This window comes from Sphingomonas flavalba (assembly GCF_004796535.1).
GTDB lineage: Bacteria > Pseudomonadota > Alphaproteobacteria > Sphingomonadales > Sphingomonadaceae > Sphingomonas_L > Sphingomonas_L flavalba.
The window spans coordinates 169,571-278,828 of record NZ_SPHY01000003.1 but is presented as its reverse complement, the minus strand read 5'-3'; the positions used below and the strand labels follow the sequence as shown (position 1 = coordinate 278,828).

Annotated in this window: 119 protein-coding genes and 1 pseudogene (1 of these 120 only partly in view); 71 read left to right on the top strand and 49 right to left on the bottom strand. The window is 68.0% G+C overall.

The annotated features are described in order from the left end of the window. From E4A53_RS05105 to miaA, 6 genes are all read right to left on the bottom strand, one after another. Positions 1–583: the 5' portion of a YceI family protein gene (locus tag E4A53_RS05105; RefSeq protein ID WP_136162003.1), read on the bottom strand. The gene continues 29 nt to the left of window position 1, outside the view; only the first 583 of its 612 coding nucleotides appear in the window; the start codon lies at positions 581–583; its stop codon lies beyond the left edge, outside the window. Positions 584–705: 122 nt separating this feature from the next. Continuing rightward, on the bottom strand, positions 706–1,725 hold the full coding sequence (gene ilvC, locus E4A53_RS05100; RefSeq protein WP_136162002.1) for a ketol-acid reductoisomerase: 1,020 nt from the start codon (positions 1,723–1,725) through the stop codon (positions 706–708). Between the two features lie 59 nt (positions 1,726–1,784). Beyond that, on the bottom strand, positions 1,785–2,300 hold the full coding sequence (ilvN, locus tag E4A53_RS05095; RefSeq protein ID WP_136162080.1) for an acetolactate synthase small subunit: 516 nt from the start codon (positions 2,298–2,300) through the stop codon (positions 1,785–1,787). Further along, positions 2,300–2,614 (bottom strand): hypothetical protein, encoded by a 315-nt coding sequence (locus E4A53_RS05090; RefSeq protein WP_136162001.1) that lies wholly within the window; start codon positions 2,612–2,614, stop codon positions 2,300–2,302. Before E4A53_RS05090 ends, ilvN begins: the two co-directional genes overlap by 1 nt. Then, the gene (locus tag E4A53_RS05085) at positions 2,614–4,362 is read right to left on the bottom strand and encodes an acetolactate synthase 3 large subunit (RefSeq protein WP_136162000.1); all 1,749 of its coding nucleotides are present in this window, start codon (positions 4,360–4,362) and stop codon (positions 2,614–2,616) included. Before E4A53_RS05085 ends, E4A53_RS05090 begins: the two co-directional genes overlap by 1 nt. A gap of 96 nt (positions 4,363–4,458) precedes the next feature. After that, positions 4,459–5,391: a tRNA (adenosine(37)-N6)-dimethylallyltransferase MiaA gene (gene miaA, locus E4A53_RS05080; RefSeq protein WP_136161999.1), complete on the bottom strand. Its 933-nt coding sequence runs from the start codon at positions 5,389–5,391 to the stop codon at positions 4,459–4,461. Here miaA and serB point away from each other — a divergent pair. Beyond that, the gene (gene serB, locus E4A53_RS05075) at positions 5,384–6,271 is read left to right on the top strand and encodes a phosphoserine phosphatase SerB (RefSeq protein WP_136161998.1); all 888 of its coding nucleotides are present in this window, start codon (positions 5,384–5,386) and stop codon (positions 6,269–6,271) included. The genes miaA and serB overlap by 8 nt on opposite strands. On the opposite strand, the gene E4A53_RS05070 is transcribed toward serB, so the two are convergent. Next, positions 6,268–6,681, bottom strand: coding sequence for a MerR family transcriptional regulator (locus tag E4A53_RS05070; RefSeq protein WP_136161997.1), 414 nt, complete (start codon positions 6,679–6,681; stop codon positions 6,268–6,270). The genes serB and E4A53_RS05070 overlap by 4 nt on opposite strands. Positions 6,682–6,751: 70 nt before the next feature. Here E4A53_RS05070 and E4A53_RS05065 point away from each other — a divergent pair, with 70 nt between their 5' ends. After that, positions 6,752–7,417 carry a cation efflux transmembrane domain-containing protein gene (locus E4A53_RS05065; protein WP_136161996.1) on the top strand — a complete coding sequence of 222 codons (666 nt, stop codon included), beginning with the start codon at positions 6,752–6,754 and terminating at the stop codon, positions 7,415–7,417. Here E4A53_RS05065 and aqpZ read toward each other — a convergent pair. Continuing rightward, positions 7,378–8,088: an aquaporin Z gene (gene aqpZ / locus E4A53_RS05060; protein WP_136161995.1), complete on the bottom strand. Its 711-nt coding sequence runs from the start codon at positions 8,086–8,088 to the stop codon at positions 7,378–7,380. The two genes, E4A53_RS05065 and aqpZ, sit on opposite strands and share 40 nt — an antisense overlap. 58 nt (positions 8,089–8,146) lie before the next feature. Further along, a complete protein-coding gene (locus E4A53_RS05055; RefSeq protein ID WP_136161994.1) occupies positions 8,147–9,538 on the bottom strand; it encodes a helix-turn-helix domain-containing protein in 1,392 nt (463 codons plus the stop codon). A gap of 165 nt (positions 9,539–9,703) precedes the next feature. Between E4A53_RS05055 and aceA the strand changes: the two genes are divergently transcribed. Beyond that, complete coding sequence (aceA, locus tag E4A53_RS05050; protein WP_136161993.1) at positions 9,704–10,984, top strand: isocitrate lyase; 1,281 nt, start codon at positions 9,704–9,706, stop codon at positions 10,982–10,984. A 45-nt stretch (positions 10,985–11,029) separates the two neighbouring features. Here the strand turns inward: aceA and E4A53_RS05045 are convergent, their stop codons facing one another. Beyond that, positions 11,030–11,476 carry a cupin domain-containing protein gene (locus E4A53_RS05045; protein ID WP_136161992.1) on the bottom strand — a complete coding sequence of 149 codons (447 nt, stop codon included), beginning with the start codon at positions 11,474–11,476 and terminating at the stop codon, positions 11,030–11,032. Positions 11,477–11,573: 97 nt separating this feature from the next. On the opposite strand from E4A53_RS05045, the gene dapE reads away from it, so the two are divergent. After that, the gene (gene dapE, locus E4A53_RS05040; protein ID WP_136161991.1) at positions 11,574–12,698 is read left to right on the top strand and encodes a succinyl-diaminopimelate desuccinylase; all 1,125 of its coding nucleotides are present in this window, start codon (positions 11,574–11,576) and stop codon (positions 12,696–12,698) included. A 99-nt stretch (positions 12,699–12,797) separates the two neighbouring features. On the opposite strand, the gene E4A53_RS05035 is transcribed toward dapE, so the two are convergent. Both E4A53_RS05035 and E4A53_RS05030 read right to left on the bottom strand, forming a co-directional pair. Beyond that, positions 12,798–13,892 (bottom strand): NAD(P)/FAD-dependent oxidoreductase, encoded by a 1,095-nt coding sequence (locus E4A53_RS05035; RefSeq protein WP_136161990.1) that lies wholly within the window; start codon positions 13,890–13,892, stop codon positions 12,798–12,800. Continuing rightward, complete coding sequence (locus E4A53_RS05030) at positions 13,889–14,848, bottom strand: alpha/beta fold hydrolase (protein WP_136162079.1); 960 nt, start codon at positions 14,846–14,848, stop codon at positions 13,889–13,891. The genes E4A53_RS05035 and E4A53_RS05030 overlap by 4 nt, the downstream gene beginning before the upstream one ends. A gap of 50 nt (positions 14,849–14,898) precedes the next feature. On the opposite strand from E4A53_RS05030, the gene E4A53_RS05025 reads away from it, so the two are divergent. Genes E4A53_RS05025 through E4A53_RS04995 form a run of 7 tightly spaced genes read left to right on the top strand, consistent with a single transcriptional unit; the run spans position 14,899 to position 22,048 of the window. After that, positions 14,899–15,372, top strand: coding sequence for an A24 family peptidase (locus E4A53_RS05025; RefSeq protein ID WP_136161989.1), 474 nt, complete (start codon positions 14,899–14,901; stop codon positions 15,370–15,372). 49 nt (positions 15,373–15,421) lie between these two features. Beyond that, positions 15,422–16,432 carry a Flp pilus assembly protein CpaB gene (gene cpaB, locus E4A53_RS05020; RefSeq protein WP_136161988.1) on the top strand — a complete coding sequence of 337 codons (1,011 nt, stop codon included), beginning with the start codon at positions 15,422–15,424 and terminating at the stop codon, positions 16,430–16,432. A gap of 1 nt (position 16,433) precedes the next feature. Further along, positions 16,434–18,050, top strand: coding sequence for a type II and III secretion system protein family protein (locus tag E4A53_RS05015; RefSeq protein WP_239018139.1), 1,617 nt, complete (start codon positions 16,434–16,436; stop codon positions 18,048–18,050). A gap of 20 nt (positions 18,051–18,070) precedes the next feature. Then, on the top strand, positions 18,071–18,715 hold the full coding sequence (locus E4A53_RS05010) for a CpaD family pilus assembly protein (RefSeq protein ID WP_136161987.1): 645 nt from the start codon (positions 18,071–18,073) through the stop codon (positions 18,713–18,715). Continuing rightward, complete coding sequence (locus E4A53_RS05005) at positions 18,715–19,998, top strand: CpaE/TadZ family protein (RefSeq protein WP_136161986.1); 1,284 nt, start codon at positions 18,715–18,717, stop codon at positions 19,996–19,998. The genes E4A53_RS05010 and E4A53_RS05005 overlap by 1 nt, the downstream gene beginning before the upstream one ends. A 52-nt stretch (positions 19,999–20,050) precedes the next feature. After that, the gene (locus tag E4A53_RS05000; RefSeq protein ID WP_136161985.1) at positions 20,051–21,025 is read left to right on the top strand and encodes a type II secretion system F family protein; all 975 of its coding nucleotides are present in this window, start codon (positions 20,051–20,053) and stop codon (positions 21,023–21,025) included. A gap of 18 nt (positions 21,026–21,043) precedes the next feature. Then, positions 21,044–22,048 carry a type II secretion system F family protein gene (locus tag E4A53_RS04995; protein WP_168694310.1) on the top strand — a complete coding sequence of 335 codons (1,005 nt, stop codon included), beginning with the start codon at positions 21,044–21,046 and terminating at the stop codon, positions 22,046–22,048. A gap of 60 nt (positions 22,049–22,108) precedes the next feature. Here E4A53_RS04995 and E4A53_RS04990 read toward each other — a convergent pair whose 3' ends face one another. Next, on the bottom strand, positions 22,109–22,348 hold the full coding sequence (locus E4A53_RS04990) for a DUF2312 domain-containing protein (protein WP_136161984.1): 240 nt from the start codon (positions 22,346–22,348) through the stop codon (positions 22,109–22,111). 274 nt (positions 22,349–22,622) lie between these two features. Continuing rightward, positions 22,623–23,786: a right-handed parallel beta-helix repeat-containing protein gene (locus E4A53_RS04985; RefSeq protein ID WP_136161983.1), complete on the bottom strand. Its 1,164-nt coding sequence runs from the start codon at positions 23,784–23,786 to the stop codon at positions 22,623–22,625. 195 nt (positions 23,787–23,981) lie between these two features. On the opposite strand from E4A53_RS04985, the gene E4A53_RS04980 reads away from it, so the two are divergent. Continuing rightward, positions 23,982–25,616 (top strand): M28 family metallopeptidase, encoded by a 1,635-nt coding sequence (locus E4A53_RS04980; protein ID WP_136161982.1) that lies wholly within the window; start codon positions 23,982–23,984, stop codon positions 25,614–25,616. Between the two features lie 6 nt (positions 25,617–25,622). Here the strand turns inward: E4A53_RS04980 and recF are convergent, their stop codons facing one another. Continuing rightward, entirely contained in the window at positions 25,623–26,693 is a 1,071-nt protein-coding gene (gene recF / locus E4A53_RS04975; protein WP_136161981.1) for a DNA replication/repair protein RecF, read from the bottom strand. 106 nt (positions 26,694–26,799) lie between these two features. Between recF and E4A53_RS04970 the strand changes: the two genes are divergently transcribed. Beyond that, positions 26,800–27,324, top strand: a complete 525-nt coding sequence (locus E4A53_RS04970; protein WP_206366240.1) for a hypothetical protein — start codon at positions 26,800–26,802, stop codon at positions 27,322–27,324. Between the two features lie 6 nt (positions 27,325–27,330). Here the strand turns inward: E4A53_RS04970 and dnaN are convergent, their stop codons facing one another. Both dnaN and E4A53_RS04960 read right to left on the bottom strand, forming a co-directional pair. Beyond that, entirely contained in the window at positions 27,331–28,443 is a 1,113-nt protein-coding gene (gene dnaN, locus E4A53_RS04965) for a DNA polymerase III subunit beta (RefSeq protein ID WP_136162075.1), read from the bottom strand. A gap of 148 nt (positions 28,444–28,591) precedes the next feature. Continuing rightward, a complete protein-coding gene (locus E4A53_RS04960) occupies positions 28,592–29,176 on the bottom strand; it encodes an outer membrane protein (protein WP_136161980.1) in 585 nt (194 codons plus the stop codon). On the opposite strand from E4A53_RS04960, the gene E4A53_RS04955 reads away from it, so the two are divergent. From E4A53_RS04955 to E4A53_RS04920, 8 genes are all read left to right on the top strand, one after another. Continuing rightward, entirely contained in the window at positions 29,163–29,387 is a 225-nt protein-coding gene (locus tag E4A53_RS04955) for a hypothetical protein (protein WP_136161979.1), read from the top strand. The genes E4A53_RS04960 and E4A53_RS04955 overlap by 14 nt on opposite strands. Continuing rightward, complete coding sequence (locus E4A53_RS04950; protein ID WP_136161978.1) at positions 29,375–29,869, top strand: hypothetical protein; 495 nt, start codon at positions 29,375–29,377, stop codon at positions 29,867–29,869. The genes E4A53_RS04955 and E4A53_RS04950 overlap by 13 nt, the downstream gene beginning before the upstream one ends. Before the next feature lie 47 nt (positions 29,870–29,916). Continuing rightward, on the top strand, positions 29,917–31,098 hold the full coding sequence (rlmN, locus tag E4A53_RS04945; protein ID WP_136162074.1) for a dual-specificity RNA methyltransferase RlmN: 1,182 nt from the start codon (positions 29,917–29,919) through the stop codon (positions 31,096–31,098). Further along, on the top strand, positions 31,095–31,853 hold the full coding sequence (locus E4A53_RS04940) for a sulfite exporter TauE/SafE family protein (RefSeq protein ID WP_136161977.1): 759 nt from the start codon (positions 31,095–31,097) through the stop codon (positions 31,851–31,853). Before rlmN ends, E4A53_RS04940 begins: the two co-directional genes overlap by 4 nt. Before the next feature lie 91 nt (positions 31,854–31,944). Beyond that, positions 31,945–33,180, top strand: coding sequence for an SAM-dependent methyltransferase (locus tag E4A53_RS04935; RefSeq protein WP_136161976.1), 1,236 nt, complete (start codon positions 31,945–31,947; stop codon positions 33,178–33,180). Between the two features lie 99 nt (positions 33,181–33,279). After that, positions 33,280–34,497, top strand: coding sequence for an argininosuccinate synthase (locus E4A53_RS04930; RefSeq protein ID WP_136161975.1), 1,218 nt, complete (start codon positions 33,280–33,282; stop codon positions 34,495–34,497). A gap of 174 nt (positions 34,498–34,671) precedes the next feature. Next, entirely contained in the window at positions 34,672–36,243 is a 1,572-nt protein-coding gene (locus E4A53_RS04925; protein WP_136161974.1) for a hypothetical protein, read from the top strand. Next, on the top strand, positions 36,240–37,271 hold the full coding sequence (locus tag E4A53_RS04920; protein ID WP_136161973.1) for a glycosyltransferase family 2 protein: 1,032 nt from the start codon (positions 36,240–36,242) through the stop codon (positions 37,269–37,271). Before E4A53_RS04925 ends, E4A53_RS04920 begins: the two co-directional genes overlap by 4 nt. Here E4A53_RS04920 and E4A53_RS04915 read toward each other — a convergent pair. Together E4A53_RS04915 and E4A53_RS04910 are read right to left on the bottom strand one after the other, a co-directional pair. Beyond that, the gene (locus E4A53_RS04915; protein ID WP_136161972.1) at positions 37,202–37,930 is read right to left on the bottom strand and encodes a class I SAM-dependent methyltransferase; all 729 of its coding nucleotides are present in this window, start codon (positions 37,928–37,930) and stop codon (positions 37,202–37,204) included. The two genes, E4A53_RS04920 and E4A53_RS04915, sit on opposite strands and share 70 nt — an antisense overlap. After that, a complete protein-coding gene (locus E4A53_RS04910) occupies positions 37,930–38,307 on the bottom strand; it encodes a GtrA family protein (RefSeq protein ID WP_239018137.1) in 378 nt (125 codons plus the stop codon). Before E4A53_RS04910 ends, E4A53_RS04915 begins: the two co-directional genes overlap by 1 nt. Positions 38,308–38,434: 127 nt before the next feature. Between E4A53_RS04910 and E4A53_RS04905 the strand changes: the two genes are divergently transcribed. Beyond that, positions 38,435–40,207 carry an AcrB/AcrD/AcrF family protein gene (locus tag E4A53_RS04905; RefSeq protein WP_136161970.1) on the top strand — a complete coding sequence of 591 codons (1,773 nt, stop codon included), beginning with the start codon at positions 38,435–38,437 and terminating at the stop codon, positions 40,205–40,207. A gap of 28 nt (positions 40,208–40,235) precedes the next feature. On the opposite strand, the gene E4A53_RS04900 is transcribed toward E4A53_RS04905, so the two are convergent. From E4A53_RS04900 to gluQRS, 11 genes are all read right to left on the bottom strand, one after another. Then, entirely contained in the window at positions 40,236–40,856 is a 621-nt protein-coding gene (locus E4A53_RS04900) for a MarC family protein (protein ID WP_136161969.1), read from the bottom strand. After that, positions 40,853–41,728, bottom strand: coding sequence for a bifunctional methylenetetrahydrofolate dehydrogenase/methenyltetrahydrofolate cyclohydrolase FolD (gene folD, locus E4A53_RS04895; RefSeq protein ID WP_136161968.1), 876 nt, complete (start codon positions 41,726–41,728; stop codon positions 40,853–40,855). Before folD ends, E4A53_RS04900 begins: the two co-directional genes overlap by 4 nt. Continuing rightward, positions 41,725–42,024, bottom strand: coding sequence for a YggT family protein (locus E4A53_RS04890; protein WP_136161967.1), 300 nt, complete (start codon positions 42,022–42,024; stop codon positions 41,725–41,727). The genes folD and E4A53_RS04890 overlap by 4 nt, the downstream gene beginning before the upstream one ends. 119 nt (positions 42,025–42,143) lie before the next feature. Beyond that, positions 42,144–43,043, bottom strand: coding sequence for an acetylglutamate kinase (gene argB / locus E4A53_RS04885; RefSeq protein ID WP_136161966.1), 900 nt, complete (start codon positions 43,041–43,043; stop codon positions 42,144–42,146). Positions 43,044–43,089: 46 nt separating this feature from the next. Beyond that, positions 43,090–43,734, bottom strand: coding sequence for a queuosine precursor transporter (locus tag E4A53_RS04880; protein ID WP_136162073.1), 645 nt, complete (start codon positions 43,732–43,734; stop codon positions 43,090–43,092). 58 nt (positions 43,735–43,792) lie between these two features. Then, positions 43,793–44,662, bottom strand: a complete 870-nt coding sequence (locus E4A53_RS04875; RefSeq protein WP_136161965.1) for a 3-hydroxyacyl-CoA dehydrogenase NAD-binding domain-containing protein — start codon at positions 44,660–44,662, stop codon at positions 43,793–43,795. Between the two features lie 83 nt (positions 44,663–44,745). Further along, entirely contained in the window at positions 44,746–45,711 is a 966-nt protein-coding gene (gene egtD, locus E4A53_RS04870) for an L-histidine N(alpha)-methyltransferase (protein ID WP_239018135.1), read from the bottom strand. Continuing rightward, a complete protein-coding gene (egtB, locus tag E4A53_RS04865) occupies positions 45,708–46,955 on the bottom strand; it encodes an ergothioneine biosynthesis protein EgtB (RefSeq protein ID WP_136162071.1) in 1,248 nt (415 codons plus the stop codon). Before egtB ends, egtD begins: the two co-directional genes overlap by 4 nt. Before the next feature lie 90 nt (positions 46,956–47,045). Beyond that, complete coding sequence (locus tag E4A53_RS04860) at positions 47,046–47,615, bottom strand: cob(I)yrinic acid a,c-diamide adenosyltransferase (RefSeq protein ID WP_136161964.1); 570 nt, start codon at positions 47,613–47,615, stop codon at positions 47,046–47,048. 9 nt (positions 47,616–47,624) lie between these two features. Next, positions 47,625–47,852, bottom strand: a complete 228-nt coding sequence (locus E4A53_RS04855; protein ID WP_136161963.1) for a twin transmembrane helix small protein — start codon at positions 47,850–47,852, stop codon at positions 47,625–47,627. A 9-nt stretch (positions 47,853–47,861) separates the two neighbouring features. Then, positions 47,862–48,764 carry a tRNA glutamyl-Q(34) synthetase GluQRS gene (gluQRS, locus tag E4A53_RS04850; RefSeq protein ID WP_136161962.1) on the bottom strand — a complete coding sequence of 301 codons (903 nt, stop codon included), beginning with the start codon at positions 48,762–48,764 and terminating at the stop codon, positions 47,862–47,864. A gap of 53 nt (positions 48,765–48,817) precedes the next feature. Between gluQRS and E4A53_RS04845 the strand changes: the two genes are divergently transcribed. The 3 genes from E4A53_RS04845 (at position 48,818) to E4A53_RS04835 (ending at position 52,718) form a co-directional block, all read left to right on the top strand. Continuing rightward, on the top strand, positions 48,818–49,384 hold the full coding sequence (locus tag E4A53_RS04845) for an HNH endonuclease (RefSeq protein WP_136161961.1): 567 nt from the start codon (positions 48,818–48,820) through the stop codon (positions 49,382–49,384). A 51-nt stretch (positions 49,385–49,435) separates the two neighbouring features. Further along, a complete protein-coding gene (gene ppc, locus E4A53_RS04840) occupies positions 49,436–52,099 on the top strand; it encodes a phosphoenolpyruvate carboxylase (RefSeq protein ID WP_136161960.1) in 2,664 nt (887 codons plus the stop codon). Between the two features lie 61 nt (positions 52,100–52,160). Beyond that, positions 52,161–52,718 (top strand): response regulator transcription factor, encoded by a 558-nt coding sequence (locus E4A53_RS04835; protein ID WP_136161959.1) that lies wholly within the window; start codon positions 52,161–52,163, stop codon positions 52,716–52,718. Between the two features lie 7 nt (positions 52,719–52,725). Here E4A53_RS04835 and E4A53_RS04830 read toward each other — a convergent pair whose 3' ends face one another. The 3 genes from E4A53_RS04830 to pheS are packed head-to-tail and all read right to left on the bottom strand — an operon-like array spanning position 52,726 to position 56,948. Beyond that, positions 52,726–53,484, bottom strand: a complete 759-nt coding sequence (locus tag E4A53_RS04830; RefSeq protein ID WP_136161958.1) for a precorrin-2 dehydrogenase/sirohydrochlorin ferrochelatase family protein — start codon at positions 53,482–53,484, stop codon at positions 52,726–52,728. A gap of 51 nt (positions 53,485–53,535) precedes the next feature. Beyond that, positions 53,536–55,908 carry a phenylalanine--tRNA ligase subunit beta gene (gene pheT / locus E4A53_RS04825; RefSeq protein ID WP_136161957.1) on the bottom strand — a complete coding sequence of 791 codons (2,373 nt, stop codon included), beginning with the start codon at positions 55,906–55,908 and terminating at the stop codon, positions 53,536–53,538. Further along, on the bottom strand, positions 55,905–56,948 hold the full coding sequence (pheS, locus tag E4A53_RS04820) for a phenylalanine--tRNA ligase subunit alpha (protein ID WP_420822603.1): 1,044 nt from the start codon (positions 56,946–56,948) through the stop codon (positions 55,905–55,907). The genes pheT and pheS overlap by 4 nt, the downstream gene beginning before the upstream one ends. Positions 56,949–57,153: 205 nt before the next feature. Between pheS and E4A53_RS04815 the strand changes: the two genes are divergently transcribed. Next, on the top strand, positions 57,154–57,339 hold the full coding sequence (locus tag E4A53_RS04815) for a hypothetical protein (protein ID WP_136161955.1): 186 nt from the start codon (positions 57,154–57,156) through the stop codon (positions 57,337–57,339). A gap of 79 nt (positions 57,340–57,418) precedes the next feature. On the opposite strand, the gene rplT is transcribed toward E4A53_RS04815, so the two are convergent. The 4 genes from rplT to hisN form a co-directional block, all read right to left on the bottom strand. Next, positions 57,419–57,796 (bottom strand): 50S ribosomal protein L20, encoded by a 378-nt coding sequence (gene rplT / locus E4A53_RS04810; protein ID WP_136161954.1) that lies wholly within the window; start codon positions 57,794–57,796, stop codon positions 57,419–57,421. A gap of 12 nt (positions 57,797–57,808) precedes the next feature. Then, positions 57,809–58,012: a 50S ribosomal protein L35 gene (rpmI, locus tag E4A53_RS04805; RefSeq protein WP_136161953.1), complete on the bottom strand. Its 204-nt coding sequence runs from the start codon at positions 58,010–58,012 to the stop codon at positions 57,809–57,811. 163 nt (positions 58,013–58,175) lie between these two features. Continuing rightward, on the bottom strand, positions 58,176–58,526 hold the full coding sequence (locus tag E4A53_RS04800; RefSeq protein ID WP_136161952.1) for a GFA family protein: 351 nt from the start codon (positions 58,524–58,526) through the stop codon (positions 58,176–58,178). A 21-nt stretch (positions 58,527–58,547) separates the two neighbouring features. Then, positions 58,548–59,330: a histidinol-phosphatase gene (hisN, locus tag E4A53_RS04795; RefSeq protein WP_136161951.1), complete on the bottom strand. Its 783-nt coding sequence runs from the start codon at positions 59,328–59,330 to the stop codon at positions 58,548–58,550. 136 nt (positions 59,331–59,466) lie between these two features. Between hisN and E4A53_RS04790 the strand changes: the two genes are divergently transcribed. Genes E4A53_RS04790 through fsa form a run of 3 tightly spaced genes read left to right on the top strand, consistent with a single transcriptional unit; the run spans position 59,467 to position 61,050 of the window. After that, positions 59,467–59,754 (top strand): hypothetical protein, encoded by a 288-nt coding sequence (locus tag E4A53_RS04790; RefSeq protein WP_136161950.1) that lies wholly within the window; start codon positions 59,467–59,469, stop codon positions 59,752–59,754. A gap of 39 nt (positions 59,755–59,793) precedes the next feature. Continuing rightward, positions 59,794–60,351, top strand: a complete 558-nt coding sequence (locus E4A53_RS04785) for a cytochrome b (protein WP_136161949.1) — start codon at positions 59,794–59,796, stop codon at positions 60,349–60,351. A gap of 45 nt (positions 60,352–60,396) precedes the next feature. Continuing rightward, positions 60,397–61,050, top strand: coding sequence for a fructose-6-phosphate aldolase (fsa, locus tag E4A53_RS04780; RefSeq protein ID WP_136161948.1), 654 nt, complete (start codon positions 60,397–60,399; stop codon positions 61,048–61,050). Between the two features lie 119 nt (positions 61,051–61,169). Here fsa and E4A53_RS04775 read toward each other — a convergent pair whose 3' ends face one another. Continuing rightward, complete coding sequence (locus tag E4A53_RS04775; RefSeq protein ID WP_136161947.1) at positions 61,170–62,054, bottom strand: TraB/GumN family protein; 885 nt, start codon at positions 62,052–62,054, stop codon at positions 61,170–61,172. 50 nt (positions 62,055–62,104) lie between these two features. Next, on the bottom strand, positions 62,105–62,965 hold the full coding sequence (locus tag E4A53_RS04770) for a TraB/GumN family protein (protein ID WP_136161946.1): 861 nt from the start codon (positions 62,963–62,965) through the stop codon (positions 62,105–62,107). 144 nt (positions 62,966–63,109) lie between these two features. Between E4A53_RS04770 and E4A53_RS04765 the strand changes: the two genes are divergently transcribed. The 3 genes from E4A53_RS04765 (at position 63,110) to ppdK (ending at position 69,062) form a co-directional block, all read left to right on the top strand. Beyond that, on the top strand, positions 63,110–63,949 hold the full coding sequence (locus E4A53_RS04765) for a glycine--tRNA ligase subunit alpha (RefSeq protein ID WP_136162070.1): 840 nt from the start codon (positions 63,110–63,112) through the stop codon (positions 63,947–63,949). 162 nt (positions 63,950–64,111) lie between these two features. After that, entirely contained in the window at positions 64,112–66,310 is a 2,199-nt protein-coding gene (glyS, locus tag E4A53_RS04760) for a glycine--tRNA ligase subunit beta (RefSeq protein ID WP_136161945.1), read from the top strand. Between the two features lie 85 nt (positions 66,311–66,395). After that, entirely contained in the window at positions 66,396–69,062 is a 2,667-nt protein-coding gene (gene ppdK / locus E4A53_RS04755) for a pyruvate, phosphate dikinase (protein WP_136161944.1), read from the top strand. Between the two features lie 38 nt (positions 69,063–69,100). Here ppdK and E4A53_RS04750 read toward each other — a convergent pair whose 3' ends face one another. From E4A53_RS04750 to glpX, 4 genes are all read right to left on the bottom strand, one after another. Beyond that, entirely contained in the window at positions 69,101–69,592 is a 492-nt protein-coding gene (locus E4A53_RS04750) for a hypothetical protein (protein WP_136161943.1), read from the bottom strand. A 123-nt stretch (positions 69,593–69,715) separates the two neighbouring features. Beyond that, a complete protein-coding gene (locus tag E4A53_RS04745) occupies positions 69,716–71,287 on the bottom strand; it encodes an amino acid permease (RefSeq protein ID WP_136161942.1) in 1,572 nt (523 codons plus the stop codon). Positions 71,288–71,404: 117 nt separating this feature from the next. Beyond that, on the bottom strand, positions 71,405–71,782 hold the full coding sequence (locus E4A53_RS04740) for a histidine triad nucleotide-binding protein (protein ID WP_136161941.1): 378 nt from the start codon (positions 71,780–71,782) through the stop codon (positions 71,405–71,407). 28 nt (positions 71,783–71,810) lie between these two features. Next, positions 71,811–72,800 (bottom strand): class II fructose-bisphosphatase, encoded by a 990-nt coding sequence (gene glpX, locus E4A53_RS04735; protein ID WP_136161940.1) that lies wholly within the window; start codon positions 72,798–72,800, stop codon positions 71,811–71,813. Positions 72,801–73,008: 208 nt separating this feature from the next. Here glpX and E4A53_RS04730 point away from each other — a divergent pair, with 208 nt between their 5' ends. Together E4A53_RS04730 and E4A53_RS04725 are read left to right on the top strand one after the other, a co-directional pair. Beyond that, complete coding sequence (locus tag E4A53_RS04730) at positions 73,009–74,229, top strand: multidrug effflux MFS transporter (protein ID WP_136161939.1); 1,221 nt, start codon at positions 73,009–73,011, stop codon at positions 74,227–74,229. A 66-nt stretch (positions 74,230–74,295) separates the two neighbouring features. Beyond that, entirely contained in the window at positions 74,296–74,703 is a 408-nt protein-coding gene (locus E4A53_RS04725) for a low affinity iron permease family protein (RefSeq protein WP_136161938.1), read from the top strand. 23 nt (positions 74,704–74,726) lie between these two features. Here E4A53_RS04725 and E4A53_RS04720 read toward each other — a convergent pair whose 3' ends face one another. Further along, positions 74,727–75,038, bottom strand: a complete 312-nt coding sequence (locus tag E4A53_RS04720; protein ID WP_136161937.1) for a PilZ domain-containing protein — start codon at positions 75,036–75,038, stop codon at positions 74,727–74,729. A 289-nt stretch (positions 75,039–75,327) separates the two neighbouring features. Between E4A53_RS04720 and E4A53_RS04715 the strand changes: the two genes are divergently transcribed. Next, positions 75,328–78,669: a trifunctional glycoside hydrolase family 18/polysaccharide deacetylase/glycosyltransferase family 2 protein gene (locus tag E4A53_RS04715; RefSeq protein WP_136161936.1), complete on the top strand. Its 3,342-nt coding sequence runs from the start codon at positions 75,328–75,330 to the stop codon at positions 78,667–78,669. A 58-nt stretch (positions 78,670–78,727) separates the two neighbouring features. On the opposite strand, the gene E4A53_RS04710 is transcribed toward E4A53_RS04715, so the two are convergent. From E4A53_RS04710 to E4A53_RS04690, 5 genes are all read right to left on the bottom strand, one after another. Then, positions 78,728–80,095: a HAMP domain-containing sensor histidine kinase gene (locus E4A53_RS04710; protein WP_239018134.1), complete on the bottom strand. Its 1,368-nt coding sequence runs from the start codon at positions 80,093–80,095 to the stop codon at positions 78,728–78,730. Beyond that, positions 80,092–80,778 carry a winged helix-turn-helix domain-containing protein gene (locus E4A53_RS04705; protein ID WP_136161935.1) on the bottom strand — a complete coding sequence of 229 codons (687 nt, stop codon included), beginning with the start codon at positions 80,776–80,778 and terminating at the stop codon, positions 80,092–80,094. The genes E4A53_RS04710 and E4A53_RS04705 overlap by 4 nt, the downstream gene beginning before the upstream one ends. Then, positions 80,768–81,136: a PDZ domain-containing protein gene (locus tag E4A53_RS04700; RefSeq protein WP_136161934.1), complete on the bottom strand. Its 369-nt coding sequence runs from the start codon at positions 81,134–81,136 to the stop codon at positions 80,768–80,770. Before E4A53_RS04700 ends, E4A53_RS04705 begins: the two co-directional genes overlap by 11 nt. 109 nt (positions 81,137–81,245) lie before the next feature. Further along, the gene (locus tag E4A53_RS04695; protein ID WP_136161933.1) at positions 81,246–82,088 is read right to left on the bottom strand and encodes a metal-dependent hydrolase; all 843 of its coding nucleotides are present in this window, start codon (positions 82,086–82,088) and stop codon (positions 81,246–81,248) included. Positions 82,089–82,216: 128 nt separating this feature from the next. Beyond that, the gene (locus tag E4A53_RS04690; RefSeq protein WP_168694309.1) at positions 82,217–83,056 is read right to left on the bottom strand and encodes a lectin-like domain-containing protein; all 840 of its coding nucleotides are present in this window, start codon (positions 83,054–83,056) and stop codon (positions 82,217–82,219) included. A 205-nt stretch (positions 83,057–83,261) separates the two neighbouring features. Here E4A53_RS04690 and E4A53_RS04685 point away from each other — a divergent pair, with 205 nt between their 5' ends. From E4A53_RS04685 to E4A53_RS04510, 36 genes and pseudogenes are all read left to right on the top strand, one after another. Next, complete coding sequence (locus E4A53_RS04685) at positions 83,262–84,524, top strand: Xaa-Pro dipeptidase (protein WP_275401795.1); 1,263 nt, start codon at positions 83,262–83,264, stop codon at positions 84,522–84,524. 42 nt (positions 84,525–84,566) lie between these two features. Further along, positions 84,567–84,899, top strand: coding sequence for a DUF3140 domain-containing protein (locus tag E4A53_RS04680; RefSeq protein ID WP_239018133.1), 333 nt, complete (start codon positions 84,567–84,569; stop codon positions 84,897–84,899). A 44-nt stretch (positions 84,900–84,943) separates the two neighbouring features. Beyond that, positions 84,944–85,543: a phosphatase PAP2 family protein gene (locus tag E4A53_RS04675; protein WP_239018132.1), complete on the top strand. Its 600-nt coding sequence runs from the start codon at positions 84,944–84,946 to the stop codon at positions 85,541–85,543. A 55-nt stretch (positions 85,544–85,598) separates the two neighbouring features. Then, the gene (locus tag E4A53_RS04670) at positions 85,599–86,921 is read left to right on the top strand and encodes a dicarboxylate/amino acid:cation symporter (RefSeq protein ID WP_136161928.1); all 1,323 of its coding nucleotides are present in this window, start codon (positions 85,599–85,601) and stop codon (positions 86,919–86,921) included. Between the two features lie 218 nt (positions 86,922–87,139). After that, the gene (rpsL, locus tag E4A53_RS04665) at positions 87,140–87,511 is read left to right on the top strand and encodes a 30S ribosomal protein S12 (RefSeq protein WP_136162068.1); all 372 of its coding nucleotides are present in this window, start codon (positions 87,140–87,142) and stop codon (positions 87,509–87,511) included. 30 nt (positions 87,512–87,541) lie between these two features. Beyond that, positions 87,542–88,012 carry a 30S ribosomal protein S7 gene (gene rpsG / locus E4A53_RS04660; RefSeq protein WP_136161927.1) on the top strand — a complete coding sequence of 157 codons (471 nt, stop codon included), beginning with the start codon at positions 87,542–87,544 and terminating at the stop codon, positions 88,010–88,012. A 59-nt stretch (positions 88,013–88,071) separates the two neighbouring features. Beyond that, positions 88,072–90,147 (top strand): elongation factor G, encoded by a 2,076-nt coding sequence (fusA, locus tag E4A53_RS04655; protein WP_136161926.1) that lies wholly within the window; start codon positions 88,072–88,074, stop codon positions 90,145–90,147. A gap of 76 nt (positions 90,148–90,223) precedes the next feature. Continuing rightward, the gene (tuf, locus tag E4A53_RS04650; protein WP_136161925.1) at positions 90,224–91,414 is read left to right on the top strand and encodes an elongation factor Tu; all 1,191 of its coding nucleotides are present in this window, start codon (positions 90,224–90,226) and stop codon (positions 91,412–91,414) included. Between the two features lie 102 nt (positions 91,415–91,516). Beyond that, a complete protein-coding gene (gene rpsJ / locus E4A53_RS04645; RefSeq protein ID WP_034161642.1) occupies positions 91,517–91,828 on the top strand; it encodes a 30S ribosomal protein S10 in 312 nt (103 codons plus the stop codon). 251 nt (positions 91,829–92,079) lie between these two features. Further along, positions 92,080–92,838: a 50S ribosomal protein L3 gene (gene rplC / locus E4A53_RS04640; RefSeq protein WP_136161924.1), complete on the top strand. Its 759-nt coding sequence runs from the start codon at positions 92,080–92,082 to the stop codon at positions 92,836–92,838. 3 nt (positions 92,839–92,841) lie between these two features. Then, on the top strand, positions 92,842–93,468 hold the full coding sequence (gene rplD / locus E4A53_RS04635) for a 50S ribosomal protein L4 (RefSeq protein WP_136161923.1): 627 nt from the start codon (positions 92,842–92,844) through the stop codon (positions 93,466–93,468). Next, complete coding sequence (locus tag E4A53_RS04630) at positions 93,461–93,778, top strand: 50S ribosomal protein L23 (RefSeq protein WP_136161922.1); 318 nt, start codon at positions 93,461–93,463, stop codon at positions 93,776–93,778. The genes rplD and E4A53_RS04630 overlap by 8 nt, the downstream gene beginning before the upstream one ends. A gap of 4 nt (positions 93,779–93,782) precedes the next feature. Next, positions 93,783–94,619: a 50S ribosomal protein L2 gene (rplB, locus tag E4A53_RS04625; RefSeq protein ID WP_136161921.1), complete on the top strand. Its 837-nt coding sequence runs from the start codon at positions 93,783–93,785 to the stop codon at positions 94,617–94,619. Between the two features lie 3 nt (positions 94,620–94,622). Beyond that, entirely contained in the window at positions 94,623–94,898 is a 276-nt protein-coding gene (gene rpsS, locus E4A53_RS04620; protein WP_136161920.1) for a 30S ribosomal protein S19, read from the top strand. Next, complete coding sequence (rplV, locus tag E4A53_RS04615) at positions 94,898–95,275, top strand: 50S ribosomal protein L22 (protein ID WP_136161919.1); 378 nt, start codon at positions 94,898–94,900, stop codon at positions 95,273–95,275. The genes rpsS and rplV overlap by 1 nt, the downstream gene beginning before the upstream one ends. A gap of 4 nt (positions 95,276–95,279) precedes the next feature. Then, positions 95,280–95,975, top strand: coding sequence for a 30S ribosomal protein S3 (gene rpsC, locus E4A53_RS04610; protein WP_136161918.1), 696 nt, complete (start codon positions 95,280–95,282; stop codon positions 95,973–95,975). A 12-nt stretch (positions 95,976–95,987) separates the two neighbouring features. Then, complete coding sequence (gene rplP, locus E4A53_RS04605) at positions 95,988–96,422, top strand: 50S ribosomal protein L16 (protein WP_136161917.1); 435 nt, start codon at positions 95,988–95,990, stop codon at positions 96,420–96,422. Beyond that, on the top strand, positions 96,422–96,628 hold the full coding sequence (gene rpmC, locus E4A53_RS04600; protein WP_136161916.1) for a 50S ribosomal protein L29: 207 nt from the start codon (positions 96,422–96,424) through the stop codon (positions 96,626–96,628). The genes rplP and rpmC overlap by 1 nt, the downstream gene beginning before the upstream one ends. Positions 96,629–96,640: 12 nt before the next feature. Continuing rightward, complete coding sequence (gene rpsQ / locus E4A53_RS04595) at positions 96,641–96,907, top strand: 30S ribosomal protein S17 (protein ID WP_136161915.1); 267 nt, start codon at positions 96,641–96,643, stop codon at positions 96,905–96,907. Between the two features lie 89 nt (positions 96,908–96,996). Then, positions 96,997–97,365 (top strand): 50S ribosomal protein L14, encoded by a 369-nt coding sequence (rplN, locus tag E4A53_RS04590; RefSeq protein ID WP_136161914.1) that lies wholly within the window; start codon positions 96,997–96,999, stop codon positions 97,363–97,365. Position 97,366: 1 nt separating this feature from the next. Further along, entirely contained in the window at positions 97,367–97,687 is a 321-nt protein-coding gene (gene rplX, locus E4A53_RS04585; protein ID WP_136161913.1) for a 50S ribosomal protein L24, read from the top strand. Beyond that, positions 97,680–98,258 carry a 50S ribosomal protein L5 gene (rplE, locus tag E4A53_RS04580; protein WP_136161912.1) on the top strand — a complete coding sequence of 193 codons (579 nt, stop codon included), beginning with the start codon at positions 97,680–97,682 and terminating at the stop codon, positions 98,256–98,258. Before rplX ends, rplE begins: the two co-directional genes overlap by 8 nt. A gap of 82 nt (positions 98,259–98,340) precedes the next feature. Continuing rightward, positions 98,341–98,646, top strand: a complete 306-nt coding sequence (gene rpsN, locus E4A53_RS04575; RefSeq protein ID WP_136161911.1) for a 30S ribosomal protein S14 — start codon at positions 98,341–98,343, stop codon at positions 98,644–98,646. A 12-nt stretch (positions 98,647–98,658) separates the two neighbouring features. Next, positions 98,659–99,054: a 30S ribosomal protein S8 gene (rpsH, locus tag E4A53_RS04570; protein ID WP_136161910.1), complete on the top strand. Its 396-nt coding sequence runs from the start codon at positions 98,659–98,661 to the stop codon at positions 99,052–99,054. Beyond that, positions 99,054–99,587 (top strand): 50S ribosomal protein L6, encoded by a 534-nt coding sequence (gene rplF, locus E4A53_RS04565; RefSeq protein ID WP_136161909.1) that lies wholly within the window; start codon positions 99,054–99,056, stop codon positions 99,585–99,587. Before rpsH ends, rplF begins: the two co-directional genes overlap by 1 nt. Before the next feature lies 1 nt (position 99,588). Then, the gene (rplR, locus tag E4A53_RS04560) at positions 99,589–99,942 is read left to right on the top strand and encodes a 50S ribosomal protein L18 (protein ID WP_136161908.1); all 354 of its coding nucleotides are present in this window, start codon (positions 99,589–99,591) and stop codon (positions 99,940–99,942) included. 2 nt (positions 99,943–99,944) lie between these two features. After that, the gene (rpsE, locus tag E4A53_RS04555; RefSeq protein WP_136161907.1) at positions 99,945–100,658 is read left to right on the top strand and encodes a 30S ribosomal protein S5; all 714 of its coding nucleotides are present in this window, start codon (positions 99,945–99,947) and stop codon (positions 100,656–100,658) included. A 5-nt stretch (positions 100,659–100,663) separates the two neighbouring features. Next, positions 100,664–100,840, top strand: a complete 177-nt coding sequence (gene rpmD, locus E4A53_RS04550) for a 50S ribosomal protein L30 (protein ID WP_136161906.1) — start codon at positions 100,664–100,666, stop codon at positions 100,838–100,840. A gap of 77 nt (positions 100,841–100,917) precedes the next feature. Then, positions 100,918–101,445, top strand: a complete 528-nt coding sequence (gene rplO, locus E4A53_RS04545; RefSeq protein WP_136161905.1) for a 50S ribosomal protein L15 — start codon at positions 100,918–100,920, stop codon at positions 101,443–101,445. 149 nt (positions 101,446–101,594) lie between these two features. Further along, entirely contained in the window at positions 101,595–102,962 is a 1,368-nt protein-coding gene (gene secY / locus E4A53_RS04540) for a preprotein translocase subunit SecY (RefSeq protein WP_136161904.1), read from the top strand. Between the two features lie 31 nt (positions 102,963–102,993). Continuing rightward, entirely contained in the window at positions 102,994–103,644 is a 651-nt protein-coding gene (locus tag E4A53_RS04535) for an adenylate kinase (protein ID WP_136161903.1), read from the top strand. Positions 103,645–104,092: 448 nt separating this feature from the next. Further along, complete coding sequence (gene rpsM / locus E4A53_RS04530) at positions 104,093–104,461, top strand: 30S ribosomal protein S13 (protein WP_136161902.1); 369 nt, start codon at positions 104,093–104,095, stop codon at positions 104,459–104,461. Between the two features lie 90 nt (positions 104,462–104,551). Next, the gene (gene rpsK, locus E4A53_RS04525) at positions 104,552–104,941 is read left to right on the top strand and encodes a 30S ribosomal protein S11 (RefSeq protein WP_136161901.1); all 390 of its coding nucleotides are present in this window, start codon (positions 104,552–104,554) and stop codon (positions 104,939–104,941) included. A gap of 90 nt (positions 104,942–105,031) precedes the next feature. Next, positions 105,032–106,093: a DNA-directed RNA polymerase subunit alpha gene (locus tag E4A53_RS04520; RefSeq protein ID WP_136161900.1), complete on the top strand. Its 1,062-nt coding sequence runs from the start codon at positions 105,032–105,034 to the stop codon at positions 106,091–106,093. A gap of 103 nt (positions 106,094–106,196) precedes the next feature. Then, the gene (rplQ, locus tag E4A53_RS04515) at positions 106,197–106,616 is read left to right on the top strand and encodes a 50S ribosomal protein L17 (protein WP_136161899.1); all 420 of its coding nucleotides are present in this window, start codon (positions 106,197–106,199) and stop codon (positions 106,614–106,616) included. A gap of 76 nt (positions 106,617–106,692) precedes the next feature. Beyond that, positions 106,693–108,825: pseudogene (locus E4A53_RS04510) on the top strand (prolyl oligopeptidase family serine peptidase); the annotation flags it as partial. Between the last annotated feature and the right edge of the window lie 433 nt (positions 108,826–109,258).

Sequence of the window (109,258 nt, the reverse complement as noted above, 5' to 3'; positions counted from 1 at the left end):
CCAGCGGCACGGCGTCGGACACCGCCGGCACACCGAAACTTATGCCGAAATCGCTGCGCCTGATCGTCGTCGTCGCCTCGAAGCCGACGGTCGCCGCCTTCGACATCGGGTTCGGCCCGGCGCCGACGAAGCGCGCGTCGAGCGTCACCGGGCGGGTCACCCCGCGCAGGGTCAGCGAGCCGGTGATCGTCGCGCGGGTGCCGTCCACCGCCACGCTCGTCGACTTGAATGTCGCGGTTGGGAAATTGGCGGCGTCGAAAAAATCCGGCGACAGCAGATGCTTGTCGAGCGCGGCGCTGGTCGTCACCACGCCGGCGATCGGAATGGTGATCGACACGGTGGCGTCGGCCAGTCGCGCCGGATCGATGGTCAGCGTGCCGGTCGCGCCGCCGATCAGGCCGTGAAAGGCGTTGAAGCCCAGATGGTTGACCGACCAGGCGATCTGGGTGTGGGCGCTGTCGGCCTGATAGGTGCCGGCGGCGACGCGGCTCGGGTCGGCGGTGCCGGAAACCGGCATCGGCGCCTGCGCGGTCGCGGTGACGGTGGCGAGCAGCAGCGGCAGGGCGAAGGGAACAAGGCGCATCGGGTGTCACTCCACGGCGGCAGGGCGGAATCGAAACGGGAACCGGCGCCGCCGGTTCCCGCATGGGCGCTGTAGCATTCGCCGGCCGCTCCGGGAACGGCCGGTGCATCGGCCCGTTCGCGTCAGTTGCGGCTCTTGTCGACCAGCTTGTTGGCCCCGATCCACGGCATCATCGCGCGCAGCTCGGCCCCCGTCTTTTCGATCGGATGGGCGGCGGCGGCCTTGCGCGCCGCCTTCAGTTCCGGCTGGCCGGCGCGGTTGTCGAGGACGAAATTCTTGACGAAGCGGCCGCCCTGGATGTCGGCCAGCACCCGCTTCATCTCCTTCTTGGTGTCCTCGGTGATGATCCGGGGGCCGGTGGTGATGTCGCCGTATTCGGCGGTGTTGCTGATCGAATAGCGCATGTTGGCGATGCCGCCCTCATACATCAGGTCGACGATCAGCTTCACTTCGTGCAGGCATTCGAAATAGGCCATTTCCGGTGCGTAGCCGGCCTCGGTCAGCGTTTCGAACCCGGCCTGGATCAGATGGGTCAGGCCGCCGCACAGCACCGCCTGCTCGCCGAACAGGTCGGTTTCGCATTCCTCGCGGAAATTGGTCTCGATGATGCCGGAACGGCCGCCGCCGATCGCGGAGGCGTAGGACAACGCCAGATCATGGGCGTTGCCGCTCGAATCCTGGGCCACCGCGATCAGGCAGGGCACGCCGCCGCCGCGCACATATTCGGAACGGACGGTGTGGCCCGGGCCCTTCGGCGCGATCATGATCACGTCGAGGTCGGCGCGCGGCTCGATCAGCGAGAAATGGACGTTCAGGCCGTGGGCGAAGGCCAGCACCGCGCCCTGCTTCAGGTTCGGCGCCAGGTCCTCGGCATAGATCGCCGCCTGATGCTCGTCGGGCGCCAGGATCATCACGATGTCGGCCCATTTCGCCGCCTCGGCGTTGGTCATCACCTTGAAGCCGGCGCCTTCCGCCTTCTTGGCGGTGGCGGAACCGGCGCGCAGCGCGATCGCCACTTCGGCAACGCCGGAATCGCGCAGGTTCTGCGCATGGGCATGGCCTTGGCTGCCATAGCCGAGGATGGCGATCTTCTTGCCCTTGACCAGGCCGAGATCGGCGTCGCGATCGTAATAGACACGCATGATGAAACCTCTTTTCGATGGAAAGTTGGACAGGTGACTGGCCCGGCAGGCGGGCGGGTTCAGGCCGGGTCGCGCCCCCGGGTGATGGCGACGATGCCGGTGCGGGCGACCTCGACCAGCCCGACCTCGCGCATCAGCCCGACGAAGGTGTCGATCTTGTCGCTGCCGCCGGTCACCTCGAACACGAAGCTGCCGGTCGTCGCGTCGACGACGCGGGCGCGGTAGACATCGGCCAGGCGCAGCGCCTCGATCCGGTGCTCGCCGGCGCCGGCGACCTTGACCAGCGCCAGCTCGCGCTCGACATGCGGGCCGTGGGCGGTCAGGTCCAGCACCTTGTGCACCGGCACCAGCCGGTCGAGCTGGGCGATGATCTGTTCCAGCACATGCGACGATCCGCTGGTGACGATGGTGATCCGGCTGACGCTTTCGTCCTCGGTCACGTCGGCGACGGTCAGGCTCTCGATGTTGTAGCCGCGCGCGGTGAACATGCCGGCGATCCGCGCCAGTATGCCCGCCTCGTTGTCGACGGTGACGGACAGGGTGTGGCGCTCGATCGCCTCGGTGCGGATGCGCATCATGCCTGCTCCCGCTGGGCGGCGAGGGTGCCGATCATGTCGAAATGCCATTCGCTTCCGCGCCAGCGGCGGATGTTGACGGCAAGGCCGAGGATCCGCTCCCCCACCCCCGCCAGTTGCTCGCCGACATAGCGCGGCGACACCAGCAGCCGGTCGAAACTCTCATCACCGATTGTCCAGCTTCGTTCGAAATTCACGATCCATTCGCCTTCGTCTTCCGGCGTCGTCGTCCAGCCGACCAGGTCGGCGGTGCCGTTCGCCGCTTCGAAATGCAGCGGCTCCGCGATGTGGATGCGCAGAGCCCGCCGCTGCATCACACCAGTGCTTTCGCCTCGTCGCCCATCTCGCCGGACACCTCCGCCTGGTCGAGGAGCATCTCGGTATGGGCCGCCCCCGACGGGATCATCGGGAAGCAGTTGGCCAGCTTGGCGACCCGGCAGTCGACCAGCACCGGCCCGTCGGTTTCCAGCATCCGGGCTATGCCGTCCTCCAGCTCCGCCGGCTTCTCGATGCGCAGCCCGGTCCAGCCATAGGCCTCGGCCAACTTGACGAAATCGGGCAGCGATTCGCTGTAGCTTTCCGAATAGCGGCCGCCATAGGTCAGGTCCTGCCACTGGCGGACCATGCCCATATATTCGTTGTTGAGGATGAACAGCTTGACCGGCAGCCGGTACTGCGTCGCGGTGCCCAGCTCCTGGATGTTCATCTGGATCGACGCCTCGCCGGCGATGTCGATGACCAGCGCGTTGGGGTTGCCGACCTGCGCGCCGATCGCGGCGGGCAGGCCGTAGCCCATCGTGCCGAGCCCGCCGGAGGTCAGCCATTTGTTCGGCGCCTCGAAGCCGAAATGCTGGGCCGCCCACATCTGGTGCTGGCCGACCTCGGTGGTGATGATCGGGTTCAGCGCGTGCGTCGCCCGCCACAGCGCGCGGATCGCCTGCTGCGGCATGATCTCCTGTTTCGACGCCGGGAAGGCCAGGCTCTTCTTCGCCCGCCAGCCTTCGATCCGCTTCCACCAGGCGGCCAGGTCCGGCTTCGGGTGCTGGCGCGCCTTCCAGACGCGGACCATGTCCTCCAGCACCAGCCCGACGTCGCCGACGACGGCCAGGTCGACGCGGACATTCTTGTTGATCGACGACCGGTCGATGTCGACGTGGATCTTGCGGCTGCCCGGGCTGAACGCGTCGAGCCGCCCGGTCACCCGGTCGTCGAAACGGGCGCCCAGGCACAGCATCAGGTCGCAGCCGTGCATCGCCATGTTGGCTTCGTAGGTGCCGTGCATGCCCAGCATGCCCAGCCACTGCGGCGACGATGCCGGCAACGCGCCCAGCCCCATCAGCGTGGAGGTGACCGGTGCGCCGCTGATCCGCGCCAGCTCGCGCAGTAACTGGCTGGCGCCCGGCCCGGCGTTGATGATGCCGCCGCCGGTGTAAAGGATCGGCCGCTCCGCCGCCGCCAGCATGTCGACGATCGCCTCGATCTCTGCCGCGTCGGCCTTCAGCCGGGGGCGGTAGGTCTTGTGCTCGATGACGCCGGGCTTGCGGTAGGGCGCGCTCGCCACCTGCACGTCCTTCGGGATGTCGACGACGACCGGGCCGGGCCGGCCGGCGGTGGCGATGTAGAACGCCTCGTGGATCACGTCGCCCAGCTTTGCGGGGTCGCGCACCAGGTAGTTGTGCTTGGTGACGTGCCGGGTGATGCCGATCGTGTCGGCCTCCTGGAACGCGTCGGTGCCGATCAGCGTCGTCGGCACCTGCCCGGTCAGCACGACGATCGGGATCGAATCCATCAGCGCGTCGGTGATGCCGGTGACGGCGTTGGTCGCACCGGGGCCGGAGGTGACGAGGACGACGCCGGGCTTGCCGGTCGCGCGGGCATAACCCTCGGCGGCATGGGCGGCGCCCTGCTCGTGGCGGACGAGGACGTGGCGGATCCGCTTCTGCTTGAACAGTGCGTCATAAATCGGAAGCACCGCGCCGCCCGGGTAGCCGAAGATCACTTCGACGCCCAGATCGGTCAGGGCTTCAACCAATATGTCCGCACCGCTGCGTTCGCGTGTCATCACCATTTCCCAAGAATCGCTGGGTTCAGCTTCTCGCGTCGCCGGCCGGCAAACGCAAGCGCGCGCCCTATTGGTAATAATATGGCATGTCAACCACTATGACAGCAACATTGTTTCAATTTTCCCAATAAGGGCGGAATCCGCTTGCGCCGTACGCGGCCATTCGGCCGGCGGCTGGTGGTTGAACCAGGTATATTGGCGCTTGGCATAGCGCCGGGTCGCCGCCTGGGCGGTGGCGATCGCGGCGGCGCGGTCGTGGGTTCCATCCAGCCAGCCGGCGATCTCGCGCACGCCGATCGCCCGCATCACCGGCAGCGCCGGGTCCAGCCGCCTGGCGCGCAGCCGCTCCACCTCCTCCACCGCGCCGCCCGCCATCATCGCCTCGAACCGCCGGTCGCAGCATTCGAACAACCAGTCGCGCGGCGGCAGCAGCAGCGTCGGCACCAGCCGGATCGCATCGCCGATGCCGCCGACCCGCTCGCTCTGCCAGTCGGCCAGCGTCCGCCCGGTCGATCGCACCACCTCCAGCGCGCGGGCGACGCGGCTGGTGTCGGCGGCGGCAAGCCGTGCAGCCGCCGCCGGGTCCTCGGCGGCCAGCGCGCGATGGGCCTCGGCAACCGGCAGCGCCCGCACCGCGCGGCGCACCGCCGGGTCGATCTCCGGCACCGGCGCGATGCCGTCGAGCAGGGTACGCAGGTACAGCCCGGTGCCGCCGACCAGGATCGGCACGCGCTCGTCACGCCATGCTTCGGCGATCGCCGCCCGCGCCTCCGCCGCCCAGCGCGCGGCCGAACAGGCCTCGGCCCCGTCGACATGGCCGAACAGCCGGTGCGGCGCCCGCGCGGTCTCGACGGCGTCGGGCCGCGCCGACAGCACCGCCAGGTCGGCGTAGACCTGCGCCGAATCGGCGTTGACGATCACCGACGGCAGCCGCTCGGCCAGCGCCAGCGCAAGTGCCGACTTGCCGCTGGCCGTCGGCCCCGCGATAAGCGCCACCGTTCGACGCTCTGGGGGAATGTCCGTGTTCATCGCCACGCTGATAGCATCGCAGTCCCTGGCGCGCGGCGATATTTCGGCTGCCGCCGATCGTCTCGCCGCCGCCGGCGCGGCACTGGCGGAGACGACGGAGACCGATCCGGGCGTCGCCGCCGACCTGCGCTTCGGCGGCGATCCGGTCGCGGCCCGCGCCGCGCTGGAAGGGGCGTTTCCCGGTGTCGACGTCGTCGTCCAGCCGGCGCAGGGGCGGGAGAAGCGGCTGCTGATCGCCGACATGGATTCGACGATGATCACCGTCGAGTGCATCGATGAGCTGGCCGACTATATGGGCCTGCGCGCGGAAATCTCCGCCGTCACCGAACGGGCGATGCGCGGAGAGCTGGATTTCGAATCGGCGCTCGACGCCCGCGTCGCGCTGCTCGCCGGGCTGGACGAAGACGTGCTCGCCCGCTGCCATGACGAACGCGTCCGCATCATGCCCGGTGCCCGCGCACTGGTCCGCACGATGCGGGCGCGGGGCGCCACCGCGCTGCTCGTCTCCGGCGGCTTCACCCACTTCGCCGACCGGGTGGCGGCGGCGATCGGCTTCGACCGCGCGCTGTCCAACCGGCTTGCGCTTGACGGCGGGGTGCTCGCCGGCACCGTCCATCGCCCGATCGTCGATGCGGAGGCCAAGCGGCGCACCCTGCTCGCCGCGCTCGCCGAGTCCGGGCTCGATCGTTCGGCCAGCCTCGCGGTCGGCGACGGCGCCAACGACATCCCGATGATCCGCGAAGCCGGCCTCGGCGTCGCCTACCACGCCAAGCCGGCGACCGCCGCCGCCGCCGCCGCGCGGATCGCCCATGGCGACCTGACCGTCCTGCTCCACGCCCAGGGCATCCGCCGTGCCGACTGGGAAGCCGACGCCGATTAATCCGGGCGGCGCGGCCCCGGCCCCAGCGCCTCGATGATCCCGCATTCGGCGATCGTGCCGGCGTGACACTGGGCGAGCAGCCCGCTCAGTTCGCGGCGCAGCGCCGTCAGGTCGGCGATCTTGTGGTCGACCATCGCCAGTTGCTCGCGCGTCATGTCGTCGACCTCGCCGCACGGCCGCGTCCGGTCGTCGGACAGCGCCAGCAGGGTGCGGACCTGATCGAGCGTGAAGCCCAGCGCGCGGGCGCGGCGGATGAAGCTCAGCCGCGCGACATGGCGCCCATCATAGGCGCGGTAATTGCCGGCGGTGCGCGGCGGCGCGGCGAGCAGGCCGATCGTCTCGTAATAGCGGATCGTCTCGTTGCTGGTGCCGGTCAACGCGGCGAGGCGGCCGATGGTCAGCGCGGACATGGGGCTTGACCCTGCAGTTGCTACAGGGTGCATATGGGGCGTTGCATCGAGTCTGTCGAGGTAACTGCCCATGTCCGCCCATTGCTGCTCCGGCACCCCCGATCCGTCGAACAGCCCGCGCTGGCGCCGGGCGCTGTGGATCGCGCTCGCCGTAAACGGTACGATGTTCGTCGCCGAAATGGCCGCCGGGCTTGCCGCCGGGTCGATGGCGCTGCGTGCCGACGCGCTCGATTTCCTGGGGGACAGCGCCAATTACGCGATCAGCCTGATGGTCGTCGGCATGGCGCTCGCCTGGCGCGCGCGCGCCGCGCTGCTGAAGGGCGCGACGCTGCTGCTGTTCGGCCTGTGGATCGTCGCCGGCACCGGCTGGGCGGCGCTCCACGGCTCGGCACCGGAACCGGCGGTGATGGGCACGTTCGGCGTCGTCGCGCTGGTCGCCAACGTCGCGGTCGCGGCGCTGCTCTACCGCTACCGCACCGGCGACGCGAACATGCGCTCGGTGTGGATCTGCTCGCGCAACGACGCGGTCGGCAACTGCGCGGTGATGCTCGCCGCGCTCGGCGTGTTCGGCACCGGTACTGCCTGGCCCGACCTGATCGTCGCGGCGCTGATGGCGGGGCTGGCGCTGTGGGGCGGCGCCCAGATCGTCGCCCAGGCGGCCGGGGAGCTGCGCGGCGGCGGCGCCCCGGCCCACGGTCATTCGGCGGTCGATCCGTCGCCGGCCAGCCAGCGATAGGCAAAGCCGCCGGCGACGCCGCCGACGATCGGCGCCAGCCAGAACAGCCAGAGCTGCTGTAAAGCCAGGCCGCCGACGAGCAGCGCCGGGCCGGTGCTGCGCGCCGGGTTGACCGACGTATTGGTCACCGGGATCGCGATCAGGTGGATAAGGGTCAGCACCAGGCCGATCGCGATCGGTGCGAAGCCGGCCGGCACCCGCCGGTCGGTCGCCCCGGCGATCACGAACAGGAAGCCGAAGGTCAGGGTGATCTCGATCAGCAGGCCGGACAGCAGCGTGTAGTGGCCGGGCGACTGCTCGCCATAGCCGTTGACCGCGAGGCCGGTGCTGGTCAGCACGAAATCCGGCGCGCCGCTGGCGATGAACAGCAGCAGCCAGGCGGCCAGGATCGCGCCCAGCACCTGGGCGATCACATAGGGGACGATCTCGCGCGCCGGGAAACGCCCGGCCGCCCACAGGCCGACGGTCACCGCCGGGTTGATGTGGCAGCCGGAAATATGGCCGATCGCATAGGCCATGGTCAGCAGCGTCAGGCCGAAGGCCAGCGCCACCCCGGCGAATCCGATGCCGAAACCGGGAAAGCCGGCGGCGAGCACGGCGGCGCCGCAGCCGCCGAACACCAGCCAGAACGTACCGAAAAGCTCTGCGAACAAACGATTGGGTGAAGGCATGACGTCACTCCCCTGTCGTGTATGGCGTGAGCGATACGAACCGGTTTCGCCGGTGCGGTCAATCCTCCGCGAAGACGAAGGCGGACAGGCCGCGCTCGCGCTCGTCGACGCTCAGCGCCCGGCCGGCCGGCGGGGCCGAACGCTGCGGGCAGCCGGCGCGGGCGCAATCGCGGCAGCCAAGGCCGACCGGCGTCGCCGCGCCCTGGCGCAGGTCGATGCCGCGGGCCAGCGCAAGCGGCGCCGCCAGCCCGGCCTCCAGCCCCAGCGCCACGGCGAACACCGCGTCGACCCCGCCGCTGCGCTGGCCCTGCGGGTGGACGGCGCGCGCCATGGTGAACCAGCGGCTGTCGTCCTCCAGCGCGACGAGCTGGGCGATCGTCTCGCCCGGCCGGGCGAAGGCGGCGTGGACCTGCCACAGTGGGCAGCGCCCCCCCGCCTCGACCAGCGCCGCGCCGGACGCGCCGGCATAGCGTTTCGACGCCTGGCCGGCGCGGTCGATGCGCAGCATGAAGAAGGGCAGGCCGCGCGCGCCGACGCGTTGCAGCGTCGTCAGCCGATGGGCGACCTGCTCGAACCCGGCGCCGAACCGGCGCTGGAGCAGCGCGATGTCGTAGCCGCTCGCCTCGCAGGCGCGCAGGAAGCGGGCATAGGGCATCATCACCGCCGCCGCGAAATAGCTGGTCAGGTGGCGGCGGTAGAGGCGTTCGGCGATGCGGTCGGCGAAGCCGGCGCCGCGCGCCAGCGCGTCGATCTCCGCCTTCGCCTCGATCTGGGCGAGCTGGCTGGCGGCGTGGAAGCTGCGCGACGCCGGGTCGAGCATTTCGGAAAGCTGCAGCTGGCGGGCGTGGAGGTCCAGCCGGCGCAGCCGGTCCGGCATCACCTCCACCGGCAGGATGCGGATGCCAAGCTGGTGGCGGACGCGCAGCCGCTCGGCGATCGCGCCGTACAGGTCGCCGGCGCCCATCCGCAGCTCGTCGGCCAGCCGCTCGGCGGCGGCGTCCAGGTCGGCGAAATGGTTGCGCCAGCGCTCGATCTCGCGCCGGACGGCGGCGATCGCATCGTCCTCGGCGGCTACGGGCGCGCCGCCCCCGGCGCGCAGCGCGTCGAACGCGCGGGCGAAGGCGGCCGCGCCACCCGGCGCCGCCGACAGCCAGTCCTCCACCTCCTGCCGGTCGACCGCGATGTCGGCGAACAGCGGGTCGGTCAGCCGGCGGCGGATCGCTTCGGCGCCGCCGCCCGGCGCGTCGGCGGACAGCGCCAGCGGGTCGAAGTCATAGGTCTCGGCCAGCCGCAGCAGCAGCGCCGCCGACAGCGGCCGCTGGTTGCGCTCGACCAGATTCAGGTAGCTCGGCGATATGCCGAGCGCCTCGGCCATCGCCGCCTGGGTCAGCCCGGCGCCGCGCCGCAGCCGCCGCACCGCATGGCCGCCGAAGATCTTGCGTTCCGCCATCCGCGCCTCCTGCAAGTGATGTAAATTAATTTACAAATCGACACAATGGTGCGCCGCAATAGCCACGCTATGACATCAATTTACAGCGTCGCCTGCTGGCGCATGGCCGAAAATCCGCGCATCTGCCGGGCAACCGCCCGGTGGGCTTGTAAAGGATATAGCGCGATGACCAGCTTCTCAGACCTGATAACCTCGCCGGAAGGCCGCTTCGACGGCATCCGCCGCACCTACACCCCGGCCGATGTCGAGAAGCTGCGCGGTTCCTTCCCGATCGAATACACCCTCGCCCGCCGCGGCGCGCTGAAGCTGTGGGAACTGCTGAAGTCGGAAGACTATATCAACGCGCTCGGCGCCCTCTCCGGCAACCAGGCGATGCAGATGGTCCGCGCCGGGCTGAAGGCGATCTACCTGTCCGGCTGGCAGGTCGCCGCCGACGCCAACACCGCCGGCGCGATGTACCCGGACCAGTCGCTCTACCCGGCCAATGCCGGGCCGGAACTGTGCCGCCGGATCAACCGCACCCTGCAACGCGCCGACCAGATCGAACATAGCGAGGGCGGGGCGGAGCGCGACTGGTTCGCGCCGATCGTCGCCGATGCGGAGGCCGGCTTCGGCGGGCCGCTCAACTGCTTCGAGATCATGAAGGCCTATATCGAGGCGGGCGCCGCCGGCGTCCATTTCGAGGACCAGTTGGCGTCGGAAAAGAAGTGCGGCCACCTCGGCGGCAAGGTGCTGATCCCGACCCAGGCGCATATCCGCAACCTGAACGCCGCGCGCCTTGCCGCCGACGTCTGCGGCGTGCCGACCGTGCTCGTCGCCCGCACCGACGCGGAGAGCGCGAAGCTGATCACCTCCGACGTCGACGAGCGCGATCATGAATGGCTGACCGGCGAGCGCACGCCGGAAGGCTTCTTCCGCCTGCGCGAAGGCACCGGCGTCGACCATTGCATCAAGCGCGGCATCGCCTTCGCCGAGCACGCCGATCTCTTGTGGTGGGAAACAAGCCATCCGAACCTTGAGGATGCCAAGCGGTTCGCCGAGGCGGTGCAGAAGGCGCACCCGGGCAAGATGATGGCGTACAACTGCTCGCCCAGCTTCAACTGGGAAGCGAAGCTGGACAAGGCGACGATCGCGAAGTTCCAGCGTGAGCTGGGGGCGATGGGCTACAAGTTCCAGTTCGTCACGCTGGCCGGCTTCCATCAGCTCAACCACGGCATGTTCGAGCTGGCGCGCGGTTACAAGGATCGGGGCATGGCCGCCTATTCGGAACTGCAGCAGGCGGAATTCGGCAGCGAGGCGGCCGGCTACACCGCCACCCGCCACCAGCGGGAAGTCGGCACCGGCTATTTCGATCTGGTCGCCACCGCTGTCTCCGGTGGCGAGGCGTCGACCACCGCCCTCGCCGAATCGACGGAAGCGGATCAGTTCAAGAAGAACGCCGCTTAGGCACAGACAACCGATGCAGCCCCGGTTCGGCCACCCGGGCCGGGGCTAGAATGCCGATCCGTCCTTATGGCGTTGCCCGACGCCGGCAACCAGATGCATGTCGATGTCGGGATAGTGGCAGTCGGTTGCTGAGGGGCGGCCGACTGCCACGAACACGCAATCCGCCCCGCTTTCGTTGATCAGGACATGGCCGTTGCCGTCGCCCTTGGGGAAGGCGGCGATGTCGCCGGCGCGCAGTGGCGTGCGGCCATGGTCGTCGACCAGCACCGCCTCGCCGGCCAGCATCACCACCATCTCGTCCTCGCCCTCGTGCCAGTGGCGCTGCGATGACCATGCCCCCGGCTTCAGCGTCACATGGCTGGCGCCGAAATCGCTCAGCCCGGCGGCGGGCGCCAGCCGGCGATACCAGCGCCCCTGCACCTTGTCGGCATAGTGCGGCGGATAGCCGGTGGCGTTGGTCTCGGGGATCGAATCGACGGCGATCTTCGGCATCGGCCGGTCCTTTGCGGGAATGACAAACGATCTTGCCTTGTCCCGGCGGAAGAATGAAGAGGGCGCCCGACCTCCGGCGGCATCAGGACGACGCAGCATGACCCTCGACCCGATTGCCCTCGCCAGCCGGTTGATCGCCTGCGACAGCATCACCCCGGCGCGCGGCGCGGTGTTCGACGCGCTGGAGGCGATGCTGACCCCGCTCGGCTTTTCGGTCGAACGCTTCGTCGTTGGCGAGGCGCCGGACGGCCCGGTCGAGAACCTGCTGGCGGTGCGCGGCACCGGCGGCCCGCATTTCGCCTTCGCCGGCCATCTCGACGTGGTGCCGCCGGGAGAGGGATGGGCCAGCGATCCGTTCGCGCCGACGCTGCGGGGCGGGCTGCTCCACGGGCGCGGCGCCGTCGACATGAAGGGCGCGATCGCCGCCTTCGTCGCCGCCCTCGCCGGGCTGGAGCAGGCGGACGGCACGATCAGCCTGATCATCACCGGCGACGAGGAAGGCCCTGCGATCCACGGCACCCGCGCCCTGATCGCGCGGATGGCGGAGCGCGGCCTGCGCCCCGACCTGTGCCTGATCGGCGAACCGACCTCGGTCGCCCGGCTGGGCGACATGGTCAAGATCGGCCGGCGCGGCTCGGTCAACATGTGGATCGCCGTGCCGGGCGTGCAGGGCCATGTCGCCTACCCGCACCTGGCCGACAACCCGATCCCGAAGCTGGTCCGCATCCTGGCGGCGATCGAGGCGATCCACCTCGACGACGGCACCGACTGGTTCCAGCCGTCGAACATCGAAATCACCGACCTGACCGTCGGCAACCCGGCGACCAACGTCATCCCCGCCGCTGCCCATGCCCGGCTCAGCATCCGTTTCAACGCGTTGCATCGGGGCGAGGCGCTGGTCGAGCGCATCCGCACCACCGTCGCCGCCGAAGCGCCGGACGCGACGCTGAAAGCGCAGATCTCTGGCGAGGCGTTTCTCAGCAAGCCGGGGCCGCTGTCCGATCTGGTGTCGGATGCGATCCATGCCCGGCTCGGCATCCGGCCGGAATTGTCGACCACCGGCGGCACCTCCGACGCGCGCTTTCTCTCCGCCCTCTGCCCGGTGATCGAATTCGGCCTGCCCAACGCGACGATGCACAAGCTGGACGAGGCCGCCGCCGTCGAAGACCTCCGAATGCTCACCCTGATCTATCGCGACATCGCGACGCGGGCGCTCGGCTAGAGTTTGGTCCCGCACCGACCCACTCCCCCACCCGGCCTCCCATTTCAGGATACTGTCGCTGGGAGGCCGGGTGGGGGAGTGGGCCGGTGCGGGACTAGATTACCTGAACCGCGTCGCCCGGTAGCGGCCCGGGTCGATCCCCGCGACCATCGGGTCCGGCGCCGCCCCCAGCAGCAGCGCCGCCGCAAGCTTCGCCCCGGCCGGCGCGGTCTGGATGCCGAAGCCGCCTTGCCCGGCGCACCAGAAGAAGCCGGGCACCGCCGGATCGAAGCCGTAGACCGGCAGCCGGTCCGGCGCGAAGCTGCGCAGCCCGGCCCATTTGCGCTCGACCCGCTCGACTTGCCAGGCGACGACCTGCTCGAGCCGGTCGATGGCGATCGCGACGTCGATCTCCTCCGGCGCCGCGTCGCACGGCGGCGACGGCGTCTCGTCGTGCGGGCTGAGCCAGATCCGCCCACCCGCCTCCGGCTTGAAATAGAATGTCTCGTCGACGCCGAGGATCAGCGGCATCGTTGCCGCCGCCGGTGGAGCGACGGCGAGCTGGACCATCGTGCGCCGCTTCGGCCCGATGCCGATCGGCCGGGCACCGGCCAGCGCGGCGACCGGATCGGCCCAGGCGCCGGCGGCGTCGACCAGTATCTCCGCCTCGTACCGCCGCTCGCCGGCGGTCAGGTGCCACACCCCGCCGCGCCGCTCGGTCGCGCGCAGCGGGCTGGCCAGCACCAGCTGCGCCCCGGCGGCGTGGGCGCGGGCCAGATACAACGCATGGAGCCCGGCGACGTCGATGTCGGTGCAACTCGGCCCGGACAGGGCGCCGATCCAGCCGGGGCGCAAGCTTGGCAGCGCCGCCGCCAGCGCGGCGCGGTCGAGCCGGTCGAGCCGCACGCCGGTGCCGGCGAACTCTGCTTCGAACCTGTCGAGCAGCGCCTCCTGCCCGGCGCGGGCGATGTGGAGCGAGCCGCGCGGCGCGAGTACGCCCTCCGCGCGCAGCCACGGGCCGGAGGCGGAGGTTAGCGGCTGGATGCCCGGCCCGCCGTAAGTCTCGTCCCAGAACGCCGCCGACCGGCCGGTGGCGTGGTAGCCGGGCCGGTCTTCCGCCTCGATCAGCAGCACCGGCGCGTGCGGCGCGATCTCGGCGGCGAGGCTGGCGCCGGCCATGCCCGCGCCGACGATGGCGACGGCATAGCGGCTCATCGCGCCGCGGCCGGCGCGCGCGCGGCAAGGAAGGCGTCGATGCGGCCCAGCGCATCGTCGCGCACCGCGTCGACCTCGCGCAGGATCTCGTGCGCCGATTCGGGGCCGTAGAGATGCAGGGCGGCATCGGGCAGGCGCCGGGCGGCGCGGAGGATCGCCGCCGGGTCGACCAGCCGGTCCTCGGCGGCGGCAAGGATCAGCAGCGGCGTCGCCACTGCCTCCAATACCCCCGGTCGCTCCAGCGCCAGCGTCGAATCATAGGCGCAGGCCAGCCAGCGCCAGCTCGGCGGGCCGAGCGCCAGTTCCGGCTTCCGCGTCTTCCACCACAGCTCGTCGGCATAACGGTCCCGGTCGTGGGTCAGGAACGCCTCGCGCGAAGCGTTGCGGCCGGCCGGCCGCTCGTTGACCTTCCACGCCAGCCGCGCTGGCGAGCCGATCCGGGTCATCCCATGCGCGACGATTCTGGCGATGCGGGCCGGCAGCGGGCCGCTTTGCAGGCCAAGCATCGGCGCGACCAGCACCGCCGCGTCCGGCGCGATCCGCCCCTCCGCCAGCGCGCGCAGCAGCAGGTGGCCGCCCATCGAATGGGCGATGACGCCATGCGGCGCCGGGGTGCGCGCCCGCCAGTCGGCGAAGAAGGCGGCAAGGTCGGCGACCCACGTCGCGAAGTCCTCGACATGGCCGACCATCGGGTCGGCGGACAGCCGGCCTGACCCCCCCTGGCCACGCCAATCGAACGATTCCACCCCCCAGCCGGCATCGTGCCAGTGCGCGAACGCCTCGAAATATTTCTCCGGAATGTCGCCGCGCCCGCCCTGGAACAGGATCGATCCGCGCGGTGGCACGGCGTTCGAATCCCAACGGAAATGGCGCAGCGCCCAGCCGTCCGCCGCGGCCCATTGGGCCAGCACCGCCCCTTTGGGAAGCTGGCGGCGGACTGAGTCGGACTGCGGAATCACGGGCGTTGGTTACGGTTTGGCAAGTCGTGGCGTCTAGAGCTTTAAGCATGTGGGGGGAATCACTGTCTCTGGCGCTTCCGGCCGTTCTGGCGCTGCTGCTGCTGTGCGCGGCGGCGAACGACCTGCATGACCGGACGATCGCCAACGGCCTGAACATCGCGATCGCATTGCTCGCGCCGGTCTACTGGTGGGCGTCCGGGCTGGCGCCCTGGCCGGACATGGCGATCCAGCTCGGGCTGGGCGTCGCGGTGTTCGCCGTCTTCGCCGGCGTCTTCATGCTTGGCGGCATGGGCGGCGGCGACGTCAAGCTGCTCGGCGCGCTGGCGCTGTGGCTGCCGTTGCTGGCGATCGTCCAGATGCTTCTTGTCATGTCGATCATCGGCGGCGTGCTCACTCTGGCGATGCTGGCGGCGCACAAATTGCGCCGCGCAAGTACCGAGCTTGAAATACCCTACGGCGTCGCGATCGCGGCCGCCGGGCTGTGGGTGATTACCGAACGATATTTTAACCAATTTACTTGATGAAACGTGCCGGGACCTTTGCGGTCCGCGCGGGAGGCGACTGAACGTCATGGATGGAAAGAAGATCGCTCTGCTGGTCGGTGCGCTTGTCATCGCGGTGATTACCGCGCTGATGGCACGCAGCCTGATGTCCGGCACCACGGCACCCACCGCCCAGGCGGCGGCGGTGCCCGATGATTCGCCGCAGGTTCTGGTGGCGACCAAGGCGCTGCCGATCGGCACGATCGTCGAGCAGGACGCGTTTCGCTATCAGCCTTGGCCGAAGGAGCTGATGCAGTCGGCTTACTTCGTGAAAGGCGGGGAAGGCAGCGATCCGCAGCAGCTCGTCGGCCGTGTCATCCGCTATGCGGTCACCGCCGGTCAGCCGCTGACCCAGGGCGCGCTGGTCAAGCCGGGCGATCGCGGCTTCCTTGCCGCGGCGCTTGGGCCGGGCATGCGCGCGGTGACGGTTTCGGTGTCCGCGTCCAGCGGCGTCGCCGGCTTCGTCTTCCCCGGCGACCGCATCGATCTGGTGCTGACCCAGGAAGTGCGCGGCGGTGGCGATGGCCCGCCGCTCAAGACCTCGGAGACGTTCGTGCGCAACCTGCGCGTGCTCGCCACCGATCAGCGCACCGACAGCACCGACGAGGACGGCAAGACCAAGGTGCTCGCTTTCTCGACGGTCACGCTGGAGGCGACGCCGCGCATCGCGGAGAAGATCGCCGTCGCGCAGACCGTGGGCCAGTTGTCGCTGTCGCTGCGCTCGATCGCCGACAATGCGGCGGAGCTTGAGCGGGCGATCGCCGCCGGCGAGGTGACGGTTCCGGCCGATGGCGACCCGAAGGCCGAAAAGCAGATGCTGCTGCGGATCGCGTCGCGGCCGATCGACAGCAATGACAGCTTCGTCACCGGCGCGGACGTGTCGCGGTTCCAGCGCCGCACCGTGCCGGCCAAGGAAAGCTCCGCCGGCAACGGCGCGGCGAACGGCGGCACCGGCATGATCGGTCCGCGCCCGGAAGGCCCGGTGGTCCGGGTGGCGCGCGGCAACACGATCACCGACGTCGCGGTGGGGGGTAAGTAAGATGCTCGATCTGAAGACGCAGATGCGCCGCACCGTCGGCCCGGCGATCGCCGCCGCGCTGGCCGCCGCGACGATCGCGGCGAGCGCGCCGCTGGTCGCCGCGCCGACCACGCAGGCGCCGACCACCACCATGGACCTGTCGAAGGGCCGGGGCCGGCTGGTCAACCTGTCGGCGCCGATGAGCGACCTGTTCGTCGCCAACGACAAGGTGGCCGACGTCCAGGTCCGCTCGCCGCGCCAGCTCTACATCTTCGGCAAGGATGCCGGCGAAACGACGATCTACGCGACGGCGAAGAACGGCGCGGTGGTCTTTTCGACCAACGTGCGCGTCGGCACCAATGTCGAGACGGTCGATCAGATGCTGGCGCTGGCGATGCCCGATGCGCGCATCGTCGTCACGCCGATGAACGGGCTGGTGCTGCTGACCGGCACCGTCGCCAACCCCGACGACGCGGCCGAGGCGGAACGCCTGGTCACCGCCTTCGTCGGCGAGGAGACGCAGGTGGTCAGCCGCCTGCGCAACGCGACGCCGCTGCAGGTCAACCTCCAGGTCCGCATCGCCGAGGTCAATCGCGATCTCGTCAAGGAAATCGGCGTCAACCTGCTCAGCCGCGACACCACCGGCGGCTTCCTGTTCGGTGTCGCACAGGGCCGCAGCTTCGGCTCGATCGGCAATACCGATCTGTCCGGCCTGCCGCAGCTCGATGCCTCGTCGATCTTCGGCCTGCCCAGCGGTTCGCTGAAGCTGCCGTTCGATCCGACGACCGGCCAGTTCATCACCAAGGCGGGCACCGCCTTCGATATGGCGAAGCTCGGCCTCGGCGCGGGCAAGACCAGTCTCGGCCTCGCCGGCCGGCTGTTCGGCCTCGACATCGCTTCGGCGCTCGACCTGGCCGAGACGGACGGGCTGGTGACGACGCTCGCCAACCCGAACCTGACCGCGCTGTCCGGCGAAACCGCCAGCTTCCTGGCCGGCGGCGAGATCCCGATCCCGATCAGCCAGGGCCTCAACCAGGTCACGATCGAATACAAGCAGTACGGCGTCAGCCTGGCGTTCACGCCGACGGTGCTTGCCGACGGCCGCATCTCGATGCGGGTCCGGCCGGAAGTGTCGCAGTTGACCAGCGCCGGCGCGGTCGTGCTGAACAATTTCAGCGTGCCCGCCCTGACCACCCGCCGCGCCGAGACGACGGTGGAGCTTGGCTCGGGTCAGAGCTTCATGATCGGCGGCCTGCTCAGCGCCACCCACAACAACAGTGTCGACAAGGCGCCCGGCCTCGGCAACCTGCCGATCCTCGGTGCGCTGTTCCGCTCCACCCGCTTCCGGCGGCAGGAGACGGAACTGATGATCATCGTCACGCCCTATCTGGTCCGGCCCGTCTCGGCCAACCAGCTGGCGCTGCCGACCGACGGCTACAAGGCGCCGACCGACTTCGAACGGGTGATCCTCGACAAGACGTTCGACGGCAAGACCGGCGAGAAGCGGCCATCGCCGACGATGGCGCCGCCGACCACCTCGACCACCGTGCCGCCGCCGGTGCCGGCGCCGCAGGCGTCGGCCGCCGGCAAGAACAAGCAGACCGGCCAGGCGGCGGCGCCCGGCTTCTCGTTCAAGTGATCCGCGGGGAGAACAGCATCATGCGCAGCCTTTCCACATCCACGCTGATCGTGCTCTCGCTGGGGCTCACCGCCTGCGGCACCGGCAGCACCGGCTTCAACCAGGGGTTGGAGACCGTTCACCAGCCGGTGGTCAGCCGCACCGATTACGTCATCGATCTCGCCAGTGGCGGCGCCGGCCTGGCGCCGGGCGAGCGCGAACGGCTGGCCGGCTGGTTCGCTTCGATGCGGATCGGCTACGGTGACCGCATCTCGGTCGACGACCAGGCCGCCTATGGCGGCGCCGGGGCGCGCGACGCGGTTGCCCAGCTTGCCGCCGAGCAGGGGCTGATGCTGGCCGACACCGCGCCGGTCACCGCCGGGGAGATCCCGCCGGGCGCCGTCCGCGTCGTCGTCAGCCGCACCCGTGCGGAAGTGCCGACCTGCCCGGACTGGGGCCGCGGCTCGACCGAAATGACCGGCTCGAACATGTCCAACTACGGCTGTTCGGTCAGCACCAACCTCGCTGCGATGGTCGCCAATCCGGAGGATCTGATCCACGGCCGCGATCCGGTCGGCGCCAACGACGCCACCACCTCGGGCCGCGCGATCAAGCAGTATCGCGAGCGCAAGCCGAGCGGCGACGGCGATCTGAAGTCCGAAACCACATCGAAAGGCAGCAACTGATGAACGCGCCCTGGAGTCCTTCGCGCGCGGGGAATTCGCGCGAACCGTTCATCGCCTTCGTCTGCGACGACGCCACCGCCGATCAGCTCCGGCCGATCGCGGTGGAGTTGGGCTGGTCGGCCGACAAGGTCAACAAGGGCGGGCTGCGCAACGCGGTGCAGACGCTGTCGGTGTCGGCCAGCCCCAGCGTGCTGTTCGTCGACCTGTCCGAATCGGGCGATCCGCTGAACGACATCAACGCCCTCGCCGAGGTGTGCGAGCCGGGCACGGTGGTGATCGCTGCCGGCCAGGTCAACGACGTGCGGCTGTACCGCGACCTCGTCGCCAGCGGCATCCAGGATTACCTGCTGAAACCGTTCAGCCCCGACCAGCTGCGCGACAGCTTCGCGCAGGCCCAGGCGGTGTTCAATGCGCCGCGCAACGCCGAACCGGCGGCGGCCGAGCGCCCGCACCTGATGGTGGCGGTGGTCGGCGCGCGCGGCGGCGTCGGCGCGTCGACGACGGCGACCTCGCTGGCCTGGCTGTTCGGCGAGAAGGGCGGGCGCTCGACCGCGCTGCTCGACCTCGACGTCCATTTCGGCACCGGCGCGCTGGCGCTCGACCTCGAGCCGGGCCGCGGCCTGACCGACGCGATCGAGAATCCGAGCCGCATCGACGGGCTGTTCATCGAACGCGCGATGGTCAAGTCGAACGAGAAGCTGGCGGTGCTGTCGGCCGAGGCGCCGATCCATCAGCCGATGGCGTCCGACGGGTCCGCGCTGTTCCAGTTGCAGGAAGAGATGAAGGCGGCGTTCGAATGCACCGTCGTCGATCTGCCGCGCCACATGCTGGTCCAGCACCCGCACCTCCTCAGCGACGTCAACAGCGTCGTCATCGTGACGGAACTGACGCTGGCGGCGGCGCGCGACGTTATCCGCCTGCTCGCCTGGCTGCGCGCCAACGCGCCGCAGGCGATGCCGTTCGTCGTCGCCAACCGGGTGGCGGCGGCCGGCGTCGGCGAACTGGCGCGCAAGGATTTCGAGACGTCGATCGAACGCAAGGTCGATTTCGTCGTCCCCGGCGACGCCAAGGTCGCGGCCCAGGCCGCCAAGCTTGGCAAGCCGCTCGCCGAGGCGGGCAAGAGCGCAAAGGTCGGCCAGGCGCTGCAGGCCCTCGCCGCCCGGCTCGTCGCCTCGTTCGAGGACGGCGAGGAAAGCGCGGCGCCGGAAGACGGCCGCAAGCCGAGCCTGCTCGGCAAGCTGGGCGGCCTGAAGGCGATGATGCCGAAGGCGAAGAAGAACTGAACCGCCGGGCGGCGCCGCCGTGCCGCCGGGCGATAGCTTGGATGAAATGCTGATGGCCCTGCTTCCGCTGCTCCTGGTCCTGTTCGGCATGCTGTGCGTCTGCGCGATGCTGTTCGTCGCCCTGGCCGGGCCGTCGCTCGACAAGGCCCAGCGGCGGCGGATCGGCATGATCCGCGAACGGCACACCGGCAACGCCGGCGGCGCGGTCGAGGCGCAGATGCGCCGCATCCTCGCCGCGCGCGAGACGCGGATGGACAGCGCGCTGGCCCGCTTCATTCCCAACCCGGAACTGCTGCGCAAGCGGCTGGCGATGACCGGCAAGGACTGGAGCGTCGGCAAATACGCCCTCACCTCGATTGGGCTGTTCGCGCTGGTCTTCCTGCTGCTTGAACTGCGCGGCGCGCCGCTGCTGCTGGCGGTCGGCGTTGCGCTGTTCGTCGGCCTTGGGGTGCCGCATTTTATCGTGGGAGTGCTGGTCAAGCGGCGGATCGCCAAGTTCACCGCTCGCTTTCCCGACGCGATCGAGCTGCTGGTGCGCGGCCTGCGCGCCGGCCTGCCGATCTCCGAAACGCTGACCGTGGTGTCGAGCGAGGTGCCCGGCCCGGTCGGCGACGAGTTCCGCAACGTCAGCGACAAGATCAAGATCGGCCGGACGATGGATGCCGCGTTGCAGGAATCGGCGGAACGTCTCGGCACGCCGGAATTCCAGTTCTTCGTCATCACTCTGGCTATCCAGCGAGAGACCGGCGGCAATCTGGCGGAAACCCTGTCCAACCTCGCCGACGTGCTGCGCAAGCGCGCGCAGATGAAGCTGAAGATCCGGGCGATGTCGTCGGAATCGAAGGCGTCGGCCTATATCGTCGGCGCGCTGCCGTTCATCGTCTTCACGCTCGTCTACATCATGAACCCCAAATATCTCGGGGGTTTCTTCACCGATGACAGGCTGATCATCGCCGGCCTGGGCGGGCTGGTGTGGATGTCGATCGGCGGCTTCATCATGGCCAAGATGGTCAATTTCGAGATCTGAGCGGAGAAGGCGTTCGTCATGGGTGAAATTCCTGCCGCTGGTCCGACGCTGCTGGGTGTCGACGTCCTCTGGGTCGCGACGCTGCTGTCGGCGGTCGCCACCTTCTTCGTGCTGGTCGCGCTCTATGCGGCGACGACGGTGCGCGATCCGATGGCCCGCCGGGTCAAGGCGCTGAACGACCGCCGCGAGCAGTTGAAGGCCGGCATCACCGCCCCGGCCTCGCGCCGCCGGGCGAAGCTCGGCGCCAAAAGCGCGACGACACAGCGGATGCGCTCGTTCCTGGGCAGCCTGAAGGTGCTGCAGGACGAACAGCTGAAGGCGGCGCAGAAAAAGCTGATGCAGGCCGGTATCCGCTCGAAGGACGCGGCGGTCGCCGTCATCTTCGGCCGGCTGGTCATCCCGCTGGTCGCGGGCGGCTTCATCCTGCTGCTCGTCTACGGCATCGACTATTTCCCGGCCTGGTCGCCGATGAAGAAATTCTTCCTCGTCGCCGGCGTGCTGATCGGCTCGTACAAGGCGCCCGACATCTGGCTGAAGAACCAGATCACCAAGCGCAGCACCGCGATTCGCAAGGGCCTGCCCGACGCGCTCGACCTGCTGGTCATCTGCGCCGAAGCCGGCCTGACCGTCGACGCCGCCTTCGGCCGGGTCGCGCGCGAACTGGGCCGCGGCTATCCCGAGCTTGGCGACGAGTTCATGCTGACCTCGATCGAGCTGGGCTTTCTCACCGAACGGCGTCAGGCGTTCGAGAATCTCGCCAACCGGGTTGATCTGGAAGCGGTGCGCGGCGTCGTCACGACAATGATCCAGACCGAGAAATACGGCACGCCGCTCGCCTCGGCGCTGCGCGTGCTATCGGCGGAATTCCGCAACGAGCGGATGATGCGGGCGGAGGAAAAGGCGGCGCGGCTGCCGGCGATCATGACCGTGCCGCTGATCTGCTTCATCCTGCCGGTGCTGTTCATCGTCATTCTCGGCCCGGCCGCCTGCTCGATCTCCGACTCGTTCCTGAACCAGCACTAGGGCGGCCGGCCGGGCGCGCCGGCTTCGCTTCGCAGCGGGCGCCTTCCCGGCCCGCCGCGCTCAGGCCAGGCCGAGCGCGGTGCGGTAGGTTTCGAGCAGCGCGTCGGCCTCCTCGCGGACGTGCTTCTCCATCCGGCGCAGGCGGACGATCTGGCGCATCGTCTTGCTGTCATAGCCTTGCGACTTCGCTTCGGAATAAACGTCGCGAATATCGTCGGCGATGCCCTTCTTCTCTTCCTCGAGCCGCTCGATGCGCTCGATGAACAGGCGAAGCTGGTCCGCCGCGATAATGTCGCTCATTGTTGTGCTCCTGTCTGGAATGAAGCGCCGGCTCTAGAGCATCGTGCCAAAAAGTGGGAACCGGTTTTTCGCGATCGACGATGCGATACCGAAGAATGAGAATAAGCAGCCTGTGCCGGGTTTAGAGTCTGTCCGCTTGAAGCGGAATCGGCTGGTGCCGCCTAAAGCGGACAGTAGCGCAGCTCGCTCCAGGGCAATTCGCCGTGAAGCGGAATCGCCCGAACGCCGGGAATCCGTGGATAATGCCAGAATCCGCCGTGGCGGGTGGCGGTGCTCAGTCGGCCCGTGCGCCGGTGCCGGCCCCGCACTGGTGCGGCGCTCCCTGATAGCCGCGCCCGCTGATCGTCAGCCCGGCGGCGCTGGCCGCCGCCCCGGCCCGCAGGTCTTTCAGCTTGCCGCGCGCGCCCGGCGATTCGTCCAGCACGGTGTTGTCGGCAAGGCGGATCGCGTTGCTTTCGCGGTTGAGGATGCGGTCGGTGATATTGCCGCGTATCTCGGCATTGCCGACCCGCAGCACCGATATCCATAGTGGCCGGTGGTCGGGAATCGACACCACCGTGTTATCGGCGATCAGGACGTCGTCGGCGTCGGCGACGGCGATGCCGTGATACTGGTCCTGCACATAGATCAGGTTGTTGACGATCTCGAACTTGCTGTGCCGCTTGCCCGGCTCGCCGCCGATGAAGATGCCCTGGAACCCCTCGCCGTCACCCTGGAACAGCTGGTTGTCGGCAATGCGGACCCGGCTCGACCCCCTGGTCTGTCCCTGCGTCCAGAACTGGATGGCATCGGGGTGGTCGCCGGGCTGCGGCGAGAAGCCGGTGAAGCAGTTGCCGACGATCTCGACATCGTCGACCGCGGCGAAATTGCTGCCGTCGCTGGCGATGGTGGTGAAGGAATTGCCTTCGAATTTCAGGCCGGTGATCCGCGACGACACCGCGCCGCGCGTCAATTCGCTGAATGCGGAGCGGCGCACCGTCACCTTGCTGCCGCCAAGGATGTACAGCCCCCAGCCGTCATTGGCCGGGTTGCCGTCCTTCGACCCGTGGAAATCGACATGGTCGAACAGGATGTTGCGGGATTCGATCAGGTCGGCCAGCCGGCTGTAGCCCGGCTCGCCGGCGTTCAGCGGCCGGCCGATCGCGACGCGCTCGAAGGTCAGGTTGCTGACGTTCTTGACCATGAAACGGCTGATCTGGGCGATGGCGTCGCGCGATTGCGAGGTGATCGTCACCGGCGCGGTGAACTGGCGGTTGGCGAGGCTGATGCCGTAATTGCCGGGGGCAAGGACAATGCGCTCGCCGCCCTTCGCCTGCTCCAGCGCCCGGTCCAGCTCGACGGTGTTGGTGATCACCCTCGGCAGCGGTGCCGCATCGGCACAGCCGCTGACGCCCAGGGTCAGCAGCAAAGCCGCGCCGATAAAGCCATGTCTGGTCATTCGTCCTCCGCCGTCCGTCCCCGGCGCCCGTCGCCGGCCGCGATCCTAACCGCCGATCGGCGGCGGGGAAAGCGATGTCGTTTGGCGCCTGCGCCCCGCTTTCCCATTTCGGGATGGCGCCGCGCGGCACCGACAAGCCTTTGATTCGGTGGCATCGCGCCTTAGGAAGACTGGCTGCTATCCGGGAGGTTCCGCATGAAAACCCTGTTGCTCGGCTGCGCCGCGGCGGCGCTGGTGCTGGCCGCGCCGGCCGCCGGGGCCGATCCGGCCCGCCTTGCCGATACCGTCCGGACGCTGACCGCCGATGCCTTTGGCGGGCGCGCACCGGGCACGCCGGGAGAAGACAAGACCGTCGCCTGGCTGATCGCGCAGTTGCAGGCGCTTGGCCTGGAACCGGGCGGGCGCGACGGCAGCTGGACGCAGGCGGTGCCGCTGGTCCGCACCCGCATTGGTGCCGGCGGCACGGTGACCGTCGCCGGGGCGGACGGCGCGGTGCCGCTGCTGCCCGGCCGCGACATCTACGTCACCACCGCGCGGCCGGTCGACCGCGTCGCCATCGCCGACGCGCCGCTGCTGTTCGTCGGCTATGGCGTCACCGCCCCCGAACAGGGGTGGGACGATTTCAAGGGGGCCGACCTGACCGGCAAGATCGCGGTCTTCCTGGTCAACGACCCGGATTTCGAGGCAGGCGCCGCCGATGCCGCCACCGGCAAGTTCGGCGGGCGGCGGATGACCTATTACGGCCGCTGGACCTACAAGTTCGAGGAAGCGGCGCGGCGCGGCGCGGTCGGCGCGCTGATCGTCCACGACACGCCCGGCGCCGGCTATGGCTGGGATACGGTGAAGGCGCCGGGCGGCGAGGTCTATGATCTCGTCCAGCGCGACCCGGCGGCGCGGGTGATGCTTCAGGGCTGGCTCGAAGGGGCGGCGGCGACCGCGCTGTTCCGCCGCGCCGGGCTTGATCTGGCGGCGCTGCGGGTGCGGGCGCGGCAGGCGGATTTCCGGCCGGTGCCGCTCGCCGGACTCGCCTTTTCCGCCGCGCTGCCGGTCAGCCATGCCACGGTGGCCAGCCGCAATGTCCTCGCCCGGCTGCCCGGCGCCGCCCGCCCGGACGAACTGGTGATGGTCGCCGCCCATTGGGACGCGTTCGGCATCGGCGCGCCCGACGCGCAGGGGCGGACGATCCGTGCCGGCGCCAATGACGATGCGCTCGGCGTCGCCGGCGTGCTGGAGGTCGCCCGCGCCGCCGTCGCCGCGCCGCGCCCGGCGCGCAGCCTGGTATTCGCGCTATGGACGGCGGAGGAAAACGGCCTGCTCGGCTCCCAGGCCTATGCGGCGGACCCGGTCTATCCGCTCGACCGCACGGTCGCCAACTTCACCCTCGACGTGTTCCAGACCGCCGGGCCGGCGCGCGATGTCATGCTGATCGGCAAGGGCCAGAACCAGCTGGAGGAGGACCTTGCCATCGCCGCCGCGGCCCAGGGCCGCACGGTCAGCGCGGAGGCGCTGCCGGAACGCGGGCTGTTCTACCGCGCCGATCACTTCCCGCTTGCCCGCAAGGGGGTTCCGACCTTGCTGATGATGGCGCTCGGCGGCCCGCCCGATCTGGTCGATGGCGGCCGCGCGGCGGGGGAGGCCTGGCTCAAATCCTACATGGCCTGCTACCACCAGACCTGCGACAGCCTCGACGCCAGTTGGAACTTGCGGGGTGCCGCCGATGACATTGCCCTGATAACCAAGCTGAGCACCGACCTCGCCAACTCCACCCGCTGGCCGCAATGGTACCCCGGTTCGGAATTCAAGGCCGCCGGCGACAGCCTCCGCCGCTGATCCGCCTCAGCGGCCGCTCACCCGGCCGTCGGCGACGCTCAACAGGGTGGCGGCGCCGATGCCGGCGAACAGCGATGCCTCCGTGCCGGTCATCCACACCTGGCCGCCGCCGTCGGCCAGCCGGGTGAACAGCGCCGCCCGCCGCGCCGGGTCGAGATGCGCCGCGACCTCGTCGAGCAGCAGCACCGGCCGCCGCCCGGCGCGTTCCGCCACCAGATCGGCATGGGCGAGGACGATGCCGAGTAGTAGCGCCTTCTGCTCGCCGGTCGAACAGCGTGCCGCCGGCTGCCCCTTGCCGAGATGGGTGACGATCAGGTCGGCGCGGTGTGGCCCGACCAGCGTCCGCCCGGCCGCGGCGTCCCGCCCGCGCCCGGCGGCGAGGGCGGCGGCGAACGCGCCGGGATCGGTATCGTCCCAGCCGGCGAGCGCCAGTCCGGCGCGGGCGAACGGCCCTTCCGGCGCCGCCGCCAGCCGCTCGCCGAGTGCCGCCGTTACCAGTGCACGCGCGGCGCCGAGCGCGGAGCCATGTTCAGCCATGCGTGCCTCCAGCGCGCTCAGCCAGGCGGCGTCCGGTGCAGCATCGGTGGCGAGCAGCTTGTTGCGCGCCCGCATCGCCGCGTCGTAGCGGGTGGCATGCCCGGCATGGTCCGGCACCAGCGCCAGCGCCAGCCGGTCGAGAAAGCGCCGGCGCCCGCCCGCCGCTTCGGAGAACAGCCGGTCCATCGCCGGGGTCAGCCACAGGATCGAGAGCCATTCGCCAAGCGCCGCCGCCGCCGCTGGAGCGCCGTTGATCCGCACCAGCCGGCGTTCCGGCTGGGCGGCGAGCGTGCCGGTGCCGATCTCCGTCCCGCTGACCCGCGCGGCGACCGCGAAGCCACCGGCGCCCTCGCTGTGCGCCATCTCACCAAGCGTTGCGCCACGCATCCCGCGCCCTGGGGCGAGCAGCGATACCGCCTCCAATATGTTGGTCTTGCCGGCACCATTCTCCCCGGTCAGCACGACCATGCCGGGGCCCGGCGCGATCAGCGCGTCGGCGTAGGAGCGGAAATCGGTGAGGGCGAGACGGTCGATCGGCACCGCCGCTTGGTAGGCGAAGCCGCGCCGCGGCTCAAATCGTCAATGCTTGCCAGCAGGGGCGACCCGGGACAAGCTGCCGGTTCGTTGCGCGTAAGGATATCCGCTGATGCCTCATCGATCGCTTGCTGCCGGGCTGACGCTGCTGGCCCTTGCCATGCCCGCCATGGCCCAGCCGCCGCAGAAGCCGAAGTCGTTCGACCGGCAGGCGGGCGAGATCGCCACCCAGCCGCTGTCCGACACCAATCTGAAGAAACGGGAGATCGCACCGGTGCTGGAGCAGGCGGTCATCGACCCCTATGCCGGCGACGACACCCGCAGCTGCAAGGCGCTGGTCGCCGCCATCGCCGAGCTGGATGCCGCGCTGGGCGAAGATTTCGACGCGCCGCCGCTGCCGCCCGCGACGCGCGACCAGAAGCGGGAAGAAGGTGCTGGCGCGGTCGGCAAGGCGGTGGTCAACGGCCTGATCCCGTTCCGGGGGCTGGTCCGTTATGTTTCCGGTGCCGAGAAGGCGGATCGCGCCTATAATCTGGCGGTCGACGCGGGGCTGACCCGGCGGGGATTCCTGAAAGGGATCGGCCGGCAGAAAGGGTGCAAACCGCCGGCCGCGCCGCAGCGCAAGCCGGCGGAATAGCGCCGGTCAGACCCGCATCGGCATCAGCACGTAAAGCGCCGGCGCCTTGTCGTTCTCGCGAATTAGCGTTGGCGCGGCGGCATCGGCCAGATGCACCTCGACCAGATCGCCCTCGACCTGGCCCAGAATGTCGAGCAGGTAGCGGGCGTTGAACCCGATCTCGAAGGTCTGGGCGCTGTAGTCGCCGGGGACTTCCTCCGATGCGGTGCCGTTTTCCGGCGAGGTCACCGACAGGGTGATCTTGTCGCGGTCGAGCGCCATCTTGACCGCGCGCGTCTTCTCGCTGGCGATGGTGGCGACGCGATCGACGCCCTCCATGAAGCTTTTGGGGTCGATCTTCAGGATCTTGTCGTTGCCGGTTGGGATCACCCGCGAATAATCGGGGAAGGTGCCGTCGATCAGCTTCGACGTCAGGATCGCGGCGCCGAGGCCGAAGCGGATCTTGGTCGGCGACAGCGACAGTTCGACGGAACCGTCGACTTCGTCGAGCAGCTTGCGCAACTCCGCGACGCATTTGCGCGGCACGATCACGTCCGGCATCCCTTCCGCGCCGTCGGGCCGGGGCACCGTTACCCGCGCCAGCCGGTGGCCGTCGGTCGCTGCCGCCTTCAATACCGGCTGCGCTTCGTCCGACACGTGCAGGAAGATACCGTTCAGATAGTAGCGCGTCTCCTCGGTCGAGATCGCGAAGCGGGTCTTGTCGATGATCTGGCGCAGCGTCGCCGCCGGCAGCTCGAACCGGGTCGGCAGTTCACCTTCCGCGATCACCGGGAAATCGTCGCGCGGCAGCGTCGCCAGGTTGAAGCGGGCGCGGCCGGCGTTGACCTGCATCTTGCCGTCGGCGGCGTGGAGGGCGACCTGGCTGCCTTCCGGCAGCTTGCGCACGATATCGAACAGGGTGTGGGCCGAAACCGTGGTCGCGCCCGGCTGGTCGACGGCGGCGGCGACGCTGTCGACGATCTGCAGGTCGAGGTCGGTCGCCATCAGGCGGATCGCGCCGTCCGCGGTCGCCTCGATCAGCACGTTGGACAGGATCGGAATGGTGTTACGCCGCTCGACCACGGACTGGACGTGGCCCAGGCTCTTGAGCAGCGTTGCGCGTTCGATCGTCGCCTTCATCTCTTCCCCCGGGGCGTCCGGCCCCATAGTCGATTGGCCGGACCGGGGCACGGCACGCCCCTTTCCGGGGCATCTTCATTAACGAGAAAAGGGGCCGGAGCAAGCGCCCCGACCCCTTCGACTGCGGTTTTTCGAGCCGCTGTCCCGTTTAGAAGCGGAAGCCGAAGCCGCCCAGCACCTGCTGGCGCGAAACGCCCTTCTCATAGTTGGAATAACGGTACTCGGCCTTGACGAAGCTGTTCGGGCTGAGCGCGTATTCCGCACCCGCGCCGACGCGCACGCCGTCCAGGTCCGTCTTGTCGCGGAAGCTGGCCGGACCGCCGGTCACGCCGTCGTAACGGGTGGCGACGCGAGCGTTGGTATAGCCGGCCTTGGCATAGAGCAGCATGCCCGGCGACACCTCCGCGCCGACACGGGCGCCGGCATACAGGTCGCGCCGCGCGCTGCCGCAGATCTTGTCGCCGGTCACAGCGAAGTCGGTCTCGCAGCCCTTGGCGCCCGAATCCATATATTCGACCTCACCGCCGACGACGGCGCGGCCCATCTGCATGTCGTAGCCGGCACCCAGGCCGTAAGCGACGTCGTTGTCGCCATAGCCGTGATTCTTGACGTGGTCATAACCGACCAGGCCCTCGATGCGCAGACCGGTGAACGGCGCATTGCCGGCCGGCTGGGCCAGAGCCGGGCTGGCGGCGGCGGTCGCGAACAGGGCGGCAAGAATGAGAGTACGCATTAAACAACTCCTTGGTGTTCGCCAGAACATCGGCGAGCCGCTCCAATCGCATGAAGCGGGCGGGCGTTGCATGAACCTCAGACAACAGCCCCGCCTGTTGCATCGGGGGCACATTCCGGAGATGAAACGGGCCATGCACGCGGCCAAAGCCAGCCTTTCTGAACGCCGGTTCATCGATGCGGCGGTATTGGGGCGGGCATGCCAGGCCTGAAGCCCTACGCCGCGCTGCTGTTGGCACTGGTTGCGACCGCGGCGTCGGCACGTGATTCGCTGGGCGTGTTCGAGGGGTGGGGCGCGTTCCGCGACGACCGGCCACCGCGCTGCTTCGCCATCGCCCAGCCGCTGCGCCGGTCGTCCGCCGCATGGAAGCCGTTCGCCAGCATCGCCTTTTGGCCGACTATCGGCGCGCGCAACCAACTCCACATCCGCCTCAGTCACGAACGGGGGCAGGATGCGCCGGTGGCGCTCAGCATCGGCGACCGCCGTTTCGCGCTGGTCGCGGGCCGGGTCGACGCCTGGGCGCCCGATGCGCGGACCGACGCGGCGATCGTCGCGGCAATGCGCAATGGCGGCACGCTGCGGGTGACGAGCCGGGGCAAGAACGGCGGCAGCTTTACCGACAGTTACCGCCTGCGCGGGGCCGCGACGGCGATCGATGCCGCCGCGCTCGGCTGCGGGCGGCGGCGACGGTAGAAAATGTCCGCCTTTTGGCCTAAGGGCCGCCGGTCATGAACGTGCCCATGTCCATTCCCGGCCTCGTCGACCCGGTCGTCGCTCCACGCGTTGCGACGCCGCGCGCCGACGGCCGCATCGATCTCGTCGGTCTGTCGAAGCTGCAGATCCGCGAGGCGCTGCTCGAATCGCAGATGGAGACGAAGCAAGCCAAACTCCGCGCCAAGCAGTTGTGGCACTGGATCTACAATCGCGGCGCCACCGATTTCGCGGTGATGACCGACATCGCCAAGGACATGCGCGGCTGGCTGGAGCAGCGCTTCGTCGTCGGCCGGCCGCAGGTGGTGGAGGCGCAGGTCTCGACCGACGGTACCCGCAAATGGCTGCTGCGTTCCGACGACGCGCAGGAATATGAAGCGGTGTTCATCCCCGACGCCGACCGCGGGACGCTCTGCGTTTCCAGCCAGGTCGGCTGCACCCTGAACTGTCGCTTCTGCCACACCGGCACGATGCGGCTGGTCCGCAACCTGACCCCCGGCGAGATCGTCGGGCAGGTGATGCTGGCCCGCGATTCGCTCGGCGAATGGCCGTCGTCGCCCGACGGGCGGATGCTGACCAACATCGTGATGATGGGAATGGGCGAGCCGCTCTATAATTTCGACAATGTCCGCGACGCGCTGAAGATCGTCATGGACGGCGACGGTCTGGCCCTGTCGCGCCGCCGGATTACGCTCAGCACGTCGGGCGTGGTGCCGATGATGGCGCGTGCCGGTGAGGAGATCGGCGTCAACCTGGCGGTATCGCTGCACGCGGTAACCAAGGACGTGCGTGACGAGATCGTGCCGATCAACCGCAAATACGGCATCGAGGAACTGCTTGCCGCCTGCGCCGCCTATCCCGGCGCCAACAACGCCCGACGCATCACCTTCGAATATGTGATGCTGAAGGACAAGAACGACAGCGACGCCGACGCGCGCGAACTGGTCCGGCTGATCCGCAAGTATCGGCTGCCGGCCAAGGTCAACCTGATCCCGTTCAACCCCTGGCCGGGCGCTCCCTACGAATGCTCCGATCCTGACCGGATCAGGCGTTTCTCCGATATCGTGTTCGAAGCGGGGATATCCGCGCCCGTCCGCACCCCGCGTGGGCGGGATATCATGGCCGCGTGCGGCCAGCTCAAGTCGTCGAGCGAAAAGCGCAGCCGTGCGGAGCTGGATCGGCTGGCGGAGGAAAAGCAGGCGGCGCTGTGACCGAACTGCTGCTGGTCGCGTGCGCCGGCGTGCTCGCCGGGGCGATGAACGCGATGGCCGGCGGCGGGTCCTTCGTTTCGTTGCCGGCGCTGATCGCCTTCGGCGTGCCGTCGACGATCGCCAACGCGTCGAGCACGGTGGCGCTGTTCCCCGGCGGTCTCGCCAGCGTCTGGGCCTATCGCAGGGGGTTGCGCCCGATCGCCAGCGTGCCGGTGCGGACGATGGCGGCGGTGACGGTGACCGGCGGCCTGATCGGCGGGTTGCTGCTGATCCTGACGCCGTCGCGGGCGTTCGACGTCATCCTGCCCTGGCTGCTGTTGACCGCGACGCTGGCCATCGTCTTCGCCAAACAGATCGGCGAAGCGTTGCGCCGCCGCTTCACGCTGGGCGCGCCGGTGGTGCTTGGCGTGCAATTCGTCCTTGGCCTGTATGGCGGCTATTTCGGCGGCGCGGTCGGGTTGATGATGCTTGCCGCCTGGGGGCTGCTCGACGGTGCCGACCCCAAGAGCCTGAATCCGCCCCGCACGCTGATGACCAGCGCCGCCAACAGCGCCGCGATCCTGCTGTTCATCGTCACCGGCATGGTTGCTTGGGCCCCGGCGCTGGCGTTGCTGCTCGGCGCGCTCGCCGGCGGCTATGGCGGCGCTCTGGTCGGCCAGCGATTGCCGGCCGCGGTGGTGCGCGGTTTCACCATCTTCATCACCGCGACGACGACGCTGGTCTTTTTCTTCCGCGCGTTCGCGCAAGGGATTTGAGAGGCGCGGAAGGAAGTTTGGCGTGGGCCGGTGCGGTCCCGCCGGAAAACGGGGCTAGGATTATCGCGCCGGAATTTGATACGGCTAGGCGATGTCGCTGCTTTCCCATTTTCTCCGCCGCCTTGTCCATCGGGGCGAACTGACGGTCACCAATGCCGACGGGTCGGTCGAACGCTTCGGCGCCCCGGAAGCCGGCTTCCCGACCGTCGCGATTCGTTTCACCGATCGAGGCGTCACCGGGGCGATCGCCCGCAACCCGCAACTTGCGGCCGGTGAAGCCTTCATGGACGGGCGGATGGTGCTGGAACAGGGCGACATCCTCGCGCTGCTCCGCCTGATTCTCCACAATGCGCCGTGGGAAGGCGGTGGCGCGGTCGAAGTCGACATCAGCAACCCGCTGCTGCGCCTGGTCGACCGCAGCCGGGCGGCGCTCGGCCGGATGAACTGGGAACGGCGCTCGAAGCAGAATGTTGCCCATCACTACGATCTGTCGGACGACCTCTACGCGTTGTTCCTCGACGCCGACCGGCAATATAGCTGTGCCTATTTCACCGACCCCGGCAACAGCCTGGAACAGGCGCAGGCCGACAAGAAAGCGCATATCGCCGCCAAGCTGAACCTAAAGCCGGGCAACCGCGTGCTCGACATCGGCTGCGGCTGGGGCGGGATGGCGCTCTATCTGGCGCGGGCGGTGGAGGGGGTCAGTGTGCTCGGCATCACCCTGTCGGAAGAGCAACTGAAGGTCGCTCGCCGGCGCGCCGAAGAAGCTGGACTGGCCGACCGCGTCCGTTTCGAGTTGCGCGATTATCGCCGGGTCGAGGAGCGGTTCGACCGCATTGTCTCGGTCGGCATGTTCGAGCATGTCGGGCCGCCGAATTACCTGACCTTCTTCCGCAAGTGCCGCGAGATCCTCGCCGACGACGGCGCGATGCTGCTCCACACGATCGGCCGGCTGGGCCTGCCGGGGCAGACCGACCCGTGGACGCGCAAATATATTTTTCCCGGCGGCTACTGCCCGTCGCTGAGCGAGATCGTCTCGGCCAGCGAGAAGGCGCATCTGATCGCTACCGATGTCGAGAATTTGCGGCTCCACTACGCCTACACGATCCAGCACTGGTACGACCGGGCGACCGCCAACCGCGCCGCGATTGTCGCGCTCTACGACGAGCGGTTCTTCCGCATGTGGCAGTTCTATCTTGCCGGATCGCTGGTCGCGTTCGAAGCGGCGGAGATGTGCAACTATCAGATCCAGTATGCCCGCCGCCGTACTGCCCTGCCGATCACCCGCGATTATATGGCACAGGCGGAAGCGCGCTTGCCGCGCTAGCGCGGCCGGGCCTGCCGAACAGTTCCGATGTTGTGACTTGTCCCGCCGCTGCCTAATAGGGCGGCGATTCCTTTCCTATCCGACAGGACCAAGCCGACAATGACCGACAAGATCGACCGGGTGGTGCTCGCCTTCTCCGGTGGCCTCGACACCAGCGTGATCCTGAAGTGGCTGCAGACCACCTATCGTTGCGAGGTCGTCACCTTCACCGCCGACCTTGGCCAGGGCGAGGAACTGGAGCCGGCACGGCGCAAGGCCGAGCTGATGGGGGTGAAGCAGGAGCATATCTTCATCGACGACCTGCGCGAGGAATTCGTGCGGGACTATGTCTACCCGATGATGCGGGCCAATGCGTTGTACGAAGGGCTGTATCTGCTCGGCACCTCGATCGCGCGGCCGCTGATCGCCAAGCGCCAGGTCGAGATCGCCCGTCAGGTCGGTGCCGACGCGGTCAGCCATGGCGCGACCGGCAAGGGTAACGATCAGGTCCGCTTCGAACTCGGCTATTACGCGCTTGCCCCCGACATCAAGGTGATCGCGCCGTGGCGGGAATGGGACCTGACCAGCCGCACCGCGCTGATCGGCTTTGCCGAGGCACACCAGATTCCGGTCCCGAAGGACAAGCGTGGCGAAAGTCCGTTTTCGACCGACGCCAATCTTCTCCACACCTCGTCGGAGGGCAAGGTGCTGGAAGACCCGTGGGAGGAGGTGCCGGATTATGTCTATTCGCGCACCGTCAACCCGGAAGATGCGCCGGACGCGCCGGAGATCATCACCGTCGATTTCGAGCGCGGCGATGCCGTCGCGATCAACGGCGAGGGGCTATCCCCGGCCAGCCTGCTGGCGAAGCTGAACGACCTGGGCCGGACCCACGGCATCGGTCGGCTCGACCTGGTCGAGAACCGCTTCGTCGGCATGAAGTCGCGCGGCATGTACGAGACGCCGGGCGGCACCATCCTCCACCTCGCCCATCGCGGGATCGAGCAGATCACGCTGGACCGCGGCGCCGCCCATCTGAAGGACGAACTGGCGCCGCGTTATGCCGAGCTGATCTACAACGGCCTGTGGTTCAGCCCGGAGCGCGAGATGCTGCAGGCGCTGGTCGACCACAGCCAGCAGAAGGTGACCGGCACCGTCCGGCTGAAGCTGTACAAGGGCGGCGTCCACGTCATTGGCCGCAAGTCGCCCTATTCGCTCTATTCGGAGAAGGTCGTCACCTTCGAGGACGACGCCGGCGCCTATGACCAGCGCGACGCCGAAGGCTTCATTAAGCTGAACGCGCTGCGCCTGCGCCTGCTCGGCCGCCGCGACCGCTAGGACGGATCGCCACGCTGTCGTCATGCCGGCGCAAGCCGGCATCTTCGGCCGCGAAGGGGCGGCTTGTTCGCTGCCCCCCGACCGAAGGTACCTGAGGGCAGGCGGGGCGGGCGCGCCGCACAATGGCTTGCGCGCCGGCTTGAAGCGGGGCGGCACAGGGAATAGGCGTTAAGCGTGAACCAGCGCGTGCCTCCGTCCGGACAGGAAGCCCCATGGTGGCAGGGCCGGGCGTTCCTGGCGCTGCTGGTGGGGCTGAGTATCGTCCCGCTGCTCTATCCGCCGATCCCGCCGCTGGTCGACTTGCCGGGCCATATGGGGCGCTACCAGGTACAATTGATGGGCGATGCATCGCCCAGCCTGTCGGCCTTCTACAGTTTCGACTGGCAGTTGATCGGCAATCTCGGCGTCGACCTGCTGGTCGAACTGATCGCCCCGGTCTTCGGGCTGGAGTTGGCGGTGAAGCTGATCGTCATCGTCATTCCGGCGCTGACCGTGCTCGGCATGATCTGGATCGCGCGCGAGGTCCATGGCCGGGTGCCGCCGACGGTGCTGTTCGCGCTGCCGCTGGCCTATGGTCATCCGTTCCATTTCGGCTTCGTCAATTTTGCGCTGTCGATGGCGCTGGCGCTGAATGCCTTCGCGCTTTGGCTGCGGCTGGCGCGGCTCGGCCGGTTCCGGCTGCGCGCGGTACTGTTCGTGCCGCTGTCGATGTTGCTGTGGGTTACCCATACCTATGGCTGGGGAACGTTGGGTGTCATGGCGTTTTCGGCCGAGGTGGTGCGCATTCACGACTCGGGGCGCGCCTGGCACCGGTCGCTGGTGCCGGCCGGCATCCAGTGCCTGCCGCTGGCGCCGCCGGTGCTGTTGATGGCGTTGTGGCGTGGCGGCCAGCATGTCGGCGGCCAGACCGGCGACTGGTTCAACTGGGATGCCAAGGCGCTGTGGATCGAGATGACGCTGCGTGACCGCTGGCGCTGGTTCGACATCGCGACGCTCGGCGTGATGCTGCTGGTCATCGCCGCCGCGCCGTTCAGCCGGCGGCTTGGCTTCTCGCGCAATCTGGCGGCGAGCGCGCTGGTCCTGCTCGCGGTGTTCCTGCTGCTGCCACGCGTGGTGTTCGGCAGCGCTTACGCCGATATGCGGCTGACCCCGTTCATGATCGCGGTCATGCTGGTCGCGATCCGGCCGGGTGATGCCGCCGGCCGTCGCTTCCTCGGCGGGCTGGCCGCCGCCGGGCTTGCTTTCTTCCTGGTCCGGACCGCCGCGACGACGACCAGCCTGGCGCTGGCCAGCGACCGTTACGATCGTGCCCTCGACGCGCTCGACCATGTGCCGCACGGTGCCCGGCTGGTGACTTTCGTCGGCCATGGTTGCGGCCTGCCGTGGTTCAGCCCCCGCACCGAGCATCTGGGCGCGATGGCGATCGTCCGGCGCGAGGCCTTTTCCAACGACCAGTGGGCGATGGCCGGTGCCCAATTGCTGGGCGTGCGCGATATCGGCGCGCCCGGGTTCGACCGTGACCCGTCCGAACTGGTCACCGCGCGGGATTGCCCGGGGGAAGAGTGGCACACGATCGACCATGCGCTGACCCGCTTTCCGCGCACAGCCTTCGACTATGTCTGGCTGATCGGCCCGCCGCATATCCGGCCCGAATGGGTGCGCGGACTGCTGCTGATCTGGACCAACGGACGCGATCGGCTCTATCGCGCGGCGCATAGCCTCCCCCTCCAGGACCAGCGTTCATGACCGCCCCGCGCCCAGCGCTTTCCATCGTCGTTCCCTGTTACAATGAGGCGCCCTGCCTGGCCGCGCTGCACCGCCGCCTGTCTGCCGCGGCGACCGCCGCCGTCGGGCCGTCGCACGAGATCGTGCTGATCAACGACGGATCGCGCGACGGTAGCTGGGCGGTGATGCAGCGGCTGTGCGCCGCCGACCCCCACCTTGCCGCGATCGACCTGTCGCGCAACCACGGCCACCAGTTGGCACTGACCGCCGGGCTGGACCTGTGTCGGGGCGAGCGCATCCTGATCATCGACGCCGACCTGCAGGACCCGCCCGAACTGCTGGGCGAGATGATGGCGGTGATGGACGGCGAGGCCGCCGACGTCGTCTATGCCGTGCGCCGCAAGCGTGCCGGCGAGACGCTGTTCAAGAAGGCGACGGCGGCGCTGTTCTATCGCGCGCTCAGCCGGCTGACCGACACCGACATACCGGTCGACACCGGCGATTTCCGGCTGATGAGCCGGCGGGCGCTCGACGCGTTGCTCAGCTTGCCGGAACAGGCGCGCTTCATTCGCGGCATGGTAGCCTGGATCGGCTTTCGTCAGGTGCCCTTTCCCTATGACCGGGCGGAGCGGCTCGCCGGCGAATCGCATTACCCGCTGTCGAAAATGATCCGCTTCGCCCTCGACGCGGTCACCGGCTTTTCAACCGCGCCGCTGCGGCTGGCGAGCCATGTCGCGCTATGGCTGCTCGCCGCGTCCTTCCTGCTGCTGATCTATATCGCCATCGGCTTCTTCAGCGGCAGCGCGGTGCAGGGCTGGACTTCGCTGATGCTGATCGTCGTCGTGCTCGGCGCGGTGCAGATGTTCGTGCTGGGCATGATCGGCGAATATCTCGGCCGTCTCTATATCGAGGCGAAGCGCCGGCCGCTCTATATCGTCTCCGACGTCGCCGGGCCGCTCGGCGGCCAGGCGCGGCTGGGTCACGTGCCGGCGGAGATGATCGCGGCGAGCGACACGCCCGGGGGCAGCGGGAAGCGCCCGATCGCGTAACGTTCCAGCGCGAAGACGCGCTCGAACAGGCGGTTGATCGGGGCCGGCGGCAGCGTGTCGTCGCTGTCCTGCTTGCCGCGCAGCCGCCCGGCGATCCGCGCGCCAGCCGCCAGCGGGAACAGCAGGCTGTTGAACCAGCCAAGCATGTCCAGTCGCAGGCCGGCGTCGGCGATCGCCCCGGTCAGTGTGGCGCGGGTGTAGCGGCGGTGATGATGGTTGACGACGTCGTGCGCGCTCCACATCCACGGGTGGGCGGGGACGGTGATCAGCATTCGCCCGCCCGGCGCCAGCCGGTCAGCCATCGCGCGGAGCGCGGCGCGGTCGTCGGCGACATGTTCGACGACATCGAGCGCTGCGATCAACGCATAGCCGCCGGGTACGCCGGCCAGATCGGGCAGTGGGCTGCTGCCGACCGGACGGCCGAGCCGTTCACTGGCGACGCCGCGCGCCACCGGGTCGATCTCGATCGCGTCGACCGCGCCGAAACGGCCGAGCATCGCCAGATTGTGGCCGGTGCCGCAGCCGATCTCCAGCACGCGCGCGTCGGCGGGGAGGACGATCTGCCGGGCGATCAGCGCCGCCAGCACCTCGCGGCGGGCGCGATACCACCAGTGGCGCGTGTCGAGCGCTGCCATCCGATCGTAGACGATGCGTTCCATCAGTTGAAAACCCAGCGGCGGTTGAGCGCGAAGGTGGCGAGCGGGGTCACGAACAGCATCGGGATCACCGGCCACCAGTCCGGCCCGCCCAGCCCCTTTGTCAGCACCCAGGTGAACGCGCTGTTGAGCAGATAGCTGACCAGCGATACCGCGAAGAAGCGGCCGGTCGTCCGCGCCGGGTTGTCGCGCCGGCCGTGGCCGCGAAAGCTCCATCGGCTGTGCACGACATAGCCGACCGCGACGCAGAGGACATAGGCGAGGAACACCGCCAGCATCGGGTCCATCACGGTGAAGGCGACAAAGGCGCCATAGGCGGCGGTGCCGAGCGCGGTGACCGCGCCGCCGGTGATGGCGTAGCGGACGAGTTGGCCGAGCATCGCCTGTCGTTCGGCTGCCGCCGGGGACGGAGTATGGATCGTTTCGCGCTTCATTGCCGGCGCGCGATGCTCTAGTGCGCGGCCAAACACAAGGAAACAGGCATTGGCCGGCGTCGATCGGGCACGCATGACGATTTGGGGTGAGCGGCTGACCCGCGACTGGCTGCGGGTAGTCGTGGCGCTGTGGCTGGCGGCTTGCGTCTGGTTCCTGTGGCAGCGCTGGGGCGTGATCCACTGGTTCGCGCTGCCCGACACCGACGACAATATCCGCATGACCCAAGTGCGCGACTGGTTGCATGGCCAGGGCTGGTACGACCTGCGCCAGTACCGGCTGGACCCGCCGCGCGGGTTCGACATCCACTGGTCGCGGCTGGTCGACCTGCCGATCGCCGGAATCGTCTTGCTGGTCCGCCCGGTCTTCGGCGGAATTGTCGCGGAAAAGACGGCGGCGGCACTGGCGCCGATGCTGCCGATGCTGGTCGCGATGGTCGCGATGGCGCTGACGGCGCGGCGGCTGGTCGCGCCGGGCGCCTATGCGCTGGGCGCGGCGCTGGTGCTGGGCTGCGTCAACGTCGTCGCGATGTTCATGCCGTTGCGCATCGACCATCACGGCTGGCAACTGGCGATGCTGGCGGTCGGCATCGCCGGGCTGGCCGACGAGCGGGGCGCACGCGGCGGCATCACCGTCGCGCTGGCGACGGTGCTGTCGCTGGTCATCGGGCTGGAGCTGATGCCGTTCCTGGCGCTGCTCGGCGGCGCGATCGTCCTGCGCTGGGTATGGGACGAGGCGGAGGCGCCGCGCCTCAGCGCCTATGCGCTGGCGCTGACCGGGGCGACCGCGATCGGCTACGTCTTGTTCACGTCGGAAGCGAACCGTGCGCCACGCTGCGATGCGCTGACGCCGGTGTGGCTATCAGCGATCCTGGTCGCCGGCGCGCTGCTGTTCGCGCTCAGCCATCTGCGCGGCGCCGGGCGCGGCGGGCGGTTGGCCGCCGCTGTTGGCGCCGGGGGGCTGCTGGCGGCGGCATTTGCGCTGGTCTGGCCGGATTGTCTCGGCCGGCCCGAGCATGTCTCGCCCGAGCTCGACCGGTTATGGCTGTCCAACGTCAAGGAAGCGCGGCCGATCACGATGCAGAAGCCGGGTGTCATCCTGCAGATGGCGTTCATGCCGACGATCGGCCTGGTCGGCACGCTGTTAGCATTGTGGCGTGCTCGCCGCGATCCGCAGCGCCTGCCTGGCTGGCTGGCGGTGTTCGCGCTCGCCGCCCTGTCCTGCGCGATGCTGTTCTGGCAGACGCGGATCGCCACCGCCGCGCAGTTGATCGGCACGGTCGGCGTCACCGCCCTCGGCTGGGGCCTGCTGCGCTGGATCGCGGCGCTCGGTGCACCGGTCGCGGCACGGGTGGCGGGCGGCGCGGCGGCGCTTGGCCTGCTGTCCGGCCTCGGCGCCTATTATGCGGCGAAGCTGATCCCCGCGGACCCGCCCACCGCGCGCAGCAAGGCCATCACCCAGGCGACCCGCCGTTGCCCGACCCTGCCGGCGCTGGCGCCGATCGCGCGGCTGCCGGCGACGACGGTCATGACCTTCGTCGACCTCGGACCACGGCTGATCGCGGTTACCCACCACAGCGCGATCGCTGGCCCCTACCACCGTAACGGCGCCGCCATCCTCGACATCCACCATGCCTTTGACGGCCCGCCGGAGCAGGCGCGGGCGATAGCGCGTCGCCACGGCGCGACGTTGTTGCTCACCTGCCCCAACATGGCGGAATCGACGATCTACCGCGCGCGCAGCCCGCACGGCTTCTACGCCCAACTCGCCAGCGGCAAGCGCTTCCCCTGGCTGGAGCCTGTGCCACTGCCGGGGCACTCCCCCTATCGGCTGTGGCGCATTCGCTAAGGGTGCGCGCCGATGCCGCGCCTGCGCTTCAGGCGAAGCTTCCGGTCAGGCCGTCGATCACGAATTGCGCCGCCAGCGCAGCCAGCAGTACGCCGAGCAGACGGGTGATGACCGCCTCTATCCGCGCGCCCAGCAGGCGCATCAGCGGCCCGGCGGCAAGCAGCGCCGCCAGCGTCAGCGCCAGGATCACTGCCAGCGCGGCGAGAATGACCAGGGTGCGCTCTATCCCGTGCCCCTTCGACATTAGCAGCATGACGCTGGCGATCGAGCCGGGGCCGGCGATCATCGGCATCGCCATCGGGAAGATCGAGACGTCCTCCACCTCCGGCGTATCGATGATCTTCTGGGCGCGGTCCTCGCGGCGCTGGGTGCGTTTTTCGAACACCATCTCCAGTGCGATCAGGAACAGCATGATGCCGCCGGCGATGCGGAAGCTGTCGAGGCTGATGCCGAGCGCGCGGAGGATGTCCTGACCGAACAGCGCGAACACCAACAGAATCGCGGCAGCGACGGCGACGGCGCGGATCGCCATGGCGCGGGCATGGGTACGCGGCGCATCGGCGGTCAGCCCGGCATAGATCGGTGCGCAGCCCGGCGGATCGATCACCACAAAAAAAGTGACCAGCGCCGAGACGAACAGTTCGATCACCAGAGCCGGTCCGGGCACGGAATGCCGGCGCGGCGGTGTGCGGCGAGCAGGGTGTTGCGCAGCAGCACCGCGATCGTCATCGGCCCGACACCGCCCGGCACCGGTGTGATCGCGCCGGCGACCGGCAAGGTGGATTCGAAGGCGACGTCGCCGACCAGCTTGCCGTCGACCCGGTTGATGCCAACGTCGATGACCGTCGCGCCCGGCTTCAGCCAGTCGCCCTTGACCATTTCGGGCCGGCCGACCGCGGCAACGACGATATCGGCGCGGTGCACGACGGCGGGCAGGTCGCGGGTGCGGCTGTGTGCTATAGTGACGGTGCAGCTTTCGCGCAGCAGCAGTTGGGCCATCGGCTTGCCGACGATATTCGACCGGCCGATCACCACCGCGTCCAGTCCGGACAGGCTGCCAATCCGGTCCTTCAGCAGCATCAGGCAGCCGAGCGGGGTGCACGGCACGAAACCGTCCAGCCCGCTGGCCAGCCGCCCGGCATTGACCGGGTGGAAGCCGTCGACATCTTTGTCCGGGTCGATCGCGGCGATCACCGCGTCGGCGTCGATCTGGGCGGGGAGCGGCAGTTGGACGAGGATGCCGTCGACCGCCGGATCGGCGTTCAACTCGGCGACCAGCGCCAGCAGTTCGGCCTGGCCGGTATCGGCCGGCAGCCGCCGCTCGAAGCTTTCCATGCCGGCGGCAACCGTCGCCTTGTGTTTCGACCGCACATAGACTTGGCTTGCGGGATCGTCACCGACCAGCACCACCGCCAACCCCGGCGCCCGCCCGGCGGCGGCCGAAAAGGCGGCAACGCCCGCCGCCACCCGTTCGCGCAGTCCGGCGGCGAACGCCTTGCCGTCGATGACCGTCGCGCTCATCCGATCAGCAGCGGCGTGAAAATGTTGGGCAGGATGACGCTGCGCAGGATGTAGATGACGAGCAGAACGACCAGCGGCGACAGGTCGAGCGCGCCAAGATCGGGCATGATCTTGCGGATCGGCCGGTAGAGCGGCTCGGTCAGCCGGTCGAGGGCGATCAGCACTGAACGGATCACCTCATTATAGGTGTTGATGACGTTGAACGCGACCAGCCAGGACAGGATAGCCTGGATGATGATGATCCACTGTGCGGCCGACAGCAGGATCTGAAGAATTTGGTAGAGGGAGAGAAGCATCGATACTCCGTGGGCTGCGCGGTGCGCCCCCCGAATAGCGCAATGGCGCCGCCGGTGGAACGGGGATGTCGGGGATGGCTGTGGAGCGGCGGGCGACGACCCCGCATTGTCGCAAGGACCTACGCCCGGATCAGCGTGCCGGCGCCCTGGCGGGTGAAGATTTCCAGCAGCATCGCGTGCGGCACCCGCCCGTCGAGCACGACCGCAGCGTCGACGCCGGCGTTGACCGCCGCGACGCAGGTTTCCAGCTTCGGGATCATCCCGCCGGAAATCGTGCCGTCGGCGCGCAGCCGGGCGACGTCGCTGGGCGCGAGGTCGGTCAGCAGCCGGCCGCCCTTGTCGAGCACCCCGGCGACGTCGGTCAACAGGAAGAAGCGCGCCGCGCCCATCGCCGCCGCGATTGCCCCGGCCATCGTGTCGGCGTTGATGTTGTAGGTGTGGCCGTCGGCGCCGATCGCGATCGGCGCGACCACCGGGATGATGCCGGCGGCGGACAGCGTGTCGAGGATGCGCCGGTCGACCTGCGCCGGTTCGCCGACGAAGCCGAGGTCGACATGGCGCTCGATACCTTGCAGCTTGTCGGCCTGTCGGCCCTGCACCTTTTCGGCGACGACCAGCCCGGCATCCTTGCCGGCAATGCCGACGGCGCGGCCCCCGGCGGCGCCGATCCAGCCGACGATTTCCTTGTTGATCGACCCGGACAGCACCATCTCGGCGATCTGGGCGGTTTCGGCGTCGGTCACGCGCAGTCCGTCGACGAAGCGCGATTCGACGCCCAGCCGCTTCAGCATGGCGCCGATCTGCGGCCCGCCGCCATGAACGACGACCGGGTTGATGCCGACTGCTTTCAGCAGCACGACATCCTCGGCGAAATCGCGGGCCAGTTCCGGATCGCCCATCGCGTGGCCGCCGTATTTCACGACGAAGGTCTTGCCGGCGTAGCGCTGCATGTAGGGCAGCGCCTCGGTCAGCGTCTCGGCCTTGGCGAGCAGGGCGGCGTCGGGGGTATGGTCGGTCATCCGCGCGCCCATAGAGGAATGCGCGCGCCGCCCCAAGCCCTTCGCGTCATTGTGCCCGGTCCAGCCGCCGGCCGAGGGCGACGAAGCCATAGATCAGCGGCGGCACCAGCACGATCGACAGCACCACCTTCGCCAGCATCTGTCCGGCTATCAGCGGGCCGATCGCCCGTTCGCCGAGGAACGAGATCGAGATGAACAGCAGCGTGTCGACCACCTGCGACGCGGCGCTCGCCGCCATAGCGCGCAGCCACAGCAACCGGCCGCTTCCGCCGGCCAGTTTTGAAAAGATCAGCACATTGAGCGTTTGCGATGTGCCATAGGCGATCAGCCCGGCGATCATCATCCGCGCGCTCTGGCCGAGGACGATCGGGAAGGCGTCGATCGCCGGCGGGTACATGCCCTGATCGACCGGCAGCGCCAGCACCAGCCGGATCAGCAGCGCCGAGGCGACGAGCGGCACGAAGCCCAGCCGCACCAGCCGGTTGGCGGCGGCGCGGCCGTGCAGTTCCGCCACCGCGCTCGATACGACGACGAGGAGCAGGAAGGCGAAGATCCCCGCCTCCACCGCCAATGGGCCGAGCGCGACCTGCTTCACCCCCAGCACGCCGGCGATGCAGACCATGCCGCCGTAAAAGATGGAGAAGGCGAAAAGTGATTGCGGCAGGGAGCGCCCGCCGCCTGGATCAGTCATCATCGCGGCTGCGTATCAAGCACCGTCATTCGCCGCCAGCGGGAAAAGGCGCGGTGACTCAGCGGGTCGGCACTGGCGTGTCGCCGGAATAGTCGTAGAAGCCGCGCTTGGTCTTGCGCCCGTACCAGCCGGCTTCGACATATTTAACCAGCAACGGCGCTGGCCGGTATTTCGGGTCGCCGGTGCTGTCGTGCAGCACCCGGCAGATTTCCAGGCAGGTGTCGAGGCCGATGAAGTCGGCCAAGGTAAGCGGCCCCATCGGGTGGTTGAGGCCAAGCTGGCAGGCCGCGTCGATGTCGGCGATAGTCGCCACACCCTCGCCGAGCGCGAAGCAGGCTTCGTTCAGCATCGGCAGCAGGATGCGGTTGACGATGAAGCCGGGGGCGTCGTTGGCGTGGACCACACGCTTGCCGAGTGCCTTGGCATAAGTCTCGACTAGCTTCACAGTCTCCGTCGCGGTGGCGAGACCGCTGATGACTTCGATCAACCCCATCAGCGGCACAGGGTTGAAGAAGTGGACGCCGATGAACCGCTTCGGATCGGGCGACGCCTGGGCCAGCCGGGTGATCGGGATCGACGAGGTGTTGGAGGCGAGCACCGCCTGGTGGCCGCGGACGTTGCCCAGCTTGGCGAAGATCGCGCGCTTGATGTCCTCGCGCTCGGTCGCCGCCTCGATGATCAGCCCGGCGGCAGCCATCGGTTCGAACGCGCCGACCGGCTCGATCCGGCCGAGGGCGACATCGCGCGCCTCGGCGGCCAGCTTCTCCTTCTCGACCAGCCGGCCGAGTTGCCGGGCGATGCCGTCCTTCGCCGCCGTTGCCCGTTCGATCGCCACGTCGGCCAGAAAGACGCGATATCCTGCCTGCGCCGACACCTGCGCGATGCCCGCGCCCATCTGTCCCGCACCGATGACGCCGATCGCCTGCATGTTCGTCTCCCCAACTGGTCGCGGGCGTCCTAGCGTGCGTTGTTCTTTTGTGAAAGCGGCGCCGGGGCCACGCCGAGCCGCTTTTAGGGCGCGGTGCCGGGCGGCAGCGCCTCCGCCAGCATCAGCGTGAAATTGTCGCCTGGGTCGGTCCATTCGCGGATCGGCGTCCACGCCCCGGCGCTGAGCAGCAGCCGGGCGTCGCGCAGGCCGTATTTGTGGCTGTTCTCGGTATGGATGGTCTCGCCCGCTGCCATTCGGAACGGCATACCGTCGACGGTGAAGGCGACCGCGTGCATCGCCTCCAGATGCATCTCGATCCGCGCCAACGCGTCATTCCAGCGTGCGACATGGCGGAACGCGTCAACCGGGATCGTGCCGGACAATTCCCGGTTGATGCGGTGGAGCAGGTTCAGGTTGAACGCCGCCGTCACCCCCTCCGGCTCGTCATAGGCGGCGAGCAGCGTCGCCACCGGCTTGATCCGGTCGACGCCGATCAGCAGCATCGCTCCAACCCCCAGCGTCTCGACCATCGCGCGCAGCAGGTTGACGGCGGTGCGCGGCACCATATTGCCGATTGTCGAGCCGGGAAAGAAGCCGAGCCGCGGCAGCCCGGCGATCGCGCCAGGCGCCGCGACCGGGTCGGTGAAATCCGCCTCGACCGGCAGGATCGGCAGATGCGGGAAATCCGACGCCAGCGCCGCCGCCGACTGGCGCAGGAACTCGCCGGAAATGTCAATCGGCACGTAGGCGGCCGGACGGATCGCGGCGAGCAGATGCGGCGTCTTGAGCGACGAGCCGGAACCGAACTCGACGACAGCCCGGCCCGGCCCGATGATCCGGCCGATGTCTTCGGCATGGGCCTTCAGCAACGCCGTTTCGACCCGCGTCGGGTAATAGCCGGGCAGGGTGGTGATCTGTTCGAACAGGCGCGACCCTTCCAGATCATAGAACCAGCGCGCCGGGATTGCGCGCTGGCGCATCGCCAGCCCGGCGAGCACGTCGGCGCGAAACGCCGGATCGGCCCGGCTGGCGAGGGCGGCGGTGCTCACAGGTCCTTCGCCAGCCGGACGCCGGTGAACTGCCAGCGTTGATGCGGATAGAAGAAGTTGCGATAGCTGGCGCGCACGTGGCCGCGCGGTGTGGCGCAACTGCCGCCGCGCAGAACCGCCTGGCCCGACATGAACTTGCCGTTATATTCGCCAACAGCCCCGGCCGCCGGGCGGAAACCGGGATAGGGGCGGTAGGCGCTGCCGGTCCATTCCCAGACGTCGCCGAACATCTGGTGCAGCCCGTCGCCGGTGCCGCAAGCGCGGGGGGCGACGGGGCCGGCGCGGTCGAGCTGGTTGCCGGATACAGGGTCCAGCCGCTCGGCGGCGCTTTCCCATTCCGTCTCGGTCGGCAGGCGGGCGCCGGCCCAGCGGGCGAAGGCGTCGGCTTCGTAGAAACTGACATGGGCAACAGGCACCGCCGGATCGACCGGACCGATGCCGTCGAGCCCGAAGCGCAGCCAGCCGCCATCTCCGTCGCGCTGCCAGTAGAGGGGCGCGGCGACTGCGTTCGCCTGCACCCACGCCCAGCCGTCCGACAGCCACAGGCGGGCATCGCCATAGCCGCCGTCGGCAATGAAATCCTGCCATTCGCCATTGGTCAGCAGCCGGTCGGCCAAGGCATGGGGGATAAGCAGCGCCTGATGGCGCGGTGTTTCGCAGTCGAAGGCGAAACCCTGCCCGGTGTGGCCGATCTCGACCACCCCGGAGCGCCCGGAGATCCAGCGTAGCGGCGGCGGTGCCGGAGCGGGGCGGGGCGGGGCGGACGGCCACAACGCCGGCCGCAGCGGATTTTGCGCGAACAGGTGCAATATGTCGGTCAGCAGCAGCTCCTGATGCTGCTGTTCATGCTGGATGCCGAGCGCAACCAGCGCCAGGGCCGCGTCCGGCAGGCCGGTCAGCGCCGCGGTCAACGCCCCGTCGACATGGGCGCGATAGGCCAGGATGTCGGCCAAAGTAGGCCGGGTCAGCAGCCCGCGCGCATGGCGCGGCTGGCGCTGACCCTCCGCCTCGTAATAGCTGTTGAACAGATAGGCATATGCCGGGTCGAACGGGCGGTAGCCGCGGCGATGGTCGCGCAGCACGAAGGTTTCGAAGAACCAGCTGGTATGGGCTAGATGCCATTTCGCTGGCGACGCGTCCGGCATCGACTGGACGGTGGCGTCGGCATCGCTGAGCGGCGCGGCAAGCGCGGCGGTCAGCGCGCGGGTAGTACGGAACTGGTCGGCCAGCGCCGCCGCCGACAGAACTGGTCCGTTAGACGCCGTTGCCGGCCTCCCTTTTCGTGTCGTTCCCGTCGCCACGCTTGATCATACGCGTGGACGGGGCGATTCGTTTCAGCGCGATGCGCCGGGCACCCACAATATATCGCCGTCGGATGCTTTGTTCAGCAACCGCGCGGTGACGAACAAATGGTCGGACAGGCGGTTGAGATAGGCGAGCGCGGCCGGATTCAGCGCGATGGTCCGCGCCGCGTTGACCGCGGTACGTTCCGCCCGGCGCGCGGCGGCGCGGGCCAGGTGCAGCGCCGCCGCTGCCGGATTGCCACCGGGCAGGATGAAGCTGCGCAACGGCTCCAGCCCTTCGTTCAGCCGGTCGATCTCCGCTTCCAGCCGAGCGACTTGCGCCGGAACGATGCGCAGCGCCATGTCGGACGACGTGAAGTCATCGCCCGGCGTGGCAAGGTCGGCACCGAGGTCGAACAGGTCGTTCTGGATACGGCGGAGGATGGTCGCGATCTCGCCATCGTCCAGCGCGGCCAGCGCCACGCCGATCGCGCTATTGGTCTCGTCGACATCGCCCATCGCCGCCAGGCGCGGATCATCCTTGGCGACGCGCGACCCGTCGACGAGACCGGTGGTGCCGTTGTCGCCGGTGCGGGTATAGATCTTGTTCAGGCGGACCATCGCCGCCCCTCAGCGGCTGAGCAGCAGGAACAGTGCTACCAGCAGAATGGCGAGCGCCTGGAAGAAGATCCGGGCCATCATCATCTTGTTCTGGCGCTGCGACGAGGTACTGGGGCCGCTGCCGTTGCTTTTCAGCTCTGCCTCGGTCGTCCGCAGGAAGATGATGATGCCGCGCACCAGCGCGCCGAGCGTCGCGAGCGCGGCGAGGACGATCAGGATCACCAGGAAAGTGCTCATCGGTTTGATCTAGGCGCTCGGCAAGACGAATCCAAGCGCTTCCCGCATCGCGCGCAATTCCGCAACCAGCGCCGCCGGGTCGGCGCCGGCGGCGCGCAGATCGGCCAGCGCGCGGGCGCCGTCGCGCTTGGCCAGCCGCCGCCCCGCCGCGTCTACCAGCAGCGGATGGTGGAAATAGGCTGGCGTCGGCAGGCCGAGAAGCGCCTGCAGCAAGCGATGGATGTCGGTCGTAGCGAACAGGTCGGTGCCGCGCACGATGCTGTTTACCCCCTGCGCCGCGTCGTCGACGCTGACCGCCAGATGGTAGCTGACCGGCGCGTCCTTGCGCGCGATCACCACGTCGCCATGGGCCGCCGGGTCGGCGGCGACCCATCCGGCGCCATGATCGTGCCAGCTGAGCGGCCCCGTGCGCGCCACCGCCGCCGCCATGTCCAGCCGCCAGGCGTGCGGCGTCCCCGCCATCCGCTGCGTCCGTTCCGCCGCCGGCAGGTGGCGGCAGGTGCCGGGGTACACCGGCCCGGCTGGCCCTTGGGGCGCCGCCGCGCTCGCCGCGATCTCGGCGCGGGTGCAGAAGCAGGGATAGGCGAGGCCCAGCGCCTTCAGCCGGTCGAGCGCCGTCGCGTAGACCGCCAGCCGCTGCGATTGGCGTACCACCGGCCCGTCCCAGCTGAGGCCGAGCCAGCCGAGATCGGCGACGATGCCGTCGACATGGGCCTGCCGTGCCCGCGTCGGATCGATGTCCTCGATCCGCAGCAGGAACTGCCCGCCGCCGGCCCGTGCCAGATCGTGCGCCGCGAGCGCGGAGAAGGCGTGGCCCAGATGCAGGCGCCCGGTGGGACTCGGCGCGAATCGGGAGATTCTCGTCGTGAAATTCGGCTCGGCACTTGACGGAGTCGCGCGCGATGCTGTCATAAACGGGTCACGTTCCTCGACGATGGAGCGAGGCAAGGGGGGACGGGCACCTTATGTACCATCCAGACCTGTTGCGTCATCCGGACAGTTGTCCAACTCTGGTTTTGAACGCGGATTATACGCCGCTCAGCTATTATCCGCTCAGCCTGTGGCCGTGGCAGACCGCTATCAAGGCGGTGTTCCTGGACCGCGTTGACATCGTTTCCAGCTACGAGCGCACGGTGCGCAGCCCGTCCTCGGCAATGCGAATCCCGTCGGTGATCGCGCTCAAGCAGTTCGTCAGGCCGTCGGAATACCCGGCCTTCACTCGCTTCAACCTGTTCCTGCGCGATAAGTTCGCCTGCCAATATTGCGGCGCACACCGCGATCTGACCTTCGACCATGTCGTGCCTCGCGCGCAGGGCGGGCGGACGACGTGGGAGAATGTTGCCACCGCCTGCGCGCCGTGCAACCTGCGCAAGGGCGGCCGCACCCCGCGCGAGGCGGCGATGAAGCTGCGCATGTCGCCGATCCGGCCGACAAGCTGGCAATTGCAGGAAAACGGCCGGGCCTTTCCGCCCAACCACCTGCACGAGAGCTGGCACGACTGGTTGTACTGGGACGTCGAACTTTTGGCGTGATGCAGCGGGGAAGGCGTTGACTGGAGCGCTTTCGCATTGCAGCAAAGCAGCATGGCCAGCGCACCCCCGATCACCCAGAACCCCGACATCCGCTTTCTCGGGCGCTTGCTCGGCGACGTCATCCGCTGCCAGGGCGGCGAGGCGCTGTTCCGCCGCACCGAATATATCCGCTCCGCCTCCGTCGACCGCCATCGCGGCATTGCAGAGGCCGACGCCATCGATCCCGGCCTCGACGCGCTGACCCTGGACGATACGCTGGCGTTCGTCCGCGGCTTCATGCTGTTCTCGATGCTCGCCAACCTGGCCGAGGATCGGCAAGGCGCGACGGTCGAGTCCGACGCGGATCTCGTCCACGTGCTCAACCGGCTGGACGAGGAAGGCGTGTCCCGCGACGCGGTCGCCGCGCTGCTCGACGCGGCGCTGATCGTGCCGGTGCTGACCGCCCACCCGACCGAGGTGCGCCGCAAGAGCGTGATCGACCATCGCAACCGCATCGCCGCGCTGATGCGGCTGCGCGACAGCGGCGCGCTGGAGACGGCGGATGGCGACCGGATCGAGGACGGCATCTATCGCCAGATCGCACTGCTCTGGGAAACGCGGCCGCTGCGCGGTGAGCGGCTGTACGTCGCCGACGAGGTGGAGAACGCCCTCGCCTATCTGCGCGACGTGTTCCTGCCGACGCTGCCGGCGCTCTACGCCCGCTGGGAACGGCTTCTCGGCTGCCGCCCGGCAAGCTTCCTGAAAATCGGCAGCTGGATCGGCGGCGACCGGGACGGCAACCCGTTCGTCGTCGCCGCGTCGCTGCGCTTGGCCCTGTCCAGCGCGGCGGAGGCGGCGCTGTCCCATTATCTTGACGGGGTCCACGCACTGGGCGCCGAACTGTCGCTGTCGACCACGCTTGCCGATGCCAGCCCGGCCGTTGTCGCCCTGGCCGAGGCGAGCGGCGATACCGCGCCGAGCCGCGCCGACGAGCCGTATCGGCGGGCGCTGTCCGGAATCTATGCCCGGCTGGCGGCGACCTACGAGGCGCTGATCGGCCGGGCGCCGCCGCGCCCCTCTCACCTGCCAGGCGCGCCCTATGCGACGCCCGAGGCTTTGCGCACTGATCTGGATGCGCTCGCCAAGGGGCTGGAGGGTCACGGTATTGGCGGCGGCGCGCTCGACCGGTTGATCCGCGCAGTCGAGACATTCGGCTTCCACCTCGCGACGCTCGACATGCGCCAGAATAGCGCCGTCCACGAGCGGGTGGTGGCGGAACTGCTGCGCGTCGCCGGGGTCGAGGCGGACTATGCTGCGCTCGACGAGGCCGCGCGGGTCGCGCTGCTTCGCCGCGAACTGGCATCGCCGCGCCCGCTTGCCAGCGCCTTCGCCGACTATTCCGATGAGACGCGCAGTGAGCTGGACATCGTCCGCGCCGCCGCCAAGGCGCACGGCCGCTACGGGCCGGCGTGCATGACCAACTATGTCGTGTCGATGGCGCGGTCGGTGTCCGACCTGCTGGAGGTCAATATCCTACTGAAGGAGGCCGGGCTCTACCGCCCCGGCGAGCCGGCCGAGGCGGCGATGATGCCGGTGCCGCTGTTCGAGACGATCGCCGATCTGGAAGCGGCGCCGGCGGTGATGCGGCAATGGTTCGCGGTGCCGGAAACCGCAGCCATCGCCGGCGCACGCGGCCATCAGGAAGTGATGATCGGCTATTCCGATTCGAACAAGGACGGCGGCTACCTGACTTCCAACTGGGCGCTGCACGAGGCGAGCAAGGCGCTGGCGCCGGTGTTCGCCGAAGCGGGCGTCCGCATGCAGCTGTTCCACGGGCGCGGCGGCGCGGTCGGGCGCGGTGGCGGATCGTCCTTCGCCGCGATCCGCAGCCAGCCCGCCGGCACCGTCCAGGGCCGCATCCGCATTACCGAGCAGGGGGAAGTGATCGCCGCCAAATACGGCAACAGCGAAAGCGCGACGACCAATCTGGAGGCGATCGCCGCCGCCACCCTGCTCGCCTCGCTGGAGCCGGACTGCCTGTCGGCGACCGACGCCGCCCGTTTCACCGCGGCGATGAACACGCTGTCGGCCGATTCGATGCGCGCCTATCGCGCGCTGGTCTACGAGACCGACGGCTTCCGCACCTTCTTCCGCCAGATGACGCCGATCGCCGAGATTGCGACGCTGAAGATCGGCTCGCGCCCGTCGAGCCGTACCAAATCGGACGCGATCGAGGATCTGCGCGCCATCCCCTGGGTGTTCAGCTGGGCACAGGCGCGGGTGATGCTGCCCGGCTGGTACGGCGTCGGTGAAGCGCTGACCGGCTTTGCCGACCAGGGGCTGCTGCGCGCGATGGCGGAGGGCTGGCCGTTCTTCGCCGCGACGCTCGGCAACATGGAAATGGTGCTCGCCAAGTCCGACATGGGCATCGCCGAACGCTATGCGACGCTGGTTGAGGACCGGGCGCTGGCGGACGCGATCTTCGGGCGGATCCGCGACGGCTGGCACAGCGCCCAGGATTCGCTGCTCGCCGCGACCGGGCAGGCCCGTTTGCTGGAGAAGAGCCCGGCGCTGGACGAATCGATCCGCCTGCGCCTGCCCTATATCGAGCCGCTGAACCTACTCCAGATCGAGCTTCTGAAGCGGCACCGCGCCGGTGAGGACGATCCGCGCATCGCCGAGGGGATCCAGCTGTCGATCAACGCGGTGGCGACGGCGCTGCGCAACAGCGGCTGAGCCGAACAGCGTTCGGCACCGGTTAACCATTTCCCAACCGCTCAGCGCGTAGGCGCGGGGGATGAGCGATGTCGCCGCCCCTGTTCCCGGACCGTCCATCCTGGTGGTGGACGACAGCCGCACCAACCTGGCGGTGATGGGCAAGCGGCTGACCCGGATGGGTTATCTGGTCAGCCTGTGCGACACCGGCTTCGCCGCGCTGGACATGATGCAGGCCCGGCGTTTCGACCTGGCCATCCTCGACATGGTGATGCCGCAGATGTCCGGCCTGGCGGTGCTGCGCGAACTGCGCTCGACGATGACGACCGCGGCATTGCCGGTGCTGATGCTTACCGCGCGCAGCGACGACGGCGCGGCGGTCGAGGCGCTCGGTGCCGGTGCCGACGACTATGTGTCGAAACCGTTCGCGTTCGAGGTGCTCGGCGCCCGTATCGCCCGGCTGCTCGACCGCGCCCACGCGTTCGAGGCGCTGCGCCAGTCCAACATCGCGCTCGACGCCCGCATCGTCCGCCGGGCGATGGAGCTGGGCGCGCTGCGCTCCGAACTGGACGAGGCTCGCGCCAACACTTTCCGCCTGCAGGCGGAGGTTGCCCGGCTTGGCGGCCGGGTCGCCGCCTGACCCAGATCTAGCTTATATCGACCGACAGGCCCGGCCCCGGATTCTCCGGCGGCGCGGCGCAGGCAATGCGCGGCGCGTCGGCGCGGGCCCGGTCGAGGATGACGGGCGGCACCCCGGCGCGGTGGTAGACCCGGTCGGCGCGGGCGAGCCAGCGCGCCTCGCGCAGGCTCAGGTCTTCGGGATCGAGTGAACGAAGCGCGATCCGGACTAGCGCCGCTTTCGCTTCCGCCGCCTCATCCTTGGCCAGCCAGCGGTCGAGCGCGCCCGCATCATGCTCCGTCAGCGGATCGAGCGCGCCGCCGGGGCCTAGGGCAGCGGCGATCGCCTGCCGCCGCGCATCGCCGTCCGGCCAGCGGGCGCGGAGCGCGCCGCGCACATGCCGCAATTGGGTAGCCAGCGTGCCGAGCGTGACGGGGAGCAGCGCCTCCAGCCGCTGGCGCAGCGCGGCGGCCAAGCCGGCGGAGGCGCCGCCAGTGCCGATCGCGATCAGCACCGGATCGCGATCGACGATTGCCGGCAGGGTGAAGTCGCAAAGCGCCGGCCGGTCAACGGCGTTGACCAGGATACCGCGTGCCTTCAGCCGCGCGACGACCGACTCCACCCCGTCGGCGACCGCGACGACGGCTAGTGCCGCGTCACCATCCTCTCCAACGACGGCCGCGCCGGCCCGCTCAAGCAGCCGCCGCTTGGCGTCGGCCGCCTCCCCCGCGCCGATCAGCATGACCGGGCGACCGGCTAGGCGAAGAAAGACCGGCAGGCTGTGCATCGCGCCCCTTGTCGCCGGTGCCGCGCCGCTTGCCAAGCGTGGCTATGCCGTTCAGCCGCGCAGCGTCGCGCCCAGCTTAGCGGCGGCGGCAACGATCTTCGCCGAGACCGCTGACAGGTCTTCCTCGGTGAAGCTCTTGTCCGCCGGTTGCAGCGTTACCTCGATCGCCAGCGATTTCTGTCCGGCCGGCACGCCCTGGCCGGTGAACAGGTCGAACAGCCGCGCATCGACGATCGCCGCCTTGTCTGCGCCGCGGACGGCGCGGACCAACGCGTCGGCGGCCAGCCCCTCCGGCACCAGGAAGGCGAAATCGCGCGACACAGCCTGCAGCGCCGGCGGAGCGTAGGCGGACCGCATCCGCCCCGCCGCCCGCCGCGCCGGGATCGAATCGAGGAAGATCTCGCCGGCGACAACATCACCATCCAGCCCCAGCGTCCGGGCCAGCGCCGGGTGGAGCAGGCCGAATTCCGCCAGCACCGTCTTCGGCCCCAGCCGCAGCGTCGCCGAGCGGCCCGGATGATAGGCGGCCGCCGCCTCGCCCAGCACTTGCAGGTTGTCGACCGGCGCGCCGGCGGCGGCGAGCAGCGCCAGCGCCTCCACCTTGCCATCGAACGCGTCGAACGGCTGCGCCTTGCCCGTCCGCCAGGCGCGCGCCGTCTTGTCACCGGCCAGCACGAAGGCCAGCGTCAGCCGCTCGGCATCGGCGAGGTAGCGTCGTCCGATCTCGAACAGCCGGATCGTCGCCGCGCCGCGATCGGCGTTGCGCCGCGCTGCCGCCAGCAGGCCGGGCAGCAGTGTCGGCCGCATCACTTTCATGTCTTCGCTGATCGGGTTGGCCAGCGCCCAGGCGCCACCGCCGAACACCGCCGCCTCCGCTTCGGCGATGAAGCTCCAGGTCAGCGCCTCGTTCAGGCCGCGCGCCGCCGCTGCCCGGCGGACACGGCGCTCGACCAGTTGCTCCGGCGTTGCGGTCGGCGCGGCAACGCCGGGCATGCGGTCGAGCGGCGCCGACGGCACGCTGTCGATGCCGGTGATCCTGACCACTTCCTCGACCAGATCGGCTGGGCCGTCGACATCGCGGCGCCACGACGGCACCGTCACCCGCATCGGCGCCTCGCCCGACACGCCGAAACCGAGCCGTTCCAGGATCGCCCGCTGCTCCGCGGCGGGGACGGTGGCGCCGCCCAGCCGCGCGCAAAGGCCGGGGTCATAATCCACTGTCTTGTCGGCAACCGGCGCCGCGCCGGCGCGCACCGCCTCGGACGGCTCGCCGCCGCAGATTTCGAGGATCATGCCGGTCAGGATCGCCAGAGCGTCATCGAGGAAGGTGGGGTCGACCCCGCGCTCGAACCGGCTGCGCGCGTCGGAGGCGAGCGCCACCGCTTGCCCGGTGCGGGCAATGCGTTCGGGGTCGAAGAAGGCGATCTCCAGCAGCACGTCGGTGGTATCATCGGCGGTGCCGGAATGCTCGCCGCCCATGATCCCGCCGATGCCGTGGACCTCGCGCGTGTCGGCGATGACCGTCATCTCCGGGGTCAGCGCATAGGTTTTGCCGTTCAGCACCGTCACTGTCTCGCCGGGCGCGGCGCGGCGGGCGACGATCGGCGACGCTAGCTTCGCAAGGTCGTAGACGTGGCTCGGCCGGCCGAGCGCGAACATCAGGTAGTTGCTGATATCGACCAGCGCGGAGATCGGACGCTGGCCGATCGCGGTCAGTCGGCGCTGCAGCCAATCCGGTGACGGGCGGTTGCGGGTGCCGCGGATCACCCGGCCGTAGAAGGCGGGACAGCCTTCTGCATCGTCGGTGCGGATTTCGATCGGGCAGGGGAAAGCGCCTGTCACGTCCGGCACCGCCAGCGGCTTCAGCGTGCCAAGGCCGGCGGCGGCCAGGTCGCGGGCGATACCGCGCACGCCCATGCAATCCTGCCGGTTCGGAGTGATCGCGACGTCGAACACCGGGTCGTCCAGCCCGGCCCAATCGGCATAGGCGGCACCGACCGGCGCGTCGGCGGGCAGCTCGATGATGCCGTCATGCGCCTCGCCCAGCTCCAGTTCGCGCATCGAGCACATCATGCCCCGGCTTTCGACCCCGCGGATCGCCGCGACTTTCAGGGTGATGCCGCTGCCCGGCACATAGGCGCCGGGCGCGCCGAATACGCCGACCAGCCCGGCGCGGGCATTGAGCGCGCCGCAGACGACCTGCACCGGCCCGTCGCCGGCATCGACCGACAGCAGTTGCAGCTTGTCGGCCTGCGGGTGGGGCTCGGCGGTCAGCACCCGGGCGATGCGGAATGGCGCCAGCGCCTCCGCCGGGTTCTCGACGCCCTCGACCTCCAGCCCGATGCGGGTCAGCATCTCCGCCACCGTCGCCGCGTCGGCGCTGGTGTCGAGATGGTCCTTCAGCCATGACAGGGTGAACTTCATGCCCCCACTCCCCCGGACAAAGTGGGCACGTCGAGGCTGCGGAAGCCGTAATGGCGCAGCCAGCGCAGGTCGCCGTCAAAGAAGGCGCGCAGATCGTCCATCCCGTATTTCAGCATCGCCAGCCGGTCGACGCCGGTGCCGAACGCGAAGCCCTGCCACACGTCCGGGTCGAGCCCGCATGCCTCGATTACCCGGCGGTGGACCATGCCGCTGCCCAGCACCTCCATCCAGCCTTCGGCGCCGCCGATCACCCGCCGGCCCTTCTCGATCGAATAGCCGACGTCGACCTCGACCGACGGCTCGGTGAACGGGAAATAGCTGGGGCGCAGCCGCAGCTGGATGTCGTCGCGCTCGAAGAACGCCTTCAGGAAGGTCTCCAGCGTCCAGCGCAGATGGCCAAGGTGGATGGCCTTGTCGATCACCAGCCCCTCGATCTGATGGAACATCGGCGTGTGGGTGGCGTCGCTGTCCGAACGGTAGACGCGGCCGGGTGCAATGATGCGGATCGGCGGCTGCTGGCTGGTCATCGTCCGGATCTGCACCGGGGAGGTGTGGGTGCGCAGTACGCGCGCCTCCTCGCCTTCGTTCGCGCGCAGGTAGAAGGTGTCGTGCATCGCGCGCGCCGGGTGGCTCTCCGGCATGTTGAGCGCGGTGAAATTGTGCCACTGGTCCTCAATCTCCGGCCCGGTCGCGACGGCGAAACCCAGGTCGGCGAAGATTTCCGCCAGCTCGTCCATCACCTGGCTGACCGGGTGCACAGAGCCTTGTGGCGCGTCCGGCGCCGGCAGGGTCAGGTCGATCGCCTCGGACGCCAGGCGGGCGGCGAGCGCGCGCTCCTCCAGCGCTGCCTTGCGCGTGGCGATTGCCGCCGCCACCGCCTCACGCAGGCCATTGATGCGCGGACCCTGCACCTGCCGCTCGTCGGCGCTCATCCCGCCCAGCGTCTTCAGCAGCGCGGTCACCCTGCCCTGCTTACCGAGCGCGCCGACCCGGATCGCGTCGAGCGCGTCCAGGCTGTCCGCCGACTTGATATCCGCCATCAGGCCTTGCCCGATTGCCTCGAGATCGCTCACCCTTGGTCCCTTCGTCTTTCCCGCCGCGCCGCAGCCGACCGGGCCGGCATGCCGTAGGCGCGGGATATGCGTTCGATCAACCCCCACCAACGCCTGCCGCCAGGCACCGACGGTTGACAGACGACTTCCCGGCCTGCGAGTCAGGCCGGGAGACCGTTAGTGGAGCAAAGCAATGTCCGATCAGAAACCCGAGACCCCGCCGACCGCGAAAGACAAGCGCAAATGGGTGGCCGCCGGGGTGGGGGTCGGCATCGGCTCAGCTGCGCTGGCCGCTGCCCTGCTCTATGCGAACCAGAGTCGGCGCAAGCCGGCCGCCAAGCTGAAGCCGAGCGATCCGGAGGAGAAGGCGACCGACTGACGCGTAAAACCGCGGCTGACACGAAAAGGGGCGCGGCGCCTGTGCGCCACGCCCCTGTTTCTTTTGTATGCGCTGTCGGTCAGGCGGCGACGCGCGCATCCTTCGGCAGTGCCGCCTTCACCTGGGTAACGATCGCCTTGAACGCGTCGCCCTCGTGCATCGCGATGTCGGCCAGCACCTTACGGTCCAGGTCGATATTCGCCAGCTTCAGCCCGTGGATGAACACGCCGTAGGTCAGCCCCTCGGCGCGCACGGCGGCGTTGATCCGCTGTATCCACAGGGCGCGGAAGCTGCGCTTCTTCACCTTGCGATCGCGATAGGCATACTGCCCGGCCTTCTCGACGGCCTGGCGGGCAATGCGGATCGTATTCTTGCGACGGCCGTAATAGCCCTTCGCCTGATCGAGAATCCGCTTGTGCTTGGCCTTGGTGGTCGTGCCGCGTTTCACTCGTGCCATGGTTCGCGCTCCTTACTTCAGGCCGTAGGGGGCCCAGGCCTTGACCGTCGCCGTATCGGCGTCGGACAGGACGGAGGTGCCGCGGTTCTGGCGGATATATTTGGCGTTGTGGCTGATCAGGCGGTGCCGCTTGCCGGCGACGCCGTGCTTGATCTTGCCGGTCGCGGTGATCTTGAAGCGCTTCTTCACACCGCTCTTGGTCTTGAGCTTGGGCATTTTCGTCTCCTTGTATGCGACGATATCGACCGGCCCTGGCAGCCCTTTCAGCCAGGCAGGTCAGCTTTTCTATCGTGCGAAGGCGGCCGCCTAGCCGGATTCACGCGCCGGCGCAAGTCATGAGGGAGAGGGCCGGCGCCGTTTCCCATGGCAGTGGATCACCCTAATGGCTGGCGCCGTCCACCGCTTCGATGGTCAGCGCATCCAGGTCCGCTTCGGGTACGCAGCGCAGGTTGACCGCGGCCATCCTTGCCCCGTCCGGCCCGGTGCCGACCGCGAAGCTCTGGCAGCCGCAGACGGTACAGAAGCGATGGTCGATCGCATGCTTGTTGAAATGATAGGTGGCTAGTCGGTCCTCGCCGCTGTCGAGCCGGAAGTGGTCGAAGGGAACGAAGCTGAGCAGGAAGCCCTTGCGCCGGCAATGCGAGCAGTTACAACTTGTCGCCGTATCGGGAATATCACCCTCGACCGTGTAGGTCACCGCGCCGCAATGGCAGCTGCCTTGATATGCCATGATCCCCGTCCTTTCCCAGTTTCAATGATCGCAGGCCAGTCCCTCGATAACGTCGTCGAGCCGCGCCGGGTCCCCCAGCGCAATGACATTTCCGCTGCTGTTGTCGTTCAAAGGTTCTCCGTTCCAGTCGCACATCGTCCCGCCGGCGCCTTCGACGATCGGCACCAGCGCGGCGAAGTCGTGCAGGCTCAGCCCCGCTTCGACGACCAGGTCGACATGGCCGATGGCGAGCAGGCCGTAATTGTAGCAGTCGCCACCGAACATCATGCGCTTGTGCGCGCAGCGGCTGGCGAGCGCCATGAAGTGGGCGCCGTCATGGTCGCTGAAATACTGGGGGCCGGTGGTGGCCAGCGTCGCATCGGCAAGGGCGGTGCATCGGCGGGTGCGGGCCGGGGCGCCGTTGAACAGCGTCGGTTGGCCGAGCGCGCCGATCCAGCGTTCGCTGATGATCGGCTGGTCGATGATGCCCAGCACCGGCCAGCCGTCCTGCAGCAGCGCGACCAATGTCCCGAAACTGGGGCGGCCGGCCATGAAGCTGACCGTGCCGTCGATCGGGTCGAGCACCCATTGCCGGCCAGACGTTCCGGGCTTTTCGCCATATTCCTCGCCAAGGATCGCGTCGCGCGGCGCTTCCGCCTCGATCAGCCGGCGCATCGCCGCCTCGGCGGCGCGGTCGGCTTCGGTCACCGGCGAGGAATCGGGCTTGGTCTCGATATCGAAACGGGCACGGAAAAAGGGGCGGATCGCCTGCCCGGCCGCGTTGGCAAGGGCGTGGGCAAGGGCAATGTCACGATCGTTCACCATCGCGACCGCCTAGCCCAGCCGGCGTGCGTCGGCTAGCCGGGTCAGGATGGGACGGCGGCCCGGTCGTTTTTGACTATGAAATCCGGCCGGGCAGGTTAGTCTCTTTCGCAAACGGCATCGGGGAGGGACGCTTCGCATGCACGCACAGCACCGGGGGATCAGCGCCGCCGACGATATCCGCGCCGATATCGACGCGCTGCGGGGCGGCCGTGGCGACGACTATCGGTCCCGGGCGCGCGCGCCGATTTCGGCAAGCCACATCCGCAAACGGACCGGTATTGCCCTCACCGTGCTGCTGCTCGCCCTTTCGGCCGTGATGCTGTTCGGCGTTATCCGGTTGGCTATCGCGATCGGCGGTGCCATTCTCCATTTCGCTTGGCCCAGCCACCGGCTCGGCCAGGTGCTTGTCGAATTTCTATTCTAGGAACCGCGCGCCGCCGGTCGCAACATCGAGAGGAAGCCAATGCAGAATGCGCGCTACAACCGAGTGGCTGGTACTCTCCATTGGATTCTCGCCGTACTGGTGCTGGCGCAGCTCTATATCGGCTGGACCTTCGCCGATCTGCCGCGCGGCACCCCGGCCAAGGGCGACTGGTTCATGTGGCACAAGACCGTCGGCATCCTGATCCTGCTGCTCACCGTGGGTCGGATCGGCTGGCGCGTCGCCAACCCGCCACCGCCCTTTCCGGCGACGATGCCGGGCTGGGAGCGGGCAGCGGCGCGGGTCAGCCACCTGCTCTTCTATGCGATCCTGCTGATCCTGCCGCTGTCGGGCTGGGTGCTGATCTCGTCCGGCAAGACGGATGTGACGACGACGACGCTCGTCGGCGGCATGTCCTGGCCGCTGATCCCGGGCGTGCCCGAGGCGGCGCATGAGCCGGCCGAGGTAGTTCATGGCGTGCTGATCCTGGCGATGGTGGTCTTGTTCGTGATCCACGCCGCGGCGGCGCTGCGTAACCAGTATTTCGGCGATCGGACACTGTCCGGGCGGATGCCGCCCTTCCGCCCGCGCAGCGATTGAGCTAGGCGGGCGGCCAACAGCCATTTTGCAGCGAGCCGCCCCGCCATGAAATTCTTCGCCGACACCGCCGACACCACGGACATCGCCGAGCTGGCCGCCACCGGCCTGCTTGATGGCGTCACCACCAACCCGTCATTGATCCACAAGGCCGGCCGTGACTTCATCGAGGTGGTGACGGAGATCGCCGGCATCGTCGACGGCCCGGTTTCGGCCGAGGTCGTCGCCCTCGACCATGAAGGCATGCTGCGCGAGGCGGAGGTGCTTCGCCGAATCGCCGACAACATCGCGATCAAGGTGCCGCTGACCATCGACGGGCTGAAGACCTGCAAGGCGCTGACCGGCGACGGCACGATGGTCAACGTCACCCTGTGCTTTTCCGCCAACCAGGCGCTGCTCGCGGCGAAGGCGGGCGCGACGTTCATCTCGCCTTTCGTCGGCCGTCACGACGACAACGGCTTCGACGGCATGCAGTTGATCGCCGACATCCGGCTGATCTACGACAATTACGGCTTCGACACCGAAATCCTGGTCGCCAGCGTCCGCCACCCGGTACACGTGCTGGAAGCGGCGAAGATCGGCGCCGACATCATGACCGCGCCGCCGGCCGTGATCCGTCAGCTCGCCCGCCACCCGCTGACCGACAAGGGAATCGAAGGCTTCCTCGCCGACTGGGCAAAGACCGGGCAATCGATCGGCTGAACGTTTCTTGCTGGAATGAAATTGGGCCGTGCGGCGGTTCGGCTTGTGCGGGACGCTCCAGCGTATTCCGCGGCGAGCGCGCGCAAAGGCGCGGTGGCAGCGGTACCGGTCGATCAGCGTTACTGCAGGCGTTCGACCTTCAGGCCTTTCGCCTTCAGCATCTCCAGCACCGAGTCCTTGCCGGCGAGGTGGCCGGCGCCGACGGCGACCATTACAATGCCGGGCGTGGCGAGGCGCTGTTCGATCCATGCTGTCCACGCCGTGTTGCGCTGGCGGATCAGGCGGTCGGCCAGGGTGAGTGACAGTTTCAGTTCCTCGTCGAACGTCACCGCGATGGTGCGGACGTCGCCCCGGCCCCAGGCGCGGATCATCCGGGTGACGTCGTCCGCTTCGCCTGACGCGCCGTCGAGCATGCCGGTCAGCAGTTGGCGCTGCGCGTCCTCCGGCAGCGTATCGAAATAGGCGAGCTGCTGCGCCGTCGTCTCAAGTCCCAATATCGGCTTGCCAGCATCGCCGAACAGCTTGCCGAGCTGCTTGTCGACGCCGTTGGCCGGGCTGGCCCCGGTCGCGGCGCTGCTCGCCCCGCCGATCGCCAGCGCCGCCGCCCAGGTCTTCAGCCGGTCGAGCTGTGCCGGCTTCAACCCGACCTTGTCGATCGCCGCCTGCAATGCCGCGCGCTTGTCCGCCGGCACACGGTCCAGGATCGGCGGCAGGCCGGCCGCCGTCGCCACCGCGCGGTACGCCTCGGCATTGCCGGCGGCGTTGCCGACATCGGCGATCTCCATCACCAGCGTGTCGGTGCGGGCCAGCGCGGCGTCGAACTTCGCCGTGCGCCAGCGGTAGTTGGACGGCAGCATATGGATGGTGCCGAACAGGTAGATGGTCGTGTCCGGATCGGACACGCGCCACAAGGCGGGGCGGGCGCTTTCGGCCTGGCCGGACCCGGCACAGGCGGAAATCAACAGCGCCGCGACCGGCGCGAGCAGGCGAAACAGGCGACTCATGCGCTTGTCCCTAGCGCCGCGAAGCTGAACCGCCGGCGACGACTGGCTGTTCAATCGTGCACCTGCGCCGTCGTCACGCCGCGCGCGGCGAGCATCGCCTGCACGCTGTCCTTGCCGGCCAGGTGCCCGGCGCCGACCGCCACGAACACGGTACCCGGCCGGTCGAGCCGCGTCTTGATCCAGTCCGCCCAGCGCGCGTTGCGCTCGGCGAGCAGCCGCTTCGCGATCTCCGGGTTCTCGGCAAGCGACTCGTTCATGATCGCGCCGAGCCGTTCCGCGTCGCCGGCAGCCCAGGCGTCGACCATCTTCGCCATCTCTTCCTTCAGCCGGGGCAGTTCCTCGACCGTGCTGTTTAGGAACGCAACCTGCTGCGGCTCCGGCAGCGAATCGAAATAGCCGATTTGCTGGTCGAACGTCTCGAGTTCGCTCACCGGTTTGCCGGCGGCCTTGGCGGCGGCGGTCAGCGCCTTCTCCACCCCGGTTTCGGCCGAATAGCCGAGCGCCTGCAACGGCAGGATCGACAGGGTGGTGGCGACGAACCACGGCTCCATCCGCTCGAACGCTTCGGTCGGCACGCCAAGCCCGGCGAGGGCCGCCTGATAGGCCGGGCAGGCGTCTGCCATCTTGGTGCAGAGCGGCGGACCGTCGGCATCGATCGCCCGCGCCAGCATCGTCCGTCCCGCGCTGCCGTCCTCCGGCGCGATCATCTCGATCACCAACTCGTCAGCGGCGTCGAAACCGGCCTTTACCTTGCCATGCAGCCAGGCGATGTCGGGGGGCAGAACATGGACGGTACCGAACAGGTAAATCGTCGTGTCGGCGTCCTTCACCACCCACAGCGCAGGGTTGGCGTTTCGCGCCGCCGCCGGGGTGGCGAGCAGCATCAGCAGCAAGGCGAGCAGGCGTGTCATAGCCCCCGCCCATAGCCCGGCTTCGTTGCTTCGTCTTGCGCTTTGCTTGATTCCGCGGCCGCCATCCGCCAAAGCGGCGCCATATTTTGTGCGACCGCGAAAGAAACGATCTTGGCAGAGGCGAAGACGCCCAGTTTCCAGCAGATGATCCTGACGCTCCACGCCTATTGGAGCGCGCGCGGCTGCGTCATCCTCCAGCCTTACGACATGGAGATGGGCGCTGGCACTTTCCACCCGGCGACGACGCTGCGCGCGCTGGGGCCGGAGCCGTGGAACGCCGCCTTCGTCCAGCCGAGTCGCCGCCCAACCGACGGCCGCTATGGTGAGAACCCCAATCGGCTGCAGCACTATTACCAGTATCAGGTCGTGCTGAAGCCCAGCCCGTCCGACGTGCAGGATCTGTATCTGGGCAGCCTGGCGGCGATCGGCGTCGATGCTACCGCCCACGACATCCGCTTCGTCGAGGACGACTGGGAAAGCCCGACGCTTGGCGCCTGGGGGCTGGGCTGGGAAGTGTGGTGCGACGGCATGGAGGTGTCGCAATTCACCTATTTCCAGCAGATGGGCGGTTTCGACTGCAAGCCGGTGGCGGCGGAGCTGACCTACGGGCTGGAGCGGCTGGCGATGTACATCCAGGGCAAGGACAACGTCTACGATCTGGCATTCAACGACACCGGCGTTACCTATGGCGACGTGTTCCTGGAGAACGAGCGCCAGATGTCGACCTGGAACTTCGAGATCGCCGACACCGACATGCTGTTCGACCTGTTCCGCAAGGCGGCGGCGGAGTGCGAGCGCTGCCTGGAAGCGAAGCTGCCGATCCCGGCCTATGAACAGGCGATCAAGGCCAGCCATGTCTTCAACCTGCTGAACGCACGCGGCGTGATCTCGGTCGCCGAGCGCCAGGCCTATATCGGCCGGGTCCGCGATCTGGCGAAGGGCAGCTGCGCGGCGTGGATGGACAAGCACGGGTGGGCGGCATGACCGGCGGGGAAACCGGACTGGTGCGTCCCTCGACTGCGCTTGGGATGGGCGGTTTGGACACGCAACGGTCCCAGGCCGCTTCCGACTGCGCTAGCCAGGACACGTCCATCCCGGGCGCAGTCGAGGGACGCACCCCATCCTACCAACAGGAAGTCGCCCGCCATGGCTGATTTCCTGCTCGAATTGCAGTCGGAGGAAATCCCCGCGCGGATGCAGGCGCGGGCGCGGGGCGACCTGGCTCGCCTATTCGCCGAGGAGATCGGCAGGGCCGGGCTGGCCGCCGAGGCGATCGAGACCTTCGCCACCCCGCGCCGGCTGGCGCTGATCGCGCGCGGCCTGCCGCTGGAAACGGCGGCGGTGAGCGAGGAATTGAAAGGCCCGCGCGTCGGCGCGCCGGACCAGGCGATCGACGGCTTCCTGCGCAAGACCGGGCTGGGCCGCGAGGCGCTGGTCGAGCGCGACGGCGTGTGGTTCGCCCATGTCGAAACCCCCGGCCGTGCCACCGCGCAGGTGCTGGCGGAGGCCGTGCCGGCGATTGTCCGCGCCTTTCCCTGGCCCAAGGCGATGCGCTGGGGCACCGACTCGCTGTCGACCGAGAGTCTGCGCTGGGTGCGCCCGCTGCACGGCGTCATCGCGCTGCTCGACGGAGCCGTGGTGCCATTCGAGGTCGCCGGGGTCGCCGCCGGCGACAGCACCGTCGGCCACCGGTTCCACAGCAGTGGCGTGATCCGCATCGCCAGCGCCGCGACCTACGCCGATCAGTTGCGCGCCGCCCATGTCATCGTCGACGCCGACGAGCGGGCGACGATCATCGCGAAGGGCGCCGCCGCTCTTGCCGCAGGTGCCGGGCTGAGCCTGGTCGAGGATGCCGGCCTGCTCGCCGAGAATGCCGGGCTGACCGAATGGCCGGTGCCGCTGCTCGGCCGCTTCGACCCGGAGTTCCTGAGCGTACCGCCGGAGGTGATCCAGCTCACCGCGCGGGTGAATCAGAAATACTTCGTTTGCCGCGACGTGGCGGGCACGCTGGCCAACGCCTTCGTCTGCGTGGCGAATATCGAGGCGGCCGACGGCGGCGCCCAGATTGTCGAGGGCAACCGCAAGGTGCTCGCCGCCCGCCTGTCTGACGCGCGCTTTTTCTACGAGACCGACCTTAAGGTCCGGCTTGAGGATCAGCTACCGAAGCTGGAGAAGATCGTCTTCCACGAGAAGCTCGGCACCGTCGCCGACAAGGTCGACCGGGTGGCGAAGCTCGCCCGTTGGCTGGTCGAGGAAGGCATCGTCGGCGCCGCCGCCCCGGCAAATTCCTTGCCCCCATCCGTTCATCCCGAGCGTAGTCGAGGGACGCAGAATGCCGGGCCGGGCGCATCCCCCCACGACGCTCGGGATGGACGGGGACTGGCTGACCTGGCGGAGCGGGCGGCGCGGCTTGCCAAGGCCGATCTCGTCACCGGCATGGTCGGGGAGTTCCCGGAACTGCAGGGCATCATGGGCGGCTATTACGCCGCCGCGCAGGGCGAACCCGCCGAAGTCGCCGAAGCCATCCGCGACCATTATAAGCCGGTCGGGCAGAGCGACGATGTGCCGACCGCGCCGGTGACGGTGGCGGTGAGCCTGGCAGACAAGCTTGATACGCTATGCAGCTTCTTCGAGATCGAGGAATACCCCACCGGCTCTAAAGATCCGTTCGCCCTAAGAAGGGCGGCGATCGCGATCATCAACCTTCTCGAGCACAACGGATTGAAGCTGCACATTGGGGAGGCAGTGCGGCAAGGTTGGCTCGGGCATTCGCCGGATAGGGCTTTGACCGACGCCGAGATTGCAAGGCGCGGAACAGCTATTTCCGTAACTGACTATCTCTGGAATTTCATGATCGACCGCCTGAAGGTGCAGCAGAAGGAAGCGGGCGTCCGCCACGACCTGATCGACGCGGTGTTCGCGCTGGGCGGGGAGGATGACCTCGTCCGCCTGCTCGCCCGCGTCCATGCGCTCCAGGCCTTTGTCGAGACCGAGGACGGCGCCAACCTGCTTGCCGGCTATCGTCGTGCCGCCAATATCCTGAAGAAGGAAGGTGTTGCGGATAGCCTATGGTCGGCCCCGGCCTACGCCACAGAGCCGGCCGAGACGGCCCTGATCGCGGCGCTCAACACGGCAGAGCCACTGGCGGAGCGAGCGGTTGCGGCGGAGGATTTCGCCGGGGCGATGGCGGCGCTGGCCAGCCTGCGCGCACCGATCGATGCGTTTTTCGATGCGGTGACGGTCAACGACGCCGATCCCGCGAAGCGGCAGGCGCGGCTGGCGTTGCTTGCCCGCATGCGCGACGCGGTCCACCACGTCGCCGACTTTTCGCGAATAGAGAAGTGATCACGCATACATAACGATGACCGGGGAACCGGCGCAAACCGCTTTTTGTATCGCAATTGTTTGATTTCGCAGGGATGGGTTTGGAATGACGCAATATGTGTACCGCTTCGGCGGCGGTGTTTCGGACGGCGGCCAGGGCGACAAGAATCTGCTGGGCGGCAAGGGCGCCAACCTGGATGGCATGGCCTCGATCGGCCTGCCGGTGCCGCCGGGCTTCACCATCTCCACCGCGATGTGCACCCGTTATTATGATGACGGCCAGCGCTTCCCCGACAGCCTGCGCGCGGAAGTCGCGAACGGCCTGACCCATATCGAGGGAATCACCGGCAAACGCTTCGGTGATGCGGCTGATCCGCTGCTCGTATCCGTCCGCTCCGGCGCGCGGGTGTCGATGCCGGGAATGATGGACACTGTCCTCAACCTTGGTCTGAACGATGAGACGGTCGAGGGGCTGGCGGAGGTGTCCGGTGATCGGCGTTTCGCCTGGGACAGCTACCGCCGCTTCATCCAGATGTATTCGGACGTGGTGCTGGAACTGGACCATGGCGCGTTCGAGGAAGCGCTGGAGGTGGCCAAGGAGGATAAGGGTCATTTCCTCGACACCGACATGACCGCCGAGGACTGGCAGGCGCTGGTCGGCAGCTACAAGAAGATCGTCGAGCAGCAGTGGGGCAAGCCGTTCCCTCAGGACGTTAACGACCAGTTGTGGGGCGCGATCGGCGCGGTGTTCGGGTCCTGGCAGTCGGAACGCGCCAAGGTCTATCGCCGGCTGAACGGGATTCCCGGCGACTGGGGCACCGCCGTCAACGTCCAGGCGATGGTGTTCGGCAACATGGGCGAAACCTCGGCGACCGGCGTCGCCTTCACCCGCGACCCGGCGACCGGCGAGCGCGCCTATTACGGCGAATTCCTGATCAACGCGCAGGGCGAGGACGTCGTCGCCGGCATCCGCACTCCGCAATACCTGACCCGGGCGGCGCGCGAGCGGGCCGGGGCCAAGGCGGCGTCGATGGAAGAAGCGATGCCGGAGACCTTCGCTGAGCTGGCCCGCGTCTTTGCGCTGCTCGAAGACCATTACCGCGACATGCAGGACATTGAGTTCACCGTCGAGCGCGGCAAGCTGTGGATGCTGCAGACCCGCAACGGCAAGCGCACCGCCGCCGCCGCCCTCAAGATCGCGGTCGACATGGCGAACGAAGGGCTGATCAGCCGCGACGAGGCCGTGGCCCGGGTCGACCCGGCGGCGCTCGACCAGCTGCTCCACCCGACGCTGGACCCGGCGGCGCCGCGCGACGTGCTGACCAGCGGCCTGCCGGCCAGCCCCGGTGCCGCCTCGGGCACGGTGGTGTTCGACGCCGATACGGCGGAGAAGCACGCGGCACTGGGTGAAGCGGTGATCCTCGTCCGGGTCGAGACCAGCCCGGAGGACATTCACGGCATGCACGCCGCCAAGGGCATCCTGACCGCGCGGGGCGGCATGACCAGCCACGCCGCCGTGGTCGCCCGGGGCATGGGGCGGCCCTGCGTCTCCGGCGCCGGCACTTTGGCGATCGACGCTAAGGCCCGGCTGTTCCGCGTCGGCGAACGGACGATCAAGGAAGGTGAGGTCATCACCATCGACGGCGCGTCCGGCGAGGTGATGGCCGGAGAGGTCGCGACGGTGCAGCCGGAGCTGGCCGGCGATTTCGGCACGCTGATGGCCTGGGCCGACGGTGCCCGCCGGCTGAAGGTCCGCACCAATGCGGAGACGCCGCACGATTGCCGCACCGCCCGCGATTTCGGCGCGGAGGGCGTCGGCCTGTGCCGGACCGAGCATATGTTCTTCGACGCCGGGCGGATCACCGCGGTGCGCCAGATGATCCTCGCCGACAGCGAGCAGGGCCGCCGTGCCGCGCTCGACAAGCTGCTGCCCGAGCAGCGCGCCGACTTCACCGAGATTTTCGAGGTGATGACCGGCCTGCCGGTGACGATCCGCCTGCTCGATCCACCGTTGCACGAATTCCTGCCGCACGAGGAGGCGGAGTTCGCCGAGGTGGCGGAGGCGGCATCGGTCGCCGTCGACACGCTGAAGCGCCGCGCCGCCGAGCTGCACGAGGTCAATCCGATGCTTGGTCATCGCGGTTGCCGGCTGGGCGTGACCTATCCCGAAATCTACGAGATGCAGGCTCGCGCCATTTTTGAGGCGGCGTGCGACGTCGCCGCCAAGACCGGCGCCGCGCCGATCCCGGAGGTGATGGTGCCGCTGGTCGCGACCCGGCGCGAGCTGGATCTGATGAAGGCGATCATCGACGACACCGCCAAGGCGGTATTTGCCGAGAAGGGCCGGGAGATCGCCTATCTGGTCGGCACGATGATCGAACTGCCGCGCGCTGCGCTCAAAGCGGGCGAGATCGCCGAGGTCGGCCAGTTCTTCAGCTTCGGCACCAACGACCTGACCCAGACGACGTTGGGTGTCAGCCGCGACGACGCCGGCCGGTTCCTGACCAGCTACGTCGACAAGGGCATTTTCACGCGCGACCCGTTCGTCAGTATCGATACCGAAGGCGTCGGCGAACTGATCCGCATCGCGGTCGAGCGCGGCCGCGCGACCCGGCCGGAGATCAAGCTCGGCATTTGCGGCGAACATGGCGGCGACCCGGCGTCGATCGCCTTCTGCGAGGGCGCCGGCCTCGACTATGTCAGCGCCTCGCCCTACCGGGTGCCGATCGCGCGGCTGGCGGCGGCGCAGGCGGCGCTCAAGAACCGGGTTTGAAGAACCGAGGCTAAGCAGGTGACGGGCTCGCTACGGCATCAGCCATAGCGGGCGCGGACCTCGTCGATCTTGCCGGCGCGGAGCAGCGCCGCCTGCTCGCGCCACTGCTCGTTGGCGATTCGGCCGGGCGCGAAGCCCAGCCGGCCTTCCAGCGCGGCCTCCTCCTCGGCGGACAGCGCTTCTATCGCACGGTAGCCGTGGATGCCGGCGGCGTTCAACCGGGCCTCGCCGTCGCGGTCGATGCCGCGGATCAGGGTCAGGTCGTCATGCCGCCCGGCCGCCGCCGCGGCGATCGCGCCGCCGGCCAGCGGATCGGCGCCCGGCAGCTGCCGCTCCAGTTCGGCGATGCGGGCGTTGGCGGCGGCGATCCGCGCCTCATGGTCGGCGCGCAGCGCCGCGTGCGCCTCGCGCTCCCGCGCCAGCGCCCGTTTCCACTTGCCCGATCCGCCGCGCACCAGCAGGCCGACGACGAACGCCAGCAGCAGCAGGAAGGTTACATAGACCCATTCGTCCGATGTCAGGTTCATCATCGCGCGCTCTCCCTGGCGGAAGAGCGCGCGAGATGGCCGGACGTTCCGTTGCCCTGCTAGAGTTTGTCCTATTCAAGCTGGTGCCGATTTCGCCTGAAGCGGACGAACTCTAATGTGCCGGTGTCAGGCCTGTTTGTCGCCCGGGGTCGGGGCGCCGGGCAGCGGCGGCACCGGCAAGGGCGGCGCCGCCGCATCCAGTTCCGGCACGTCGGTGATGCCGCGGCCGACATAGCTGTGGCGGCGACTGTAGCCGAAATAGATGACCAGGCCGACCAGCCCCCACACCGGCAGCACCAGGATCGCGACCAGCGGCAGCTTCACGTAGAGGCCGAGGCAGCCGAAGATGGCGAGCGGCGCGACCAGGCCGATCAGCGGGGTGCGGAATGGCCGGTGGCGCTCCGGATCGGTCTTGCGCAGCACCAGCACCGCGATCGCGACCATCGCGAAGGCGAACAAGGTGCCGGAGTTCGAGTAGTCCGCCAGCTTGCCGACCGGGAGGAAGGCCGCGGCGATCATCACGACGACGCCGGTGAAGACGGTGACGACGTGGGGCGTGTGGTATTTCGGGTGGACGCTGGCCAGCTTGGCCGGCAGCAGCCCGTCGCGCGCCATCACGAAGAACACGCGGGTCTGACCGAACATCATCATCAGCACCACAGAGGGCAGGGCGATGAACGCGGCGAGGCCGATCAGGTTGCCGACCTTGACCCAGCCGGCGCTGCGCAGCACGTGGGCCAGCGCCTCCTTGGAGCAGGCAAGCGGCTCGGTCAGGCCGTTGGCGACGATCTGGGCGCAACGCTGCGCCAGTTCCGGCGTGCCCGGCGACAGGATTTCTCCGCCGAGGCCGCGGACCGGTTGGGCGCCAATCGCGCCGATCGCGCCGGCGGAGACCAGCAGGTAAAAGACCGTGCAGATCAACAGGCTGCCGATCAGGCCGATCGGAACGTTGCGTTGCGGGTTCTTGGTTTCCTCCGCCGCTGTCGACACCGCATCGAAGCCGACATAGGCGAAGAAGATCGACGATGCCGCACCGACGACGCCGATCGTCCCCCAGCCGTTGGGCAGGAACGGTATGAACTCATCCTGCTTGATGACCGGGATGGTGAGGGCGATGAACAGGGTCAGCGCCGTCACCTTGATCGCGACCAGCACCGCATTCACCCGCGCGCTTTCCGTCGTGCCGATGATCAGCAGCCAGGTGACGAGGCCGGCGATGATCACCGCCGGCAGGTTGATCATCCCGCCCTGGCTCGGCCCCACGGCCAGCGCCGCCGGTATGGTTATGCCGAAGGCGCTTTTCATCAGCCCGACGAAATAGCCGGACCAGCCGACCGCGACCGCACTGGCGCCGACCGCATATTCGAGGATCAGTGCCCAGCCTACCATCCAGGCCATCAATTCGCCCATCACCGCGTAGGTGTAAGTGTAAGCGGAGCCGGCGACCGGCACCATCGACGCCAGTTCCGAATAGCAGAGCGCGGCCACCGCGCAGACGAAGCCGGCGATGACGAAGCTGATCATCATCCCCGGCCCGGCCTTCTGCGCCGCTTCCGAGGTCAGGACGAAAATGCCGGTGCCGATCACCGCGCCGACGCCGAGCATGGTCAGTTGAAAGGCGCCGAGGCTCCGGCTCAGACCCTTTTTCTCGGCGGTGGCGAGAATGGCGTCGAGCGATTTGACGCGTCCGAAGATCATCAAGTGGTTCCCCCATGATGGCGGGGAACCCCCCGCACAATTATGTTGCGCGGAAGCGTAAAGGCTAATCCGGTGGGCGCAATAGTCTTGAAGGTGTTTTCGCCGCTGCCGGCCGGACTAGGATGCCAGCATCGTTCCCAGCGGACGCCCGCCGAACAGGTGAACGTGCAGATGTGGCACCTCCTGGTGGCCGTGCTGGCCGACATTGGTGAGCAGGCGGTAGCCTGGCGCGACCAATCCCTGCTCGCGCGCGACGTGACCGACGGCGCGCACGAATCCGGCGATCTCCGCATCGGTCGCGCGCGCTGAGAAATCGTCCCACGATACGTAGCGGCCCTTGGGGATCACCAATATGTGGGTCGGCGCCTGGGGGTTGATGTCGTGGAAGGCCAGGACATGCTCGTCCTCATAAATCCGGGTGCACGGCAATTCGCCGCGCAGGATGCGGGCGAAGACGTTCGCATCGTCATAAGGCTGCGTCGCGTCGATCGGCATGGCCGTCCCCTTGCGTTCGAGACCCGGTTCAGGCGTGCTTGCGGTGCTCGCCCTTCACCCAGCGCACGGTGCCGGAGCTGGCGCGCATGACCACGCTCTCGGTGGTCATCACCCCGCCTTTCAACCGCTTGACGCCGTCGAGCAGCGACCCGTCGGTCACCCCGGTGGCGGCGAAGATGCAGTCGCCCTTCGCAAGGTCGGTCAGGTCGTAGATTTTGTTGAGGTCAGTGATCCCCCATTTGCGCGCCCGCGCCTTTTCGTCGTCGTTGCGGAACAGCAGCCGACCCTTAAACTGGCCGCCGACGCAGCGCAGCGCCGCGGCGGCCAGCACGCCCTCCGGCGCGCCGCCGGAGCCGATGTAGATGTCGATCGTCGTGTCGGGGTTGGTTGTGGCGATCACCCCGGCGACGTCGCCGTCCGGGATCAGCATGATGCCGCAGCCCAGCGCACGCAGCTCGGCGATCAGCTTTTCGTGGCGGGGCCGATCGAGCACGCAGGCGATGATCTCGCTCGGCGCGACGCCCTTGGCGGCGGCGACGGCGCGGACGTTGTCCGATGCCGACTTGTCGAGATCGATGACCCCGTCGGGGTAACCGGGGCCGACCGCCAGCTTGTCCATATAGACATCGGGCGCGTTCAGCAGGCAGCCTTCCTCGGCGATCGCCAGCACGGCCAGTGCGTTCGGCCCGGCCTTGGCGGTGATCGTCGTGCCTTCCAGCGGGTCGAGCGCGATGTCGATGCATGGGCCCTTGCCGATCGCGGAGCCGACCTTCTCGCCGATGTAGAGCATCGGCGCTTCGTCGCGCTCGCCCTCGCCGATTACCACGGTGCCGTCCATGTACAGGCCGTTCAGTGCCTCGCGCATCGCCTCCACGGCGGCGGCGTCCGCCGCCTTCTCGTCGCCCCGGCCGACCAGTGTCGACGCCGCGATTGCCGCGGCCTCGGTGACGCGAACCATTTCCAGCACCAGCACCCGGTCAAGCACATGGCTGGCGGCAATCGAGGGAGAGTTGGCCATCGTGAATTCCTCTTGGTTTTGCTGGGGGCGATAGGCGAGGCCTGCGACAATGTCGAGAATTGCCCCGCGGTTGTTGCGGGTCGTCGCCGTTACGTGCCGGCCCGTGCATGCTGGCTGTGCCGATTCGCCGGGTAGCTGTGGCAGATGCCCGCGAATATATCCGCCGCAGGGGGTTCCACCGCCGTCCGGCTCTTGCCATGGGGGCGCAATGACCGGGCCCGCCGACACCAACATGCCGCCGTTCGGCGAGTTCGTCGCGATCGTCGCCGCGTGCATGGCGATGACGGCGCTGTCGATCGATTCGATGATGGCGGCATTGCCGGCGATCGGCGAGGCGCTGGCGGTCGAGCAGCCGAACACCCGCCAATGGGTGATCGGCGCCTTCATCCTGGGCCTGGGCGTCGGCCAGATCGTCCACGGCCCGTTGTCCGACCGCTTCGGCCGGCGGCGCGTGCTGCGGACCAATCTGGTCCTCGCTGCGCTGTTCAACCTGCTCGCGGCGATGGCGCAGGATTTTGCCCTGCTCATTGCCGCGAGGGTGGCGGCGGGCTTCGCGGTCGCGGCCTGCCGGGTGCTGGCCGTATCCATCGTGCGTGACCGGTTCAGCGGGCGCCATATGGCGCGAGTGGTCAGCCTCGCCTATATCGTGTTCATGGCGGTGCCGATCCTGGCGCCGACGGTCGGGCAGCTGATACTGCTCGTCGCGGAATGGCGCTGGATCTTCGCGGTGCTGGCGGTCGCCACCTTCGGCCTGTTCTTGTGGACCGGGCTGCGCCTGCCGGAAACCCTGCCGCCGGACCGGCGGCTGGTGCTGTCGGTGCCGACGATCACCGCCGGGTGGCGGACGGTGCTGAGCGAGCGGATGTCGGTCGGCTACACGCTGGCGCTGGCCCTGCTGTCCGGCGCGCTGTTCGGCTTCATCAACTCGGTGCAGCAGATTTTCTCCGACACCTTTGCCTCGCCACGCCTGCTCGGTCCGGTTTTCGCGGCGATGGCCGGGACGATGGCGGTGGCGGCGGTGCTCAATTCGCGCTTCGTCATCCGCCTCGGCACGCGGCGGATTTCGCATGGCGCGCTGATCGGCTTCATCGCGCTGGCCGGACTGCATCTGGCGATAGCTTTGCTCGAACTGGAAACGTTGGTCAGCTTCGCGCTGGTCCAGGCGTTGATGATGGGCTGTTTCGGGCTGGCCAGCGCCAATTTCGGCGCGATGGCGATGGAGCATATGGGCGGGCTCGCGGGCACCGCCGCCAGCGTGCAGGGCTTCGTCGCGACGCTCGTCGGCGGCCTGATCGGCATCGCTATGGGCCAGGCGTTCGACGGCACCACCGTGCCGCTCGCACTTGGCTTCCTGCTGTGCGGGGTGAGCGCGTTGGCGGCGGTGTTCGTCACCGAGCGCGGCCGGCTGTTCGAACCGCATATGGGCTGAAGCGCCCGGGGCCGGAACCGGCGAGCCTCGCTATCGTTCCAGGCGTGAAACAGGCGAGGAATTCGTATGGAGAGGCTATTCGAGCGGCTGGCAACGAGGGTTGCCGCCTGGGCCGGGCGGCCCGCGGCGTTCGCGCTGGCGCTGCTTGTGGTTGCCGTCTGGGGAATGAGCGGGCCGCTGTTCGGCTATTCCGATACCTGGCAGCTGGTGATCAACACCGGCACGACGATCGTCACGTTCCTGATGGTGTTCCTGATCCAGAACGCTCAGAACCGCGATGCCAGCGCCATCCAGGCCAAGCTCGACGAGCTGATCCGCGCTGTCGAGAGCGCCCGCAACGCCTTCATCGGCATAGAGCATCTCGGCGAAGCGGAGCTGGAGGGGATACGCCGCGACATCGAACGCGCCTATGGCGAAGAGGAGAGCGATAGCCTCCACACCCGCACGCTGGAACGCCTGATCGGCCGGCGCTGAACGCGGTTATCCGCCGGCGCTGGTCAGCGCAGCGTCTCGACGATGCGGTCGAACACCGCGATGTGGATGGGCTTTTCGAAATGGCAGCCGGTGACCACCCCGTCACTCCACGCCACTTTCGCGAATAGCGGCGCCAGCCCCGGCAGGATCAGCCAGAGGTGGTCGCCGGTATGCAGGCGCGACACGAACTCGGTTCGAAATCCCGATGTCGACAGGTCGATCAGCCGCACGTCGATCGGCTTGCCGCCGGCCAGGCGCAGCTTGACGTCGGCCGATACGGTGGCTCTGTCGGTCACCCGGTTCTGCGTGTTGGCGGTGTCGTTTCCGTTATCCATCGTCAACGTCGGTCCGTCCCTGCATGTGGTCTGTCATACGTTGGCCATATATTGCCACGGATTGCCCGTCGGAACAGTCCCGTTTACCCTTTTTCTACCATAACGCCGCGTTCGGCGGCCGTTCCGCCGCCACCTTACCGATCGTTCATTCTCCGGCCATCGGTCCCTCATCGGGCGGTCGCTAGACGGCAGCGGTCGGACCAGTCTCCTCCAGTCGGTTCGATTGCCGCGGAACGGCACCTGGGGCCCCCGTTACCGGGTGCCGTTCCGCGCTACGGGGCGCGGCGCGATGACCAGGCCGGTTTTCTTCGATGCGAGCGGCCGGCGTCGCAAATGGCTGCTGCGCGGCCTGTTCCTGCTGTTGTTGCTGATCGCCGCCGCCGCCGTCGTGCTTGGCGCGACCATCGCAGAAGTGCCGGTCCCCGATCCGCTGCCGCTGGGAGTCGAACGGCCGCAGCCCCGGCCGCTTCCCGCCCAGATCGCCCATATCCGCCGCCGGCTGACCCGCGGCGTCCATGCTGCCGGGCGCGGGCTTGGCCTGTGGTTGCCGGCGGCACCACCTTCGCGCGGTGCCGGCAATCCGCTTACCGCCGCCTTCTATGTGCCGTGGGACGACGCCAGCCGCGCGTCGCTGCGCCACCATGTCGGCCAGCTCGACTGGGTGGTGCCCGGCCTCGCCTCCGTCATCGGCGCGGATCACCGGTTCGTCTACACGCATGATCGCGCCTTTTCGCGGATCATGACCGGGCAACTGCGCCGGCCGAAGGTGCTGCCGATGATCCAGAACAGTGCCGCCGGCCATTGGGACGGGGCAGGCGCGGCCGCGCTGTTCGCCGACGCAGCGGCGCGCGCGCGCCTGCTGGACGGCGCCGCGGCGATGGTTGCGGCCGAGCATGGAGCCGGCATCGTCTTTGATTTCGAGGATCTGCCGCCGGCGGCGCAGCGCCCCTATCGCCGTTTCCTGGCTGAGGCGCGGGCGCGGTTCGCCTTACAGGGGCTGGTCGTTGCCGCGACTGTGCCGGTCGGCGATGCCGATTGGGATATCGCCGCCTATGCCCGGGTCACCGACCGGCTGTTCGTCATGGACTATGACGAGCATTGGCTTGGCGGCACGCCGGGGCCGATCGCCTCCCAGCCATGGTTCGTCGCCCAACTGCGCGCGGCGATGCGCGCCGCCGGACCGAAGGCGATCCTGGCGATCGGCAGCTATGCCTATGATTGGCACGGCACCGTCGATGCGCTGACCGTCGAGGAGGCGTGGCTGGTCGCCCACGACAGTGGCGCCGCGATCGCGTTCGATGCCGCAAGCGGCAACCCAACCTTCGCCTATGAGGAAAATGGCGTTCCGCATCGGGTGTGGATGCTCGACGCGGCAACCGCGTGGAACCAGCTCCGTGCCGCGCGCGTCGCCGGGGTCGGCGGCGTCGCGCTGTGGCGGCTGGGCAGCGAGGATCCCGGCGTCTGGCCGGCGCTTGCCGCCTACGGCCACGCCCACCCGCCGGACCTGTCGGCGATCACCCCGGTCGGCAATGTCGATGTCGAGGGCAATGGCGAGATCGTCCACATCGACAGTGCGCCGACCACCGGCCATCGCATGGTGGTCAGCGATGCCGACGGCCTGATCCGCGACGAGCGTTACGGTGCGCTGCCCACGCCTTACGTGGTGCGCCGGACCGGCTACCGCCCCGGGCTGGTCGCTTTGACCTTCGACGACGGCCCCGATGCCGACTGGACACCGAAGATCCTGGCCATCCTCAAGCGAAAACGGGTGCCGGCGACCTTTTTCGTCATCGGCGAAAACGCGATGGAGCATCCGCTGCTGCTTGGCGATATATTGGCGCAGGGCAGCGAGATCGGCAGCCACAGCTACACGCATCCCAACCTCGCGCTCGAATCGCCGCGCGGCATGCGGATCGAACTGAACGCCACCCAGCGGCTGATCGAGGCCTATACGGGCCGGTCGATGCGCCTGTTCCGCGCCCCCTATTTCGGCGATGCCGAACCGACCACGGCGGACGAACTCGGCCCGGCCCTGCAGGCGCAGCAGGCCGGTTACGTCAATGTCGGCCTGCATGTCGATACGGAGGATTGGCGGACGCCCGGCGTTGCCGCGATCATCCGCAACGCGCTGCGGCAGGTGGAGGCCGGCAATGCAGAACGTTCGGGCCAGATCGTGCTGCTCCACGACGGCGGCGGCGTGCGGGCGCAGACGGTGGCGGCGCTGCCGGCGATCATCGACGGCCTCAGGGCGCGGGGCTATCGCTTCGTTCCCGTCTCGGCGCTGGCCGGGCTGAGCGTAGCGCAGGCGATGCCGCCGGTCGCCGGGTCCGATCTGGTCGCCGTTCGCGCCGACGTCGGCATCTTCTTGGCGGTCGCGGCGCTCGGCTGGCTGCTCAAATGGCTGTTCTTCGTCGCGATCACGTTGGGCATCGGTCGGGCGGTGTTGATCGCGGTGCTGGCGGTACGCTCCACCCTGCCCGGCAATCGCCGGGTGCCGCCGCCCGTCGACCCCGCCCGCTTCGTCTCGGTCATTATCCCCGCCTATAACGAAGCGCGGGTGATCGCTGCCTCCATCCGGCGAGTGCTCGCGAGCCGCGATGTACGGATCGAGGTGATCGTTGTCGACGACGGCTCCGTCGACGACACCAGCGCGATCGTCGCGACCAGCTTCGCCGGCGAACAGCGGGTGCGGTTGTTGACACTGGAGAATGGCGGCAAGGCGGCAGCGCTCAACCGTGCGCTGGCGCTGGCGCGGGGGGAGATCGTCGTCGCGCTCGACGCCGACACGCAGTTCGAGCCGGATACCATTGCCCGGCTGGTCCGCTGGTTCGCCGATCCGGCGATCGGCGCCGTCGCCGGCAACGACAAGGTCGGCAACAAGGTCAACCTCGCGACACGCTGGCAATCGGTCGAATATGTCACCGCGCAGAACCTGGAGCGGCGTGCGCTCGATCGCTTCGGCGCGATCACCGTCGTGCCGGGCGCGGTCGGGGCGTGGCGCCGCGCCGCGCTCGACGCGGTAGGCGGCTATCCGGTCGACACGCTGGCCGAGGACCAGGATCTGACCATTGCCATCCAGCGGATCGGCTGGACCGTCGCCTACGATGCCGATGCCGTGGCGTGGACAGAGGCGCCGCAGAGCTTCCGCACCCTTGCCCGCCAGCGTTTTCGCTGGGCGTTCGGTACGTTGCAATGCCTGTGGAAGCACCGCGCGGTGCTGCGCACGGGGCGGCCGCAGGGGCTGGCGCTGGTCGGCCTGCCGCAAGCTTGGCTGTTTCAGATCCTGTTCGCGCTGATCTCGCCGGTCATCGACCTTGCACTGGTGGCGAGTGCGATCGCGACCATCATGCGCGTGCAGCAGCACGGCTGGGCACAGACCCATACCGACGTGATCCGCATGGCCGTATATTGGCTGGCGTTCACCGCGATCGACGCGGTCTGCGGCTGGATCGCCTATCGGCTCGACCCGCGCGAACGGCGCTACCCGCTGCTTCTCCTCCTTACCCAGCGCTTCGTTTACCGCCAGTTGATGTATTCGGTCGTGATCCGCGCGGTCGCCGCCGCCGCCGGTGGGCCGCGGGTCGGCTGGGGCAAGCTGGAACGCACCGGCACGGTTGCGGCTGCCGCTTAGAGTTTGTCCTGTTCAAGCGGCCGGTGTCGATTCCACCTGATGCGGACAAACTCTAAGCTTACGCCGCCAGTGTCATCCGCACGCGCAGGCCGGGCCCGTTATCCTCCAGCGTCAACGTGCCGCCGTGCAGCCGGGCGACCGCGGCGACCAGTGCCAGGCCAAGGCCGGCGCCGCCGACATGGCGGGCGGCATCGAGCCGGCCGAAGCGGCGGACTGCTTCGGCCCGCCGCTCGGCGGGGATGCCCTGGCCGCCGTCGGCGATGACGATCTCAGCGCCGTCGGCGGTGGGCGCCGCCGCCAGCTGAATATGTCCGGCACCATATTTGACGGCGTTGTCGACAAGATTGGCAACCGCCTGGCCAAGCAGCTCGCGATGGACGGGGACAAGTAGTGGCGCGCCCGGGTCCTGGGCGATGGTCAGGCCGCGTTCCTCGACCAGCGGGCCGTACATCTCGACAAGGTCGCCGAGCATCCGGGTCAGGTCGGTGATAGCGAAGCGGTCGCGACCGATGCCGGCTTCGGCGCGGCTGATCTGTAATGCCGTCGACAGCATGGTCAGTAGGGTATCCGCCTCGCTTAGCGCCGTCGCCAGCGCCGTCTGCCCGCTGCTGTCTCGCGCTTCGCCCAGCGCGCGCTCCAGCGTCGCCTTCAATCGGGTCAGCGGTGAACGCAGATCGTGGGCCAGGCCATCGGTGACGATCCGCAATTCGCTGACCAGCGCTTCGATCCGTTCCAGCATCGCGTTGATCGACAGGCCGACCGCCTCGAACGCGTCGCCGCTGCCGTCCGGCACCACCCGGTGCGACAGGTCGCCGCCGCCGACGGCGCGCGCCGTCGCGGCGATGTTGCGCAGCCGGCCGTCGATCAGCCGCGCCGCGGCCCATGCGCCGATCAGCGCCAACGGCAGCGCCAGCAGCAAAGCGCTGAGCAGCGCGGCCTCGACCACGCGGTTCAGCTTCAGGCTGTTCTCGACGACATGGCCGGCAAGCAGGCGGTCGCCGCCGGGCAGCGCCGCCGACACCAGCTCCATGCGTTCCGGCCGGGCGCTGCCGACCCGAAACAGGTCGATGGTCCGCCATGGCGCGCCAGGGGTGATGTTGGGCGGCCAGGCGCCAAGGTTGCCGGCGACGGGCTGGCCGTCGGCGCGGGCGAGCAGCAATACCGTGTCGGCATTGCCGGCACTGACCAGCCGCGCGCGGATGGCGCCGGCGAGGGCAGCGTCGCCGCCGCTGCCATAGGTCGACAGCAGGTCGTCGCGTAGTTCCACCGACAGCGCGCGGCTGTCGCCCAGCAGCTCGTCGAGGATCAACTGGCGAACCGTCGCCAGGATCGCGCCCGCCGACAGTAGCTGGAGGATGAAGACGAGGGCCGCGAAGCGGAACGATGCCGAACGGGCGATCGCGGACAGGCCGCGCGCCGGGGTCAATCGCCGAGGCCCAGCCGGTAGCCGGCGCCGCGCACCGTGTGCAGCAGCGGGCGGGGATGGCCGTCGTCCAGCTTCTTGCGCAGCCGGCTGACATGCACGTCGATGACGTTGGTGCCGGGATCGAAATGATAGTCCCACACCCCTTCGAGCAGCATGGTGCGGGTGACGACCTGTTCCTGGTGGCGCAGCAGATATTCGAGCAGCTTGAATTCGCGCGGCTGGAGGTCGATCGGTGCGCCGCCGCGCCTGACCTTGCGCGACAGCAGGTCCATTTCCAGGTCGTCGCAGACCAGCCGGGTTTCCGGTGCCGTGCTACGGGGGCGGCGGCGCAGCAGCAGCCGCAGCCGGGCGAGCAACTCCGCGAAGGCGAATGGCTTGGTCAGATAATCGTCGGACCCGGCGGTCAGCCCGCCGACGCGGTCGTCGACCGAGGCGAGCGCCGACAGCAGCACTACCGGCGTCTCGACCCCGGCGGCGCGCAGTGCGGCGAGAACGACCATGCCGTCCATGCCGGGCAGCATTCGGTCGAGGATGATCGCGTCGTGGTCGCCGCCGGTGGCGTGGAACAGGCCGTCGCGGCCATTGTCGGCGACGTCGACGACGAAGCCCTCCTCGATCAGGCCCTTGGCAATGTAGGCCGACGTCGCGGCGTCGTCCTCGACCAGCAGGATCCTATGCGCCATGCGCGCTCACTCCTTCCGCGCGGCGATCGATCCGCACGTCGATCCGTTGATCGCCGCGTCTGAGGCGCAGCGTCAATACCGGATTGCTGTCCTCATCGACCGTGCGGGTGATGTCGCGCAGCGAGGCGACTGCCCGTCCGTCGATCGCCTCGATCCGATCGCCGACACGCAGGGCGTGCTGGGCTGTGTCTCCGGTCGTGCGCAGGCTGGTGACGAGCAGGCCGGGTCGATCCGGCCGCGCTGCCGGCTCCAACGTCACACCGGGCAGTGCGGCGTTGCCTGCCGACGGCGGGCGTTGTCCGGCGGCGTGGAGATGGATCAGCCAGCCTGCCATGGCGATGCCCAGAAGCAGCAGCATCGTGCCTCCCAGCCTGCGCGCGGCGGTCATTCCCGATTATCTCCCATGTCCCCGCTTCAGCATGCTGCCGGCCGTCTGTCGTCGAGGTGGGCAGCGGATGACCAATGTTTCACACAGGCGCAGCTTCGGTCGCGACCGCGGAGAAATGCTGCCGTGCTTCCTCATAGGCCGGGGGCAGGGCGATGCGCGCCGGGTCGTACCAAGGCATGTGCATGCGCAGCGCGCGGGGCAGGAAGTGGCGCAGGTAGAGCCGGTTGAACGCGTTGCGGTCCGCGCGCTGGGCCGGGCTGTCATAGGCGGCCATCGTCTCCGCGTCCGCCTCGCGCATCAGCCGGGCGAAGCGCAGGCCCCAGCGGATGAAATGTGCCTGGGCGCGGATGCCGGCGATTACCCGCCGGCGCCAGCCGCCGACGATATGGCGATAGACGTCGAAGGCGACGCTGCGATGCTCCAGTTCCTCCATCACATGCCATTTGGCGAGCGCGGCGAGCGGGCTGTCGACTCGGTCGAACGCGCCAAGCTGCAACTGTGTGCAGGCGGTGGCGCAGGTCAGCGCCTCGAACCCCTCGGCATAGGCCAGGTTGAACGCCAGCGACCGCGTTCTGGTGAAGCTGCGATATTCGGCGTCCAGTTCCGCCTCCAGCGCCTTCAACGCGGCAAAGCCGGGGCGCAGAGAACGGATCACGTCGTTAGCGCGGGCGTGCTGGCGGTGGTGCTCGCCCTCCTGCGCGCAGAAACCGCGGATCGCGGCCTTCAGCGCCGGGTCGGTGACGTGCGGCAGCGCCTGGCCCATCGTCCGGATCAGATACGGCTCCAGATAGGGCAGCATCATCCAGGTGCCGAGGAACAGGTAGGACCCGGCCGGATCGTTGCGGATGAATACCCGCTCCATGTCGGCGGAGAAGGGAAAGGCCATCCGCCGCACGGTGATTGTCCTGTCGCTGTCCGTCATCCGTCCGCCATCCCGAGCCCGCCGCCGCCGATTTATAGCCGGGGCGCGGCGGTAGCGTCCATGCGTGGCGTGCAAAAACGGGCGCCGGCCCACCCCGGCCGGCGCCCGTCCCTTCGCCGCGTCGCCGCTCAGGCGAGGGCAGTCGTGCGCCGCCGGCCGCGCAGCGCTCCGCCGACCAGGCCGAAGCCGGCGATCAGCATCGCCCAGGTCGCCGGTTCCGGCACGCCGCCGGTGATCGGCGCATAGGTGTCGCGGAACTCCCAGTTGACGATGTCGTGGTTCGCCCAGCCCGACCCGGTGCCGGAGGAAAAGCCGACGAACGCGTTCGGCGCGCTCAACACCGCGTTCAGGTCGACGGTATAGCTGAACAGCGCCGCTATCGGCCGGTTGCCGGAATCGCTGAAACGGACCTCGAGCAGGTCGTTGGCGCCGTCATAGTCGACCCACGCCGTCAGGTCGGTTCCCGATTTCAACGTGTAGGGCAGGGTATTCAAAGTATAGACCGACGTGATGCTGCCGCCCAGATCGACGCCGATATGGTTGTCGTTGGCGTCGTTGTAGCCGCCGCCGTTGTTGAACGTGTCGAACTCGATGCCGATGCTGTTCGGCGTGCCTTCGTAGCCGATGCCGCCGCCGGTGCCGCCAAGGATGGTCGGGTTGGTCTGGATGACGAAGACCAGGCCGTCGGCGCCGCCGGCCAGGCCGCCATACTGGTTGATGTTGAACGTGAAGCGGGTGCTGAAGCTATAGTCGCCCGACAGGGCGATTGGCGTGGCGGAAAAGGCGCCGCCAGCCTGCCCGCTGAGCGCCGGGGTCAGGCGCAGCACGTTGCGGCTGCCGTCGTTCGCCGCGGCGGCGTTGCCGTTCAGTTGCAGCCCGGCGGTTGAGTCGAAATTGGCATACTGAATGGTGGTTGCGGTCGCCGGTGCGGAAAGCAGGGCGGCGGCCAGGAAAACTGCGCGCTTCATCACATGTCCCCTAAAAGCGAGGTTGCTGACTCTGCGTGCCCGAAGGATATGACTTCCATGTTGGAAACCACGTTTTTCAAACGCGGTAAATACGAAAAACATGTCCTGGAATGCGACGGGCTCGGCGGGCTGTGCGCCGTGTGTCGCGGCTTGCAGCGGGGTGTGGGAACGTGCATCCATGCGGGTCGGAACAGGGGACGAAAACATGCGCTTTTTCATGCTGATGGCGGCCGCGCTCGCTACCGCTCCGGCCGGGGCCGAAACGATCGTGGTCACCGCCGACCGGATGGTCGACGTGCTGGCCGGACGGATGGTCGCCGATCCGGTGGTGGTCATCACCGACGGACGGATCACCTCGGTTGGTGGTACGCCACGGATTCCAGCTGATGCGAAACGAATCACCCTGTCCGGCAAGACGATCCTGCCCGGCCTGATCGATATGCATGTCCACCTGACCAGCCTGGCCGAGATCGGCGGCTATCGCGGCCTGCAATATAGCGACAGCTTCTGGAGCGCGGTCGGCGTCGCCAATGCGAAAAGGACGCTGGAGGCCGGTTTCACCTCGGTCCGCAACGTCGGGGCGGCGGGTTTCCAGGATGTCGGCCTGCGTCAGGCGATCGACGGCGGTTATGTGCCTGGCCCGCGGATCACCGCCGCCGGTTATGCGATCGGCGCGACCGGCGGCCATTGCGACGAAACCGGCCTGCCGCCCGGCATGGATCGCGTCTCGCCATCGGCCGTCGACAGCCCGGAGGCCGGCCGGCAGAAGGTGCGCTGGCTGCACAAATACGGCGCGCGGGTGATCAAGATCTGCGCGACCGGCGGCGTGTTCTCGCTCGGTGATTCGGTCGGCGGCCAGCAACTGACACGTGAGGAAATGAAGGCGATCGCGGACGAGGCGCACATGCTGGGATTGAAGGTCGCCGCCCACGCCCATGGCAATGCCGGCATACGCGCCGCGATCGAGGCCGGCATCGACACGATCGAGCATTGTAGCCTGGCCGACGACGCGACGATCGCGCTGGCGGCCAAGACCCGCACCTGGTTCGACATGGATATCTATAATGACGACTATATTCTGGCGACCGGCGAGGCCAACGGCACCCTCCCGGAAAGCCTGGAGAAGGAACGGATGATCGGCCGCCTCCAGCGTGAGACCTTCCGCCGCGCCGTCCGCGCCGGCGTGCCGATGCTGTTCGGCACGGACGCCGGCGTCTATCCGCACGGCGACAATGCGAAGCAATTCGCCAAGATGGTCGAATGGGGCATGACGGCGATGCAGGCGATCCAGGCGGCGACCAGAAACGCGGCAGAGGCGCTTGGCCAGGCCGACAATGTCGGGGCAATCGCGGTCGGCCGCTATGGCGACATCATCGCGGTCGTCGGCGATCCCCTGCAGGACATCCGCCAACTCCAGAAAGTCACCGTGGTCATCAAGGGCGGTACGCTGGTCAAGCAGGCCGACTAGGGTGGAACGTGTCGGCCAGCGCGGTGTTCAGCGGCGATGACAATGTCGGATCGGGACCAGATCTGCCGGGATTTCCAGACTGCCGTGAACATGACGGCGACGGAACTGGCCGCGTGGCTGGAAACAGACGAAAGCCGGCGGGTGGGATGGAAGGACGGCGATCCTACCCGCGAGAGCATCGGCCATGCATCCGGCCGCCGTATCGTCGTCCTGCTGCGGACGCCGGTGGCGGCGTTGCGCGATGATGATTATGCCCACATGCGCAAGGTGGTTGGCTTTTGCCGGCGCCATCTGGCGCAGCGGCCGGAGAATGACGTCACCTCTCGCTGGCGCTATTCGCTGATGAACTGGGGACACGATCCGCTGAAGTATTGACCGCCGGGTGCCGGCCCGCGACGATGGCGAGGATGGAAGAAGGCTTGGCGGCATCGCACCGAACCGCGTGGTTGCTGGCCGGCGCGCTGTTGATCGCGGCGGCGCTGGCATTCGGGCTATGGATCACTGTCGCCGGCACGCCGGGATTCGATCCGCGTGTCGTCAACGCGGTGGCCGGCTGGCGCACCTCCGCCGGCTTGTGGCTGGCGGCGACCCATGTGGGGGACGGCTGGCCGCGCAGCCTCGCCGGCGTCGCGATTGCAGGGCTGCTGGTCTGGAAGGGGCGCCGCCGGGCAGCGGCGGTGCTGGTCGGCACGATGACCGCCGTCGCCGTCACCAATAGCGGGCTGAAAATGGGATTCGCACGGCCGCGCCCCGACCTTCTTGCGCATCTCGACCGGGTGTCGGACCTCAGCTTTCCGAGCGGCCATGCCGCCAGCAACATGGCATTCTGGCTCTTGCTCGTGCTGCTGGTCGACCGGCGTCTGGCGGTGCCGGCGCTGGTCGTGGTCGCGTTGATCGGCGTATCGCGCGTCGTTCTGGGCGTGCATTGGCCAAGCGATGTGCTGGCCGGCTGGCTGCTCGGTGCCGGCTTTGCGTGCGCCGGCCGGGCTTTGGCTGGGTCGGCGCCCAGCCGGGCTTGACCGCCCCCAAGGCAAACTATGTTGTAATCACGGATCAAAAGCGCACCTGAGCGCGATGGCTGGTTCCGCTCGCCCCGCGACCCGTTTCTTCGACAGCTTCGGCCTGCAGGTGCTGGCCGGGATGCTGCTCGGCCTGCTGTTCGGGCTGATCGCGCGCGGCATGCCGGCGGGAAGCTGGTTGCCGGTGGCGCTCGATACCACCGGCACCATCTTCATCCAATTGCTGAAGGCGCTGGTGCCGCCGCTGGTGTTCACCGCTATCGTCGCCAGCATCGCCAATCTGCGCAGCCTGAACAATGCCGGGCGTCTGGTTGCCCAGACGTTGCTGTGGTTCGCGCTCACCGCCCTGATCGCGGTCAGTATCGGGCTGGTCCTTGGCACCGTGCTCCAGCCCGGCCTGCGCAGCGGCGTCGACGCGGCTGCGGCGGTTGCCCCGCGAGAAGTGGGCAGCTGGCTGGATTTCCTGAAAGGGCTGGTGCCGGCCAATTGGCTCGGCCTGGCGGTGTCGACCAGGCTGGCCGATGGCGGCGCGACGACGACGCTGTCGTTCAATGTCTTGCAGATCGTCGTCATCTCGATCCTGGTCGGCGTGGCTGCGTTGCGTACCGGCGCGGCAGGCGAACCTTTCCTTGCCTTCAACCAGTCGGCGCTGGCGATCGTGCGCAAGCTGCTGTGGTGGGTGATCCGGCTGACGCCGATCGGCACGATCGGCCTGTTCGGCCGGGCGGTCGCGCTGTACGGCTGGGACTCGCTGGCCCGTCTCGGCTGGTTCGCCGCCGCCGTCTATATCGGCCTCGCTTTGGTCATAGCCGTCGTCTACCCGGCGATCCTCGCGCTTCACGGCCTCAATCCGCTGCGCTTCTTCGAGAAGGCATGGCCGGCGATCCAACTCGGCTTCGTCTCGCGCTCGTCGATCGGCACGATGCCGGTGACCGAGGCGGTGACCGAACGCGCGCTCGGCGTGCCGCGCGGCTATGCCGCCTTCGCCATCCCGCTTGCCGCGACGACGAAGATGGATGGTTGCGCCGCCGTCTATCCTGCCATCGCCGCGCTGTTCGTCGCACAATATTTCGGCCTGCCATTGGGTGTGACGGACTATTTCCTGATCGTCTTCGTCTCGGTCGTCGGCTCCGCGGCGACGGCGGGGCTGACCGGGGCGATCGTCATGCTGACGCTGACGCTGACCACGCTGGGCCTGCCGCTGGAAGGCGCAGGCCTGCTGCTCGCCATCGACCCGATCCTCGACATGGGGCGGACGGCGGTCAACGTCGCCGGCCAGGCGGTGGTCGCGACCGTCGTCGCCAAGCGCGAGGGGATATTGGACGAAGCCGCCTATGCCGCTGGCCCGGACGGCACGCCGATGGCACTCGGCGCCTGACCGGCCGGCGCCGGGGCGCCCGGTTGACCGTTTCCGACTCCATCGCTATAGGCCGCCCTCGCCCGCGGACTCGTCATCGGAGACGTGCGCGGATTGGCGGGCGCGCTTGAACATTGCCGGGTCATGCGAGGGCCAAGGGGTCGAACGGTCCCATGGCTCTTTTGTGTTGGTTCGTTTTCGGGCTCCGGCAAAGTAACCGCTTGAAAGGTGAAGGCTTCATGCCGACGATTAACCAGTTGGTCCGCAAGGGCCGCGATCCGCAGAAGGCCGGTTCGAAGGTCCCTGCGATGGAGGCGAACCCGCAGAAGCGCGGCGTTTGCACCCGCGTCTACACGACGACCCCGAAGAAGCCGAACTCGGCGCTGCGCAAGGTCGCCAAGGTCCGTCTGACCAACAGCCGCGAAGTCATCAGCTACATTCCCGGCGAAGGCCACAACCTTCAGGAGCACTCCGTGGTGCTGATCCGGGGCGGCCGCGTGCGCGACCTTCCCGGTGTGCGCTACCACATCCTGCGCGGCGTGCTTGACACCCAGGGCGTCAAGGACCGCAGGCAGAGCCGTTCCAAGTACGGCGCCAAGCGCCCGAAGTAAGATCAGGCCTTTCAACGAAGGATTCAGCCAATGGCTCGTCGTCGTCGCCCCGAGAAGCGGGAAATCCTGCCCGATCCGAAGTTCGGGGATATCGTTCTTTCCAAGTTCATGAACAGCGTCATGCTCGACGGCAAGAAAGCCGTTGCCGAGGGCATCGTCTATGGCGCGCTCGACACCGTCGAGGCGCGTGCCAAGAAGGACCCGTTGCAGGTGTTTCATGACGCGCTCAACAATGTGAAGCCGGGCATCGAGGTCCGCAGCCGCCGCGTCGGCGGTGCGACCTATCAGGTCCCGGTCGAGGTCCGCCCCGAGCGTTCGCAGGCGCTGGCGATCCGCTGGCTGATCGCGGCGGCGCGCGCGCGCAGCGAACATACGATGGCCGCGCGGCTGTCGGGCGAGCTGATGGACGCTTCGGCGAATCGCGGCAACGCGGTGAAGAAGCGCGAGGACACGCACCGCATGGCCGAGGCGAACCGCGCCTTCAGCCATTATCGCTGGTAAAACAGTCACCACCTGGCCGGGGCGGCGCCGTCGTCGCCCCGGCATCGGAGTTTCAGATCATGGCCCGCAGCCATCCGCTCGAGAAATATCGCAACATCGGCATCATGGCGCATATTGACGCCGGCAAGACGACGACGACCGAGCGCATCCTCTATTACACCGGCAAGTCCTACAAGATCGGCGAGACCCACGAGGGGACCGCGACGATGGACTGGATGGAGCAGGAGCAGGAACGCGGGATCACGATCACGTCGGCCGCGACGACCTGCTTCTGGCGCGATCACCGCGTCAACATCATCGACACGCCCGGTCACGTCGACTTCACGATCGAGGTCGAGCGCTCGCTGCGCGTGCTCGACGGCGCGGTCGCCTGCTTCGATGGTGTCGCCGGCGTCGAGCCGCAGTCGGAAACGGTGTGGCGCCAGGCCGAGAAATATCACGTCCCGCGGATGTGCTTCGTCAACAAGCTCGACCGCACCGGCGCCAATTTCGAGCGCTGCGTCGACATGATCCGCGACCGCCTCGGCGCGCGCCCGCTGGTCCTCTATCTGCCGATCGGCATCGAGAGCAGCTTCAAGGGGCTGGTCGACCTGGTCGAGAACCGCGCGATCATCTGGCTCGAGGAGAGCTTGGGCGCCAAGTTCGAGATCACGGATATTCCCGACGACCTGAAGGACGCGGCCGCCGCGGCCCGTCAGGCGCTGATCGAGGCGGCCGTCGAGCAGGACGACGCCGCGATGGAGGCATTCTTCGACGGGCAGGAGCCGGACGCCGACACGCTGCGCCGGCTGATCCGCAAGGGCACGCTGAACTTCTCGTTCGTGCCAGTGCTGTGCGGCTCCGCGTTCAAGAACAAGGGCGTCCAGCCGCTGCTCGACGCGGTCATCGACTATCTGCCGTCGCCGCTCGACATTCCGCCGGTCGAGGGCGTCAAGCTTGACGGTGAGACCCACGACACTCGCCCGGCGGCGGACGACGCGCCGTTCTCCGCGCTGGCGTTCAAGATCATGAACGACCCGTTCGTCGGCACGCTGACCTTCGCCCGCGTCTATTCGGGCAAGCTGGAGGCGGCCTCGACCGTCACCAACTCGGTCAAGGACAAGAAGGAAAAGGTCGGCCGCATGCTGTTGATGCATGCGAACAGCCGCGAGGACATCCAGGAAGCCTATGCGGGCGACATCGTCGCGCTGGCCGGGCTCAAGGACACGACCACCGGCGACACGCTGTGCGCCCAGAACGCGCCGATCATCCTGGAGCGCATGGAGTTCCCGGATCCGGTGATCGAGGTCGCGGTCGAGCCGAAGACCAAGGCCGACCAGGAGAAGATGGGCGTCGCGCTCAACCGTCTGGCGCGCGAGGATCCGTCCTTCCGCGTGACCAGCGATGCCGAGAGCGGCCAGACCATCATCAAGGGGATGGGTGAGCTTCACCTCGAGATCCTGGTCGACCGCATGAAGCGCGAGTTCAAGGTCGAGGCGAATGTCGGCGCGCCGCAGGTCGCCTATCGCGAGTATCTCGCGAAGCCGGTCGACATCGACTACACCCACAAGAAGCAGTCGGGCGGCTCCGGCCAGTTCGGCCGCGTCAAGGTCTCGCTGGTCCCCGGCGAGCGCGGTTCGGGCATCCAGTTCTTCGACGAGGTCAAGGGCGGCAATATTCCCAAGGAATATATCCCGTCGGTCGAGAAGGGCATGCGCGAGACGGCGGCGACCGGTTCGCTGATCGGCTTCCCGATCATCGATTTCGAGATCCACCTGACCGACGGCGCCTATCACGACGTCGACTCGTCGGCGCTGGCGTTCGAGATCACCGGCCGCGCAGCCATGCGCGAGGCGGCGCAGAAGGCCGGCATCAAGCTGCTCGAGCCGATCATGAAGGTCGAGGTGGTGACGCCGGAAGATTATCTGGGCGACGTCATCGGCGACCTCAACTCGCGGCGCGGCCAGATCCAGGGCACGGACACGCGCGGCAACGCGACCGCGGTTGAAGCGATGGTCCCGCTTGCCAATATGTTCGGCTATGTGAACCAGCTGCGCTCGTTCACCCAGGGGCGCGCGCAATACACGATGCAGTTCTCGCATTATGACGAAGTGCCCGCCAACGTCGCCGACGAGGTGAAGGCGAAGCTGGCATAACGCTGGATTTATGGTTATGGGCGCCTCCGCCTCGGGCGGTTCGCTCGGAAAACGGATCTGAAAGAAGGTAGGAAAAATGGCGAAAGCGAAGTTCGAGCGGACCAAACCGCACTGCAACATCGGCACCATCGGTCACGTCGACCACGGCAAGACGTCGCTGACCGCGGCGATCACCAAGGTGCTGGCGGAAACCGGCGGCGCGACGTTCACCGCCTACGACAACATCGACAAGGCGCCGGAAGAGCGTGAGCGCGGCATCACCATCGCCACCAGCCACGTCGAGTACGAGACCGCCAAGCGCCACTATGCGCACGTCGACTGCCCGGGTCACGCCGACTATGTGAAGAACATGATCACCGGCGCCGCGCAGATGGACGGCGCGATCTTGGTCGTGTCGGCCAGCGACGGCCCGATGCCGCAGACCAAGGAGCACATCCTGCTCGCCAAGCAGGTTGGCGTGCCGACCATGGTCGTGTTCATGAACAAGGTCGATCAGGTCGACGACGAGGAAATCCTCGAGCTGGTCGAGCTGGAAATCCGCGAAGAGCTGTCGAAGCGCGATTTCGACGGCGACAATATTCCGATCATCCGCGGTTCGGCTCTCGCCGCGCTGGAAGACAGCAACGACGAGATCGGCAAGAACGCGATCCTGAAGCTGATGGAAGCGGTCGACGAATGGATCCCGCAGCCGGAGCGCCCGCTCGACAAGCCGTTCCTGATGCCGATCGAGGACGTGTTCTCGATCTCGGGTCGCGGCACCGTCGTCACCGGCCGCGTCGAGACCGGCGTCGTCAAGGTTGGCGAGGAAGTCGAGATCGTCGGCATCAAGGACACCAAGAAGACCGTCGTCACCGGCGTCGAGATGTTCCGCAAGCTGCTCGATCAGGGCGAGGCCGGCGATAACATCGGCGCGCTGATCCGCGGCGTCGGCCGTGACGAGGTTGAGCGCGGCCAGGTTCTGGCCAAGCCCGGCTCGATCACCCCGCACACCGAGTTCAGCTCGGAAGTCTACGTGCTGTCGAAGGACGAGGGCGGCCGTCACACGCCGTTCTTCGCCAACTACCGCCCGCAGTTCTACTTCCGCACCACCGACGTGACCGGTGAGGTCGTCCTCCCCGAGGGCACCGAGATGGTCATGCCCGGCGACAATGTGCAGCTTGGCGTCAAGCTGATCGCGCCGATCGCGATGGACCAGGGCCTGCGCTTCGCGATCCGCGAAGGCGGCCGGACCGTCGGCGCCGGGGTTGTCGCCTCGATCACCAAGTAATATCAGGTCGTCGGCCGCCCGATTCCCCATCAGGAGGAATCGGGCGGCCTCTCTTGTGAAGCCCGACAATACGGGCGTGGCTCTTTCGCATCGGTAGTGGACATGGAAACCCAGAATATCCGCATTCGCCTGAAGGCGTTCGATCATCGCGTGCTTGATCAGGCGACCGGCGACATCGCCGATACGGCGCGTCGCACCGGCGCGCTCATTCGCGGGCCCATTCCGCTGCCGACGCGCATCGAGAAGTTCACGGTCAACCGTGGCCCGCACATCGACAAGAAGTCGCGCGAGCAGTTCGAGGTCCGCACCTACAAACGGATGCTCGACATCGTGCAGCCGACCCCGCAGACCGTCGACGCGCTGATGAAGCTCGATCTCGCCGCGGGTGTTGATGTCGAGATCAAACTGGCCTAAGAGGCCGCCTCCGTCGAACGATTGATTCGGTCGGCGGGCTTTCGCCACGGCAACTGTCGCGGCGGGGAAGCAGGGATACCGGCCAGCATGCTGGCGACCGAGTCCCCGTCTTTCGCTTTGATATTGAAGCGGAAAACCGGCCCTGACGGGGGCGCGCGATATTTGGGCTGGCTCTGATCCCAGATCAGGGCCTTTTTCATTGGCACGCTCGCGGGGAGCCTCGTGAGCCTCTGTTCGGAAGGATGTGGATCATGCGCACTGGCGTGATCGCGAAGAAAATGGGCATGACCCGCCTGTTCCAGGACGACGGCCGCCACGTGCCGGTTACCGTCCTGCAGCTCGACAAGGTTCAGGTCGTCGCGCGCAAGGAAGCGGATCGGGACGGCTATGTCGCCGTTCAGCTCGGCGCCGGCGCCGCCAAGGCCAAGAATGTCGCCAAGCCGCAGCGCGGCCATTTCGGCAAGGCCGAAGTGGAGCCGAAGGCGCGGCTGACCGAGTTCCGCGTGTCCGAGGATGCGCTGCTTGACGTCGGCGCGGAGCTGTCGGCCGACCATTATGTCGCCGGCCAGCTCGTCGACATCTCCGGCCAGACGCAGGGCAAGGGTTTCGCCGGCGCGATGAAGCGCTGGAATTTCGGCGGTCTGCGTGCCAGCCACGGCGTCTCGGTTTCGCACCGTTCGCACGGTTCGACCGGCCAGCGGCAGGATCCGGGCCGCGTGTTCAAGAACAAGAAGATGGCGGGCCATATGGGCGACCGCCAGCGCACCCAGCAGAATCTGGAGATCGTCCGCACCGATGCCGAGCGCGGGCTGCTCTTCGTCAAGGGGTCGGTGCCTGGTCACAAGGGCGCCTGGCTGATCGTCCGGGACGCGGTGAAGGTGCCGCGCCACGCCGACGCGCCCTATCCGGCCGGCCTGAAGGCCGCCGCCAACAACAACCAGAATGCTCCCGCCGACACGCCGGCCCCGGTCGAGGCCGCCGCGGAAGCCACCGAAGGCCAGGAGGGCTAAGCCATGAAGGTCAAGGTTCAGACCCTCGATGCCAAGGCGAGCGGCGATATCGAGCTGAAGGACGAGATTTTCGGTCTCGATCCGCGCGCCGACATCCTGCACCGCGTCGTCACCTGGCAGCTTGAAAAGCGCCGGGGCACCGCCCGCGCCGCGCGCGAGCGCAGCGATGTCGCGCGCACCGGCAAGAAGTTCGGTCGCCAGAAGGGCGGCGGCACCGCCCGTCACGGCGACCGGCGCGCGCCGGTGTTCATCGGCGGCGGCAAGGCGCATGGCCCGCGCGTTCGCGACTTCAATCCGTCGCTGAACAAGAAGGTCCGCACGCTCGGCCTGAAGATGGCGCTGTCGGCCAAGGCGAAGGACGGCAAGCTGATCGTCCTCGATGGGCTGGCGGTGAAGGACGGCAAGACCAAGGCGCTGGCCGCTGGCCTCGCCAAGCTCGGCTTCGGCCGCACCGCGCTGGTCATCGACGGCGACACTGTCGACACCAGCTTCGCGCTGGCGTCCGGCAACCTGGTCGGTGTCAACGTGCTGCCGACCATCGGCGCCAACGTCTACGACATTCTGAAGCATGATACGCTGGTGCTGACGCGCGCCGCGGTCGAAAAGCTGGAGGCGCGCCTCAATGGCTAAGAAGAAGGACGCGGCCGCGGTCGACCTCCGTCATTACGACGTGGTCGTTGCGCCCCACATCACCGAGAAGGCGACGATGCTGACCGAGCATAACGCGGTGGTCTTCAAGGTCGCTGCCGATGCTTCGAAGCCGCAGATCAAGGCGGCGGTCGAGGCGCTGTTCGGCGTGACGGTGACCGGCGTCAACACGCTGGTTCAGAAGGGCAAGTCCAAGCGGTGGAAGGGGCGGCCCTACACCCGTTCGGACATCAAGAAAGCGATCGTGACGCTGGCCGAAGGTCAGTCGATCGACGTGACGACGGGAATCTGAAGCGATGGCGCTGAAGCATTACAATCCGACGAGCCCGGGCCAGCGCGGCCTCATCCTCGTCGACCGGGCGTCGCTCTGGAAGGGCAAGCCGGTCAAGGCGCTGACCGAAGGTAAGCGCAAGACGGGCGGCCGCAACAACAAGGGCCATGTCACCTCGCGCGGCATCGCCGGCGGGCACAAGCAGCGCTATCGCATCATCGATTTCAAGCGCCGCAAGTGGGACGCGCCGGCGGTGGTCGAGCGGATCGAGTACGACCCGAACCGCACCGCCTTCATCGCCCTGATCAAGTATCAGGACGACACGCTGGCCTACATCATCGCGCCGCAGCGTCTGGGTATCGGCGATACGGTGGTCGCCGGCAAGAAGACCGACGTGAAGCCGGGCAACGCGATGGAACTGGGCCAGATGCCGGTCGGCACCATCGTCCACAATGTCGAGATGAAGCCGGGCAAGGGCGGCCAGATCGCCCGTTCGGCCGGCACCTACGTGCAGGTCGTCGGCCGTGATCGCGGCATGGTCATCGTCCGCCTCAACTCGGGCGAGCAGCGCTATATCCGGGCGGATTGCATGGCGACGGTCGGCGCGGTGTCGAACCACGACAACGCCAACCAGAATTTCGCCAAGGCCGGCCGCAGCCGCTGGATGGGCCGCCGCCCGCTGACCCGCGGCGTCGCCAAGAACCCGGTCGACCACCCGCACGGCGGTGGTGAAGGCCGGACCTCTGGCGGCCGCCACCCGGTTACCCCGTGGGGCAAGCCGACCAAGGGTGCGCGCACCCGCCACAACAAGGCGACGGACAAGATGATTATCCGGTCGCGCCACGCGAAGAAGAAGAGGTAAGTCATGGCCCGTTCCATCTGGAAAGGTCCGTTCGTCGACCTGCATCTGCTGAAGAAGGCGGAAGTGGCGCAGGAAACGAGCGCGCGTGCCCCGATCAAGACCTGGTCGCGCCGGTCGACGATCCTGCCGCAGTTCGTCGGACTGACCTTCAACGTCTATAACGGCCGCAAGTTCGTGCCGGTTTCGGTAAACGAGGACATGGTCGGCATGAAGCTCGGCGAATTCGCGCCGACCCGGTATTTCCCCGGCCACGCCGCCGACAGGAAGGGCAAGCGCTAATGGGCAAGCCAGCAGCACCGCGTCGCGTCGGCGACAAGGAAGCGCTCGCCATCGGCGGCGCCATTCGCGGCAGCGCGCAGAAGCTGAATCTGGTCGCGGGCCTGATTCGCGGCAAGAAGGCCGGCGACGCGCTCAACATCCTGGCCTTCTCGCCCAAGGCGATGGCGGTCGACGTCCGCAAGGTGCTGGCTTCCGCCGTCGCCAATGCGGAGAACAACCATAACCTCGACGTCGACGCGCTCGTCGTCGCCGAGGCGTCGGTCGGCAAGGCGATCACGATGAAGCGCTTCGCCACCCGCGGCCGCGGCAAGTCGACCCGCATTCTGAAGCCGTTCAGCAAGGTCCGGATCGTCGTGCGCGAGCAGGAAGAGGCATAAGCATATGGGTCAGAAATCCAATCCGATCGGCCTGCGCCTCCAGATCAACCGCACCTGGGACAGCCGCTGGTTCGCCGAAGGCCATGATTACGGCCGGCTGCTGCTGGAGGATCTGAAGATCCGCCAGCACATCATGAAGACGCTGCCGCAGGCGGCGATTTCCAAGGTGGTGATCGAGCGCCCGGCCAAGCTGTGCCGCGTGTCGATCTTCGCCGCCCGCCCGGGCGTGATCATCGGCAAGAAGGGCGCCGACATCGAGAAGCTGCGCCGTACGCTCGGCGCGATGACCTCGTCGGACGTGTCGCTGAATATCGTCGAAATCCGCAAGCCGGAGATCGATGCGCGGCTCGTCGCGCAGGGCGTGGCCGACCAGCTTGAGCGCCGCGTCGCGTTCCGCCGCGCGATGAAGCGGGCGGTGCAGTCGGCGCTGCGCCTGGGTGCCGAAGGCATCCGCATCACCTGCGGCGGCCGGCTGGGCGGGGCGGAAATCGCCCGCACCGAATGGTATCGCGAAGGGCGGGTGCCGCTGCACACGCTGCGCGCGAACGTCGACTATGCCGAGGCGGAAGCCCACACCGCCTATGGCGTGTGCGGCGTCAAGGTCTGGATCTTCAAGGGTGAGATTCTGGGGCATGATCCGCTCGCCCAGGATCGGCTGATGATGGAGGCTCAGACCTCCGGCGTCCGCCCGGCCCGATAAGGAACGCGAAAGATGCTGCAACCGAAGCGCACAAAATTCCGCAAGGCCCACAAGGGCCGGATTCACGGCAATGCCCGTGGCGGCACTGATCTCAACTTCGGGTCCTACGGCCTAAAGGCGATGGAGCCGGACCGGATCACCGCGCGGCAGATCGAGGCGGCCCGCCGCGCGATCACCCGTCACATCAAGCGCCAGGGGCGCCTGTGGATCCGCGTGTTCCCGGACGTGCCGGTGTCGTCGAAGCCGGCGGAAGTCCGCATGGGTTCCGGCAAGGGCGCGCCTGAATTCTGGGCCGCCCGGGTCAAGCCCGGCCGCATCCTGTTCGAGCTGGGTGGCGTGCCCGGCCCGATCGCGGCGGTGGCTTTCGCCCGCGCGGCGATGAAGCTGCCGATCAAGACGAAGGTGGTCGCCCGGCTTGGCGACTTCAGCCACCTGGGAGCCGAGTGATGGGCAAGACGACCGAGGATCTGCGGGCCAAGACCGACGATCAGCTGAGCGAGCAGCTCGGCGAGCTGAAGCGCGAGGCGTTCAACCTGCGCTTCCAGGCGGCGACCAGCCAGCTTGAGAAGCCGTCGCGGGTTCGCATCGTGCGGCGTTCGATCGCCCGTATCAAGACTGTCCAGAACGAGCGTGCGCGCTCGGCGGCCAAGTAAGGAAGACGAGACATGCCGAAGCGCGTGCTGACCGGACTGGTAGTGTCCGACAAGACCGACAAGACGGTGGTCGTCCGGGTGGAGCGCAAGGTGAAGCACCCGCTCTACGGCAAGATCATCCGGCGTTCGAAGAAGTATCACGCCCATGACGAGGGCAACGCCTATCACGAGGGCGACACGGTCCGCATCGAGGAGACCGCGCCGATCTCCAAGCTGAAGACGTGGAAGGTCGTCGACCGGATCGAGGTCGGCAAGACGCCGGAAGCGGTCGAGGTCTGAGGGTTTTGCGCCCCCGCCCCGGCGGGAGCCAAATGTTACGGGAAACGGGCCGTCGCCGATGCGGTGGTCGATGAGAAGGAAGCGGATCCATGATCCAGATGCAGTCCAATCTCGAAGTGGCCGATAATTCGGGCGCGAAGCGGGTGCAGTGCATCAAGGTGCTGGGCGGGTCGAAGCGGCGCTTTGCGAGCGTCGGCGACATCATCGTCGTGTCCGTCAAGGAAGCGGCGCCGCGCGGCAAGGTGAAGAAGGGCGACGTGCATCGCGCGATCATCGTCCGCACCGCCAAGGACATTCATCGGCCGGACGGTTCGACCATCCGGTTCGATTCGAACGCGGCGGTGCTGGTCAACAAGAACGAGGAGCCGATCGGCACCCGTATCTTCGGGCCGGTCGTCCGCGAACTGCGTGCGAGGAAGCACATGAAGATCATCAGTCTCGCGCCGGAGGTGCTGTAAAATGGCTGCGGCCAAGATCAAGAAAGGCGACACCGTCATCGTCCTGTCCGGCAAGGACAAGGGGCGTAGCGGTGAGGTGACGAAATCGCTGCCGAAGGACGGCAAGGTCATCGTCGCCGGCATCAACGTCGCCGTGCGTCATCGCAAGCCGGACCAGGCCAACCCGCAGGGTGGGCTGGAACGGCGCGAGGCGCCGCTGCATGTGTCGAAGGTCGCTGTCGCCGATCCCAAGACGGGCAAGGCGACCCGCGTCCGTTTCGAAGTGAGGGACGGCAAGAAGGTCCGCGTGGCCGTGAAGTCCGGGGAGGTCATCAGTGGCTGACGCTTATGTTCCGCGCCTGAAGAAGCAGTACGACGCCAGCATTGCCAAGGCGATGACGGCGAAGTTCGGCTACAAGAACGCGCTGGAGGTGCCGCGCATCTCGAAGATCGTGCTCAACATGGGCGTCGGTGAGGCGACCCAGGACAAGAAGAAGGTCGAGACCGCCGCGTCGGAGATGGAGGCGATCGCCGGGCAAAAGCCGGTCATCACCAAGGCGAAGAAGTCGGTCGCCAGCTTCAAGCTGCGCGAAGGCATGCCGATCGGCGTCAAGGTCACCCTGCGCCGCGAGCGGATGTACGAATTCCTCGACCGGCTGATCACCATCGCGCTGCCGCGCGTCCGCGACTTCCGCGGGCTGAACCCGAAGTCGTTCGACGGCCGCGGCAATTACGCGATGGGCCTCAAGGAGCAGTTGGTGTTCCCGGAGATCAACTATGACCGCATCGATACGGTACGCGGCATGGACGTGATCGTGGCGACAACGGCGAAGACCGACGAAGAGGCGCGCGAGCTGCTGCGCCTGTTCGGCTTCCCGTTCCCGCAGGATGCCGAGCAGGCCAAGGCGGCCTGACCCATTTCCCGGCTTCGGCCGGGGCGCTGAAACAAGGACTCCGGCCCGGCCGGAACGTAGGTAGGAAAAGAGAACTTAAGTCATGGCGAAACTGAGTTCGATCAACAAGAACGAGCGGCGCAAGAAGCTCGTGAAGCAGTATGCCGGCAAGTATGCCCGGCTGCGCGCGATCGCGGACGACGAGTCGAAGGACGAGACGGAGCGGCTGATCGCGCGCCTGAAGATGGCTGAGCTGCCGCGCAACGCGAACCCCACCCGGGTGCGCAACCGTTGCGAGACGACGGGCCGCCCGCGCGGTTATTACCGCAAGTTCCGCCTCTGCCGTGTGCAACTGCGCGATCTGGCCAACAAGGGCCTGATCCCCGGTGTCACGAAGTCGAGCTGGTAAGGGTCACAAGACATGGCATTGACCGATCCCCTGGGTGATCTGCTCACCCGCATCCGCAACGGCCAGCGCGCGCGCAAGGACAGCGTCGTCTCGCCCGGTTCCAAGATGCGCGCCCGCGTGCTCGACGTGCTCCAGCGCGAAGGCTACATCCGCGGCTACAGCGAGGAAGAGGTGGGCGGCCACAGCGGCCTGCGCATTGAGCTGAAATATTTCGAAGGCCAGCCGGCGATCCAGCATGTCGCCCGTGTGTCGAAGCCGGGCCGGCGCGTCTATTCCGGGTCGAAGGAGCTGCCGCGGGTCCGCAACGGCCTGGGCATCACCATCGTCTCGACGCCGCGTGGCGTTCTGTCCGATGCCGAGGCGCGGGACCAGAATGTCGGCGGCGAAGTGCTGGCGGAGGTGTTCTGATGAGCCGCATCGGTAAGAAGCCGGTCGCCGTGCCCGCCGGCGTGAGCGCGTCGATCGACGCCGGTACGTTGTCGGTCAAGGGGCCGAAAGGCACGCTGTCGATGGCGATGGTCGACGACATCAGCTACGGGATCGAGGACGGCCAGATCGTCGTCGCGCCGGCCAACGAGTCCAAGCGCGCGCGCGCCTTCTGGGGCATGCACCGCACGCTGGTGCAGAACCTGGTCACCGGGGTCACCGAAGGGTTCAGCAAGACACTGGAGATCAACGGCGTCGGCTACCGCGCCAACCTTCAGGGCAAGAACCTGAAGCTGCAGCTTGGCTACAGCCACGACGTCGACTTTGCGGTGCCGGAAGGCATCGCGATCGCGACGCCGGACCAGACGACGGTGCAGATCTCCGGCATCGACAAGCAGAAGGTTGGCCAGATCGCCGCCGAAATCCGCCGCTGGCGCAAGCCGGAGCCGTACAAGGGCAAGGGCATCAAGTATCGCGGCGAGTTCATCTTCCGCAAGGAAGGGAAGAAGAAGTAAGATGGCAAAGCTTTCCCTTTTCGCCCGTCGCCGCCAGCGCGTCCGCACTTCGCTGCGTGCCCGCGGGGGTTCGCGTCCCCGGCTGTCGATCCATCGTTCGGGCCGGCATATCTACGCGCAGATCATCGACGACAGCGCCGGCCGCACGGTCGCCGCCGCCTCGACTCTGGACAAGGATGTCCGGGGCAAGGCTGGTGCGACCGCCGAGGCGGCTGCCGAGGTCGGCAAGCGCGTCGCTGCCGCCGCCAGGAAGGCGGGCGTCACCCAGGTGGTGTTCGACCGTGGCGGTTTCCTGTTTCACGGACGCGTCAAGGCGCTGGCGGATGCCGCGCGTGAAGGCGGATTGGAGTTCTGATGATGGCTGACGAGACCCAGAACCAGCCGGGAGCGGCGGTCGAGGCTGCCGCGCCGGCGCCGGCCCATGAAGGGCGGCCGGGGCGTGGTTCGCGCGGCGGGCGCGGCGGGCGTGGTGGTCGCGAAGGCGGCAATCGTGGTCGGCGCGACGATCGACGCGGCGGTGCCCAGGAAGAGGGCGGCGAGGAGCTGATCGAGAAGCTGGTTCACATCAACCGCGTCTCGAAGACGGTGAAGGGCGGCAAGCGCTTCGGCTTCGCGGCGCTGGTTGTCGTCGGTGACGGCCACGGCCGGGTTGGTTTCGGCCACGGCAAGGCGCGCGAGGTGCCGGAAGCGATCTCGAAGGCGACCGCGTCCGCGCGCAAGAAGATGGTCCGCGTTCCGCTGCGCGAAGGCCGCACCCTCCACCATGATGGTGCCGGTCGTTTCGGTGCCGGTCGGGTCTACGTCCGCTCCGCCCCGCAGGGCACCGGCATCATCGCCGGCGGCCCGATGCGCGCGGTGTTCGAAAGCCTGGGTGTTGCAGACGTGGTAACCAAGTCGATAGGCACCTCGAACCCGTACAACATGATCCGGGCGACCTTCGAGGCGCTCGGCGACCAGACCAGCCCCAAGGCGGTGGCGCAGCGGCGCGGCAAGAAGATTGCCGATCTGCTCGGCCGCGGCGGGGCGGATAAGGCGACGGCGCAGGCCGACGCCGAAGCGATCACGGAGTGACGGGCGTGGCGAAGATCAGGATCAAGCAGGTCGGCTCGCCGATCCGCCGGACCAAGGACCAGCGCGCGACGCTGATCGGCCTTGGGCTGAACCGACTGCACAAGGTTTCGGAGCTGGAAGACAGCCCTGAGGTCCGCGGCATGATCCGCAAGGTGCAGCATATGGTCGAGGTGCAGGGCTGACGAGCCCCGCCGGCGCGGGCGGTCGTCCGCCGCTATTTTTCGACTTGGCGCGATAAAAGCGAAAGCGAGTGCAAGACATGAAACTGAACGACATCCGCGACAATTCCGGCGCCCGCAAGGGCCGGATGCGGGTTGGCCGGGGTATCGGCTCCGGTAAGGGCAAGACCGCCGGTCGCGGCCAGAAGGGCCAGAAGAGCCGTGAGGGCGTCGCGATCAAGGGCTTCGAGGGCGGCCAGATGCCGCTCCACATGCGACTGCCGAAGCGTGGCTTCAACAACATCTTCGCCAAGGATTATGCCGAGGTGAATCTGGGCGCGATCCAGAAGCTGGTCGATGCGAAGAAGCTGGATGCCAAGGGCATCGTCGACCATGCCGCGCTGAAGGCGGCGGGCGTCGCCCGCGGCGGCAAGGACGGCGTGCGCATTCTGGGCAAGGGGACGTTCTCGGCTAAGCTGGCGTTCAACGTCGCCGGCGTGTCGAAGGGCGCGCGCGAGGCGATCGAGAAGGCCGGCGGCTCCGTCGAGGTCATCGCTGTGGTTCCCGCCGCCGAGAAGGCTGCGGCCAAGAAGAACAGCGTGCGCGACGCGAAGAAAGCCAAGGGCTGAACGCGCCCCGTCGCGTCTGTCGCGTTCGGGCTTAGACAAGCGCGGCGCCGACACTATATGAGGCGGCGGGGGGCAGAGATGCTCTCCGCCGTCTTTTCGTTTCGAACACCCGGTCATGTTGGGCCGGCACAGATTTCGAGGAATAGTCCGTGGCATCAAGAGCCGACGCGGTGACGCCCAGCCTGAACCTGTCCAAATTCGGGCAGGCGACGGAACTGAAGAAGCGGCTGTGGTTCACGATCGGCGCGCTGGTGGTGTTCCGCCTGCTCAGCTTCGTGCCGTTGCCGGGTATCGATCCGACTGCGCTGTCCGCTCTCGCCGAACAGACGAAGGGCGGGGTGCTCGATTTCCTCAACACCTTCTCGGGCGGGTCGCTCAGCCGCATGTCGCTGGTCGCGCTCGGGGTGATGCCGTACATCACCGCGTCGATCGTCATCCAGCTTGCCACCTCGTTGTCGCCCACCCTGGCTGCGATCAAGAAGGAGGGGGAGAGCGGGCGCAAGCGGCTGAACCAGTATACCCGCTACGGTACCGTCGGCCTGTCGGCGATCCAAGGCTATTTCATTGCTGTCGGGCTGGAAAGCTTCGGCGCATCGCAGGGGCTGGCGGCGGTCGTCGACCCTGGCATGCTTTTCCGTATATCGGCGGTGATCAGCCTGGTCGGTGGCACGATGTTCCTGATGTGGATCGGTGAGCAGATCACCAGCCGCGGCGTCGGCAACGGTGTGTCGCTGATCATCATGGCTGGCATCATCGCCGAGCTGCCGACCTCCTTCTCCAACCTGTTCGAAGGCGGGCGGACGGGCAACATCTCCGGCCTGCTGATCACCGGCGTGCTGGTGATGGCTCTGGGGCTGGTCGCGATCATGTGCTTCGTCGAGCAGGGCCAGCGCCGGGTGCTGATCCAGTATCCCAAGCGCCAGACCCAGCGCGGGATGATGCAGGCGGACCGCAGCCACCTGCCGCTGAAGATCAACACCGCGAACGTCATTCCGCCGATCTTTGCGTCGTCGCTGCTGCTGATGCCGCTGACCATCACTCAGTTCGCCGGCCAGCGCGTCGCGGGCGAGAGCATGTGGGGCGACTTCGTCATCTCGCTGAACCAGTATCTGCAGCACGGCTCGCCGATGTACATGCTGCTCTACGGCGGCGGCATCCTGTTCTTCACCTTCTTCTACACGGCGGTCGTGTTCAATCCGGAGGAGACGGCCGACAATCTGAAGCGCAACGGCGGCTTTATCCCCGGCATCCGCCCGGGCAAGAACACGGCCGACTATCTCGATTACGTCCTGACCCGGATCACGGTGATCGGCGCGATCTATCTGACGCTGATCTGCCTAGTGCCGGAATACCTGATCGCCAGCGCTGGCATTCCCTTCTACCTGGGCGGCACCAGTCTGCTGATCGTCGTAAACGTCACGGTCGATACCGTCGCCCAGATGCAGAGCCACATGCTGGCCCATCAATATGGCGACCTGATCAAGAAGGCGAAGCTGAAGGGCGGCAAGTTGCGTTGAATGCATTGGCGGTGATGGGGGACATGCGCTCGTGAATATCATTCTGCTTGGTCCGCCGGGGGCGGGGAAGGGGACCCAGGCGAACCGCCTCGTCGAGGAACGGGGCATGGTGCAGCTTTCGACCGGCGACATGCTGCGCGCGGCGGTCAAGGCGGGCACGCCGGTCGGCCTGAAGGCGAAAGCCATCATGGAATCGGGCGGGCTGGTGTCCGACGCGGTGGTTTCCGAACTGATCGGCGACAAGCTCGATTCGCTGCCGCCCGGCGCCGGCGCTATCTTCGACGGTTATCCGCGTACCGCCGCCCAGGCGGAATCGCTCGATGCCATTCTCGCCGACCGCGGCCGCCGGCTTAACCATGTCATCGAACTGGTGGTCGACGAAGACGCGCTGGTCGACCGGATCGAGGGGCGGTTCACCTGCGCCAAGTGCGGCGAGGGCTATCACGACCGCTACAAGCAGCCGAAGGTCGCCGGCGTCTGCGACGTCTGCGGCGCGACGGAATTCAAGCGCCGGCCCGATGACAATGCCGAGACGGTACGCACGCGCCTTGCCGAATACCGGGCCAAGACCGCGCCGATTCTGCCGATCTACGAGGCGCGGGGCCTGGTGTCCCGTGTCGATGGCATGGCCGACATCGCCCAAGTCAGCGCGGCGATCGAGGCAATCCTCGACAAGGCCTGATCGACAGCCGTTCATTAACGCGATTTCATCGCCGACTCAGCGCCGTGCCATGCGGCGGACTGCACACCATGGTGGCGCACCGGATACCGTTCCAGCCGCGCATGATGACTCCCTTCGTGTTGTTGCCTGCGGCGGGCCCATAGCGGTCCGCCGCTTCTTCTGGATCTTGTCCGGCGCCGGGCGCCGAACCCCCTGCGCCGCCGACGGAGCTGGAGTCTGTCCGCTTCAAGCGGAATCGGCACCGGCTGGTGCCGCCTAAAGCGGACAGACTCCAATCCTGTGCCGCTTGACAGCGCCGGCTGGCCCCCCTAGATCGCCCGGACCCCGAAACCACGGTCATCCCGGCGGCGAATCCGTTCGCGCGCCGGGTGTGTGCGTTCCCCCGGGAGTTGACGCGTTGAGATGGGCCGGCCAGCCAACCGGCCCGTGGAGCAGGAGAAAAATCTACATGGCACGTATCGCGGGGGTGAACATCCCCACCAACAAGCGCGTTGTCATCGCGCTGACCTACATCCACGGCATCGGCCGGACCAAGGCGGTCGAGATCGCCGACAAGCTCGGCATCGCGCGTGAGCGCCGGGTGCAGGACCTGTCGGATCAGGAAATCCTGCAGATCCGCGAGACCATCGACGCCGACCACACGGTTGAGGGTGACCTGCGTCGCCAGACCGCGGTCAACATCAAGCGGCTGATGGATCTGGCCTGCTATCGCGGCCTGCGCCACCGCAAGGGACTGCCGGTGCGCGGTCAGCGGACCCACACCAATGCCCGTACCCGCAAGGGCAAGGCGAAACCGATCGCGGGCAAGAAGAAGTAAGGGCGCGTCCACGGGACGTTTCCAGGCTTCTTCTCATCCGTGGAGACTTGGTCTCCACAGGCACCACGGAATTTCAGGTCAGGATTTGAGATGGCACGTGAACCTCAGCGCATCAAACGGCGCGAGCGCAAGAACATCACCGCCGGCGTCGCCCATGTGAACGCTAGCTTCAACAACACGATGATCACCATCACCGACGCCCAGGGCAACGCGATCAGCTGGTCCTCGGCCGGGATGATGGGGTTCAAGGGCAGCCGTAAGTCGACGCCTTACGCCGCGCAGGTCGCGGCCGAGGATGCCGGCAAGAAGGCTGCCGATCACGGCGTGCGCACCCTTGAGGTGGAAGTGAAAGGCCCCGGCTCAGGCCGCGAATCGGCGCTGCGCGCGCTGCAGGCGGTCGGCTTCCAGATCACCTCGATCCGCGACGTGACGCCGATCCCGCACAACGGCGTTCGCCCGTCGAAGCGCCGCCGCGTCTGATCGTGGCCGCCGGCGGCCCCGTTCGGGGCCGTCCCGTTTGTTACCGGCCGGGGCGGACGCGCCCCCGCCCAACTGCCCGAGGGGAATACCGTGGCTGTGAATTCCAAAAACTGGCAGGAACTGAAGAAGCCGAACGGCCTTGAGAAGAAGCCGGGCGGCGATGGTAAGCGCAAGGCGACCTTCGTCGCCGAGCCGCTTGAGCGCGGCTTCGGCCTGACGCTGGGCAATGCGCTGCGCCGGGTTCTCCTGTCGTCGCTCCAGGGTGCGGCCGTCACCTCGATCAAGATCGAGAATGTCCTCCACGAATTCTCGTCGCTCGCCGGCGTGCGTGAGGACGTGACCGACATCGTGCTGAACGTGAAGCAGGTCGCGCTGCGCATGCAGGGCGAAGGGCCGAAGCGGCTCCAGCTGTCGGCCACCGGCCCGGGGCCAGTCACCGCCGGCGACATCGCGGTTTCCGGCGATATTGAGGTGATGAACCCCGAACTGGTCATCTGCCACCTGGATGACGGTGCGACGCTGAACATGGAACTGACCGCCGATGTCGGCAAGGGCTATGTCGCGGCGGTCGCCAATCGCCCGGCCGACGCTCCGATCGGCCTGATCCCGATCGACGCGCTCTACTCGCCGGTCCGCCAGGTCGCCTACAAGGTCGAGAATACCCGCGTCGGGCAGGAGCTGGACTACGACAAACTGACCCTGACGATCGACACCGATGGCACGGTCACGCCGGAAGACGCCGTCGCCTATGCCGCGCGGATTCTGCAGGATCAGCTCCAGCTGTTCGTCCACTTCGACGACGGCCTTGCCCCGGCTACGGGCACGATCGGTCATGCCGCCCCGGCGCAGACCGATCAGGCCGGCGATTCGAACCAGCTCAACCGCTACCTGCTTAAGAAGGTCGACGAGCTCGAACTGTCGGTGCGTTCGGCCAACTGCCTGAAGAACGACAACATCATCTATATCGGCGATCTGGTCCAGAAGACCGAGGCGGAGATGCTGCGTACCCCGAATTTCGGTCGCAAGTCGCTGAACGAGATCAAGGAGGTGCTGTCGTCGATGGGCCTGCGCCTCGGCATGGAGATCCCCGGCTGGCCGCCCGAGAATATCGAGGAAATGGCGAAGAAGCTGGAACAGGATATCATGGGCTGAATGCCCTGAGCGTTTCTGTTGCAGGGGTTTCGGCGGTGCCCCCGGTTCTCACCGCCTGGTCCAGGGTGCCTGATACGGCCCTCGAACGAACGGAGTAATGACTATGCGCCATCGTGTTGGCGGACGGAAACTGCAGCGGACATCGTCGCATCGCGCCGCCCTGTTCCGCAATCTTGCGGCGGCGCTCATCAAGCATGAGCAGATCACCACGACGACGGCCAAGGCGAAGGAGCTTCGCCCCTATGTCGAGAAGCTGGTGACGCTGGCCAAGAAGGGCGGCCTGTCCAACCGCCGCCTCGCCCATAGCCGGCTGCTGGACGACACCCAGTTGAAGAAGCTGTTCGACGTGATCGGTCCGCGCTACGCCGACCGCAACGGTGGCTATACCCGCATCGTCAAGGCCGGCATCCGCCCGTCGGATGCTGCGCCGATTGCGATCATCGAATTCGTCGACCGCGATGTCAGCGCCAAGGGGCAGGATTCTGGTCCGGTGCAGGGCGAAGAGATCGACGAAGCCGCCTGATCCGGCCTTGTCCGGCGCCGCCATGCCGGTGCTGCTTGAGTGAAAGGCCGCGGGTGCTACGCTCGCGGCCTTTCTCATGCCTGGAAAGGCCATAATGCGCCGCTCATTCCTTCTTGCCCTGTTGCTTGCCAGCCCGATGACCCAGCTTGCCGCCGCTGCCCCCGCCTACCCGGTCACCGCGCGTGACGCGGTTGTCGACACGCTGTTCGGCGTCGCGGTCGCCGACCCTTATCGCTGGCTCGAAAACGACGTGCGCACCGACGCGAAGGTGCGACAATGGGTCGATGCTCAGAATGCGGCGACCAGCGCCTATCTGGAAACGCTGCCGGGTCGCGCGGTCTTCCGCCAGCGGCTGACCGCCCTGCTCGATTATGAGCGTTTTGGCCTGCCGCGGAAGAAAGGCGGCCGCTATTTCTATACGCACAATAGCGGCCTGCAGAACCAGGCACCGCTCTACGTGCGCGACAGCGTCGATGGCCCAGGCCGCCTGCTGCTCGATCCGAACGCATGGGCGGCGGACGGCGCGACCGCGCTGGCGGACTGGCAACCGTCGGAAGACGGCCGCCATGTCGCCTATGCGGTGCAGGACGGCGGCAGCGACTGGCGGACGATCAGAGTGCTCGACGTTGCCACAGGCCAGCCGACCGCCGACATCGTCGCCTGGGTGAAGTTCTCCGCGATCGCCTGGGCCGCCGATGGTTCCGGCTTTTATTATTCGCGTTTCGCGGCGCCGGCGGCCGGCGACGAGTTTCAGGCGACCAACGAGAATCAGACTGTCTATTTCCACCGCCTCGGCACGCCGCAGGAGCAGGATCGCAAGATCTACGCGACGCCAGACCGGCCGAAGCTTGGCCATCATGCCCAGCTGTCGGACGACGGACGCTGGCTGGTCATCACCTCGTCGGAAGGAACGGACGACCGCTACGAGATCACCGTCCTCGACCAGCGCCGGCCTGACGCTCCGCTGCGCACGCTGATCCCGGGCCTGGTCAACAACTGGTCGTTCATCGGTAACGTCGACAAAAAGCTGTATTTCGTCACCAATGCCGCTGCGCCGAAGCTGAAGGTGGTGGTGATCGACCTTGCCCAGCGCAGCGTCCGGCCGGTGGTGCTGGTGGCGGAGGATATGGCGACGCTGGATGGCGCCGCCATTGTCGGCGACACGCTGATCCTGTCCTATCTCGTCGACGCGAAAAGCGAAGTCCGTCGTTACAGTCTTGCCGGCGAATCTCTTGGTTCGATCGCGCTGCCGGGAATCGGCAGCGCCGGCGGTTTCAACGGCAAGGCGGGCGACCCCGAAACCTTTTTCGCTTTCACCAGCTTCGCCACGCCGACGACGATCTACCGTTATGACGCGCGCAGCGGAAAACAGGTGGCGTGGGCGGTGCCGAAGGTCGCGTTCGACCCCGCCGATTATGGCGTCGAGCAGCGCTTCTTCGCCTCGAAGGATGGCACCAGGGTACCGATGTTCGTCGTCCACAAGAAGGGGCTGGATCTTTCGGCGGGCGCGCCGACCCTGCTGTACGGCTATGGCGGATTCAACATCTCGCTGCCGCCGGCCTTCTCGACGACGCGCCTGGCGTGGATGGAGCAGGGCGGGGTGCTGGCGGTCGCCAATCTGCGCGGCGGCGGTGAGTACGGCAAGGAATGGCACGATGCTGGCCGCCTCGCTAACAAGCAGAATGTCTTCGACGACTTCATCGCCGCCGGCGAATATCTGATCGCCGAAGGCATCACGACCAAGGCGAAACTGGCAATCCAAGGCGGGTCGAACGGCGGCCTGCTGGTCGGCGCGGTGGTCAACCAGCGGCCGGATCTATTCGCTGCCGCCCTCCCCGCCGTCGGCGTCATGGACATGCTGCGTTTCGACCGTTTCACCGCCGGGCGCTATTGGGTCGACGACTACGGCCATCCGTCGAAAGAGGCGGACTTCCGCGTCCTGCACGCTTATTCGCCCTATCACAACATCGTCGGTGGGCGGGATTATCCGGCGATCCTTGTCACCACCGCTGACACCGACGATCGTGTCGTGCCGGGGCACAGCTTCAAATATGCCGCGGCACTCCAGGCGGCGGCGCTCGGTGACCGGCCGCACCTGATCCGTATAGAGACGCGCGCCGGGCATGGTTCCGGCAAGCCAACCGACAAGATCATCGAGGAAGCGGCCGACCAGTGGGCGTTCATCGCGCGGTGGACCGGCATGACGGTCACCGTGTCTCCGAATAGGCGCAGTTCATCGCCGGGACAGCGGAACCGGTCTATCGGGATGATGCTTTACGACTCGACTGTTGGTCGGAAGGATCGTGCGATGATCAGGCTGGGTATATCCGTTGTCGCTCTGGCGTTTGCCGCGCCGCTTGGCGCGCAGGTTGAAACGGTGCCGCTGCCGCCGTCATCGGTGGCGGACGATCGGCCGGAAGCGGCGCTCGGCCGCGACATCGGCCGCGCCGCCGGGGCGATGGCAGTCGCCGCCGGCCGCGTTGCAGCCGATGCGAAAGATGCCGCGCGGGCCGCGAAGCACGAATTTCGCCGTGGTTTCGTGGAGGGTGCCAGCGCTCAGGCACAGCCGCCGGTCGAACGTCCCGCCCCGCCGTCGATCCGCTACGAGGAGGAAGCGGTAGACGCCTGCGCCGCCGCCGCGG

Bases quoted from the DNA above. Each gene is read 5' to 3' on its own strand.
- argB (WP_136161966.1), bottom strand. From the start codon at position 43,043: ATGACCGACCATACCCCCGACGCCGCCCTGCTCGCCAAGGCCGAGACG.
- E4A53_RS04890 (WP_136161967.1), bottom strand. From the start codon at position 42,024: ATGCTTCTCTCCCTCTACCAAATTCTTCAGATCCTGCTGTCGGCCGCA.
- E4A53_RS05070 (WP_136161997.1), bottom strand. From the start codon at position 6,681: ATGTCCGCGCTGACCATCGGCCGCCTCGCCGCGTTGACCGGCACCAGC.
- E4A53_RS04875 (WP_136161965.1), bottom strand. From the start codon at position 44,662: ATGCAGGCGATCGGCGTCATCGGTGCGGGACAGATGGGCGCGGGCATC.
- E4A53_RS04715 (WP_136161936.1), top strand. From the start codon at position 75,328: ATGACCAGGCCGGTTTTCTTCGATGCGAGCGGCCGGCGTCGCAAATGG.
- rpmC (WP_136161916.1), top strand. From the start codon at position 96,422: ATGGGCAAGACGACCGAGGATCTGCGGGCCAAGACCGACGATCAGCTG.
- glpX (WP_136161940.1), bottom strand. From the start codon at position 72,800: ATGGCCAACTCTCCCTCGATTGCCGCCAGCCATGTGCTTGACCGGGTG.
- E4A53_RS04670 (WP_136161928.1), top strand. From the start codon at position 85,599: ATGGCTGGTTCCGCTCGCCCCGCGACCCGTTTCTTCGACAGCTTCGGC.
- E4A53_RS04815 (WP_136161955.1), top strand. From the start codon at position 57,154: ATGTCCGATCAGAAACCCGAGACCCCGCCGACCGCGAAAGACAAGCGC.
- rpsK (WP_136161901.1), top strand. From the start codon at position 104,552: ATGGCACGTGAACCTCAGCGCATCAAACGGCGCGAGCGCAAGAACATC.
- dapE (WP_136161991.1), top strand. From the start codon at position 11,574: ATGACCCTCGACCCGATTGCCCTCGCCAGCCGGTTGATCGCCTGCGAC.
- E4A53_RS04765 (WP_136162070.1), top strand. From the start codon at position 63,110: ATGATCCTGACGCTCCACGCCTATTGGAGCGCGCGCGGCTGCGTCATC.
- E4A53_RS04955 (WP_136161979.1), top strand. From the start codon at position 29,163: ATGAGAGTACGCATTAAACAACTCCTTGGTGTTCGCCAGAACATCGGC.
- miaA (WP_136161999.1), bottom strand. From the start codon at position 5,391: ATGAACACGGACATTCCCCCAGAGCGTCGAACGGTGGCGCTTATCGCG.
- E4A53_RS04770 (WP_136161946.1), bottom strand. From the start codon at position 62,965: ATGACACGCCTGCTCGCCTTGCTGCTGATGCTGCTCGCCACCCCGGCG.
- rpsL (WP_136162068.1), top strand. From the start codon at position 87,140: ATGCCGACGATTAACCAGTTGGTCCGCAAGGGCCGCGATCCGCAGAAG.
- rpsH (WP_136161910.1), top strand. From the start codon at position 98,659: ATGGCATTGACCGATCCCCTGGGTGATCTGCTCACCCGCATCCGCAAC.
- rplB (WP_136161921.1), top strand. From the start codon at position 93,783: ATGGCGCTGAAGCATTACAATCCGACGAGCCCGGGCCAGCGCGGCCTC.
- E4A53_RS04960 (WP_136161980.1), bottom strand. From the start codon at position 29,176: ATGCGTACTCTCATTCTTGCCGCCCTGTTCGCGACCGCCGCCGCCAGC.
- aqpZ (WP_136161995.1), bottom strand. From the start codon at position 8,088: ATGCCTTCACCCAATCGTTTGTTCGCAGAGCTTTTCGGTACGTTCTGG.
- E4A53_RS04920 (WP_136161973.1), top strand. From the start codon at position 36,240: ATGACCGCCCCGCGCCCAGCGCTTTCCATCGTCGTTCCCTGTTACAAT.
- rplP (WP_136161917.1), top strand. From the start codon at position 95,988: ATGCTGCAACCGAAGCGCACAAAATTCCGCAAGGCCCACAAGGGCCGG.
- rpsN (WP_136161911.1), top strand. From the start codon at position 98,341: ATGGCGAAACTGAGTTCGATCAACAAGAACGAGCGGCGCAAGAAGCTC.
- E4A53_RS04985 (WP_136161983.1), bottom strand. From the start codon at position 23,786: ATGACCAGACATGGCTTTATCGGCGCGGCTTTGCTGCTGACCCTGGGC.
- E4A53_RS04915 (WP_136161972.1), bottom strand. From the start codon at position 37,930: ATGGAACGCATCGTCTACGATCGGATGGCAGCGCTCGACACGCGCCAC.
- folD (WP_136161968.1), bottom strand. From the start codon at position 41,728: ATGAGCGCGACGGTCATCGACGGCAAGGCGTTCGCCGCCGGACTGCGC.
- E4A53_RS04630 (WP_136161922.1), top strand. From the start codon at position 93,461: ATGGCTAAGAAGAAGGACGCGGCCGCGGTCGACCTCCGTCATTACGAC.
- E4A53_RS05015 (WP_239018139.1), top strand. From the start codon at position 16,434: ATGCTCGATCTGAAGACGCAGATGCGCCGCACCGTCGGCCCGGCGATC.
- rpsQ (WP_136161915.1), top strand. From the start codon at position 96,641: ATGCCGAAGCGCGTGCTGACCGGACTGGTAGTGTCCGACAAGACCGAC.
- E4A53_RS05025 (WP_136161989.1), top strand. From the start codon at position 14,899: ATGTGGGGGGAATCACTGTCTCTGGCGCTTCCGGCCGTTCTGGCGCTG.
- E4A53_RS04685 (WP_275401795.1), top strand. From the start codon at position 83,262: ATGCGCTTTTTCATGCTGATGGCGGCCGCGCTCGCTACCGCTCCGGCC.
- E4A53_RS04830 (WP_136161958.1), bottom strand. From the start codon at position 53,484: ATGCACAGCCTGCCGGTCTTTCTTCGCCTAGCCGGTCGCCCGGTCATG.
- E4A53_RS05005 (WP_136161986.1), top strand. From the start codon at position 18,715: ATGAACGCGCCCTGGAGTCCTTCGCGCGCGGGGAATTCGCGCGAACCG.
- E4A53_RS05000 (WP_136161985.1), top strand. From the start codon at position 20,051: ATGGCCCTGCTTCCGCTGCTCCTGGTCCTGTTCGGCATGCTGTGCGTC.
- E4A53_RS04785 (WP_136161949.1), top strand. From the start codon at position 59,794: ATGCAGAATGCGCGCTACAACCGAGTGGCTGGTACTCTCCATTGGATT.
- E4A53_RS04690 (WP_168694309.1), bottom strand. From the start codon at position 83,056: ATGAAGCGCGCAGTTTTCCTGGCCGCCGCCCTGCTTTCCGCACCGGCG.
- rplD (WP_136161923.1), top strand. From the start codon at position 92,842: ATGAAGGTCAAGGTTCAGACCCTCGATGCCAAGGCGAGCGGCGATATC.
- E4A53_RS04730 (WP_136161939.1), top strand. From the start codon at position 73,009: ATGACCGGGCCCGCCGACACCAACATGCCGCCGTTCGGCGAGTTCGTC.
- E4A53_RS04910 (WP_239018137.1), bottom strand. From the start codon at position 38,307: ATGCTCGGCCAACTCGTCCGCTACGCCATCACCGGCGGCGCGGTCACC.
- ilvN (WP_136162080.1), bottom strand. From the start codon at position 2,300: ATGCGCATCCGCACCGAGGCGATCGAGCGCCACACCCTGTCCGTCACC.
- fsa (WP_136161948.1), top strand. From the start codon at position 60,397: ATGAAATTCTTCGCCGACACCGCCGACACCACGGACATCGCCGAGCTG.
- E4A53_RS04725 (WP_136161938.1), top strand. From the start codon at position 74,296: ATGGAGAGGCTATTCGAGCGGCTGGCAACGAGGGTTGCCGCCTGGGCC.
- rpsC (WP_136161918.1), top strand. From the start codon at position 95,280: ATGGGTCAGAAATCCAATCCGATCGGCCTGCGCCTCCAGATCAACCGC.
- E4A53_RS04750 (WP_136161943.1), bottom strand. From the start codon at position 69,592: ATGATGAACCTGACATCGGACGAATGGGTCTATGTAACCTTCCTGCTG.
- E4A53_RS04935 (WP_136161976.1), top strand. From the start codon at position 31,945: ATGTCGCTGCTTTCCCATTTTCTCCGCCGCCTTGTCCATCGGGGCGAA.
- rlmN (WP_136162074.1), top strand. From the start codon at position 29,917: ATGTCCATTCCCGGCCTCGTCGACCCGGTCGTCGCTCCACGCGTTGCG.
- rpsS (WP_136161920.1), top strand. From the start codon at position 94,623: ATGGCCCGTTCCATCTGGAAAGGTCCGTTCGTCGACCTGCATCTGCTG.
- E4A53_RS04845 (WP_136161961.1), top strand. From the start codon at position 48,818: ATGTACCATCCAGACCTGTTGCGTCATCCGGACAGTTGTCCAACTCTG.
- E4A53_RS04980 (WP_136161982.1), top strand. From the start codon at position 23,982: ATGAAAACCCTGTTGCTCGGCTGCGCCGCGGCGGCGCTGGTGCTGGCC.
- pheS (WP_420822603.1), bottom strand. From the start codon at position 56,948: ATGGCGGATATCAAGTCGGCGGACAGCCTGGACGCGCTCGACGCGATC.
- E4A53_RS04880 (WP_136162073.1), bottom strand. From the start codon at position 43,734: ATGACTGATCCAGGCGGCGGGCGCTCCCTGCCGCAATCACTTTTCGCC.
- E4A53_RS04855 (WP_136161963.1), bottom strand. From the start codon at position 47,852: ATGAGCACTTTCCTGGTGATCCTGATCGTCCTCGCCGCGCTCGCGACG.
- rplV (WP_136161919.1), top strand. From the start codon at position 94,898: ATGGGCAAGCCAGCAGCACCGCGTCGCGTCGGCGACAAGGAAGCGCTC.
- E4A53_RS04705 (WP_136161935.1), bottom strand. From the start codon at position 80,778: ATGGCGCATAGGATCCTGCTGGTCGAGGACGACGCCGCGACGTCGGCC.
- E4A53_RS04995 (WP_168694310.1), top strand. From the start codon at position 21,044: ATGGGTGAAATTCCTGCCGCTGGTCCGACGCTGCTGGGTGTCGACGTC.
- E4A53_RS04720 (WP_136161937.1), bottom strand. From the start codon at position 75,038: ATGGATAACGGAAACGACACCGCCAACACGCAGAACCGGGTGACCGAC.
- rpsM (WP_136161902.1), top strand. From the start codon at position 104,093: ATGGCACGTATCGCGGGGGTGAACATCCCCACCAACAAGCGCGTTGTC.
- rplN (WP_136161914.1), top strand. From the start codon at position 96,997: ATGATCCAGATGCAGTCCAATCTCGAAGTGGCCGATAATTCGGGCGCG.
- E4A53_RS05035 (WP_136161990.1), bottom strand. From the start codon at position 13,892: ATGAGCCGCTATGCCGTCGCCATCGTCGGCGCGGGCATGGCCGGCGCC.
- fusA (WP_136161926.1), top strand. From the start codon at position 88,072: ATGGCCCGCAGCCATCCGCTCGAGAAATATCGCAACATCGGCATCATG.
- E4A53_RS05085 (WP_136162000.1), bottom strand. From the start codon at position 4,362: ATGACACGCGAACGCAGCGGTGCGGACATATTGGTTGAAGCCCTGACC.
- E4A53_RS04930 (WP_136161975.1), top strand. From the start codon at position 33,280: ATGACCGACAAGATCGACCGGGTGGTGCTCGCCTTCTCCGGTGGCCTC.
- rplR (WP_136161908.1), top strand. From the start codon at position 99,589: ATGGCAAAGCTTTCCCTTTTCGCCCGTCGCCGCCAGCGCGTCCGCACT.
- rpsJ (WP_034161642.1), top strand. From the start codon at position 91,517: ATGGAAACCCAGAATATCCGCATTCGCCTGAAGGCGTTCGATCATCGC.
- ppc (WP_136161960.1), top strand. From the start codon at position 49,436: ATGGCCAGCGCACCCCCGATCACCCAGAACCCCGACATCCGCTTTCTC.
- rpsE (WP_136161907.1), top strand. From the start codon at position 99,945: ATGGCTGACGAGACCCAGAACCAGCCGGGAGCGGCGGTCGAGGCTGCC.
- E4A53_RS05010 (WP_136161987.1), top strand. From the start codon at position 18,071: ATGCGCAGCCTTTCCACATCCACGCTGATCGTGCTCTCGCTGGGGCTC.
- E4A53_RS04800 (WP_136161952.1), bottom strand. From the start codon at position 58,526: ATGGCATATCAAGGCAGCTGCCATTGCGGCGCGGTGACCTACACGGTC.
- dnaN (WP_136162075.1), bottom strand. From the start codon at position 28,443: ATGAAGGCGACGATCGAACGCGCAACGCTGCTCAAGAGCCTGGGCCAC.
- rplF (WP_136161909.1), top strand. From the start codon at position 99,054: ATGAGCCGCATCGGTAAGAAGCCGGTCGCCGTGCCCGCCGGCGTGAGC.
- E4A53_RS04680 (WP_239018133.1), top strand. From the start codon at position 84,567: ATGTCGGATCGGGACCAGATCTGCCGGGATTTCCAGACTGCCGTGAAC.
- E4A53_RS04740 (WP_136161941.1), bottom strand. From the start codon at position 71,782: ATGCCGATCGACGCGACGCAGCCTTATGACGATGCGAACGTCTTCGCC.
- gluQRS (WP_136161962.1), bottom strand. From the start codon at position 48,764: ATGACAGCATCGCGCGCGACTCCGTCAAGTGCCGAGCCGAATTTCACG.
- pheT (WP_136161957.1), bottom strand. From the start codon at position 55,908: ATGAAGTTCACCCTGTCATGGCTGAAGGACCATCTCGACACCAGCGCC.
- E4A53_RS04695 (WP_136161933.1), bottom strand. From the start codon at position 82,088: ATGACGGACAGCGACAGGACAATCACCGTGCGGCGGATGGCCTTTCCC.
- glyS (WP_136161945.1), top strand. From the start codon at position 64,112: ATGGCTGATTTCCTGCTCGAATTGCAGTCGGAGGAAATCCCCGCGCGG.
- E4A53_RS04990 (WP_136161984.1), bottom strand. From the start codon at position 22,348: ATGAGCGACATTATCGCGGCGGACCAGCTTCGCCTGTTCATCGAGCGC.
- E4A53_RS04860 (WP_136161964.1), bottom strand. From the start codon at position 47,615: ATGGTCCGCCTGAACAAGATCTATACCCGCACCGGCGACAACGGCACC.
- E4A53_RS05065 (WP_136161996.1), top strand. From the start codon at position 6,752: ATGTCCGCCCATTGCTGCTCCGGCACCCCCGATCCGTCGAACAGCCCG.
- E4A53_RS04835 (WP_136161959.1), top strand. From the start codon at position 52,161: ATGAGCGATGTCGCCGCCCCTGTTCCCGGACCGTCCATCCTGGTGGTG.
- ilvC (WP_136162002.1), bottom strand. From the start codon at position 1,725: ATGCGTGTCTATTACGATCGCGACGCCGATCTCGGCCTGGTCAAGGGC.
- E4A53_RS04950 (WP_136161978.1), top strand. From the start codon at position 29,375: ATGCCAGGCCTGAAGCCCTACGCCGCGCTGCTGTTGGCACTGGTTGCG.
- hisN (WP_136161951.1), bottom strand. From the start codon at position 59,330: ATGGTGAACGATCGTGACATTGCCCTTGCCCACGCCCTTGCCAACGCG.
- E4A53_RS05090 (WP_136162001.1), bottom strand. From the start codon at position 2,614: ATGCAGCGGCGGGCTCTGCGCATCCACATCGCGGAGCCGCTGCATTTC.
- E4A53_RS04775 (WP_136161947.1), bottom strand. From the start codon at position 62,054: ATGAGTCGCCTGTTTCGCCTGCTCGCGCCGGTCGCGGCGCTGTTGATT.
- rplT (WP_136161954.1), bottom strand. From the start codon at position 57,796: ATGGCACGAGTGAAACGCGGCACGACCACCAAGGCCAAGCACAAGCGG.
- rplX (WP_136161913.1), top strand. From the start codon at position 97,367: ATGGCTGCGGCCAAGATCAAGAAAGGCGACACCGTCATCGTCCTGTCC.
- E4A53_RS04700 (WP_136161934.1), bottom strand. From the start codon at position 81,136: ATGCTGCTGCTTCTGGGCATCGCCATGGCAGGCTGGCTGATCCATCTC.
- rplO (WP_136161905.1), top strand. From the start codon at position 100,918: ATGAAACTGAACGACATCCGCGACAATTCCGGCGCCCGCAAGGGCCGG.
- ppdK (WP_136161944.1), top strand. From the start codon at position 66,396: ATGACGCAATATGTGTACCGCTTCGGCGGCGGTGTTTCGGACGGCGGC.
- E4A53_RS04790 (WP_136161950.1), top strand. From the start codon at position 59,467: ATGCACGCACAGCACCGGGGGATCAGCGCCGCCGACGATATCCGCGCC.
- aceA (WP_136161993.1), top strand. From the start codon at position 9,704: ATGACCAGCTTCTCAGACCTGATAACCTCGCCGGAAGGCCGCTTCGAC.
- rplC (WP_136161924.1), top strand. From the start codon at position 92,080: ATGCGCACTGGCGTGATCGCGAAGAAAATGGGCATGACCCGCCTGTTC.
- E4A53_RS05055 (WP_136161994.1), bottom strand. From the start codon at position 9,538: ATGGCGGAACGCAAGATCTTCGGCGGCCATGCGGTGCGGCGGCTGCGG.
- cpaB (WP_136161988.1), top strand. From the start codon at position 15,422: ATGGATGGAAAGAAGATCGCTCTGCTGGTCGGTGCGCTTGTCATCGCG.
- E4A53_RS04745 (WP_136161942.1), bottom strand. From the start codon at position 71,287: ATGATCTTCGGACGCGTCAAATCGCTCGACGCCATTCTCGCCACCGCC.
- rplQ (WP_136161899.1), top strand. From the start codon at position 106,197: ATGCGCCATCGTGTTGGCGGACGGAAACTGCAGCGGACATCGTCGCAT.
- rpsG (WP_136161927.1), top strand. From the start codon at position 87,542: ATGGCTCGTCGTCGTCGCCCCGAGAAGCGGGAAATCCTGCCCGATCCG.
- rpmI (WP_136161953.1), bottom strand. From the start codon at position 58,012: ATGCCCAAGCTCAAGACCAAGAGCGGTGTGAAGAAGCGCTTCAAGATC.
- E4A53_RS04905 (WP_136161970.1), top strand. From the start codon at position 38,435: ATGACGATTTGGGGTGAGCGGCTGACCCGCGACTGGCTGCGGGTAGTC.
- tuf (WP_136161925.1), top strand. From the start codon at position 90,224: ATGGCGAAAGCGAAGTTCGAGCGGACCAAACCGCACTGCAACATCGGC.
- E4A53_RS05045 (WP_136161992.1), bottom strand. From the start codon at position 11,476: ATGCCGAAGATCGCCGTCGATTCGATCCCCGAGACCAACGCCACCGGC.
- E4A53_RS04970 (WP_206366240.1), top strand. From the start codon at position 26,800: ATGCCTCATCGATCGCTTGCTGCCGGGCTGACGCTGCTGGCCCTTGCC.